This window comes from Demequina litorisediminis, from assembly GCF_030161615.1.
Classification (GTDB): domain Bacteria; phylum Actinomycetota; class Actinomycetes; order Actinomycetales; family Demequinaceae; genus Demequina; species Demequina litorisediminis.
The window spans coordinates 666385-776593 of record NZ_BSUN01000001.1; the positions used below are offsets into that span (position 1 = coordinate 666385).

The 110209-nt window shown below is 68.2% G+C and carries 116 protein-coding genes, 39 pseudogenes and 1 riboswitch (1 of these 156 cut by a window edge); of the genes and pseudogenes, 61 read left to right on the forward strand and 94 right to left on the reverse strand.

Annotated elements, in window-relative coordinates:
* From pflB to QQK48_RS04045, 6 genes and pseudogenes are all read right to left on the reverse strand, one after another.
* Window positions 1-420: pseudogene (gene pflB / locus QQK48_RS04020) on the reverse strand (formate C-acetyltransferase) (it extends 1855 nt beyond the left edge of the window).
* A gap of 96 nt (window positions 421-516) precedes the next feature.
* Window positions 517-783, reverse strand: a complete 267-nt coding sequence (locus QQK48_RS04025) for a hypothetical protein (RefSeq protein ID WP_284327552.1) — start codon at window positions 781-783, stop codon at window positions 517-519.
* Between the two features lie 85 nt (window positions 784-868).
* A complete protein-coding gene (locus QQK48_RS04030) occupies window positions 869-1021 on the reverse strand; it encodes a pilus assembly protein TadG-related protein (RefSeq protein ID WP_284327553.1) in 153 nt (50 codons plus the stop codon).
* Between the two features lie 5 nt (window positions 1022-1026).
* Window positions 1027-1269 (reverse strand): hypothetical protein, encoded by a 243-nt coding sequence (locus tag QQK48_RS04035; protein WP_284327554.1) that lies wholly within the window; start codon window positions 1267-1269, stop codon window positions 1027-1029.
* Between the two features lie 228 nt (window positions 1270-1497).
* The gene (locus QQK48_RS04040) at window positions 1498-1884 is read right to left on the reverse strand and encodes a TadE family protein (protein ID WP_284327555.1); all 387 of its coding nucleotides are present in this window, start codon (window positions 1882-1884) and stop codon (window positions 1498-1500) included.
* Window positions 1868-2056 carry a hypothetical protein gene (locus QQK48_RS04045; protein WP_284327556.1) on the reverse strand — a complete coding sequence of 63 codons (189 nt, stop codon included), beginning with the start codon at window positions 2054-2056 and terminating at the stop codon, window positions 1868-1870. The genes QQK48_RS04040 and QQK48_RS04045 overlap by 17 nt, the downstream gene beginning before the upstream one ends.
* 107 nt (window positions 2057-2163) lie before the next feature.
* On the opposite strand from QQK48_RS04045, the gene QQK48_RS04050 reads away from it, so the two are divergent.
* Complete coding sequence (locus tag QQK48_RS04050; protein ID WP_284327557.1) at window positions 2164-3627, forward strand: recombinase family protein; 1464 nt, start codon at window positions 2164-2166, stop codon at window positions 3625-3627.
* On the opposite strand, the gene QQK48_RS04055 is transcribed toward QQK48_RS04050, so the two are convergent.
* The 4 genes from QQK48_RS04055 to QQK48_RS04070 all read right to left on the reverse strand — a co-directional run bounded on the left by QQK48_RS04055 (window position 3614) and on the right by QQK48_RS04070 (window position 5987).
* Window positions 3614-4729 (reverse strand): AAA family ATPase, encoded by a 1116-nt coding sequence (locus QQK48_RS04055; RefSeq protein ID WP_284327558.1) that lies wholly within the window; start codon window positions 4727-4729, stop codon window positions 3614-3616. The two genes, QQK48_RS04050 and QQK48_RS04055, sit on opposite strands and share 14 nt — an antisense overlap.
* A gap of 119 nt (window positions 4730-4848) precedes the next feature.
* Window positions 4849-5076, reverse strand: coding sequence for an LSm family protein (locus QQK48_RS04060; protein WP_284327559.1), 228 nt, complete (start codon window positions 5074-5076; stop codon window positions 4849-4851).
* A gap of 109 nt (window positions 5077-5185) precedes the next feature.
* A complete protein-coding gene (locus QQK48_RS04065; protein ID WP_284327560.1) occupies window positions 5186-5449 on the reverse strand; it encodes an HNH endonuclease in 264 nt (87 codons plus the stop codon).
* 142 nt (window positions 5450-5591) lie between these two features.
* Complete coding sequence (locus QQK48_RS04070) at window positions 5592-5987, reverse strand: sigma-70 family RNA polymerase sigma factor (protein WP_284327561.1); 396 nt, start codon at window positions 5985-5987, stop codon at window positions 5592-5594.
* Between the two features lie 399 nt (window positions 5988-6386).
* Between QQK48_RS04070 and QQK48_RS04075 the strand changes: the two genes are divergently transcribed.
* The 16 genes from QQK48_RS04075 to QQK48_RS21190 all read left to right on the forward strand — a co-directional run bounded on the left by QQK48_RS04075 (window position 6387) and on the right by QQK48_RS21190 (window position 17866).
* A complete protein-coding gene (locus QQK48_RS04075; RefSeq protein WP_284327562.1) occupies window positions 6387-6641 on the forward strand; it encodes a hypothetical protein in 255 nt (84 codons plus the stop codon).
* Window positions 6622-8025 carry a terminase large subunit domain-containing protein gene (locus tag QQK48_RS04080; RefSeq protein WP_284327563.1) on the forward strand — a complete coding sequence of 468 codons (1404 nt, stop codon included), beginning with the start codon at window positions 6622-6624 and terminating at the stop codon, window positions 8023-8025. Before QQK48_RS04075 ends, QQK48_RS04080 begins: the two co-directional genes overlap by 20 nt.
* Window positions 8026-8066: 41 nt before the next feature.
* On the forward strand, window positions 8067-9158 hold the full coding sequence (locus QQK48_RS04085) for a phage portal protein (protein WP_284327564.1): 1092 nt from the start codon (window positions 8067-8069) through the stop codon (window positions 9156-9158).
* Window positions 9151-10683: an HK97 family phage prohead protease gene (locus tag QQK48_RS04090; RefSeq protein ID WP_284327565.1), complete on the forward strand. Its 1533-nt coding sequence runs from the start codon at window positions 9151-9153 to the stop codon at window positions 10681-10683. Before QQK48_RS04085 ends, QQK48_RS04090 begins: the two co-directional genes overlap by 8 nt.
* 3 nt (window positions 10684-10686) lie before the next feature.
* A complete protein-coding gene (locus QQK48_RS04095; protein ID WP_284327566.1) occupies window positions 10687-10989 on the forward strand; it encodes a hypothetical protein in 303 nt (100 codons plus the stop codon).
* Window positions 10986-11339, forward strand: coding sequence for a hypothetical protein (locus tag QQK48_RS04100; RefSeq protein ID WP_284327567.1), 354 nt, complete (start codon window positions 10986-10988; stop codon window positions 11337-11339). The genes QQK48_RS04095 and QQK48_RS04100 overlap by 4 nt, the downstream gene beginning before the upstream one ends.
* A gap of 13 nt (window positions 11340-11352) precedes the next feature.
* A complete protein-coding gene (locus QQK48_RS04105) occupies window positions 11353-11778 on the forward strand; it encodes a hypothetical protein (protein WP_284327568.1) in 426 nt (141 codons plus the stop codon).
* A 5-nt stretch (window positions 11779-11783) separates the two neighbouring features.
* Complete coding sequence (locus tag QQK48_RS04110; RefSeq protein WP_284327569.1) at window positions 11784-12185, forward strand: hypothetical protein; 402 nt, start codon at window positions 11784-11786, stop codon at window positions 12183-12185.
* Window positions 12186-12199: 14 nt separating this feature from the next.
* Window positions 12200-12469 (forward strand): hypothetical protein, encoded by a 270-nt coding sequence (locus QQK48_RS04115; RefSeq protein ID WP_284327570.1) that lies wholly within the window; start codon window positions 12200-12202, stop codon window positions 12467-12469.
* A gap of 192 nt (window positions 12470-12661) precedes the next feature.
* The gene (locus QQK48_RS04120; protein ID WP_284327571.1) at window positions 12662-14164 is read left to right on the forward strand and encodes a phage tail tape measure protein; all 1503 of its coding nucleotides are present in this window, start codon (window positions 12662-12664) and stop codon (window positions 14162-14164) included.
* Complete coding sequence (locus QQK48_RS04125) at window positions 14161-14571, forward strand: hypothetical protein (protein WP_284327572.1); 411 nt, start codon at window positions 14161-14163, stop codon at window positions 14569-14571. Before QQK48_RS04120 ends, QQK48_RS04125 begins: the two co-directional genes overlap by 4 nt.
* On the forward strand, window positions 14561-14758 hold the full coding sequence (locus QQK48_RS04130) for a hypothetical protein (RefSeq protein WP_284327573.1): 198 nt from the start codon (window positions 14561-14563) through the stop codon (window positions 14756-14758). The genes QQK48_RS04125 and QQK48_RS04130 overlap by 11 nt, the downstream gene beginning before the upstream one ends.
* On the forward strand, window positions 14755-16620 hold the full coding sequence (locus tag QQK48_RS04135) for a hypothetical protein (protein WP_284327574.1): 1866 nt from the start codon (window positions 14755-14757) through the stop codon (window positions 16618-16620). The genes QQK48_RS04130 and QQK48_RS04135 overlap by 4 nt, the downstream gene beginning before the upstream one ends.
* A complete protein-coding gene (locus QQK48_RS04140; protein WP_284327575.1) occupies window positions 16621-17097 on the forward strand; it encodes an H-type lectin domain-containing protein in 477 nt (158 codons plus the stop codon).
* An 11-nt stretch (window positions 17098-17108) separates the two neighbouring features.
* Window positions 17109-17624 carry a M23 family metallopeptidase gene (locus tag QQK48_RS04145; RefSeq protein WP_284327576.1) on the forward strand — a complete coding sequence of 172 codons (516 nt, stop codon included), beginning with the start codon at window positions 17109-17111 and terminating at the stop codon, window positions 17622-17624.
* Complete coding sequence (locus tag QQK48_RS21190; protein WP_431308288.1) at window positions 17621-17866, forward strand: peptidoglycan-binding protein; 246 nt, start codon at window positions 17621-17623, stop codon at window positions 17864-17866. Before QQK48_RS04145 ends, QQK48_RS21190 begins: the two co-directional genes overlap by 4 nt.
* 344 nt (window positions 17867-18210) lie before the next feature.
* On the opposite strand, the gene QQK48_RS04150 is transcribed toward QQK48_RS21190, so the two are convergent.
* Window positions 18211-18714: a hypothetical protein gene (locus QQK48_RS04150; RefSeq protein WP_284327577.1), complete on the reverse strand. Its 504-nt coding sequence runs from the start codon at window positions 18712-18714 to the stop codon at window positions 18211-18213.
* A 486-nt stretch (window positions 18715-19200) separates the two neighbouring features.
* Window positions 19201-19503 carry a hypothetical protein gene (locus tag QQK48_RS04155; protein WP_284327578.1) on the reverse strand — a complete coding sequence of 101 codons (303 nt, stop codon included), beginning with the start codon at window positions 19501-19503 and terminating at the stop codon, window positions 19201-19203.
* 138 nt (window positions 19504-19641) lie between these two features.
* Between QQK48_RS04155 and QQK48_RS04160 the strand changes: the two genes are divergently transcribed.
* The 7 genes from QQK48_RS04160 to QQK48_RS04190 all read left to right on the forward strand — a co-directional run bounded on the left by QQK48_RS04160 (window position 19642) and on the right by QQK48_RS04190 (window position 24594).
* Window positions 19642-20250 carry a hypothetical protein gene (locus tag QQK48_RS04160; protein ID WP_284327579.1) on the forward strand — a complete coding sequence of 203 codons (609 nt, stop codon included), beginning with the start codon at window positions 19642-19644 and terminating at the stop codon, window positions 20248-20250.
* A 74-nt stretch (window positions 20251-20324) separates the two neighbouring features.
* Window positions 20325-21086 (forward strand): SOS response-associated peptidase, encoded by a 762-nt coding sequence (locus QQK48_RS04165; RefSeq protein WP_284327580.1) that lies wholly within the window; start codon window positions 20325-20327, stop codon window positions 21084-21086.
* A 98-nt stretch (window positions 21087-21184) separates the two neighbouring features.
* Complete coding sequence (locus tag QQK48_RS04170) at window positions 21185-21901, forward strand: LytR/AlgR family response regulator transcription factor (protein WP_284327581.1); 717 nt, start codon at window positions 21185-21187, stop codon at window positions 21899-21901.
* Window positions 21898-22173 carry a hypothetical protein gene (locus QQK48_RS04175; RefSeq protein ID WP_284327582.1) on the forward strand — a complete coding sequence of 92 codons (276 nt, stop codon included), beginning with the start codon at window positions 21898-21900 and terminating at the stop codon, window positions 22171-22173. Before QQK48_RS04170 ends, QQK48_RS04175 begins: the two co-directional genes overlap by 4 nt.
* Window positions 22106-22591 carry a hypothetical protein gene (locus tag QQK48_RS04180; RefSeq protein ID WP_284327583.1) on the forward strand — a complete coding sequence of 162 codons (486 nt, stop codon included), beginning with the start codon at window positions 22106-22108 and terminating at the stop codon, window positions 22589-22591. The genes QQK48_RS04175 and QQK48_RS04180 overlap by 68 nt, the downstream gene beginning before the upstream one ends.
* The gene (locus QQK48_RS04185; RefSeq protein ID WP_284327584.1) at window positions 22588-23220 is read left to right on the forward strand and encodes an ATP-binding protein; all 633 of its coding nucleotides are present in this window, start codon (window positions 22588-22590) and stop codon (window positions 23218-23220) included. The genes QQK48_RS04180 and QQK48_RS04185 overlap by 4 nt, the downstream gene beginning before the upstream one ends.
* A 111-nt stretch (window positions 23221-23331) precedes the next feature.
* A complete protein-coding gene (locus QQK48_RS04190) occupies window positions 23332-24594 on the forward strand; it encodes an alpha/beta hydrolase (protein WP_284327585.1) in 1263 nt (420 codons plus the stop codon).
* Here the strand turns inward: QQK48_RS04190 and glf are convergent.
* The 26 genes and pseudogenes from glf to QQK48_RS04315 all read right to left on the reverse strand — a co-directional run.
* Window positions 24584-25720: a UDP-galactopyranose mutase gene (gene glf, locus QQK48_RS04195; RefSeq protein WP_284327586.1), complete on the reverse strand. Its 1137-nt coding sequence runs from the start codon at window positions 25718-25720 to the stop codon at window positions 24584-24586. The two genes, QQK48_RS04190 and glf, sit on opposite strands and share 11 nt — an antisense overlap.
* Before the next feature lie 28 nt (window positions 25721-25748).
* The gene (locus tag QQK48_RS04200) at window positions 25749-25871 is read right to left on the reverse strand and encodes a hypothetical protein (protein WP_284327587.1); all 123 of its coding nucleotides are present in this window, start codon (window positions 25869-25871) and stop codon (window positions 25749-25751) included.
* A 56-nt stretch (window positions 25872-25927) separates the two neighbouring features.
* Window positions 25928-26767 (reverse strand): glycosyltransferase family 2 protein, encoded by an 840-nt coding sequence (locus tag QQK48_RS04205; RefSeq protein ID WP_284327588.1) that lies wholly within the window; start codon window positions 26765-26767, stop codon window positions 25928-25930.
* Between the two features lie 15 nt (window positions 26768-26782).
* On the reverse strand, window positions 26783-27343 hold the full coding sequence (locus tag QQK48_RS04210) for a GtrA domain-containing protein (RefSeq protein ID WP_284327589.1): 561 nt from the start codon (window positions 27341-27343) through the stop codon (window positions 26783-26785).
* Window positions 27344-27350: 7 nt separating this feature from the next.
* Window positions 27351-27512, reverse strand: a complete 162-nt coding sequence (locus QQK48_RS04215; protein WP_284327590.1) for a hypothetical protein — start codon at window positions 27510-27512, stop codon at window positions 27351-27353.
* Between the two features lie 10 nt (window positions 27513-27522).
* Window positions 27523-27933 carry a hypothetical protein gene (locus QQK48_RS04220; protein ID WP_284329459.1) on the reverse strand — a complete coding sequence of 137 codons (411 nt, stop codon included), beginning with the start codon at window positions 27931-27933 and terminating at the stop codon, window positions 27523-27525.
* Window positions 27930-28157: a fibronectin type III-like domain-contianing protein gene (locus QQK48_RS04225; protein ID WP_348523438.1), complete on the reverse strand. Its 228-nt coding sequence runs from the start codon at window positions 28155-28157 to the stop codon at window positions 27930-27932. The genes QQK48_RS04220 and QQK48_RS04225 overlap by 4 nt, the downstream gene beginning before the upstream one ends.
* Window positions 28158-28443: 286 nt before the next feature.
* Window positions 28444-28806: pseudogene (locus QQK48_RS04230) on the reverse strand (glycoside hydrolase family 3 protein); the annotation flags it as partial.
* A pseudogene (locus QQK48_RS04235) lies at window positions 28736-29017 on the reverse strand (glycoside hydrolase family 3 C-terminal domain-containing protein); the annotation flags it as partial. The pseudogenes QQK48_RS04230 and QQK48_RS04235, both read right to left, overlap by 71 nt.
* Window positions 28903-29844: a glycoside hydrolase family 3 N-terminal domain-containing protein gene (locus QQK48_RS04240; RefSeq protein WP_284327592.1), complete on the reverse strand. Its 942-nt coding sequence runs from the start codon at window positions 29842-29844 to the stop codon at window positions 28903-28905. The pseudogene QQK48_RS04235 and the gene QQK48_RS04240, both read right to left, overlap by 115 nt.
* A gap of 208 nt (window positions 29845-30052) precedes the next feature.
* Window positions 30053-30607 carry a glycoside hydrolase family 3 N-terminal domain-containing protein gene (locus QQK48_RS04245; protein WP_284327593.1) on the reverse strand — a complete coding sequence of 185 codons (555 nt, stop codon included), beginning with the start codon at window positions 30605-30607 and terminating at the stop codon, window positions 30053-30055.
* Window positions 30561-30905: a glycoside hydrolase family 3 N-terminal domain-containing protein gene (locus QQK48_RS04250; RefSeq protein WP_431308289.1), complete on the reverse strand. Its 345-nt coding sequence runs from the start codon at window positions 30903-30905 to the stop codon at window positions 30561-30563. Before QQK48_RS04250 ends, QQK48_RS04245 begins: the two co-directional genes overlap by 47 nt.
* Window positions 30898-31092 carry a hypothetical protein gene (locus QQK48_RS04255; protein ID WP_284327594.1) on the reverse strand — a complete coding sequence of 65 codons (195 nt, stop codon included), beginning with the start codon at window positions 31090-31092 and terminating at the stop codon, window positions 30898-30900. The genes QQK48_RS04250 and QQK48_RS04255 overlap by 8 nt, the downstream gene beginning before the upstream one ends.
* Window positions 31093-31111: 19 nt before the next feature.
* Window positions 31112-31735, reverse strand: a complete 624-nt coding sequence (locus tag QQK48_RS04260; RefSeq protein WP_284327595.1) for a fibronectin type III-like domain-contianing protein — start codon at window positions 31733-31735, stop codon at window positions 31112-31114.
* A gap of 43 nt (window positions 31736-31778) precedes the next feature.
* Window positions 31779-32075, reverse strand: a complete 297-nt coding sequence (locus tag QQK48_RS04265; RefSeq protein WP_284327596.1) for a hypothetical protein — start codon at window positions 32073-32075, stop codon at window positions 31779-31781.
* Between the two features lie 217 nt (window positions 32076-32292).
* A complete protein-coding gene (locus tag QQK48_RS04270) occupies window positions 32293-32424 on the reverse strand; it encodes a hypothetical protein (RefSeq protein ID WP_284327597.1) in 132 nt (43 codons plus the stop codon).
* Window positions 32396-32701: a hypothetical protein gene (locus QQK48_RS04275; RefSeq protein WP_284327598.1), complete on the reverse strand. Its 306-nt coding sequence runs from the start codon at window positions 32699-32701 to the stop codon at window positions 32396-32398. Before QQK48_RS04275 ends, QQK48_RS04270 begins: the two co-directional genes overlap by 29 nt.
* Window positions 32679-33059, reverse strand: coding sequence for a hypothetical protein (locus tag QQK48_RS04280; RefSeq protein WP_284327599.1), 381 nt, complete (start codon window positions 33057-33059; stop codon window positions 32679-32681). The genes QQK48_RS04275 and QQK48_RS04280 overlap by 23 nt, the downstream gene beginning before the upstream one ends.
* A 152-nt stretch (window positions 33060-33211) precedes the next feature.
* Window positions 33212-33631, reverse strand: coding sequence for a hypothetical protein (locus tag QQK48_RS04285; protein WP_284327600.1), 420 nt, complete (start codon window positions 33629-33631; stop codon window positions 33212-33214).
* A gap of 106 nt (window positions 33632-33737) precedes the next feature.
* Window positions 33738-34106 carry a glycoside hydrolase family 3 C-terminal domain-containing protein gene (locus QQK48_RS04290; protein ID WP_284327601.1) on the reverse strand — a complete coding sequence of 123 codons (369 nt, stop codon included), beginning with the start codon at window positions 34104-34106 and terminating at the stop codon, window positions 33738-33740.
* The gene (locus tag QQK48_RS04295) at window positions 34103-35305 is read right to left on the reverse strand and encodes a glycoside hydrolase family 3 N-terminal domain-containing protein (RefSeq protein WP_284327602.1); all 1203 of its coding nucleotides are present in this window, start codon (window positions 35303-35305) and stop codon (window positions 34103-34105) included. The genes QQK48_RS04290 and QQK48_RS04295 overlap by 4 nt, the downstream gene beginning before the upstream one ends.
* 40 nt (window positions 35306-35345) lie before the next feature.
* A pseudogene (locus QQK48_RS04300) lies at window positions 35346-35654 on the reverse strand (glycoside hydrolase family 3 N-terminal domain-containing protein); the annotation flags it as partial.
* Complete coding sequence (locus QQK48_RS04305) at window positions 35648-35956, reverse strand: hypothetical protein (RefSeq protein ID WP_284327603.1); 309 nt, start codon at window positions 35954-35956, stop codon at window positions 35648-35650. The gene QQK48_RS04305 and the pseudogene QQK48_RS04300, both read right to left, overlap by 7 nt.
* Window positions 35934-36131 (reverse strand): hypothetical protein, encoded by a 198-nt coding sequence (locus tag QQK48_RS04310; protein WP_284327604.1) that lies wholly within the window; start codon window positions 36129-36131, stop codon window positions 35934-35936. The genes QQK48_RS04305 and QQK48_RS04310 overlap by 23 nt, the downstream gene beginning before the upstream one ends.
* Before the next feature lie 355 nt (window positions 36132-36486).
* The gene (locus tag QQK48_RS21195) at window positions 36487-36696 is read right to left on the reverse strand and encodes a hypothetical protein (RefSeq protein WP_431308397.1); all 210 of its coding nucleotides are present in this window, start codon (window positions 36694-36696) and stop codon (window positions 36487-36489) included.
* Between the two features lie 53 nt (window positions 36697-36749).
* Window positions 36750-37358: pseudogene (locus QQK48_RS04315) on the reverse strand (biotin--[acetyl-CoA-carboxylase] ligase); the annotation flags it as partial.
* Window positions 37359-37396: 38 nt separating this feature from the next.
* Between QQK48_RS04315 and QQK48_RS04320 the strand changes: the two are divergent.
* The 4 genes and pseudogenes from QQK48_RS04320 to QQK48_RS04335 all read left to right on the forward strand — a co-directional run bounded on the left by QQK48_RS04320 (window position 37397) and on the right by QQK48_RS04335 (window position 39846).
* Window positions 37397-38989 (forward strand): annotated as a pseudogene (locus tag QQK48_RS04320) (acyl-CoA carboxylase subunit beta).
* The gene (locus tag QQK48_RS04325; RefSeq protein WP_284327606.1) at window positions 38986-39228 is read left to right on the forward strand and encodes an acyl-CoA carboxylase subunit epsilon; all 243 of its coding nucleotides are present in this window, start codon (window positions 38986-38988) and stop codon (window positions 39226-39228) included. Before QQK48_RS04320 ends, QQK48_RS04325 begins: the two are co-directional and overlap by 4 nt.
* Complete coding sequence (locus QQK48_RS04330) at window positions 39207-39578, forward strand: YdcF family protein (protein WP_284327607.1); 372 nt, start codon at window positions 39207-39209, stop codon at window positions 39576-39578. The genes QQK48_RS04325 and QQK48_RS04330 overlap by 22 nt, the downstream gene beginning before the upstream one ends.
* Window positions 39553-39846: an ElyC/SanA/YdcF family protein gene (locus QQK48_RS04335; RefSeq protein WP_284327608.1), complete on the forward strand. Its 294-nt coding sequence runs from the start codon at window positions 39553-39555 to the stop codon at window positions 39844-39846. Before QQK48_RS04330 ends, QQK48_RS04335 begins: the two co-directional genes overlap by 26 nt.
* 7 nt (window positions 39847-39853) lie before the next feature.
* On the opposite strand, the gene QQK48_RS04340 is transcribed toward QQK48_RS04335, so the two are convergent.
* Window positions 39854-40213: a DoxX family protein gene (locus QQK48_RS04340; RefSeq protein ID WP_284327609.1), complete on the reverse strand. Its 360-nt coding sequence runs from the start codon at window positions 40211-40213 to the stop codon at window positions 39854-39856.
* A 98-nt stretch (window positions 40214-40311) separates the two neighbouring features.
* On the opposite strand from QQK48_RS04340, the gene QQK48_RS04345 reads away from it, so the two are divergent.
* Window positions 40312-40629 (forward strand): hypothetical protein, encoded by a 318-nt coding sequence (locus QQK48_RS04345; RefSeq protein WP_284327610.1) that lies wholly within the window; start codon window positions 40312-40314, stop codon window positions 40627-40629.
* Between the two features lie 661 nt (window positions 40630-41290).
* Here the strand turns inward: QQK48_RS04345 and QQK48_RS04350 are convergent.
* Complete coding sequence (locus tag QQK48_RS04350; protein ID WP_284327611.1) at window positions 41291-41632, reverse strand: hypothetical protein; 342 nt, start codon at window positions 41630-41632, stop codon at window positions 41291-41293.
* 86 nt (window positions 41633-41718) lie between these two features.
* On the opposite strand from QQK48_RS04350, the gene QQK48_RS04355 reads away from it, so the two are divergent.
* Window positions 41719-42036, forward strand: coding sequence for a hypothetical protein (locus tag QQK48_RS04355; RefSeq protein ID WP_284327612.1), 318 nt, complete (start codon window positions 41719-41721; stop codon window positions 42034-42036).
* Between the two features lie 137 nt (window positions 42037-42173).
* Here QQK48_RS04355 and QQK48_RS04360 read toward each other — a convergent pair whose 3' ends face one another.
* Complete coding sequence (locus tag QQK48_RS04360; protein ID WP_284327613.1) at window positions 42174-42503, reverse strand: MarR family winged helix-turn-helix transcriptional regulator; 330 nt, start codon at window positions 42501-42503, stop codon at window positions 42174-42176.
* Window positions 42504-42656: 153 nt separating this feature from the next.
* Here QQK48_RS04360 and QQK48_RS04365 point away from each other — a divergent pair, with 153 nt between their 5' ends.
* From QQK48_RS04365 to QQK48_RS21210, 7 genes and pseudogenes are all read left to right on the forward strand, one after another.
* On the forward strand, window positions 42657-42953 hold the full coding sequence (locus QQK48_RS04365; RefSeq protein ID WP_284327614.1) for a hypothetical protein: 297 nt from the start codon (window positions 42657-42659) through the stop codon (window positions 42951-42953).
* Window positions 42869-43513 (forward strand): annotated as a pseudogene (locus tag QQK48_RS21200) (MFS transporter); the annotation flags it as partial. The gene QQK48_RS04365 and the pseudogene QQK48_RS21200, both read left to right, overlap by 85 nt.
* 136 nt (window positions 43514-43649) lie before the next feature.
* Window positions 43650-43853 (forward strand): annotated as a pseudogene (locus QQK48_RS21205) (hypothetical protein); the annotation flags it as partial.
* 196 nt (window positions 43854-44049) lie between these two features.
* Window positions 44050-44304: a hypothetical protein gene (locus tag QQK48_RS04375; RefSeq protein ID WP_284327616.1), complete on the forward strand. Its 255-nt coding sequence runs from the start codon at window positions 44050-44052 to the stop codon at window positions 44302-44304.
* Between the two features lie 157 nt (window positions 44305-44461).
* Entirely contained in the window at window positions 44462-45460 is a 999-nt protein-coding gene (locus tag QQK48_RS04380) for a phosphotransferase family protein (protein ID WP_284327617.1), read from the forward strand.
* 4 nt (window positions 45461-45464) lie between these two features.
* The gene (locus QQK48_RS04385; RefSeq protein ID WP_284327618.1) at window positions 45465-46817 is read left to right on the forward strand and encodes an MATE family efflux transporter; all 1353 of its coding nucleotides are present in this window, start codon (window positions 45465-45467) and stop codon (window positions 46815-46817) included.
* Window positions 46814-47005, forward strand: a pseudogene (locus tag QQK48_RS21210) (TetR/AcrR family transcriptional regulator); the annotation flags it as partial. The gene QQK48_RS04385 and the pseudogene QQK48_RS21210, both read left to right, overlap by 4 nt.
* Before the next feature lie 440 nt (window positions 47006-47445).
* Here the strand turns inward: QQK48_RS21210 and QQK48_RS04390 are convergent.
* From QQK48_RS04390 to QQK48_RS04445, 12 genes and pseudogenes are all read right to left on the reverse strand, one after another.
* Window positions 47446-48552, reverse strand: coding sequence for a glycerate kinase (locus QQK48_RS04390; protein WP_284327619.1), 1107 nt, complete (start codon window positions 48550-48552; stop codon window positions 47446-47448).
* Window position 48553: 1 nt separating this feature from the next.
* Window positions 48554-49375 (reverse strand): beta-galactosidase, encoded by an 822-nt coding sequence (locus QQK48_RS04395; protein ID WP_284327620.1) that lies wholly within the window; start codon window positions 49373-49375, stop codon window positions 48554-48556.
* A 97-nt stretch (window positions 49376-49472) separates the two neighbouring features.
* Window positions 49473-50123: pseudogene (locus QQK48_RS04400) on the reverse strand (beta-galactosidase); the annotation flags it as partial.
* A gap of 112 nt (window positions 50124-50235) precedes the next feature.
* A pseudogene (locus QQK48_RS19030) lies at window positions 50236-50610 on the reverse strand (beta-galactosidase); the annotation flags it as partial.
* A 14-nt stretch (window positions 50611-50624) separates the two neighbouring features.
* The gene (locus QQK48_RS04410; RefSeq protein ID WP_284327621.1) at window positions 50625-50795 is read right to left on the reverse strand and encodes a hypothetical protein; all 171 of its coding nucleotides are present in this window, start codon (window positions 50793-50795) and stop codon (window positions 50625-50627) included.
* Window positions 50785-51294, reverse strand: a complete 510-nt coding sequence (locus QQK48_RS04415; protein ID WP_284327622.1) for a YesL family protein — start codon at window positions 51292-51294, stop codon at window positions 50785-50787. Before QQK48_RS04415 ends, QQK48_RS04410 begins: the two co-directional genes overlap by 11 nt.
* Before the next feature lies 1 nt (window position 51295).
* Window positions 51296-52207: a carbohydrate ABC transporter permease gene (locus QQK48_RS04420; RefSeq protein ID WP_284327623.1), complete on the reverse strand. Its 912-nt coding sequence runs from the start codon at window positions 52205-52207 to the stop codon at window positions 51296-51298.
* Window positions 52204-53181 (reverse strand): annotated as a pseudogene (locus tag QQK48_RS04425) (carbohydrate ABC transporter permease). The gene QQK48_RS04420 and the pseudogene QQK48_RS04425 overlap by 4 nt, the downstream one beginning before the upstream one ends.
* Window positions 53182-53258: 77 nt before the next feature.
* Window positions 53259-54596: an ABC transporter substrate-binding protein gene (locus QQK48_RS04430; protein WP_284327624.1), complete on the reverse strand. Its 1338-nt coding sequence runs from the start codon at window positions 54594-54596 to the stop codon at window positions 53259-53261.
* A 494-nt stretch (window positions 54597-55090) separates the two neighbouring features.
* The gene (locus QQK48_RS04435) at window positions 55091-56587 is read right to left on the reverse strand and encodes a Gfo/Idh/MocA family protein (RefSeq protein ID WP_284327625.1); all 1497 of its coding nucleotides are present in this window, start codon (window positions 56585-56587) and stop codon (window positions 55091-55093) included.
* Window positions 56588-56743: 156 nt separating this feature from the next.
* Window positions 56744-57208, reverse strand: coding sequence for a DUF6807 family protein (locus QQK48_RS04440; protein WP_284327626.1), 465 nt, complete (start codon window positions 57206-57208; stop codon window positions 56744-56746).
* Between the two features lie 91 nt (window positions 57209-57299).
* Window positions 57300-57668, reverse strand: a pseudogene (locus QQK48_RS04445) (DUF6807 family protein); the annotation flags it as partial.
* Window positions 57669-57892: 224 nt separating this feature from the next.
* Between QQK48_RS04445 and QQK48_RS19035 the strand changes: the two are divergent.
* The 13 genes and pseudogenes from QQK48_RS19035 to QQK48_RS04495 all read left to right on the forward strand — a co-directional run bounded on the left by QQK48_RS19035 (window position 57893) and on the right by QQK48_RS04495 (window position 70783).
* The gene (locus QQK48_RS19035; RefSeq protein ID WP_348523440.1) at window positions 57893-58348 is read left to right on the forward strand and encodes a LacI family DNA-binding transcriptional regulator; all 456 of its coding nucleotides are present in this window, start codon (window positions 57893-57895) and stop codon (window positions 58346-58348) included.
* 16 nt (window positions 58349-58364) lie between these two features.
* Complete coding sequence (locus tag QQK48_RS19040; RefSeq protein WP_348523818.1) at window positions 58365-58577, forward strand: hypothetical protein; 213 nt, start codon at window positions 58365-58367, stop codon at window positions 58575-58577.
* Window positions 58478-58942, forward strand: coding sequence for a LacI family DNA-binding transcriptional regulator (locus tag QQK48_RS19045; RefSeq protein WP_348523441.1), 465 nt, complete (start codon window positions 58478-58480; stop codon window positions 58940-58942). The genes QQK48_RS19040 and QQK48_RS19045 overlap by 100 nt, the downstream gene beginning before the upstream one ends.
* Before the next feature lie 325 nt (window positions 58943-59267).
* Window positions 59268-60453: pseudogene (locus QQK48_RS04455) on the forward strand (Gfo/Idh/MocA family protein).
* A 6-nt stretch (window positions 60454-60459) separates the two neighbouring features.
* Window positions 60460-61627 (forward strand): annotated as a pseudogene (locus QQK48_RS04460) (dihydrodipicolinate synthase family protein).
* On the forward strand, window positions 61624-62532 hold the full coding sequence (locus tag QQK48_RS04465) for a sugar phosphate isomerase/epimerase family protein (protein ID WP_284327627.1): 909 nt from the start codon (window positions 61624-61626) through the stop codon (window positions 62530-62532). The pseudogene QQK48_RS04460 and the gene QQK48_RS04465 overlap by 4 nt, the downstream one beginning before the upstream one ends.
* Before the next feature lie 47 nt (window positions 62533-62579).
* Window positions 62580-63221, forward strand: a complete 642-nt coding sequence (locus QQK48_RS04470; protein WP_284327628.1) for a Maf family protein — start codon at window positions 62580-62582, stop codon at window positions 63219-63221.
* Between the two features lie 200 nt (window positions 63222-63421).
* Window positions 63422-65200 (forward strand): annotated as a pseudogene (locus tag QQK48_RS04475) (acetyl/propionyl/methylcrotonyl-CoA carboxylase subunit alpha).
* A 132-nt stretch (window positions 65201-65332) separates the two neighbouring features.
* Window positions 65333-66193, forward strand: a complete 861-nt coding sequence (gene efeU / locus QQK48_RS04480) for an iron uptake transporter permease EfeU (RefSeq protein WP_284327629.1) — start codon at window positions 65333-65335, stop codon at window positions 66191-66193.
* Window positions 66194-66208: 15 nt separating this feature from the next.
* A complete protein-coding gene (efeO, locus tag QQK48_RS04485) occupies window positions 66209-66985 on the forward strand; it encodes an iron uptake system protein EfeO (RefSeq protein WP_348523442.1) in 777 nt (258 codons plus the stop codon).
* Window positions 66982-67332, forward strand: coding sequence for an EfeM/EfeO family lipoprotein (locus QQK48_RS19050; protein ID WP_348523443.1), 351 nt, complete (start codon window positions 66982-66984; stop codon window positions 67330-67332). Before efeO ends, QQK48_RS19050 begins: the two co-directional genes overlap by 4 nt.
* Window positions 67320-68685: pseudogene (efeB, locus tag QQK48_RS04490) on the forward strand (iron uptake transporter deferrochelatase/peroxidase subunit). Before QQK48_RS19050 ends, efeB begins: the two are co-directional and overlap by 13 nt.
* Before the next feature lie 55 nt (window positions 68686-68740).
* Window positions 68741-70783: a hypothetical protein gene (locus QQK48_RS04495; RefSeq protein WP_284327630.1), complete on the forward strand. Its 2043-nt coding sequence runs from the start codon at window positions 68741-68743 to the stop codon at window positions 70781-70783.
* Here QQK48_RS04495 and QQK48_RS04500 read toward each other — a convergent pair.
* Window positions 70701-72120, reverse strand: a pseudogene (locus tag QQK48_RS04500) (NAD(P)H-quinone dehydrogenase). The gene QQK48_RS04495 and the pseudogene QQK48_RS04500 overlap by 83 nt on opposite strands.
* 106 nt (window positions 72121-72226) lie before the next feature.
* Between QQK48_RS04500 and QQK48_RS04505 the strand changes: the two are divergent.
* Together QQK48_RS04505 and QQK48_RS04510 are read left to right on the forward strand one after the other, a co-directional pair.
* Window positions 72227-73027 (forward strand): purine-nucleoside phosphorylase, encoded by an 801-nt coding sequence (locus QQK48_RS04505; protein WP_284327631.1) that lies wholly within the window; start codon window positions 72227-72229, stop codon window positions 73025-73027.
* Entirely contained in the window at window positions 73024-74736 is a 1713-nt protein-coding gene (locus QQK48_RS04510; RefSeq protein WP_284327632.1) for a phospho-sugar mutase, read from the forward strand. The genes QQK48_RS04505 and QQK48_RS04510 overlap by 4 nt, the downstream gene beginning before the upstream one ends.
* Window positions 74737-74833: 97 nt before the next feature.
* On the opposite strand, the gene deoC is transcribed toward QQK48_RS04510, so the two are convergent.
* On the reverse strand, window positions 74834-75493 hold the full coding sequence (gene deoC / locus QQK48_RS04515; protein ID WP_284327633.1) for a deoxyribose-phosphate aldolase: 660 nt from the start codon (window positions 75491-75493) through the stop codon (window positions 74834-74836).
* A gap of 89 nt (window positions 75494-75582) precedes the next feature.
* Window positions 75583-75645, forward strand: a riboswitch (guanidine-III (ykkC-III) riboswitch).
* An 11-nt stretch (window positions 75646-75656) separates the two neighbouring features.
* Here deoC and QQK48_RS04520 point away from each other — a divergent pair.
* Window positions 75657-75971 carry a DMT family transporter gene (locus QQK48_RS04520; protein WP_284327634.1) on the forward strand — a complete coding sequence of 105 codons (315 nt, stop codon included), beginning with the start codon at window positions 75657-75659 and terminating at the stop codon, window positions 75969-75971.
* A 143-nt stretch (window positions 75972-76114) separates the two neighbouring features.
* Here QQK48_RS04520 and QQK48_RS04525 read toward each other — a convergent pair whose 3' ends face one another.
* The 15 genes and pseudogenes from QQK48_RS04525 to QQK48_RS19080 form a co-directional block, all read right to left on the reverse strand.
* Window positions 76115-76882, reverse strand: a complete 768-nt coding sequence (locus QQK48_RS04525) for an adenosine deaminase family protein (RefSeq protein ID WP_348523750.1) — start codon at window positions 76880-76882, stop codon at window positions 76115-76117.
* Window positions 76854-77210 (reverse strand): hypothetical protein, encoded by a 357-nt coding sequence (locus QQK48_RS04530; RefSeq protein WP_284327635.1) that lies wholly within the window; start codon window positions 77208-77210, stop codon window positions 76854-76856. The genes QQK48_RS04525 and QQK48_RS04530 overlap by 29 nt, the downstream gene beginning before the upstream one ends.
* A 34-nt stretch (window positions 77211-77244) precedes the next feature.
* Window positions 77245-78246, reverse strand: coding sequence for a hypothetical protein (locus QQK48_RS04535; RefSeq protein ID WP_284327636.1), 1002 nt, complete (start codon window positions 78244-78246; stop codon window positions 77245-77247).
* Window positions 78247-78253: 7 nt separating this feature from the next.
* A pseudogene (locus QQK48_RS04540) lies at window positions 78254-79564 on the reverse strand (thymidine phosphorylase).
* Window positions 79561-79963, reverse strand: a pseudogene (locus QQK48_RS04545) (cytidine deaminase). Before QQK48_RS04545 ends, QQK48_RS04540 begins: the two co-directional pseudogenes overlap by 4 nt.
* Window positions 79964-79974: 11 nt before the next feature.
* A complete protein-coding gene (locus QQK48_RS19055; protein WP_348523444.1) occupies window positions 79975-80559 on the reverse strand; it encodes an ABC transporter permease in 585 nt (194 codons plus the stop codon).
* Between the two features lie 31 nt (window positions 80560-80590).
* Window positions 80591-80965 (reverse strand): annotated as a pseudogene (locus QQK48_RS19060) (ABC transporter permease subunit); the annotation flags it as partial.
* Window positions 80866-81270 (reverse strand): hypothetical protein, encoded by a 405-nt coding sequence (locus tag QQK48_RS19065; RefSeq protein WP_348523445.1) that lies wholly within the window; start codon window positions 81268-81270, stop codon window positions 80866-80868. The gene QQK48_RS19065 and the pseudogene QQK48_RS19060, both read right to left, overlap by 100 nt.
* Window positions 81267-82097: an ABC transporter permease gene (locus tag QQK48_RS04555; protein ID WP_348523446.1), complete on the reverse strand. Its 831-nt coding sequence runs from the start codon at window positions 82095-82097 to the stop codon at window positions 81267-81269. The genes QQK48_RS19065 and QQK48_RS04555 overlap by 4 nt, the downstream gene beginning before the upstream one ends.
* A gap of 41 nt (window positions 82098-82138) precedes the next feature.
* Window positions 82139-82483: a hypothetical protein gene (locus QQK48_RS19070; RefSeq protein ID WP_348523447.1), complete on the reverse strand. Its 345-nt coding sequence runs from the start codon at window positions 82481-82483 to the stop codon at window positions 82139-82141.
* Window positions 82480-83989 (reverse strand): annotated as a pseudogene (locus QQK48_RS04560) (ABC transporter ATP-binding protein). Before QQK48_RS04560 ends, QQK48_RS19070 begins: the two are co-directional and overlap by 4 nt.
* 160 nt (window positions 83990-84149) lie before the next feature.
* The gene (locus QQK48_RS19075; RefSeq protein ID WP_348523448.1) at window positions 84150-84473 is read right to left on the reverse strand and encodes a type 1 periplasmic-binding domain-containing protein; all 324 of its coding nucleotides are present in this window, start codon (window positions 84471-84473) and stop codon (window positions 84150-84152) included.
* Complete coding sequence (locus QQK48_RS04565) at window positions 84415-85215, reverse strand: BMP family ABC transporter substrate-binding protein (RefSeq protein WP_348523449.1); 801 nt, start codon at window positions 85213-85215, stop codon at window positions 84415-84417. Before QQK48_RS04565 ends, QQK48_RS19075 begins: the two co-directional genes overlap by 59 nt.
* Window positions 85216-85367: 152 nt before the next feature.
* Window positions 85368-86252, reverse strand: coding sequence for a mannose-1-phosphate guanylyltransferase (locus QQK48_RS04570; RefSeq protein WP_348523450.1), 885 nt, complete (start codon window positions 86250-86252; stop codon window positions 85368-85370).
* Window positions 86200-86457, reverse strand: a complete 258-nt coding sequence (locus QQK48_RS19080; RefSeq protein WP_348523451.1) for a sugar phosphate nucleotidyltransferase — start codon at window positions 86455-86457, stop codon at window positions 86200-86202. The genes QQK48_RS04570 and QQK48_RS19080 overlap by 53 nt, the downstream gene beginning before the upstream one ends.
* A gap of 91 nt (window positions 86458-86548) precedes the next feature.
* Between QQK48_RS19080 and sdhC the strand changes: the two genes are divergently transcribed.
* Window positions 86549-86884: a succinate dehydrogenase, cytochrome b556 subunit gene (gene sdhC / locus QQK48_RS04575; protein ID WP_416814517.1), complete on the forward strand. Its 336-nt coding sequence runs from the start codon at window positions 86549-86551 to the stop codon at window positions 86882-86884.
* 93 nt (window positions 86885-86977) lie between these two features.
* On the opposite strand, the gene QQK48_RS19085 is transcribed toward sdhC, so the two are convergent.
* Window positions 86978-87124, reverse strand: a complete 147-nt coding sequence (locus QQK48_RS19085; protein ID WP_348523452.1) for a hypothetical protein — start codon at window positions 87122-87124, stop codon at window positions 86978-86980.
* On the opposite strand from QQK48_RS19085, the pseudogene QQK48_RS19090 reads away from it, so the two are divergent.
* The 4 pseudogenes from QQK48_RS19090 to QQK48_RS04595 form a co-directional block, all read left to right on the forward strand.
* A pseudogene (locus QQK48_RS19090) lies at window positions 87102-87329 on the forward strand (succinate dehydrogenase, hydrophobic membrane anchor protein); the annotation flags it as partial. The gene QQK48_RS19085 and the pseudogene QQK48_RS19090 overlap by 23 nt on opposite strands.
* A gap of 67 nt (window positions 87330-87396) precedes the next feature.
* Window positions 87397-88619: pseudogene (locus tag QQK48_RS21215) on the forward strand (FAD-binding protein); the annotation flags it as partial.
* 176 nt (window positions 88620-88795) lie between these two features.
* Window positions 88796-89059: pseudogene (locus QQK48_RS21220) on the forward strand (hypothetical protein); the annotation flags it as partial.
* Window positions 88978-89931 (forward strand): annotated as a pseudogene (locus QQK48_RS04595) (2Fe-2S iron-sulfur cluster-binding protein); the annotation flags it as partial. The pseudogenes QQK48_RS21220 and QQK48_RS04595, both read left to right, overlap by 82 nt.
* A 102-nt stretch (window positions 89932-90033) precedes the next feature.
* On the opposite strand, the gene QQK48_RS04600 reads toward QQK48_RS04595, so the two are convergent.
* From QQK48_RS04600 to sigE, 9 genes and pseudogenes are all read right to left on the reverse strand, one after another.
* Window positions 90034-90747, reverse strand: coding sequence for a DUF4190 domain-containing protein (locus QQK48_RS04600; RefSeq protein WP_284327638.1), 714 nt, complete (start codon window positions 90745-90747; stop codon window positions 90034-90036).
* Window positions 90748-90886: 139 nt separating this feature from the next.
* Entirely contained in the window at window positions 90887-91957 is a 1071-nt protein-coding gene (locus tag QQK48_RS04605) for a YihY/virulence factor BrkB family protein (RefSeq protein WP_284327639.1), read from the reverse strand.
* A gap of 4 nt (window positions 91958-91961) precedes the next feature.
* A pseudogene (gene trpS / locus QQK48_RS04610) lies at window positions 91962-92984 on the reverse strand (tryptophan--tRNA ligase).
* 81 nt (window positions 92985-93065) lie between these two features.
* Entirely contained in the window at window positions 93066-93437 is a 372-nt protein-coding gene (locus tag QQK48_RS04615) for a twin-arginine translocase TatA/TatE family subunit (RefSeq protein ID WP_284327640.1), read from the reverse strand.
* 17 nt (window positions 93438-93454) lie between these two features.
* Window positions 93455-93763: a PDZ domain-containing protein gene (locus QQK48_RS04620; protein ID WP_284327641.1), complete on the reverse strand. Its 309-nt coding sequence runs from the start codon at window positions 93761-93763 to the stop codon at window positions 93455-93457.
* 98 nt (window positions 93764-93861) lie between these two features.
* Window positions 93862-94206 (reverse strand): annotated as a pseudogene (locus QQK48_RS04625) (S1C family serine protease); the annotation flags it as partial.
* Window positions 94103-94870, reverse strand: coding sequence for a trypsin-like peptidase domain-containing protein (locus tag QQK48_RS04630; protein WP_284327642.1), 768 nt, complete (start codon window positions 94868-94870; stop codon window positions 94103-94105). The pseudogene QQK48_RS04625 and the gene QQK48_RS04630, both read right to left, overlap by 104 nt.
* Window positions 94871-94888: 18 nt before the next feature.
* On the reverse strand, window positions 94889-95737 hold the full coding sequence (locus tag QQK48_RS04635; protein ID WP_284327643.1) for an anti-sigma factor family protein: 849 nt from the start codon (window positions 95735-95737) through the stop codon (window positions 94889-94891).
* Window positions 95734-96313 (reverse strand): annotated as a pseudogene (gene sigE, locus QQK48_RS04640) (RNA polymerase sigma factor SigE). Before sigE ends, QQK48_RS04635 begins: the two are co-directional and overlap by 4 nt.
* Window positions 96314-96457: 144 nt before the next feature.
* Between sigE and QQK48_RS04645 the strand changes: the two are divergent.
* A pseudogene (locus QQK48_RS04645) lies at window positions 96458-97091 on the forward strand (O-methyltransferase).
* A 100-nt stretch (window positions 97092-97191) separates the two neighbouring features.
* On the opposite strand, the gene QQK48_RS04650 reads toward QQK48_RS04645, so the two are convergent.
* The 4 genes and pseudogenes from QQK48_RS04650 to dapE form a co-directional block, all read right to left on the reverse strand.
* A complete protein-coding gene (locus tag QQK48_RS04650) occupies window positions 97192-97359 on the reverse strand; it encodes a DUF3117 domain-containing protein (RefSeq protein ID WP_084078917.1) in 168 nt (55 codons plus the stop codon).
* Window positions 97360-97464: 105 nt separating this feature from the next.
* Window positions 97465-97885 (reverse strand): annotated as a pseudogene (locus QQK48_RS21225) (LOG family protein).
* A gap of 52 nt (window positions 97886-97937) precedes the next feature.
* Window positions 97938-98081 (reverse strand): annotated as a pseudogene (locus tag QQK48_RS21230) (hypothetical protein); the annotation flags it as partial.
* Between the two features lie 204 nt (window positions 98082-98285).
* A pseudogene (dapE, locus tag QQK48_RS04660) lies at window positions 98286-99376 on the reverse strand (succinyl-diaminopimelate desuccinylase).
* A gap of 127 nt (window positions 99377-99503) precedes the next feature.
* Between dapE and dapD the strand changes: the two are divergent.
* A pseudogene (dapD, locus tag QQK48_RS04665) lies at window positions 99504-100450 on the forward strand (2,3,4,5-tetrahydropyridine-2,6-dicarboxylate N-succinyltransferase).
* A 14-nt stretch (window positions 100451-100464) separates the two neighbouring features.
* Window positions 100465-101382 (forward strand): hypothetical protein, encoded by a 918-nt coding sequence (locus QQK48_RS04670; protein WP_284327644.1) that lies wholly within the window; start codon window positions 100465-100467, stop codon window positions 101380-101382.
* 95 nt (window positions 101383-101477) lie between these two features.
* Here the strand turns inward: QQK48_RS04670 and QQK48_RS19100 are convergent, their stop codons facing one another.
* From QQK48_RS19100 to typA, 10 genes and pseudogenes are all read right to left on the reverse strand, one after another.
* Window positions 101478-101831 (reverse strand): citrate/2-methylcitrate synthase, encoded by a 354-nt coding sequence (locus QQK48_RS19100; RefSeq protein WP_348523752.1) that lies wholly within the window; start codon window positions 101829-101831, stop codon window positions 101478-101480.
* Window positions 101743-102372, reverse strand: a pseudogene (locus tag QQK48_RS04680) (citrate/2-methylcitrate synthase); the annotation flags it as partial. The gene QQK48_RS19100 and the pseudogene QQK48_RS04680, both read right to left, overlap by 89 nt.
* 173 nt (window positions 102373-102545) lie before the next feature.
* Window positions 102546-102737: pseudogene (locus QQK48_RS19105) on the reverse strand (citrate/2-methylcitrate synthase); the annotation flags it as partial.
* Between the two features lie 91 nt (window positions 102738-102828).
* On the reverse strand, window positions 102829-103950 hold the full coding sequence (dapC, locus tag QQK48_RS04690) for a succinyldiaminopimelate transaminase (RefSeq protein ID WP_284327646.1): 1122 nt from the start codon (window positions 103948-103950) through the stop codon (window positions 102829-102831).
* 12 nt (window positions 103951-103962) lie between these two features.
* Window positions 103963-104280, reverse strand: coding sequence for a ferredoxin (gene fdxA / locus QQK48_RS04695; RefSeq protein WP_284327647.1), 318 nt, complete (start codon window positions 104278-104280; stop codon window positions 103963-103965).
* Window positions 104281-104395: 115 nt separating this feature from the next.
* Window positions 104396-104605: a hypothetical protein gene (locus QQK48_RS04700; protein WP_284327648.1), complete on the reverse strand. Its 210-nt coding sequence runs from the start codon at window positions 104603-104605 to the stop codon at window positions 104396-104398.
* Between the two features lie 82 nt (window positions 104606-104687).
* A pseudogene (locus QQK48_RS21235) lies at window positions 104688-105143 on the reverse strand (VanW family protein); the annotation flags it as partial.
* A pseudogene (locus QQK48_RS21240) lies at window positions 105124-106176 on the reverse strand (peptidoglycan binding domain-containing protein); the annotation flags it as partial. The pseudogenes QQK48_RS21240 and QQK48_RS21235, both read right to left, overlap by 20 nt.
* A 254-nt stretch (window positions 106177-106430) precedes the next feature.
* Complete coding sequence (locus QQK48_RS04710) at window positions 106431-106910, reverse strand: hypothetical protein (RefSeq protein WP_284327650.1); 480 nt, start codon at window positions 106908-106910, stop codon at window positions 106431-106433.
* Between the two features lie 284 nt (window positions 106911-107194).
* Window positions 107195-109097: pseudogene (typA, locus tag QQK48_RS21245) on the reverse strand (translational GTPase TypA).
* Window positions 109098-110209 lie beyond the last annotated feature (1112 nt).

The window sequence follows — 110209 nt, forward strand, 5'->3', positions numbered from 1 at the left end:
GAGTTCGGGGTCAACGGGGTAGCCGTAGGTCTCGAGGCTCTTCACCACCATGCGCCATCCGCCGTTGGGCATGATGGCTCGCTTCAGCGGCGCGTCGGTCTGGAGGCCGACGATCACGTCCTCGCCCTCGCGGATGTAACCGGGGGCGTGAGAGGTGATGGTGGACGGCGTGTGGGCGTCGACGTCGTAGACACCCTTCTCACGCTCGGCCGGGAACATCTCGGTGATGGCCTCCCACGCACGGGTGGTGCGCTCGGTGGGGCCGGCGAGGAAGGAACTGTCACCCTCGTAGGGCGTGTAGTTCGCCTGCAGGAAGCCTCGCACGTCGATGCCCTCGGACCAGGGGCCCCGCTCGAACGAACGCCACTCGGTGGAGTAGGCGATCTGGTCGTCGGCGGTGCGCGGGTCAGTGGCGGTCATGATGTCTCCCTTGGATGGTGAGCCGGAGGCGGTGGTTCCGCGCGGCTCGAACCTTCTCTTTGAAAGTACGCCCGGGAACAGGGGCTTCATTGGGACCTAGGACCCTTCGCGGTGGCCTCCGCCCATGGCGTCCTGGCCGCCCTGCGGCGCGCCTCGGCTGGCGCGTCGCCTGCTCCTGGCTGTGGCCGATGCCGTGATGGCCACGCCGTCCGCCCACGGTGCGAGGACATCCAGGTTCCACGGCAGCGGCACTGTCCTGCCCAGGACGACGGTGGCGGACTGGCCGTCTGGTGCGTCCGCCTCGATCAGGGTCACCTCGGACACCCACGGCTGTGCCGGGTCGTCGGCGAGCCGCGCCTCCACCTGGTCCCTGACCTGGTCGGCGTCGAGCGCCAGCGAGCCGGATCCCGTCGCGTAGTACCTGTCGCCGTCGACGGAGTCCGCTGCGTCAAGCGCCAGGCTCGTCCGCGAGCGCCACCAGGCGCAGTCTGTCCACGTGTACCTGAGTCGCGGCGGCCACCACCAGGATCGCGATCGCCACCACCACGATCCATCCCAGGGTGAGCACCGAGATCGAGCCCTCGTCGTCACGCGCCCGCATCCGTGTCACCCGTCCCCGTCGACGGGCGACGCACCGCGGGCGTGCAGGTCGATAGCCAAGGGTGCGACCTCGGCAATCAGGCTGGGAATGCCGGGAAGGTTCACGGTCCCCGCGACCTCAGCGACAACGTCCGAACCGGGCGCGAAGCACTCGCCATCGCAGTCGAGCACGAGGGCCGGCGCCTCCAGACCGAAGTCCTCGGCGGTGACGGCCACTGTGGCTTCGGCCCGCGCACTTGCGGCAGCCATCGCGGCGGACGAGTCCTGCCCGGCAGCGACGGCTTCCATCCCCGCGACCGCAGCCTGCTCGCGCCGCCGACCGTGCCGCCGCCTCCACGCCGAACGTCGCCGACTGCACCTGGGCGAGCGTGACGATGAGGTACACGAGCGGCACGAGGATCACCACCGCGACGCCAAGGAACTCGACGAGGGCCCCGCCATCATCGGCCGCCATCGTTCGCCTCCCCCGCGGCCCCGTCATGTCTGTTCCTCGAGGGCTCGCGCCGTCACGTCGATGTCGGCAGGCCCCCACCAGCCGAGCACGGGTACGGGTGCGCTCACCGTGACGCTGACGGCCGGGGCGCCCGCCACCGTGATGGCCTCGGCGCTCGCGGCAGCGCTCACGCCGGGAATCGACGCCCCCGCCACCTCCAGGGCACGCGAGGCACCGTCGGCTGGCGCGCGGTCCGCGGCTGCCGCGTGCCGCGCGCCTTCCTGCGCGCTCGACAACAGGACGTTGCGTACGTGCAGCGCGAGCACCAACTGCACGAGCCCGATCGCGATCAGCACCACGAGGGTGCCGAGCATGACGAACTCTGCGGTGGCGCTGCCCTGGTCGTCGCGGCGCCTAGCCTCCCGTGACACCGTCGATGGCGTCATCGAACAGGTCCCTGAACGTGGGCTCCGCGACCGCCCAGATCACCGCGACGAGCCCCGCCGTCATCAGCGTGATCAGCACCCAGCCTGGAACGTCGCCGCGGTCATCCCGCGCCAGAGCCATGCGCTCCAGCACCCACCTGCTCAGTGTGTCCTTCATGTGCCTCCCCTTTTCTGTGTCGCCCGCATCGGGCGTCCTTGCTAGAAACCCAGCCGTATCGCCACCAGTCCTGGGTACACCGCAAAGACGAGAGTAGATTTAAGGACATGACCAAGCGTGCCGTGATCTACCTTCGCCAGAGCCGCGAAAACCCTCTGGGCATCGACCGCCAGCGTGAGCGCACTTCTGCCCTCGTGGCGGCGCGAGACTGGACGCTCACGTCTGAGTATGTCGATGACGACGTGAGCGCTTCGAAGGCGCGTGGCGCCGGTACGGCCTGGGCGCAGATGCTCAAAGACGCCAAGGACGGCGTCTTCGACGTGATCGTGGCAGTTGACCTTGACCGCCTGCTTCGCACTGTGGGCGACCTCGTGACACTCACCGGCACGGGTGCCGCAGTCCTGACGGTTGACGGTGAGATCGACCTCACCACCGCTGACGGCGAGTTCCGCGCCACGATGCTGGCAGGCATTGCCCGCTTCGAAGGCCGCCGCAAAGCCGAGCGCCAAAAGCGTGCCGCCGACCAGCGCGCGGCACAGGGCATCCCTCATCGCGCTCACCGTGTCTTTGGCTGGGAGCCAGACGGCATCACCCTCCGTGAGTCTGAGGCGGCGATACTCCGCGATATGCACGCCCGAGTGCTCGCCGGTGAGCCCATCCGCGCTATCGCGCGTTGGCTCAATGACGCAGGCATCCCCACGCCCCGAGACAGGCAGTGGCAACCCATCAACGTTCGCCGTGCCCTGCTGCGTGAGCGAAATGCGGGCCTCCTGGTCCGTAAGGGCGTCGTTCAGGAACACAGCCTCATTCAACCGATCGTGCCGCGCGAGACGTGGGAGCAGGTTGTGGCCCTTCTTCGCGACCCCGACCGCAACGTGAACCCTGGCCGCCCGGTATCCCGGTGGTGGCTGACATCCGTCGCGAAGTGCTCAACCTGCGGTGGCCGTATGCGTGGCAAGGTCGTCACTAGCCGGGGCTACAAGCAGAGTTTCTACACCTGTGCCGAGCGGCCAGGCGGGGGCTCACACCCCACAATCTCTCAGCAGATCATCGAGGATCACGTCACCGAAGCCGTGCGCGAGCAACTGATGTTGCGCCAGGGCCAAACACCCGACGACGGCGCTGTGACACGCCTACGGCTACAGCGAGCCGACCTCGCGGGCCAGATCGAACACGCCACCGAGGTGGAAGCCCACGCCCGCACTGACGTGTCGCGCCGTGCCGCTCGCAGAGCCGTTGAGGCACTAGAAAGCGAATACGAATCAACCGATGCCGAACTGTCCGCCGCTCTCGTGCAAGCCGATGCTGAGGACTGGGCCAGCATCGCGGAGCAGTTCCTCACAGGCGGCGTCGCGGGCATCGTGGCGTCCGCTGAGGCATTTCGTGCACGGTGGGCCGAGACGCCCAACGAACGCAAGCGGGAGATTGCGGGCCGCCTCCTAGAGGTGTCCGTCTTACCTCACAACGCCCCGGTCACGACGTGTGTCCCGGACATGGAAAAACCGGGCGAGGTCATCGAAGTGACCCGCCCGGCTAAGGGAGTACGCCGCGTGCTGATTACGCCGCGTTGAGGCGGTACTGCTTGGGACGTGTGCCTTGCGTCTCGATATTGGGCATGCTGTCCAGAATGCGGCTGTAGCGCCGCCTCGCGGGGTCAGCGTTCTCCGCAAAGTCCGCCATAGGGTGCCACTCACCGTCAGCCAAGACCTCCCTGATGTGCTGTTCATCAGGCGTCTGTGTGGTCCCGCGCGCGACGACCGCAGAGGCACCCGCATCCACCAGATGGAACCCGCGCAGGTCAACGGGCTTGCCGTCCTTCTGCTTGCCGTCCGCAGAGCGCTCCGTGGTGAGCCGGAAGCCCTTCTCATCGCCCTTGGCGACAATCACAGTGTCCACGTTGCCGCGAAGCGCCGACGAGCCGCGCACTCCGCCCGATGCCTTGTTGACGTGGTGCACCAGCAAGACAGTTGCACCTGGCCGAGCCTGGCGAATCTGGATAGCCGCCTTAGTGGCCTTGTTGACTTGGCTGGCGTCGTTCTCGTTGTCGATGCTGGTCAACTGGCTGAAAGTGTCGAGAATCACTAGGTCGATGCTGTGCTCAGTCACATACTCGACCACACGAGCGACAGAAGCCTCGCGCGAGAGATTGACGCCACGGTCCATGAACACCATCCGGTCGCGGGGAATCTCGCCATTGGTGTCCTGCCATGCGGCCACGCGCTTGCCGAAGGACTCCGCGCCCTCACCCACGACGTACAGCACCGAACCTTGCTTAACGCTCTGGCCAAACCAGTCGCTACCGGTAGCGATGGACGCCGCCATTGACAGCGCGGTGAATGACTTACCAAGGCCGGGCTCACCGGCGAGGATCGCGACGCTGGACTGCTGAAGCAGCCCTTCAACCCACCAGCCCGGCTCAATACGGTTCAAGAGGTCGTCAAGCGTGAGCGCCTGAAGCGGCCCTTCGTCTTCGACTGCGCTGACCAGGGCCGCCGCCTGAGCGCGCACACGCTGGCGCGTGGCCTCAGCCTCGACCTGAGCACGTTCGGCTGCGTCCAGTTTCTCGGTCCACTCCGCGAGATCGTCACGCACCACGTCTAGGAGAGCGTGCCCCTCGTCCACAAACGTGTTGAAGTCATCGCGAGAGATGTCGTGCCGCAGTTGCGCGTGCACCTGGCCAGCCGTGAGCCGTTCGGCGGGGCGCCCTCGACGTAGTTGCATCGCGCCACGCAGGCGCGCATCGGCGTGCACCTGGTCCGCGACCGCCTGCATCGCCACCTCATAGGCCGTGGTCACTTCAGGGCACCAATCGCACGCCCACGCACGTCCGAGGCCTCTGACCCGTCCATGTGGGCCACTGACGCGAACGGGAAGAACCGCACCACGGGCGGGCCATCGAGCAGGAGCGTCACCCCGTAGTTGTCAATGGACAGCAGACGCCCGGTGGTCTCAGCCACGTCTGGTGCAGCCAGGGCGACGCGCACGGCATCACCAGTCTTGAAGAAATCACTTGCGTACATAGAAAAACCTCCATAAGGGTTGCTTGTTTGGGGAGAGTCAATCTTACCAGAAATTGACCCAAATTGCAATTTTCAAGAATGCACACATTGCATTTCTGGTAATTGTTTCTTAAAACCAATTCTCTGCCCGGTAGTCCAGGCGGACCTTGGGGCGATCCGACTTGCGGCCATTGCATGCGTTGCACAGGGCCACCAGTTCGCTATCGGGCACCTCCGCGTCGCCACCGGCACCCACCGCGATGATGTGGTCAACCGTGAGGTCTTCGGTCGCTCCACACGCCGTACAGGCGTGCCCGTCACGGGCCAGGATGCGCTCACGCTGTCGCGCCCACCGGGCGGTCTTCAGGTCCTTACGGTCCCTTGCCGGGGTCATCGCTCAGACGCCCTATAGAACGCAGCAAGGACCATCTCATCCGAACTGGGCGCCTCCCGAGGGTCTACGGCCATGGGGCAGGGCCAAGCGTGGCCGCACGTGGCACACACGTTGCCCACAAGGAGGCGCGCCGTATGCCCCGTCACGCCACGACCCCGCGAATCGTCTCGATGGCCTCGCGGTCCTCAGTGCGCCGCATATCCACGTCTCCGGCCCTCAAACGGCTTTGTAGCGGCTCAGGAATGGCGTCCAGGGCGTCATCCACCGCGTCAGGCAGTTCAACCACGGGAGCCGCCATCTCGGGCGGCAGGGAGGTCGTCGGGACGGGCGTATTGCGCTTCAAGGCGTCCAGCACGCGCCAGCGGCAGCGCTGTATGGCATAGCCCTCCCACGTCCCTTCACCTTCGCGGTACTTCATCGCCGCTTCAAGCAGCCCCGACATTGCGGCGCTTTCGGCCTCACCCACGCCCATCCGGTTGACGAACGGCTGGGCGATCTTGCGGGCAAGCAGGAGGTCCGCCTCCGTGAGGCGCCTCATCGGCCATCTCGCTGGACAAGAACCGAGATGATTGCTACTGTTGACATGTGGTGGTCTCCTAAGGTAGTCTGAAGTGTAACCAGTATGCGACTCCATTGTACCACCTTTGTCGAGCCCGTGCAGAGAACATGCCCCCAGTCCACCTCACCGTTGACGATGGACTGAGCAGGGCCACACAAAGCGCCTGATAAAACCCTACTTACGCGGTTAGGACGCGTGGTTAGTCCATACTCCTCACACCCTTGGGTGAGGGGAGGGACTAACTCACCCTCCCGCCTAACCCAGTGGCGGGTTGTGAAAGGGCTGGGGTCTCTTTAGAGAGGGCGCTCCGTACCCCGCCCGCCTCGCTTCTTGGCACCAACGGGCGCCAAATATTCGCGGTCAACTCGACATAGGGGCATGAAGACCGCAACCACTTACCGCGAGGCCGTGACGGCGTTCATTGAGGCGTCGCCGTGGCTGTCCCCGGTCGATATGCCCGCCCTGGTGACCCTGACGAGCCTTGCCGACCTTCTCGACGCCGGCGACCCCAAGCCCGCCACCGTGGCGCAGTTCGGGCTGACGTATCGTTCGCTGCTGAAGACCGCGCCACAGGCTGACGCTGGCGCTGAGGACCCGCTAGAGGCCGCTCTCCGTGACGCTGCCGAACGCTAGCCCTACCCGCGCCACTACCCCGCTCCCGGACTCCCCTGGCTCACTGTTCGACCGCTTTGAGACGGTCCTACGGCTGGTGTGGCGTACGGCGTTTGGCCACGACCTCGACCCGTGGCAGGCGGACCTGCTGCGGGCCATCACCGAACTGCGCGCGGACGGGCATCTGAGGCATCGCCAGTTCCTCGTGTCTTTGGGTCGTCAGAACGGCAAGACGGAGATTGCCGCCGCCCTGGGACTGCTGTTCATGCTGGTGAAGGTCTCGGGCTACGTCGTGGGCATCGCGTCCAGTGCTGAACAGGCGCGTCTGGTCTACGACCGGACCATGACGGCGATTCGCCGCAATACGGCGCTAGCCAAGCGGTTTGACGCGCTGACCGATACCCGAGGGCTCCGCTCCAAGTCGGGCGCGAAGTACGAGATCAAGGCCGCGAAGTCCGCAGCCCTCCAAGGCCTCCCCATTGACCTGGGGTTGGTCGATGAGGTGCACCTGCTGAAGCCGTCGCTGTGGACGGACCTCGTGAACGGCACCGGTGGCCGCCTCGATTGCATCGTGGTGGGCATCACCACCGCAGGCGATGACGACTCTGAGTTGCTGACCGACCTGTACCGCCTCGCCTCTGAAGACAAGATTGGTCACGCGATCTGGGAGGCCCCTGCCGCTGAGGTGCCAGAGGATGACGAGACCCTTGCCGAGTACCTGAGGGCCGCTAACCCCGCCATCGCTTGCGGACGTATCGACGTGGCCGTGGTCATCGAGGACGTGCGGGCCATGTCCCCCGGTGCCGCGATCCGCTACCGCCTCAACCGGTTCACCGCGACTGATTCGACGTGGTTGCCGCTAGCGACGTGGGTCGGCCTTGCCGGTGAGGTCACTGCCCCGGCTGAGGGCGTGGTCTTCGCACTGGACCGCACGCCCACCTGGTCCCACGCGTCCATTGTGGCCGCCTGGAAGGCCGCTGACGGGGCCATTGAGACTCAGGTGGTGGCATCCGTCGCGAAGCCGTCCCTGGAGCGCCTACGCGAGGTCTGCATGCAACTGGCCGCCCGCCACGGCAACGCACTTTGGGTCGCTGACAACTACTCGCTAGGCACGCTCATGGCCGAGTTGAAGGACCGGGGCCTCACCACTCGCCGGGGCACGCTTGCCGACCTCACCAACGCGGCAAGTCGCACTTACGCGCTCGCCATGCAAAGCACGGTCCGCCATGCCGGCGATCCCTTGCTGACCGACCAACTACCCCGTGTCACCACCAAGAACAAGGGCGACGGCTACCGACTGGTGAGAGCCACCAAGGCCGCCGAGATTGACACGGTGACAGCCACAACGCTCGCCGTCTATTTCGCTGAGCAGGACCTTGACAAGGGTCTTCAACTCTTCGTCTAGCGCGGCCCTGTATTTCCTTCGCCAACTCGACATAAGGGCGTATGGGAATCCTTTCTTGGCTCGGCTTCAACGCCTCTGAGCACCGCGACACTGAAACCCCCGAGGGCGTCATGCCCCCGAGGCGTTCAGCCGCGTCTGAAGTCAACACTGACACCGCCCTTTCTCTGGTGGCCGTCTACCGGGCTGTCTCGATCCTGAGCACCGCAGCGTCGCAGTTGTCGCTTGACGTGTGGCGTGGCCGGGAGCAGATCGACACGCCCTTGGTAGCCCGTCGCCCCGACGTTGCTATGCCGCTGAGCGAATGGCTCGCGGAAACGGTCAACTCGCTGGCGCTGACGGGTAACGCGTACTGGCGCATCACCCGCGATGACCGGGGACCGCGCAACATCGAGGTCCTGGACCCGTGGAAGTGCTCGCCGCAGGAAGACGGGACGCTCGGCTATGAGAGCAAGCGTCTTCAGCCGTCCGAGTTCCGCCACCTGAAGTTGATGCCCCGCGCTGGCGTCCTGTACGGCCTTGGACCCATCCAGGCCGCACGCGCTGAGATCGCCGGGGCGCTTGACCTTCGCAACTATTCGTCCGCGTGGTTCGCCTCCGGAGACACCCCTAGCGGCGTGCTGTCCTCTGACCAGCACCTCACCGCTGAGCAGGCCAAGCAGTACAAGGACATTTGGAACCAGCGCGAGGCCCATGAGGTCGCTGTGATGGGTGCCGGACTGTCGTACTCGCCGGTCATGCTCAACCCCGAAGACGCGCAGTTCATAGCGAACCGGCAGTTCACCACCACGGAGATTGCCCGCCTGTTTGGCGTCCCCGCACACCTGATGCTCGCCGCCGTTGAGGGCACCTCGCTGACCTACACCAACGTGGCTCAGGCCGACCTGACGTTCGTGCGCTGGTCGCTGATGACCTACCTCCGCGCCATCGAGTCCGCCCTGTCCGAGGTCCTCCCCGGTCAGCAGAGCGCCCGCTTCAACCTTGACGCCCTCCTGCGCCCCGACACCACCACCCGCTACACGGCCCACCAGATCGCGCTGACGGCTGGCTTCCTCACTGTGGACGAGGTGCGCGACATCGAGGGCCTTCCCCCGCTTGCTTCCCCAACTTCCCCCGAGGTGCCCGCTGATGCCTGAACTCGAATACCGCTCCGTACAGATTCGCGCCGTCGATGAAGACGCCCGCGAAGTCTCCGGCATCGCCGTGCCATGGAACTCGCCAACCGAGATCGGTGACTTCTACACCGAGTCGTTTGAACGCGGCGCAGTCCAGGACTCCGACGACGCCCTGCTGTTTTGGCGTCATGACGAGCCCATCGGCTTGATTACCCGCGCCAAGGACACAGAGACCGGCTGGGAGATCACCGCACGCCTGAGCGAAACGCCCCGAGGCGATGAGGCGTACCGGCTCGCCAAGGACGGCGTACTTCGCGAGTTCTCCATCGGCTTTGAGCCGCAGGAGCAGCGCGAGGACACCGACGCGAAGACCCGACACCTCACCATCACGCGCACCAAGGTCCGCGTCCGTGAGGTCTCCCTAGTCCCGTTTGGCGCATACGGCGCCAACGCCCCCGTTTCGCAGGTCCGCGAGGCGGAAACCCCCACCACCACTCACGAAAGGGCTGCCATGCCTGAGACTGACTACAGCGCGGACCTCACCGAGATTCGCTCGACCATCGAGGAACTTGACCGCAAGGTTGACGCCCTCCCCACCCGCACCGCAGAGCCCACCGGCCCCGTGTTCGAGTCCATTGGCGACATGGTGAAGCGCGTTGCCGCTGGCGAGGACATCGCCACCCGCGCCTACACCGGAGCCGTCTCCGGTGACTCCGTTCTTACTGACGCGTGGATCGGTGACCTGACCGAGATCATCAAGAAGCGCCGCCCCGTCCTGGAGACGTTCGCGACCGGCTCGCTTCCCTCGACCGGCATGAATGTCGAGTACGCCGAGTTGGAGTCCGACACCACGCAGGCCGGTGTCCAGGCCGCTGAGGGCGATGACCTGCTGTTCGGCAAGGTCTCACTGACCACGAAGACCGCCCCCATCAAGACCATTGGTGGGTGGACCTCGCTCAGCCGCCAGGCCATCGAGCGCTCCAACGTGGGCATCCTCGATACGTCGTATGAGGCGCTTGCCGAGAAGTATGGCCAGGCGTCCGAGGCTTACGCCCGCGCCATCCTCAACGGCGCTGTTGCCGCCACCGGTGGTGACGCCCTGGCTGAGGTCGAGGCCGACCTGACCGACCAGGACGGCATCGTTGCCATGGTGCTCGACCTTGCTGAGCACTTTGAGAACGTGGGCCGCTCGCTCGACGGCGTGTTCGTTGACAAGGCCACCTTCCTCGCGCTGTACGGCATCCCTGCCACGGATCGCATCCTTCAGGTGACCGGTCAGCCTTCGGACAAGGTTGGCGAGATTACCGTCAAGACCGCTTCCGGTTCGGTTGCTGGCCTTCCGTTCCGCGTCCTGCCCGGCTCCGTCGCCAACACGGTCCTTGCCTACGACCGCACCGCCATCAAGTCGCTGGAGGCGTCCGGCGTTCCGTTCCGACTCCAGGACGAGAACGTGGTGAACCTGTCCAAGGACTTCAGCCTCTACGGCTACTTGGCGTCCTTCGTTCAGAAGCGTTCGGGCCTGGTCAAGGTTGTGGACCCCGCCTAAGCCATGACCGCTACCGACCTCCTTGTCTACGTGAATGCGGGTGACTCCGACCTGCCATTCATCACCGAGTGCCACGCCGAGGCCACCGACCTCGTTGCCGTGTACGTCGGTGACGCCGAGGTGCCCGAAACGGTCCTGGGGCGCGCAGTCAAGGAGGTCGGCGCGGAACTGTTCCACCGCCGCTCAACCAAGAACGGCGTAGCGCAGTTCGCCACCCCTGACGCGCAGCCGATCCGCGTGGCCCGTGACCCCATGGTGGCCGCCTACCCCATCCTCAACCGCTACGTAGGCGGTGGCTTCGCATGACACTCAAAGCCGAACGCGAGGCCATCGCTACAGCCCTGACCGACGCCGGTCTGCGTGGCTGGGCCTGGGTCCCTGAAGCGCCCGTGGCACCGTGCGCCATCGTCCAGCCCGGATCGCCCTACCTCAGCACCGAGGACGAGCCTTTTGGGTCATACAAGACCCGTCACCTGGTCTCGATCCTCGCGCCCGTGGGCACCAACGAAAAGGTCACCGACGACCTTGACGCGCTGATTGAAACCGCCATGGGCGCGCTCAACGTGGTCGAGGTCTCCGAGCCGTTCGGGCTCACCGTCAACACCGCTCAATACCTCGCCGTGAACCTCACCATCAGCGGCTCCGTCACCTTCTAACGAAAGGCTCACCATGCCTGGCTCTACCCGCATCAAGGGCGTTGGCCTCACGCTGTCGGTCGGCTCCCCCGCAGTCGATTACAAGTGCGATGTCACCGCCGCGACCATCACCAACGAGGAGAAGGACAGCGACGTTACGACGTTCTGCGATGTCTCCGAGGGCGATGACCGTCAGTTCTTCCTGAACATCACCGCCATTCAGTCCACCGACGCCGATTCGCTGTGGTCCTACATCTGGGACAACACCGGCGAAGACGTGGCGTTCACCTACGCACCCCACGGCAACGCCATCCCGTCCGCAGACCAGCCGCATTTCACGGGAAACGTCACCATTGGTGACCGCCCCGAGATCGGTGGCGAGGCCGGTAAGGACAACACGTACACCTTCGAATCTCAGTGGGAGATCGTCGGCACTCCGGTGGTTGACCGAGGCGTGTAAGCCCGATGGCCGCTGATGACTTCACCATCACGTCGGGAGACGTGCGACTCCGGGTCGAGGGCCTGGGGCGCACGCTCCGCGACATGAGCAAGGCCGGTGCTGATGCAGAGGACATGAAAGACCTCATGCACTCGCTGGGCCTACTGGTCGTCAACGCCTCTCAGCCACCCACCGACAGCGGGACGCTCGCCACCACCCTCCGCGCTGGCCGTGGAAAGACCAAGGCCGTGGTCCGTGCCGGTGGAGCCCGCGCCAAGTACGCGGGAGTCATCCACTACGGATGGCCCGCCCGCAACATCGAGCCGCAGCCCTTCCTTTCCGACGCGCTCAACAAGACCCGTCCGCAGATTCTCAAAGCCCTCAATGACGGCCTTGGGGACCTGCTGAAGAAGCACGACCTGACCTAATAGCGAGGACACACATGTTTGACATCGAAAACCTGACACTTGGCGAGATCGCCACCATTGAAGACCTGGCCGGAGCGTCCATCAGCACGCTTGGCGAGGACGAAACCCCCAAGGGCAAGATGCTGGCCGCAATGGCGATGATCGCCAAGCGCCGCAACGGCTTCCCTGACTTCAAGTGGAACGACGCCATCACCTTGACGATGACCGAGGCGACCGAGGTCCTGGGCCTTGGTGACACCGAAACCGAGGACGAGCCGGACCCTACCGAGCCGGTGAGCGCCTGACCGCAATGGCCGCGTTCTGCGTCGCCTTCCCCGGATTCAAGCCCGCCGACTACTGGGCATTGACCAAGGCCGAACACGACGCCCTCGTGGCCGCGTTCAACGACGCCCACCGTGACTAACCAGACCTCCCCGCCCGTGACTGTGACCCTCGCCGGTTGCGGGCGGGGAACCCACCGCTAAGGAGCCCCAAGAATGGCCGGACAGACTATCCAGGTCTCCGTTCTCGCGGACACCAAGAAGTTCAGCCGCGCCATGAAGCAGTTGGGCAACGACACCGGCTTTTCAAAGTTGGCTGCCGGTGCCAAGAAACTGGGCAAGGCCGCCGCTATCGCCACGACCGCCCTGGCCGCTGTCGCCGTCGTGGGAGCCAAGAAAGCCGTCTCTGCCGCCTCCGACCTGCAACAGTCCATGGGCGGTGTGGATGCCGTCTTCAAGGACTCCGCTAAGCAAGTCCACAACTGGGCTAAGTCCGCTGCCACCGACATGGGCCTGTCGAAAAACGCCTACAACACTGCCGCCACCTCCATCGGTACGACCCTGAAGAACGCGGGCGTCCCGATGAAGGACCTGGGCAAGACCACGAACAACCTTATTGGCCTGTCGTCCGACCTCGCCGCCACGTTCGGCGGGGATGTCCAGACCGCCACCGAGGCCATGGGATCGGCACTCCGTGGAGAGTTCGAACCCCTCCGCAAGTACGGCATCAGCCTCAGCCAGGCCGAGATCAACGCCCGCGCTCTCGCCAAGTCAGGCAAGACCAACGAGAAGCAACTGACGAAGACTGAGAAGGCCCTCGCCACCCAGGAACTCATGTACGAGCAGAGCGCCGACGCACAAGGCGCATTCGCCCGTGAGTCCAACACCCTCGCCGGTCAGCAGGAACGCCTGAAGGCCAAGTTCGAGAACATCATGGCGACCCTAGGCACCTACCTCCTGCCCGTCATGACCAAGGTCACCGAGTACGTCTCCAAGAACCTAGAGCCCGCCTTCGCCGCGCTGACGACGTGGATTCAGGACGTGGCCGTTCCCCGTCTGAAGACCCTCGCGGACTGGTTCACGAAGAATGTGGTCCCCGCCGTCAAGGGCCTGGGTAAGACGTTCACGGACACCGTGCTTCCCGTGCTGAAGTCCTTCGGAACGTGGATCACTCAGAAGGCCGTGCCCGCACTCGTCGGCTTCGGTGGGTGGGTCGTCAAGAACAAGGATTGGCTTGCCGCTCTCGCCGTTGTCGTCGGCACGATCCTGCTGGGAATCAAGGCGTACACGACCGCGATGGCACTGTGGAAGGCCGCGACCGCCGCAGCCGCAGCCGCTCAGGTGATCCTGAACGTGGCGCTGAACGCCAACCCCATCGGCATCATCATCCTGGCGATTGCTGGCCTCGTCGCGGGCCTCGTGTTCTTCTTCAAGAAGACCAAGACCGGACAGAAGATTTGGAAGGGCTTCACAGCCTTCCTGAAGGTCGCGTGGGAAAAGATCAAGGGCTTCTTCGCCGCAGGCTGGAAGAACGTCAACAAGTTCATGTCAAAGGTCTGGACCATCATCAAGGCGGTCTGGAAGTGGAGCCCGCTGGGCTTCATCACGAGCAACTGGGGCCGGATCACCAAGGCGTTCGGCAAAGGCGTGGACAAGGTGAAGGGCTGGCTGAAGCGAGCCTGGGACTTCATCGCCTTGTGTGGAAGTTCAGCCCGATGAGCATGGTCACCCGCAACTGGGACCGCATCACCGCCGCGTTCCGCCGTGGCAAGGACAAGGTGGTGGGCTGGCTCCAGAAGGCTTGGGACTTCGTCAAGAAGGTGTGGTCGTACAACCCTGTATCCCTGGTCACGGACAACTGGGACAAGATTGTGGCCTACGTCAAGGACATCCCGTCCAAGATGGCTTCAGGTCTGAGCTCGCTCTATGACAAGGCTCACCTCGCCGTTCAAGAGGGCGTTCAACGCCATCGCGGGCTTTTGGAACCGCACGGTCGGCAAGGTGTCCTTCACGATCCCGTCATGGGTGCCTGGTGGGATCGGCGGCAACGGCTGGTCCGTGCCGAACATCCCGATGCTCGCGTCCGGTGGAATCGCGACACGCGCCACGCTCGCCATGATTGGTGAGGGCCGCGAGTCCGAGGCCATCCTCCCGCTGAGCAAGCTCGAAAGCCTCATCAACCGCACCCCGAGCGGCGGCAACCTCTACGAAATCCACGTGCACACCGGCGTGGGTGACCCGGTAGCAATCGGGCGTGAGGTGAAGTCCGTGATCTCCGCTTACGAGCGCGCCAACGGAAGGCGTGCCGCATGAGCCACATCCGCCTAGAAGCACTTCAGCCCATCGACGGCGTGTTCATCCTCGACCGCTCCACGCTGGGCGGCACTGAGGCCATGGTCACGACCGCATCGGAGGGCACCGCATGGGAGGCCATCGAGTGCGACTCCACCGGGATGAGCGTCACCCGTGGCGGTGCCCGCGAGGGCCTGGGAACCAAGATCGAGGTGGGCACGCTCAACGCCTCATTTGTTGACGGTGTGAACCCGCTCGATGACCCCGACCTCCGCCCCGGTGTGCCCGTGCGCCTCATCGAGGACACCACCGACGCCACGCTCTTCACCGGTCAGATTGACCGATTCGCTGTCAACTACGACAAGCAAGACGACCGCTCATACATCAGCATGACGGCGCTGGATGCGGTCTCCCGGCTTGCCTCAACGCCCCGTAATGGTGCTGACGGTCCTGAGCCGTGGCAGGCCCGATTCGCCCGTCTCTTGAAGTCCTCTTCCGTGCCCTACGTCGCACCGGCTCAGATCGAACCGACGACGTGGTGGGAGGTCGAGGACTTGGAGGGCGAGGACCAGGTGGGCATGTGGTCGGGCGGCTGGGAAGTCAACGAGTCCGGCTACCTGCTTCGTACGGACCTGTCCGGCGCGGCATCCTCCCGCGTCATCGAGTGCGAGAAGGGCCGCGTGCTCTATGTGCGTGTCTCGCTCGCCGTGGAGACCGGGAGTCCCACGGACATCACCGCCACCACCGATGCGCCCCTAGATGCCCGCTCGGTATCCTCCGGCACCGGATGGGTGAACTATTCGTTCATCATCTGCCCCAACAAGGACACCTTCACGCTGACCGTCCAGGGACCGGCAGGCCGCGTCTATGGCATCGAGTCGGTAGAGATTGAGGCACGCCCGCGCACCATCTGGGCCGCTCCCATCGTCCACCAGTCAGACCTCGCTTCACACCTCGACATTGCCGCGAACAGCGCCGGGGTGGGCTGGTACGTGGACGCTGAAGGCACTGTCCGGATCAGTGAGGGTGACGGCGAGACCGTCGCGCACTTCTCCGACGTCCATGACGCCGACGACCCCTTGCACGTTTGCTACACGCAAGCGGATGTCTCGTATGACACCGCCGAGGCCACGAACACGATTCGGTTCGCCAACCACTCGCGCAAGCACAACGGTGTGACGATCACCGTCCCCACGGCTCCGCCTCCCGGAACCCTGACGCGTGCGGACTGGACGACGTGGACCATCTGGGATGACAACGCCACACCCGTGACGGCAAGCCGTTATGAGGTCAGCGTCGATCTTCTCGTGTCCCACCCCACAACCGTCCAGTGGTGGGGAAACGCCGGGACCATGGAGACCACGATCTTGTGGCCTGGCCGTTGGTACACGATCACGCACGAATCGCCCGGAACCTCTCTGGCCCGCTTCCTGTACTTCCGTCCCACGCAGGACACCGGCCCCACGGTCACGTTGGCGACTCGCAATCTCTCCATTCGTGCCGTGGGCAAGAACGAGGCGGATGACACGACCCTTGGCGCGTTCATGGATCATGCCGCCGCCGCGACCTGGGGCGAGCGTGCCGAGGAACTAGAGACGGCCATCTTCACCGGCACGCCCTACGACTCCATGGGCGAAGGGATCGAGGACCAAGCGGCCTGGCTCGCTCAGCGTCTCCTAGCCCGTCACAGCCGCCCCGAGCCCACCGTATCCAGCCTCACATTCGATGCCCTGAAGTACCCGGATATCGCCGCTGGACTCGACATCCAAATGAGGGTCTCCGTCACTCACCGGAGCCTCACCCAGACCACAACCATCGTCGGCATCTCTCACGAGATCACCCCGAATGACTGGTTCATCACCTTGACCCTCATGGAGGCATAAGTGCCCTACAAGAACTTTGGAAACGAAGTCCTCACGTCGTCAGATGTCAACAACTATCTGATGCGCCAGGCCGTCATCCGTGTAGCCAATGGCACCGAACTTGACGCGATCCCCACGCCCGTCGCGGGCATGATGGCGACCCGTGCCGACAACGGCATCACCTACCGCCACAACGGGTCTTCGTGGGTCCGGATGATGTTCAACACCGGAGCGATGATCCAGGCCGGGACAGTCTCTACCTCCAACATCCCAGCCGGAACTTCAGCGTGGACCGACGTGGCGACCGTCACGTTCGCGACGCCCTTCTCCTCCGCTCCCACCGTGGTCCTGACGAACTACCAGTCATTTGCTGGCGCCGATCCGGTGATGCTCGCGATGACCTCTATCTCGACCACCTCTTTCGGCATTCAAGCCAAGTGCGCCAGTTCGAAGTCCGCGCAACTTGTGCACTGGATCGCCACCGCACGCACACAGTAAGGACCCCTCCCATGCCTACACACCCCATCGCCCCCGGCACCCGCGTCACAAGCGGCTTCCGCACCAAGTCCCGCCCCGACCACGACGGCACCGATTACGCCGCCAAGGTTGGAACTAAGGTCTACGCCGCCAACTCCGGAACCGTCGAGTGGCGCACCAACGAGCGCGCTGGCACCAACATTCAGATTGCAGGCGAGGGCGTCACCACCGGCTATTCGCACCTGTCCAAGCGTCTCGTCTCTGACGGGGCAAAGGTCAAGGCTGGCGACCTCATCGGCCTATCCGGAGCGACGGGAAACGTGACCGGCCCTCACATGCACTTCTACGTCATCAAGGCGGGCAAGTTCATCAACCCGACCACATGGCTAAAGTCCACCACCTCATCCACCAAGCCCAAGGCTTCGAGCGTCCTCAAGGAAGGCTCCAAGGGCGAGAAGGTCAGGATCCTTCAGGCCGGACTCCGCAAGGCTTACCCGGCCTATCGCTGGAATGTGAGCGTCAAGCCTCGCAAGCCTGCTGACCGTTGACGGCGACTTCGGCCCACAGACCACAGGCTTGGGTCAAGGAGTTCCAGAAGCGCACCGGCCTCAAGCAGGACGGGATTGTGGGAGCGAACACCATCGCGAAGCCTTGCACGTGCAGGAATCAAGCCTGTGAGCGCCAAGACGGTATCTCCCAAGGTCACCGCATCAGGACTCACCGGAGCCGCAGGCTCTCGTCATCGTGTGGGCCTTTAGCCTGTTCGGCATCGAGGTGCCCGCCGAGGTAGCGGTGGCCCTGACCACCCTTGCCGCCTTCGGAGCCGGATATCTCGTCAGAGATCCGGCTAGGACGGAATGACCGATGGAACCCACGACGAACACGGAAGCGACCATTGCTGTAGTGCTGGAAAAGCCTTGACCACCTCGCCAAGTCCGTTGAGGACCTAAAGACAGAGATCCACACCGATAGGGCCGAGAAGGTCACGCGCACCGAATGGCAACTACGGAACGAGCACGTCACTCACCGCCTTGAGTCCCTTGAAGGATCCAAGTCCCGGACGTGGACCGTGGTGGCCGTCATCGTCTCCGGGCTATCCCTTATTGCCAGTATCGGGATTGCCATCTTGGGCGGCTAGCGGCGAAGTTCCTCACGCATGCGCGCCATAACCATGGCATGGGCCGCCTCGACACCGCCACCCTCGGACGCTCCAAGTTGCACGTACGGGACCTGACCGATCTCGTCGACCTCTTCACCAAGTTGCTTAAGTGCGTATGCGAGCGGCTGTCCTGCGACAAGCCTCGCACGAAGGATTGCACTCTCTAGCGCTTCAGTTTCAGTGTTCACTGAGCCATCAGGTCGCTGCTTCCATGTGGCGAATGCTTCAAGCGCCGCGACGTATGCCGCTCGTTTGGACGCTTCCTCCGCTTCAGCACGTTCACGCTTACGCTCTTCGTCCTGTGCTTGCTTCTCGCGCTCCCACACTTCACGGGCGTCTTCCCGCTTCTTGTCTTCAAGTTTCCCGGCTTCTTCAAGCGCCTCGCGTTGCGTCTTCGCGCTGTAAACGTGCCCGAGCCATGCGCTGCCGAGAGTGACGCCACCCGTGACGAGCGCAGTGGCGGGGATAGTCCAGTCCATTGGGGTTCCTTAGCGTCCGAGTGTGGCGGTGTCGAAGAGCCTGGCCTTGCTTGTCCGTGGTGGACTGTTGAGGTTCGAGTGACCGGATCGCCCACACGACATTGCTGATGGCACTTGAGGTCTCCCCGTAGGAGAGATCCTTGAGAGCCTAAGGCTAGGTAGTGCTCCACTTTGTCGTTCACGTCAGGCTCCCAACGTTGCGACCCGCCCTTGTGACGGATCTGACTTGGTGAACATGATGCACCCGCCGTTTCGCGGTTTCCACACGCCCCCGGACTTTCGGTGGACAACTGGTGGAGAACCCGCGCGCACCTGTGGATAACTCTGGGCATAGAGTGTGGACACACTTGAGGATCGTTTCGAGATACAGCGAAGCCCCTGGTAGATGAGCCGCCGTAGGCGCGCGCTTGGGAACTTGGCAACTATCCGGCGTGTCGCGTTCCAGGTGCACGAAAGGAATACCTTTCACGACCAGATCGAGGGGCGTCAGAAGGTGGGAATTGCTAACACCTGGCTGGGCGCGTTGATCCAGATCTCCTCGATCTCAGGATCGTCGAGATACGGTTGCAGCGGGCCAAGGCCTGCCACGTTGTCGAGGACCCGCTTGGCGGTGCCCACGGCATCGGCCACCGGGGCCTCCACCCCCGCGAGCGCTCGCCTGTCCCAGGCGGCCAACTCCTCGGTGATGAGGGCCCTCACCCCCGCGACGTCGCGCGCCGGGTCCATGCCGGATTCGCGGATACGGCGACGCACGTCCGTTTCGATGCGCGTCGCGGGCTCGGCGGTCATGGTTCACGAACGTAGCGGCGCACACGGGAGCCTGCCACTGGAACGGCACCTCTGGGGATAACCAGGGGGCGCCGATGCGGCATCGGGCACCTCTCGCCACCCCCTCGACGGCCACAGTGGTGTCACTACGCTCGTCGCATGAACCCTCGCGATCCGGGCATCGCCGTGACCCTGTGGTGGCTGCCCGTGGGCGCGGGCGGCACCGTCGTCACGCACACCAGCGGGTGGTGGGAGTCGCTCGTCGCGCGCCGCGAGCGCCGGGAGCCGCAGCCGTTGTTCCACGCGGCACTCGAGGTGATCCTCGACGGCCAGCGGCACGTGATCGAGATGACGCCGGTGGTCGGCGCCCCGCGCGGGCCACGAGGAGTGGTCGCGACGGGGCCGGTCGGCGCCGTACCGCTGGGCCTGTCCGCAATGTTTCGCTACGAGGTTCGCCGGTGGCGCGATGGCATGCTCCCTGACCGTAACTTCGCCGTCGGTGGGCCCGTCGCGATCGACATGGATGCCGCCCCTGCGCGCCGTCTGCTCGCCAGCGTGCCCGATGTCCCCCGGCATACGTGGGGGCGCCGGCCACGCGGGTCGCACGACATGTGGAACAGCAACTCGCTGATTTCGTGGCTGCTTGAGGTGGGCGGCGTCGACGCGTCGCGCCTCGTTCCGCCCGGCCGCGGGCGGGCGCCAGGGTGGCACGCGGGCATCGACGCCGCTCGCTCGATACTCAGGGCTGGCGCTACGCCCGCGCGCTGAACGCGCACCGCGACCGCACCCTGACGCCACACCCAGCCATCGCCGATCCCGCACGCCCGTGCGACGATGGCCGCATGTGCGGGCGCTACGCGAACTTCCTCAGCGAGCAGGAGCTCATCGACCATTTTCAGGTGGCCGTCACCGCCGACGAGCCGCGGCTGTTCGACCCCTCCTGGAACATCGCCCCCACCCAGCAGGTGGCCATCATCGTCCCTGGCAAGCCCGATGACCCTGGGCGCCGCCTCGAGGCCGCCGCGTGGGGACTGGTGCCGTCATGGGCGAAGGACCCCGGCATCGGCGCCCGCATGATCAATGCACGCTCCGAGACCATCGCGGAGAAGCCATCCTTCCGGACGGCCTTCGCCAAGCGCCGGTGCGTCGTCCCCGCGAGCGGCTACTTCGAGTGGCAGACCGGGCCGGACGGCAAGCAGCCCTTCTACATCCATCCCGAGGACGATGTCCCGCTTGCCTTCGCCGGCCTGTACGAGTTCTGGAAGGACAAGGCCCTAGGTGACGATGCTCCCTGGCTCGTGACGACGACCATCGTCACCACCGCCGCACGCGGCCCCATGCAGGAGATCCACGACCGCCAGCCGGTGATGCTGACCCGCGAGTCGCTTGACGCGTGGCTGAACCGCGATGCCGACCAGGGCACGCTCTTCGACGTCATCGCCGCGCCCGCCCCCGACCTGGCCTGGCACCGGGTGCGCAAGGACGTGGGCTCCCCCGCAACAACGCCCCGGAGAACATCGAGGCGGTCTGAGTCCACCCTCAGGGCCCATGGGGAGGCGCCGAGGTGCGCGAGGCCACCATCAGGGCCCACTCGGACCCGCTGAGGCGGCTGAGGCCGGGAGACGCGCGCGCCAAGTCCCGGACCGGGATTGATAGCATCGATGTTCACGCGCGTGCGCGCGAGAAGGCCCGAAGGAGCACCGTGATCAGAGTCGGCATCGCCGAGGACGTCGAGTCCAACCGCGTCGACCTCCTGAACCATCTCGCCCGCTACACCGAGGAGCACGGCGTCGAGTTCGAGTCGCGCGAGTACTCGGACGGCGCGGACCTCATCGAGGGCTACCGCCCGCAGTACGACATTCTGTTCCTCGACGTCGAGATGGCCCGCATGGACGGCCTCGAGACCGCCCGCCGCATCCGCGAGGTGGACCCCGAGGTCATCATCATCTTCGTCACCAACATGGCTCAGTACGCCATCAAGGGCTACCAGGTGGACGCCCTGTCCTACCTCGTGAAGCCCGTCCCCTACTTCGCGTTCGCCCAGGAGCTCACCCGGTCCCTTGCCCGCCTGCGGCGCACCGACGACGACATCGTCATGCTCAACGTCGGCGGCCGCGTGGCTCGCCTGGCGACCGCGGACATCGTCTACGTGGAATCCGTCAAGCACCGCATCACCGTCCACGCGCTCGAGGGCGAGTACGTGTTCTCCGGCACGCTCAAGGCGGTCGAGGAAGAACTGGACGGCAAGGGCTTCTACCGGTCCAACAACTGCTACGTGGTGAACCTGCGTCACGTGACCTCGGTCGAGCCGACCAGTTGCATCATGACCGGCGGCGACGAACTCGCCGTCAGCAGGCCCCGCCGCAAGGGCTTCCTCGACGCGCTCACGGACCACGTGGACCGTCGGACCCGACGATGATCGTCGATTCCCTCCCGGATATCCCCCGCTTCGCCACCGGCATCGCCGAGTGGGCGGCGTGCCTGGTCTACATCCTGCTGATGCGGCCGCGGCTGGGCCGCTGGGCGCTGGGGTTCGTGTGCGTCGCGGCCCTGCCGGTGCTCATCGGGGTGCAACTCCTGGTGGCCGAGCCTGCCCATCGGGCTGTGGACGCTCGGCATGATCATGTCCGCGGGCACCATGTACGTCTTCATCTTCGTCACGGCCAAGGTGCGTCCCGGCGAGGCGGGTGACCTCACCGCCAGGGCATTCGTGCTCGCCGAACTGGTGGCGTCGCTCGAGTGGCAGGCTCCACGTGTTCTTCTTTGGTGTCGACGCGACCCTGACCCCGCAAATCATCATGATGCTGGGCATCTACGTGCCGGTGTTCATCGGGGCACACGCCGCGGAACGCCGCCACTTCCCCCGCGATCACCCGCTGCCTGTCGACGCCCGCACCCTCATCTCCGTAGTCGCGGTGGCGGGCGTGACCTTCCTCATGTCGAACCTGTCGTTCGTCACGACGCAGACCCCGTTCTCCGGCCGCCTGGACCCCGAGGTGTTCTACATCCGCACCCTCGTCGACCTGTGCGGTTTTGTCATCCTGTTCGCCCTGCGCGGCCAACGGCTGGAGCCTGCACCGCGCCCAAGAGGTCGCGACGGTGTCGATGATGCTGTCCAACCAGCGCGAGCGCTACCTGCAGTCCAAGCACGACATCGACGAGGTCAACCGGAAGTATCACGACCTCAAGCACTACATCCACGCGATCCGCGCCGAGTCCGATCCCGGCGAACGCGCCCGCTACATGGACGAGCTCGAGGAGTCCATCAAGGGCTACGAACGCTCCAGCATGGACACCGGCAACGCCGTGCTCGACACCATGCTGACCGCCAAGAGTCAGCAGGCGGACCGCTACCGGATCACCATGACCATCGTGGCCGACGGCACCGCCGTGTCCTTCCTCGACGCGATGGACCTCGTCACGGTCATCGGCAACGCGCTCGACAACGCCATCGAGGCCGTCGCGGGCGTCCCGGAGGCAGAGAAGCGCCTCATTCGCGTCGCGATCTACCGCCAGGACGCCCTCACGATGGTGCGCGTCGAGAACTACTTCGCAGGCTCGCTGCGCACGGTGCAGGGCCTGCCGTCCACGACCAAGGGCGACGCCAGGCACCACGGCTACGGCCTGAAGAACATGCGCGACACCGCCGAACGCTACGGCGGCTCGCTGACGGCGCGCGTCGAGGACGGCTGGTTCGTGCTGCGCGTCCTCCTGCCTCAGCCCGCCGACCGCCGCTAGCGGCCCGGTCGTGCGCCGCGCACGACAGTCCGTGCGACGCCACCGTCACGGCCGGCCGATGCTCGCTTGACTTGACGGGTGCGCGCACCCGCGCGCGATCAAGGAGGATCCATGGCGTCCCGTCACGTCTCCCGCGTTGCCGCGGCGCTGGCCGGAGCCCTCGCGCTGGCGGCCTGCGCCGCCGATGGCGACGCTGGCGCGGCACCGCTTGGGCCCACGGTGGTGGCCGATGCCTCCTCCCCTCCGGCTACACGGTCACCTTCCGCTACGAGGACCCCGCGGCGGGCCAGGTGTGGCTGGCCGGAGACCTGTACTTCGCGAAGCCCTCATCGCTCGCCATCGATGGCGCGACCTCCTCGTGGCTGGGCGGCGAATGGTCGAACGGCGATGTCTCGACGCTGCCGCGTGCGGCGGACCTCGCGGAGGCTCACCCGCGGCGAGGATGGCGTGTGGGAGCTCACCACCGCGGTCCCCGCGGGGCTGTGGAACTACGGCTTCGTCACGCGCGAGTGCTCGCTCATCCTGGTCTGCTCGGTGGACGCCGACCCCGCCAACCCGCCTACCCTCGCGGCCGCGGCGGACGCCACCCAGGCGTGGTCGCAGGTCTTCGTGCCCGTCGACAGCGCCCATCCCACCTATGACGCCGCCACCCAGATCCCGGTTGCTGCGGCCGAACGCGGCACCGTCAGCCGCGTCGACGACCCGGACATCGGCGTCTATCTCCCCGCGGGCTATGACCCCGAGCGGGCCGAGCCCTATCCCGTCCTGGTGCTCTCGCACGGCGCCGGCGACGACGAGACGGCATGGTTCACGCAGGGCGGCGCCGCCGAACAACTGGATCACGCCATCGCCACTGGCGCCCTTGAGCCCACCGTGGTCGTCACCACCGACTTCACCGGGCTCTCGGCAGAGGGCATGGAGGACCCCGACTTCTTCACGCTGTACGCCACCCACCTGCGCACCACGGTCCTGCCCTACGCACACGAGCGCCTGCACGCGAGCGCCGACCCCGACGAGCGCGCGTTTGCGGGCCTGTCCATGGGCGGACGGCTCGCCGAGCATCTCCTGCTGAACGAGCCTGGCCTCTTCGCCACCTACGGCATGTGGTCGATGCCCACGGCGGTGCGCAACGTACCCGCCGCCGCGCTCACGGACACGCAACGTGACAACGCCGCCACGGCATCGGCCATTCACCTGGGGACCGGGGCGCAGGACCCCCTCACGCCATCACCGAGCCAGGTCGACGACCTTGCGGCGGCCTACGAGGACACGGGCGTGCGGACCACCACACTGGAGACGGACGGCGGTCACGCCTGGTGGGTATGGCGGATCATGCTCGCCGACTTCCTCGCCACCACGGCCTTCAGCGACTGAGGACGTTGTCCACCATCGACAGGGCCGAGGCGATGGCCATGTGCATGTCGAGGTACTGGTAGGTCCCCAACCGGCCTCCGAAGTGCACGTCTGGTTCGGAGGCTGCCAGCGCGCGGTAGGCCTCGAGACGTTCGCGATCCAACGGCGTGTTGACCGGGTAGTAAGGCTCGTCGCCACGCACCGCCGCGCGCGAGAACTCGCGGGCGATGACGGTGCGGTCCGCGGGATAGGTGCGCTCGGGGTGGAAGTGGCGGAACTCATGGATGCGCGTGAACGGCACGTCCTCGTCGGCGTAGTTCATCACCGACGTCCCCTGGAAGTCACCGACCGGCAGCGTCTCCCACTCGAAGTCGATGGTGCGCCACGCCAGGTCGCCCTCGGCGTAGCCGAAGTAGCGGTCCACCGGTCCGGTGAACACCACGGGCACGCGGCCGCGGGTCGAGGCCCTGCTGACCTCCGCGCCATCGTCGAGGAAGTCCTCGCCGAGCCGCACCTCGATGCGGGGATGGTCGATCATGCGCTCGAACCAGGCGGTGTAGCCGTCGACGGGCAACCCCTCCCAGGTGTCGGAGAAGTAGCGGGAGTCGTAGGAGTAACGCACCGGAAGCCTCGAGATGATCGAGGCGGGCAACTCCCGCGGGTCGGTCTGCCACTGCTTAGCGGTGTAACCCCTGATAAACGCCTCATACAACGGCCGGCCGATGAGCGAGACACCCTGCTCGTCCAGGTTGGCTGGGGTGCGGCCCGCCATCTCCGCCGCCTGCTGGGCGATCAGCGCGCGCGCGGCATCGGGCCCCAGCGCCGAGCGGAAGAACTGGTTGATGGTGCCCAGGTTGATGGGCATCGGGAAGACCTCGCCACGGTGGGTGGTGAACACCCGGTGCGTGTAGTCCGTGAACGCGGTGAACCGGTTGACGTACTCCCAGACGCGCGCATTGGACGTGTGGAAGAGGTGTGCGCCGTAGCGGTGGACCTCGATGCCCGTGGCGGCGTCGGTCTCGGAGTAGGCGTTGCCACCGATGTGGTCGCGCCTGTCGACCACGGTGACGTGGCGGCCGGCGGCCGCCATCCGCTCGGCGACGGTGAGGCCGAACAGTCCCGCTCCCACGACGACGAGGTCCGTCATGACGCCTCCCTGAGGCCGATGCTCGCGATCAGTTGAGCCGCAGAGCCCAGCATGCGGAGCGGTAGGCAGCCTGCGAGACGGTGCGTCCGGGACGGCCGGGAAGCGTCATGATCTGCACGATCGCGGAGCGACGAAGGTGCCGGTAGACCACCGGATCGTCGTAGCGCAGGCTCCTTCCACATCTGCACCCTACGCGCGAAGTCCTCGTCACGGCCCGAACGCAGCAGCATGGTCGAGGAGATCACGCACACGATGCGCAGGTGGTGCAGCAGGTAGCGGTAGAGAGCGGACGGCACCTCGTACGGGCTGACTTCGACGTCCACGAGCAGGCTTGTTGACCTTCGCCTGCTGGTCGATGCGCTTGATCATGACGGCCTCGTTGACCGACTGGTCGGGACGGCCGATGAAGTAGCGGTACAGGTCGACGTCCAGGTAGTACAGCGACTGCACGTGCTGCAGCGGCTCGTACACGTAGAGATTGTCCACGTAGAACGTGTGCTCGGGCAGGCGCAGTCCGCACGCGCGCAGCACGTCCGTGCGGTACACGAGCGAGTGCATCATGAGGTACTGGCTCGCACGGAAGCGCCCCACCTGCTCCCAGCCGATCACCCTGCCGCGCGGCAACACGTTGCGGTAGCGCACGGCGCGCTTGTGGCGCCTTCCCACCTTCTCGTAGACGAAGTTGCTGATGACGAGGTCAACGGGAGACTCGTCCGCCGCGAAGCCACGAAGCGTCTCGAGGAGTGTCACGAGCGCGGCGGGGTCAACCCAGTCGTCCGAGTCGACCACCTTGAGATACGTGCCCGCGGCCTCATCGATCCCGACGTTGATCGTGGACCCATGACCGCCGTTGGGCTTGTGGATCGCACGCACGATGCCCGGGTGGGCTGCCTCGTAGAGGTCGGCGATGGCGCCGGTGGCGTCACGAGAGCCGTCGTCGACAATGAGGATCTCGAGGTCCTCGGCTCCCACGAGCAGGGAGTCGACGCAGCGCTCGATCCAGTCGGCCGCCTGGTAGGCGGGCACGACCACACTCAGCGTCTTCATGCGTGGTTCCTCGGGTCAGCGGCCCTCGGGGCCGGGGTCAGGCGAGGCAGCGGTGGCGGCTGTCGCATCCTCGTCACCAACGCGCGACGGCGACTCGGCGTGCCCGGCGGCACCAGCATCGGCCACCTGCGCGGCACCGGCGGTGCCCTCCACATCGTCCTCGGGAACACGCTTGAAGATGATCTTGAAGATGGGGAAGAACACCCAGAACGAGATCGCCGCGTTGATGACCATCGTGGTCACGTCGGCAACGGTCTCACCGGTGGAGCCCCAGTCGAGCGTGTCCATGAAGAACGAGTAGACCGGCTCCTTGTAGAAGCCCTGTGCGGCCGCAGCGACGAACGTGATGATGACGTAGGCGAGGAAGTACCAGGCCGCCGCCACCCAGGCCGAGGTGTTCGACTTGAAGGTGATGTTGCGCTGCAGGAAGAAGTTGATGATCTGCGCCACCGCGAGCGTGATCTGCACCGCGAGGAAGTAGGCGAGTCCGCCGCCACCACCGTCGGAGATCTCACCGGCCGGGTAGTCGAACATGTAGTACTGCGAGCCGTCGACGTTCGCGCCGACCGGGAACACCTGGAAGTCAGTGTTGACCAGGTCCGTGCTCGAGAACCAGGCGCAGCGCAGGCATCAGCACGAACTGCAGCACGGTCACGGCGTTGGAGAACACGAAGAACATGAGGAACTGCGCCACACCGGTGTGCTTCTCCTCGAAGCCTCGCCACCAGTTCTTGATTGCGGTCATCATGGGCTCCTTACTTCGCCGCGGCCGCGGCGGCCGTCGACTCGAGCTCACGACGCAGGCGCCGCGAGGTAGACATGTTGCGGAAGAAGGCGCTCACAAGGCCCCCGAGTCCGCGGAACAGGTGGCCGTTCACGATGCGCAGGATCTGCTCGACCATGGGCGTCGACACGGAGCCGTTCGTCATCTTGCCGATGGCGCGGAACGGCATGTTGTACAGGAAGTACAGGTTGAGGTCCGGCTTGCCCTTGCGCTCCGAACGGTCAATCAGCGAGCGCAGGATCTTCGCGGCAAGGCGAGCCAGCGGGCTCTTGGCCTCGTGCATGGCGCGCAGCGGGTCGTTGAGGCCGAGCACGTCCGAGGTCTCCACCGCCAGCGGGCGGCCGAGCAGGCGAGTGAACTCCTCGTCGCTCACGTGCTTCACGGCCGCGGCGGCGTAGGAGGGCGGCTCGGGGTCGGGGTCGAGGGCCCCACGCCGTCGACGTCGTGGGACGCGGCAAGCGGGTGGTCGACGCTCGAGGGGCCCACCAGGATTTCGTACTGGCCGCGCTCCGTGACCCACGCGTTCGTGGCAGCGTCGAAGTGCCGGAACGTGTGACGGTCGAACGGAATGGTCACCCTGGCGGTCTCGCCAGGCTCGAGGTGCACCTTGCAGAAGCCCTTGAGCCTCGATCGCGGGACGAATCGCGCCGTCCGAGACGCGGCGCACGTACAGGCTGCGCCACGTCGGCGGCGGGCACGTCACCCGTGTTGGTGACGGCGAAGGTCGCGCCCGCGTCCGTGACCGCGAGATCCGCGTAGCCGAACGTCGTGTAGGCCTGAGCCCGAAGCCGAACGGGAAGCGCACGTCGACCCCGGCGGTCGCGTAGTACCGGTAGCCCACATACAGTCCCTCGCGGTACTCGGCGGACGTGCCGGTCGCGGGGAACGAGAAGGCGGTAGGGGTGTCCTCGAGCGCGTGCGGGTACGTCTCGGCAAGGCGACCCGACGGGCTTGCGGCGCCCGTCAGCAGGTCCACGATGCCCTCGGCACCCGCCTGGCCGCCCAGGTAGCCGTGGAGGACGGCGGCGGCGTTCTCGGCCCACGGCATCTCCACCACGGAGCCTGCCGACAGCACCACGACGATGCGATCGGTCACGTCGCGCAGGCGCGTCAGCAGGTCCAGGTTGTGCCGTGTGAAGGCGCAGGTGCTCGCGGTCCTTGCCCTCGGACTCGGCCACCTCGTCCAGCCCCAGGTACAGCAGCACCACGTCGGCACCCATCGCGGCATCGGCCGCCTGGGAGGCGAGTGCCTCATTGGCCGTGCCGTCGCGCTCGAAGCCGGGCGAGTACGAGACGACGTCGAGGCTCGAGGCACGCAGCGCCTCCAGCGGCGTCGACAGGCGCGTCGCATTCACGAGCGACGAACCCGCGCCCTGGTAGCGGGGCGTCTCGGCGAAGTCGCCAATGACTGCGACCCTGGTCGCAGGGGCGAGCGGAAGGATGGCGCCCTCATTGCGCAGCAGCACAGCCGTCTCGCGGGCCACGCGCCTGGCGAGCCTCGTGGTGGGCGTCGAGGTCGACCTCGCGGGCACGGCTGGCGTCCACCCAGGTGCCAAGGGCGCGCAGGCTCCTCGACGCGGGCGTCGAGGTCCTCCATCGACAACTCGTGGTGGTCGATCGCGTCGAGGATCGCGGGCACGGAGTCGAGTCCGGGCGAGGGCATCTCGAGTCCACCGCCGGCGCGGATGGCTGAGGGAGCGTCGTTGCCGCCGCCCCAGTCGGTGATGACGGCGCCGTCAAAGCCCCACTCGTCGCGCAGGATGTCGCTGAGCAGGTGAGTGTTCTCGTGAGCGTAGGTGCCGTTGACCTTGTTGTACGAGGACATGACCACGCGCGGGCTGGACTCGCGCACCACGATCTCGAAACCGGTCAGGTAGATCTCGCGCAGGGTGCGCTCGTCCACCACGGAGTCGGAGGCCATGCGGCGCAGTTCCTGGCTGTTGGCGGCGAAGTGCTTGGGGCTTGCGGCGATGCCCTGCGACTGAATGCCACGGACGTAGCCCGCGGCGAGGTGGCCCGCAAGGTACGGGTCCTCGGAGAAGTACTCGAAGTTGCGGCCACACAGCGGCGAACGCTTGACGTTCAGGCCGGGGCCAAGGACCACGTCGACGCCCTGCGAGGCGGCCTCGGCGCCGAGCGCCTCGCCGATCTCCTCCGCGAGGGACGGGTCCCAACCGTTGGCAACGGTGGCGGCCGTGGGGAAGCAGGTCGCCGGCTGCGAGGCGGCGATGCCGAGGTGGTCACCCGAGCCGGTCTGCTTACGCAACCCGTGGGGACCATCGGCGAAGAACAACGACCGGATCCCGGCGTGCGGGAAAGCGCGCGACTGCCAGATGTTCTCGCCGCTCAGCAGGGCGGCCTTCTCGAGGACGGTCAGGCTCGTGAGACATGAGGTTCGCTCCAGACAGGGACCGGTCAGACGCTTGTGGCGTCGAGGAAGAGGAGGGTGGCGGTGCCGGGCCGGCGGGAGGGGTGATGCCGGCCCGGCACCGCACAGGGGGTTACGCGGTGGCGTCCGCCTCGGGCGCGGCCGCGGGGGCCTTGCCACTGTGGCGACGGACGCGCACGACCATCCAGGCGATGGTGCCCGCGAGGCCAAGGCCGATCGCGACCGACGCGGCGATCTGGATGACAACCCAGGTCGGCGGCGTGTAGTCGACGGTCGCGCCCGGCGCGAGGCCGTTCATCGCGTTGGAGTTGGCCACCGTGTAGAGGATGTTGTGCGTGGCTTCACGGATGTCCGTCACGGCCTTCGCCGACGAGGTGTCGCCGAAGGACTTGGACGGCTGGAACGTCAGCGTGAGGTCCGTGCCCGCGCTGATCCCCTGGTTGGGGTTCATGTACGGGTACAGGTTGAAGTCGGAGATCGCGAAGCCCTCGAAGCCCCACTCTCCACGCAGCACGTTCGTCATGAGCGCCTCGGAGCCGCCGGCCCACGTGGCGCCGATGCGGTTGAACGAGCTCATCATGCCGCCGAGGCCCACCGTGGTGGTCGCGGTGTTGCCCTCGTCATCGGCGAGGTAAGTGACCTCCATCGAGACGTCCTTGACGGTCATCTCGAAGGGCTTCAGGTACAGGCTCGCGGATCGCCTGCTCGTTGGCGAAGGTCGCGATGCCGTTGTTGACGCGGTTGGTCTCCTGCTCGTTCATCGCGAAGTGCTTGACCGTGACGTACACGCCCTTGGACGCCACACCGTTGGACACCGAGGTGGCCATGGCGCCCGAGAGCAGCGGGTCCTCCGAGTAGTACTCGAACGAGCGACCCTCGAAGGGCGAACGGTGCAGGTTGACCGCGGGGGCGTACCAGCCGTTGATGCCCTTGAGCAGTGCCTCGTTGCCGAGCATCTCACCCATCGCGGCGCCAAGGCTCCACGTCCCACGTCTGCGCGATGAGAACCTCGGAGGGGTAGGCCACGCCGTTGATCGACGAGTTGATGAAGGACGAGAAGCCCGCGGGGCCGTCCGGCTCCAGGGTCTGGGGCTTGCCGATCGAACCGATCGGGGCCGTCTGGTAGGCGCCGTTGAGCAGCACGTCGGTCATGTCACCCACGGTGAGCGAGTCAAGAAGGCTCGTCCCACGCGGGGTCGTCCTTCTCCAGGCCGCGCATGTCGATCAGCGACAGGTCGGTGTCGGCACCGGTGGTGGGCATGTCGCCCTCGAAGCCCTCGGCGGCCGCGTCGTAGTCCCAGGCCTCGAAGCCCTCGACGGTCGCGTCGGAGGCGACGAAGTCGTCACCCTCGGGAGCGGTCGGGAAGGTACCGGCGAAGTCGGCACGCGACATCATCTGCACGGTGCCGTCGGCGCCGTCCGCGCTCGCCTGAGCCGAGACGTCGTCGAACTGGTTGGTCGCGGCGACCTCGTCGGTGCTACGGGGGTTCGACTCGTCGTAGACAACCGTCTCCGCCACCGTGTAGGCGATGGGCTCGATGCCGGCGGGGGTGGTGTGCGAGTCCGACTGGATGCGGATCTCGTAGTCGCCCTGCTCGAGCACGTAGGCGCCGGCCTCCTGGTAGTCGTAGGACGCCATGTCCTCGACCTTGAAGCTCAGCGTCACGGTCTCCGAGGCGCCGGGCTCGATGGTGCCGGTCTTCACGAAGTCGGTGAGGACAACCTCGGCCTTCTCGATGCCACCGGTGTAGTAGGGGGCGTTGACGTAGACCTGAACGACATCCTTACCCGCCACGTCACCGGTGTTGGTGACGGTGACGTCGACGGAGATCTCGCCGTCAACGTCTCCGAGCCTGCGAGCCGGCGATCTCCCACGCGAAGTCCGTGTAGGACAGGCCGTAGCCGAAGGGGTACACCACGGCCTGGTCGTAGTCGATGAAACCCTCGACTGCGGCGGTCTCGTAGTAGCGGTAGCCCAGGTAGATGCCCTCGGCGTAGTTCACGAACGGCGCCTCCGAGGTGACGGTGGCGTTCGAGGTCGCGGACTCGGTCGCGGAGACCGGGTAGGCTCGCCTCGATGTTCTCGTAGATGTTGCTGCCGAAGTTGACCCAGGTGGGGTCGGCGGTGAAGTCACGCGACCACACGTCAACGGTGTGACCCGAAGGGTTCACCGCACCGGACATGATGTTGCCCAGTCCGTTGAACGCGGTGGCGCCGGGCGAACCGGCCAGCAGGATCGCGTCCACGCCTGCATCGTCCTGAAGGCTCACCGAGCTCGAGGGTGGTCGAGGCGTTCACGACGACCACGACGGTCTCGAAGGCTCTCCTTGGCGAGCGCGATCAGCGCCTTCTCATCCTGGTTGAGCTCGAGCCTGGTGCTCGCCCTCCTGGGCGCGGGGGTCGATGTTCTCGGAGTTCGGGATGTCGAGCATGTCCTGCGCGAGGTCACCGCCCTCACCGCCGGGACGGCCGATGAAGATCACGCCCGCGTCGCCGTACTCGGCGAACGACGACTCGTGCGCCTCGTACTGATCGATGGGCAGGCTCGCCGATCGTGTAGGTCGAGTCCATCGGGAGGTCCATCTCGATGTGGCCGCGCTTGTTCTCCTGCGCGTAGGCATCGATGGCCTGGTACATCTCGTCGTTGATCGAGAAGCCTGCGTTCTCGAGGCCGGTGCGCGCGTTGACGGCCGTGTTGGTGTCGACCGAGCCGGAGCCCGAGCCACCGAACACGGGGTCAGCCGCGGCGCGGCCCAGCATGGTCGCCTGCGAGGACGAGTCGAGCGGGAGAGCATCGCCCTCGTTCTTCGCCAGGACGATGCCGCCGTCGCCGATCTCCGAGACGAGGTCGCGCGCGGCGACGTCGCTCGTCGATGTCCGAGTACTCCGACTCGTAGTAATCGGTGTCCCAGCCCTCCGACTCCTCGGAGTTGGTGAACGTGTAGGTGCCCGAGCCGAACTGCGAGGCGACCCAGCCGCCCGCGATCACCAGCGCCATGTTCGCCACGATCAGCAGGATCGTGATGAACGCGACGACGGGAATCCAGATCGTCAGGAATTTCTTGTTGGACATCGGCGCCTTGACGGCTGCCGAGTCCTTGGACGCTCGTGCGTTCACGTCGGGTCTCCTTCGGTGAGGTGAGGCATGGCGGGCGGATAGAAAGGAAGTCTGAGGGGCCGCGGCGGGGCCTGCCCGGGGATGTCTTTCCCCGGCTGCGCTGCCCGCCCGGCCGCAGGGGCCGGGCGGACGCGCCGCGAATCAGGTCAGGATTACTCCGCGACCTCGGTGATGGTGCCGTCCTGGTCAATCTGCCAGGTCTGGCCGGTCGCGGCCGAGACGGCCTCGATCACGTAGTTGCCGCCGTCGATGTTGACCGTGCCGGTGACGCGCTCAGCGGCGTCGGTGGGCACGAACGGCATGACCATGAGGCCGTACTTCACGGTGGGCGAGTCCACGTCGCTGGCGAGCATGACCTGCGCCCAGTCGTCGTCGGCAAGCGCCTCGTCCACGGCCGCCTTCGCGGTCTCGAGGTCCGTGGCGACGTCGACGGCAGCCTCCTGCGAGACCTCGGTCTCGGCGCCGGTGGTGGCGTCGGCGTCACTGTCGCTCGAGCATGCGGTCAGGCCGAAGGCTCCGGTGGCGGCGATCAGGACGGCGAGGCCGCCAGCCCGCATCTTCTTGGTGTTCATCTCTGCTCCTTGGGTGAGGGTGTCCCACACGTCTCAGCGTGGAACGGGTGGTGCGGACGTGGCCGAGAATCTCAGATCCTCGGCCACGTCCGTGACCGGATGCTGGTTACTCGGAGATCACTCCGGAGTAGTTGAGGCCGAAGCCGTAGTCGTAGGCGTTGCCGTCAGCGTCGGTGTACGGGGTGACGTCCTTGGGCACGTCCTCCTGGCTCGCCTCGACCGTGTCCATGTCCGCGGGGAACTGGATGGGCAGACGGCCCGCGGGCTCGGAGCCGCCAGTGACAACCTCGACCAGGGCCTGGTCGCTGATGCCGAAGCCGACCAGGATCGCGTCGGCGTCAGCCTCGAATTCGGCGGGGATGACCGGGTTCGTCGCCTTGAGGCCCACGACCACCGGGATGTCCTTGCCGGACGCCTCGACGGCGTCGACCGCACGCTCGAAGGCGTCAAGGTCGGCCTCGTTGGAGGCGGTCACCGAGTTGCCGAAGTACGAACGGTTCTCCTGGGTGCCATCCTCGAGGATGTCGCCCGAGATGGAGGTCTTGCGGACGTTGTCGCCGTCAGCGGTGTACTCGCGGTACTGCAGGGCGAGCGGGTAGTAGGCTGTCCGACTCGGCGTCGTAGCCCGAGTTGCCGAACACCGCACCGGTGGTGGGGCTGTCCATGCCCACGAGGACCAGGTCCACGTTGGACAGGTCGGGCGTGGTGTAGGAGACGACCTTGCCGTCTTCGTCCAGGCTCGACCTCGTCGGTCACCACCTCACCGAAGAACTGGGCAGCGACGTCAAGGTCGATGCTCGGTCCCTGGGTGTAGGCGGGGTCACCGAAGAGGCTCGGCAGGCCGTTGTCGCTCGACTGCGGGATGTAGACGGTCTTGTCCGAGTAGTCGGTGTCGGCGGAGATGATGCCGTCCGAGTTCTTCAGCATGACGACCGAGGCGAGCGCGCGGCGTAGCCGGCCTCCACCTTGTCCTCGCTGGCCAGGACCGATGCGGACTCCTCGGGGTCGAGGAAGGCGCTCTCGTACAGGCCGGCCTGGAAGGCTCATGTTGAGGATGCGAGCGCCGGACTCCTGGAAACGCGTCTCAGCGTCGACTTCCTGGTCGCCAGCCTCGAACTGCTCCTGCCACAGGTCGGCCGCCTCGAGGATGTAGGTCGCGTCGTTGACGCCACCGAACATGTCGTGGCCCGTACCCAGCACCTTGACGTAGCGCTCGGCGGGGGTCAGGTCCTCGGCGCCCCACGCGGTCGCGATGAACGCGCCCTCGTCGTTCGCTCCGGTCATGACGCCCCAGTCGGTGACGACCACGCCGCCGAAGGAGTTGTCGTCACGCAGGAGCGACATCTGGCCCGAGTCGTACGCGGAACCCATGCGGTCCTCGAACAGCGGCTCGCCGTCAGCGTCGAGCGAGATCGAGTACGACGTCATGACCGAGGCGGCGTCGAGCGCACCCTGGAAGACCGAGACGTGCTCGTCGAGGTTGTCACCGGGGTACACGCGGTACTTGCCGGCGTCGGTGTGCGACTCACGGCCGCCCTCGCCTGCGCCGTCGCCGGCCCAGTGCTTGATCATGGCGTTGACGGACTCGGGGCCCCACTCGGCCTCGCCCTCGGAACCCTGGAAGCCGTCGACGTAGGCGCCTGCGAGGCTCGGCCGCCTGAGCGGCGTCCTCACCGAACGTGCCGCCCACACGCAGCCAACGGGGGTCGGTTGCGAGGTCGATCTGGGGGCTGAGGGCCGTGGTGATGCCGAGCGCACGGTACTCGGCCGAAGCCATCTCACCGAACTGCTTGGTGAAGGCCGCGTCGAACGTGGCCGCGAGACCAAGGTTCGAAGGCCAGCGCGAGATGTCGGCACCATCGGCGTTGTAGACGCCTCCGGTGGCCGCCTCGGAGCGGGGGTCGGACGCGAAGTTGACCGGCACGTAGGGGGTGTCCTCGGTCGCGAGGGTCTCCACGAAGGCCTGCATCTCGTTGACCCACGGAACGGTGACCTCGGCGTCCGAGCCGGCGGCGTTCAGCACGGCGCGCAGGTTCGAGTTCTCGAGGTACTCCTTCTGGGCGTCGGTGAAGCCGTCAGCGGGGGTGCGCTCGTGCGAGTGAAGAGCATGAGGCCCGCAACCTGCTCGATTGACATCTGCGAGGCGAGGTCGGCGGCGCGGACCTCGGAGTCCTCGCGCCAGTCTTCCCACGTGTCGAGTTCGCCGTTGCCGTTCATGTCCTTGAACGCGTAGGTGGCGCCGTCGATCTCCTCTTCGAGCAGCGTCACGCCGCCCTCCGCGGAGTACGACAGCTCGGGGCCCTCACCGGGGTTGGTGACGACCACGAAGTCGGTGGTGCCGTCCGTGACCTCGGACGTGGTGTAGGCTGCCCTCGGCGACGGGGGTGTCGCTGGCGCTGGTCTCGGGCGCCGGGTCGTCGGCGTCACCGGAGCAGCCGGCGACGGCGAGCGCGAAGATGCCAAAGAATGCCGTGGAGCGTGCGATACGTGATGCCCTCATCAGAGCGTCACCTCCTGGGTGTGGATCATGCTGCTTCTCCTCCTTGAGTCGCTGGCGCTGCCCTCAGCGGGCACCGCAGATCTGACGTCGTCAGGCCCGCACCGCGCGAGCCCCGCATCCTCACCGTCCACGTCCCGGGGGGCGTCAATGCCGAGGTGACCTCGCTGTGACCTGACGCGGGTGGAAAGGATGTGTCTCGAGTGAAACAAGGAGGTTGCCTGCCCGTGATCTCGCGGACACAACCTGTCGCTCAAGGCGCACGATCTGTTGCCGGCGTGACCTCAGCGTGACCGACCGTGACCGTTCCGTGACCTACCAGCGGTCAGCAAAACGTTTCGATAGCAGGGGCGATGCCTCAGGCGCGGCGCACGTGTAGGTCGCCCGCGAGCACCTCATGCACTCCGTCGCGGCCCGCCACCAGGAGTGCCCCCGCGTGCGACAGACCCGTGACGCGTCCCGTGACCGCGGTCCCGCCAGGCTGTTCGACCGAGACATCCCAGCCGATGGATGCGCATGCCGCTTCCACCGCACCGTGCACCCGCGGGAACTCGGCGTCGAGCCCCACATCGCGAGAGCATCGGTGAGGTGAGCCGTCAGAGACCTCATGAGAGCCACCCGGTCGAGCGACGCGGCACCGAGCGTCGCGAGCGACGCGGCGTGGGGCACCGGCAGTTCGGCGGCAGACTGCGACACGTTGATGCCGATGCCTGCCACCACGGCCGCCCCGGCATCGGCCTGTGCGGACCCGGGCACCACTTCGCACAAAATGCCGACGACCTTGCGCCAGCGTCCCCAACCGGGGATGGCCTTCGCACCGGCCTCAACCACCACATCGTTCGGCCACTTCAGATACGCACCCACGCCGGCGTCGCGCAAGGCGCGCACCGTCGCTAGGCCCACGACGAGCGGCGCCCAGCCCAGCGTATCGGCCGCCACGGCGGGACGCAGCAGGAAGGACACGGTCAAAGCGGCGCCCTGAGGCGTGGCCCACGACCGTCCGGCACGGCCGCGGCCGGCGGTCTGATGGTCGGCGACCATCGCCGCCAATGCCGGCCACTCCTCGGGCGCGCGGGAGGCCGCAGCGAGCAGGGCCGTGTTGGTCGACGGTGACGCCGCCACCACCTCAAGCCGCCTCAGTTGGCGTCCCTCCCCCACGATGCCCGCGAGCGCATCGGCCGTCAGTGGTGCACGGGAGGCGGCGACGGCTGAGGGCGACTCGGGGTTCACGCGGCTAGGCTATCCGTCAGCCAAGTCAAGGGAGAACCGTGTCCGAACCCCGTCCGACCGCGACCACCGCGGGCGCCCTCGAGGCCCTGCGCGGCAAGATCGACGAAGCCGTCGCGAGCCACGAGGCCGTCGCCGCCGAGAAGCAGCATGCGCGCGGCAAGAAGACCGCGCGCGAGCGCATCGCTCAGGCTCCTTGACGAGGGCGCTTTGTCGAGCTCGATGCGCTCGCCAGGCACCGCAGCCGCAACTTCGGCCTCGACAAGAACCGCCCGTACGGGGACGGTGTCGTGACGGGCTACGGCACCATCGACGGACGCCAGGTCGCGGTGTTCAGCCAGGACTTCACGATCTTTGGCGGCTCGCTCGGCGAGGTGCACGGCCAGAAGATCACGAAGGTGCAGGACTTCGCGCTGCGCACGGGCGTGCCGCTCATCGGCATCTCCGACGGCGGCGGGGCTCGCATTCAGGAAGGCGTCGCGGCGCTGACCCAGTTCGCCGAGATGTTCCGCCGCAACGTGGCCGCCTCGGGCGTCATCCCGCAGATCTCCCTCATCCTGGGACCAAGCGCCGGCGGCGCGGTCTACTCCCCTGCTCTCACCGACTTCATCGTGATGGCGGACGGCACCAGCCAGATGTTCATCACCGGCCCGGACGTTATCAAGTCCGTCACCGGCGAGGAGGTGACGTTCGAGGAGCCTCGGCGGCGGTCACACGCACAACGCGAAGTCCGGCGTCGCGCACTACCTTGCGCAGGACGAGGACGACGCGATCGAGTACGTCCAGCACCTCATTCAGTACCTGCCGCAGAACAACCTCACCGACGCGCCCGGGTGGGACGCCGAGGCCGACCTGGAGCCTGACGGACGAGGACCTCGCGCTCGACCAGGCTCATCCCCGACTCGCCGAACCAGCCGTACGACATGAAGACGGTGGTCGAAACCGTCCTCGACGACGGCGAACTGTTCGAGATCCAGCCCCTGTTCGCGCCCAACGTCCTCACGGGCTTTGGCCACCTCGAGGGCCAGTCGGTGGGCATCGTCGCGAACCAGCCCCAGTCGATGGCAGGCACGCTCGACATCAACGCGTCCGAGAAGGCGGCGCGGTTCGTGCGCACCTGCGACGCGTTCAACATCCCCGTGCTGACCTTCGTGGACGTGCCGGGCTTCCTGCCCGGCGTGGACCAGGAGCACCAGGGCATCATTCGCCGTGGCGCGAAGGCGATCTACGCCTATGCCGAGGCCACGGTGCCGCTCGTCACTGTCATCACGCGCAAGGCCTACGGCGGCGCGTACATCGTGATGGCGTCCAAGCAGGCTGGGGCCGACGTGAACCTCGCATGGCCTACGGCCCAGATCGCGGTCATGGGCTCCGGCGGCGCCGTGAACATCCTCCAGCGCCGCGCGCTCGCCAAGGTGGCCGACGAGGGCGGCGACGTCGAGGCGGAGCGCGCCAGGCTCACCGCCGAGTACGAGGACGAGATCGTCAACCCCTACGACGCCGCCGACCGTGGCTACGTGGACGCGGTCATCGAGCCCCACGAGACGCGCGAGCAGATCACGCGCGCGCTGCGTGCCCTGCGCACCAAGCGGGCCGCACTTCCGCCCAAGAAGCACGGGAACATCCCGCTGTGAGCACCGAGGACGTCTCCGAGGTCGCGACTGGCCTGCGTGTGGTGCGCGGGACGCCCGACGCGGAGGAACTCGCAGCCTTGGTGGCGGGCATGGTGGCGGTCGCGGCGGCGGGCGAGCCCGACGAGGCGCCCGGGTCGCCCACCTCTGCATGGATGGACCGCACCCGCACGCTACGCGGCTCGCACCGCGTTCTGCCCCTTGGCAGGGGTGGCACGGCGTGGAGGCATTCGCTCCGGTGAGTGCCGCGCGGGCGACTCTTTCCCTCGGCGCGGTACTCGGCGCCTCGCTGATCGCGCCACAGGTCTATGCGCGGCTCACCGCGCTGGGGGCACTGCACCCCGCGGCGACGGGCGGCTTTCGGCCGGCCGATGCCGCACTCGTGTTGGGTGCGCGGGTGTGGGAGGACGGACGCCCCAGTCTGTTCTTGCGTCAGCGCGTCGAGGCGGGAGTCGCCCTTTACGAGCGCGGGGTGGTGGCGCGGCTCGTGATGACGGGCGCGGGCCACAACCGCGAGGGCCTGGACGAGACCGAGGCGATGGTGCGCACCGCGCTCGAGCCTCGGCGTGCCTGCCGCCGATATCGACCGTGACCCACGCGGCCACGACACCAGGGCATCGGCCCTCAATGCCCGTGACAACCTGGGCCTTGCGAGCGTCGTGGTCTGTTCGCAGGAGTTCCATCTGCCGCGTGCAATGTGGTTGTGCCGGTCCGTCGGCCTCGCGGTGCAGGGCGCCTTTCCCGAGGTGCTGGCGCGGCCGCACACCTTCATCGGCTATGGCCGTGAGGTGCCCGCGACGTGGAAGGCCGCGCTCGAGATCGGGCGCGACGCGCTGCCGGGCAGCGACGCCGCGCCCTGATCGAGAGTTAGGCCCAGGCGAGGAAGCCGAGCACGGCGACGGCGATCGAGACGACCATCAGCACCAGCGCGGGCGGGAACGGCTCGCTGTGGCGCACGTGGTCCGCGACCGCGATCAGCATGGTGACGGCGAGGCCGACGGCCGCCACCGGCGCGAGAATGACGGCGATGCCGGTCAGCGGGGGCAGAATGAGGCCCAGGGCGCCGACGACCTCGACGGCGCCGATGAAGCGCTCGGTGCCGAGCGAGCGGCGCTCGGGAAGGACGGAGGCACGCGCCTTCTCTTCCGACTGGACGAGCTTGCTCGCACCGGCGGCGAGGAAGACGAGGGCAAGGATCGCGGCGACGATCCAGTAGGCGATAGTCACAACGGACTCCTTCACTTGACGGTTCAATCATTGTCGATTCAACTTAGGCGACAGTAGTGGTCTTTCGTTGAACCGTCAAGCGAGGTATCCTGAGCCCCATGACTGTCGAGGCCACCCGCACGCTGAGCACCCAGGACGAACTCCTGTGGCGCCGGTTTTCGGCCATGCTGACGACCGTCCCCGCCGCGCTCGACGAGCGACTGCGCGCCCTGACGGGCCTGAACCACTTCCAGTTCACGATCCTGTCGACCCTCGACGCGCACCCCGACGGCACGCTGCAGGCTCGCCGAGGTGGCGAAGGCCGCCGACTCGTCGCTGTCGCGCCTGTCCCACACCATCAGCAAGCCTTGAGGCGGAAGGATTGGTGGCGCGCAAAGCGTGCGAGCACGACCGTCGCGCCAACTGGGCCGTGCTGACGGACGAGGGCGTGCGCGTGGTCGGCGAGGCCCGCGACGCATATGACCTCATCAAGCGCGAGGCGTTGCTCGACCGCGTTCCCGAGCACCTTCGCAGCGAACTCGCGGAGTTGTTCACACAGCCTGCTACCAGGCGCCGTTGCCCAGCAGTGCGCCTCCATGGACTCGGACCTGACCCAGGCCTGACTCCGGCGGCGACCGGTAACGATCGCCGCACCACCGCCTCGCCGCACCACCGCCTCGCCGCACCTAGGATGAACCGGTGCTTCGACTCCTCATTGCGATCGGCCTTGGCATTCTCGTCGGCGGCGGCGTCGTCATGGTGGTCGGTCCACCAGGGGCGGGTGTCTGGGCGTTGCCGGTCGGCCTCACGCTCACCATCGTCGCGAGCGTGCTCGTCTCGATCGGACGCTCGACGAGGGGGATGGCCGGCCCTACCGAGGCACAACTTGCCGAGGCGATCGCCGCAGGGCGCATCGGCCTCGCGAGAGTCGATGCGGTGCGCGAGACCGGCCTGCGGATCAACGAGCAGCCGGTGTGCGACCTCGACATCACGGTGGCGACCCTGACGGACTCCCCGTTCGCCACCACCACGCGACGACTCCTCACCACGGTGGAGGTGCCGCGCTTCCAACCCGGGACCGAGCATCGCGTCGCCCTGTCACCCAGCGGCGGTGTCGCACTGAGCGATGCCATTCCCGCCGACGTCGATGGACTGCGACTGCCCGCGCCGGGCGACGCGCCTCGCCGTGACCTCGAGGACGGCGCCACCACAGGATTCGGTCCGCGTCCACTGCTCGGGATCGGGCGTGGGGGACGCCCCTGGCGCGCCCTGCTCTACGTCGTAGCCTTCGCCGCCGCGGCCATCCTCGTGGTCCTGCCCTACCGCCCGGCACTTGAGCAGACGCTCGACGCGATCCCGGAAGGACGCCTGCATGCCGACCTCCGCAAGCCCGCATCGCTTGCCACGGCGCTCGACTCCCTCGTCGCTGCGATCGGCCACGACACGGTGAGTTCGGTGGTGGTCATGGACGACATGGTCATCGTCGAGGCCCCCTCACTCCCGGCGAGGTCGCCACCGACTCCTGGATGTACAGGCGTGGCGAGGTCAGCGGGGATGGCGCCGCCATCATCCAGCCCGACGTCGCGGAGGAACAGTTCGGCCTCGAGGACGTCGCGTGGGACACGCTCGCGTCCGCGGCCGAGGCCGCCGCCGCGGAGGCGGGCCTGGAAGGCATGGGCGACGCCACGTTCTCCGTGCACCGCACCTCTGACGGCGACATCGACTCCGAGACCTTTGCCCAACCCGTGGGCCCGGTGGAGGTCACGTTCAGCGTGGGAGACGACTACACGGACGCCTTCTACACCACCGCTGCGGACGGCACGGGCCTCACGCGCGTCGGCTGACGCAGCGGCCCTCCCGCCGCCTCATCAGGCGTCGAGGCCACCACCCGCGGCCACAATCGTCGCCATAATCGCTGCAAGCCTGCTCGATCTGCTCGTCGCTCAGGACGTCGAGGTGCGACACGAAGCCGCGCTCGGCTTCAGCCACGGCCTCGTTGACCAGGCTCCACCCCGGCGTCCGTCAGCGACAGGAGCCGCACACGGCCGTCATCGGGCGAGGAGTGACGACTCACCCAGCCACGGTCGACGACCCTCTGGACCACGCCGGAGGCAATGTTGGGCTTCACGCCGAGCGCGTCAGCCGCCTCCGCCGTGGGGACGCCCTCGCTGCCGTGAAGGAACACGAGCAGGTGGAACTGCGCGGGCGTCAGCCCCTCGTACGCCATCGTGCGCGAGTGGTAACGCATGGACGTGCGCATGAGTTGATGCTGGAGCCCCAGCACCTCGGCGATCCTCTCCTCGCGGTTCATCGCTTGCTCCTTCGTCGGCTCGGGGGCCGTGTGTCCCGCCGCCTCGAGAATTAATTCGCTTCACGCGAACTTGATTGTTCGCGTCACGTGAATTATCGTAACCGATATCCCGCTGACGGGATCATCCCCTTCCCCCGTTCTCAGGAGACACCTGTGTCTACGTCAACCGACGCGACGCACGCGAACCTCGAGGAGGCCCTCTCCGAGGGCATCTCCGAGTCGACGTACCGCCGCCGCTGGGCCATCCTCGCCACCCTCTGCCTCGGCCTCATGACCGCGATGATCGCGAACATGAGCCTCAACCTGGCCCTGCCGGAACTGGCCGTCGAGTTCTCGATGACACAGGCTCCAGGCTCACCTGGGTGGTGGAGGCCTTCACCCTGGTCTTCGCGGCGCTGCTGTTCATCGCCGCCGCCATTGCCGACCGCTACGGACGCAAGCGCGTCATGATGGTCGGCCTCGTCATCTTCGCCCTAGCCTCGGCGTACGCGCCGTTCTTCGCGACCACCGCGGGAGAACTCATCGCGTCGCGCGCCATCATGGGCATCGGCGGCGCGCTCGTCATGCCCACCACGCTGTCGCTCGTCAACGTGGTGTTCCCCTCGAAGGAGCGCCCCAAGGCCATCGCCATCTGGGCAGCCGTGTCCGGCGTGGGCATGATGCTCGGCTCGGTCCTCACCGGCCTCCTGCTGCACTTCTTCGACTGGCACTCGGCGTTCCTCCTGGGCGCCGCGTTCGGCCTGATCGCCATCCCCATCACGGCACGCATCGTCCCCGAATCAGTGGACGAGAAGGCGACCCCCGTCGACTGGATCGGCGGACTGTTCGTCACGCTCGCCCTCGCAGGCATCGTGTACACGATCATGGAGGCCCCGTCGCACGGCTGGGAGACCCTCGCGGTCGTCGCCGCCGCCGTGGGTGCGCTCGCGCTGGCCGCATTCATCTGGTGGGAGAACAGGGTCGAGCACCCCATGCTTGACCTCAGCCTGTTCAAGCGCCGCCGCTTCACCCTGTCGGTCGTTTCGGTCACCCTCACGTTCTTCGCGATGATCGGCGCCTTCTACTCGATGACCCAGATCTTCCAGGGTCATGGGGTACGACGAGCTCACCTCGGCCGTCGCGATGATCCCGCCGATGCTGCCCATGATGATCCTTGGCCCGCTGGTGCCGCGCATCGTCGCCAAGGTCGGGACGCGCTGGACAGTGGTGCCTGGCCTCGCGATCATCGCCGTGGGCTTCCTCCTCATGACGACGTGGCCCACCGTGCCGTCCTACTGGGACTTCTTCATCGCGATGTCGATCATCACCGCGGGTATGGCGTTGGTCATGACCCCGGCGACCAACATGCTCATGTCCTCGGTGCCGCGCAACCGCTCCGGCATGGGCTCTGCCATGAACGACACCACCCGCGAGCCTGGGCGCGTCGCTCGGCATCGCCCTGCTGGGCTCGCTCATCGCCAACCAGTACACCGAGGGTGTGGCCGATGCTGCGGCATCGCTTCCCGCCGATGCCGGCACCGCGTTGTCCGACTCGCTCGCGGGAGCCATGGCGGTGTCCGAGCAGATGACCGCGACCGGCGGCGACGCAGCGTCGCTTGCGGCTCAGATCGCCGAGGTCGCCCAAACCGCGTTTATGGACGCGAGCCAGCACGCGATGCTGATCTCGGCCATCATCGCGGGCGTGACGGCGGCCCTCATGCTGCTGACGCTGCCCAAGGGCGACAAGGCACTGTCCGCCGAACCCGGCCTCACCCTTGAGGAGACCGAGGCGGCACACGTGGAGGCCGACGCCACCCGCTGACGACCCGGTCAAATGGATCCATTTGGTTCGCCTCAGGCCTTAAACGAGCCAAATGGATCCATTTGACGCGTCTAAGAAACCGTCAGCAGTGTCGGTTTTGGTGGTAGCGTTCCCTCACCGCGCGAGCGCGCGGCGAGACACCGCAAGGAGCCGCTCAATGGAGAGCACCACCAAGAACCGTCAGCCGCTCGACGTGCTGCGCACCCTCGTCGGCCGGGCATACGGCGACGCCGCCATTCCCGCGGGAGACGACTTCGCCGAGGAGCTCACCGACGGCTGGTTCAACGTCATTTACCGCATCACGCTCGCCGACGGCAGGCCCGTCATCCTCAAGATCGCGCCGCCCGCCGACGTCCAGGTCCTCACCCGCGAGGTGGGCATGATGCGCGCGGAACTCGAGGCGATGCGCCTGGTCGCCACCCACACCGAGGTGCCGATCCCCCGCATCGACCACGTCGACCTCACCCACGAGGTCGTGGACGCCGATCTGTTCTTCATGGAGTGCATCGCGGGCCATAACCTCGGCTTCGCCGCCTCCGAGCACCTCAGCGCCGAGGAAATCTACGACGCAAATCGCCGGCTTGGCGCCCTCAACCGACAGATCACCGAGGTCGCTGGAGAGCGCTTTGGCGCGCTCGACGGCGAGGGCTTCGCCACCTGGCGCGACGCCTTCCTGGCGATGGTCGACGACACCCTTGCCGATGGCGTAGCCGTGGGCATCGATCTGGGTCACTCCCCCGAGGCTGTGCGCGCGGTCTTCGCTGCGCACGCGGACGCGCTCGACGACGTCACGGAGCCGCGGCTGACCGAGGTGGACCTATGGGACAAGAACTCGATGATCCGCGACGGCAAGATCGTCGCCATCCTCGACCACGAGCGCGCCATCTGGGGCGACCCCATCATGGAGGCGGGCTTCACCGGGCTGGACATCCCGATCTTCGGCGACCCCCAGGCGTTCATGGAGGGCTTTGGCCTCACCACGCTCACGCCGTCCGAGCGCACGCGCCGCCGCCTGTACTCGCTGTACCTGGCAGTCATCATGACGGTCGAGACCAAGTACCGCGGGCACACCACCACCGAGGTCTATGACATGGCTCGCGAGCAGATGGACCTCATCATGGCCGCCCTGCGCGCCGAGAGCCAGCCCGTCTCCTGACACCGTGAGTGCCACCGTCCGCCCCGATCGCGCCGAGGACCTCGCGCACCGCCCGCTCGGGCGGCTCCTGTGGTGGTCCTGTTCGCAGACCACGCTCGGCGTCGGGGTGTACGGCATCTACGCCCTGACTAACGCCTGGTTCGTCTCGCGCGCGGTGGGCGAGACGGCGCTGGCCGCCGTGAACCTCGTGGCCCCGCTCCTGCTGCTCCTCGGGGCGGTCTCCACGACGGTGGGGGTGGGCGCGGCATCGGTCGTCGCGCGCAGCCTCGGGGCCCACGACACGGCGGGCGCCGCGCGCGCCACGGGCTCGGCTTTCACCGTGTTCTGGACCACGGCGCTGCTGACGACGGGCATCGGCCTCGCGTTCCTCGACCCCCTTCTGCGCCTGGTCGGCGCCACCGATGCGACGATGCCGTACGCCCGCCCATACGCGGCCGTGCTGCTCGCGGGAGCCGTGCTCTCGACGGGATTCTCCGCGGTGGTGCGGGCCGAGGGCCACGTGGGGTTCTCGACGGCGATCTGGGTGGCGGCCGTCGCCGTCCAGATCACCCTCGATCCGCTCCTCATCTTTGGCTTCGACATGGGTGTTATCGGCGCTGCGCTGGGGACCGTGGGCGGACAGGCCGTCTCGGCGGCGATGGCGATGTGGTTCTTCTTCGCGCGCCGCGACCGGCCCTACCGGGTGACGGCGCGCGACCTGGTGCCGCATCCGGCGACCGTGGGCACCATTGCGCAGATCGGCTCGCCGTCGCTGCTCGCAGGCCTCGGCGCGACGCTCCTGGTGACGCTCGCCAACAGCGCTCTGGCGGCCGCGGGTGTGGCCGCGCTCGCCGCCTACGCGGTGAGCGAGCGCATGCGGACCTTTGCGGTCATGCCGCAGATCGGCATCACTCAGGGCATTCAACCCATCGTGAGTTACAACGCCGGCCGCGGCCTTCACGCGCGGGTGGGTCGCACCCTGCGACTCAGCCTCGCCGCGACGCTCATCTACGGTGCCGTCGTGGCGGTCGTGCTGGCCCTCGCGGCCCGGCCCGTGGTGGGGCTGTTCGTCGCGGCCCCCTCCACAGCCGCCATGACGGCCGATGCCCTCAGGGTCATCCTCATCGGCGTCGCCGTCGCGGGCGTCCCACCCCTGGTGGCGGCGTACTTCCAGTCCCTGGGGCGCCCCGGTCCGTCGTACGTGATCTCCGTGGGCACCCTGCTGGCTCTCAAGGTGCCGCTCGTCGTGGTACTCGGCGGGCTCGGCGCAACGGGGGTGTGGGTCGCCCTGGCTGCTGGCGAACTCCTCTCCGCCACGGCCGCCCTGGTGGTTCTCGTGGTGGCGACGCGGCGCATCGGGCAGGATCGTGTCCGATGACTGAACTTGCTTCCACCACGCGTGGCACCTACCCCAAGGGCGTGCGGCGCCGCGCGCAAATCGTCTCCGCGGCGCTGGAGGCCTTCGCCACCTCGGGCTTCGAGGGCGCGAGCATGGTGAGCATCGCCGAGGCGTGCGGGGTATCCCGCGCGGGGCTCCTTCACCACTTCCCGTCCAAGGATGTCCTGCTCATCGCGGTCCTCGAGGAGCGAGACCGGCTCAACGGGGAACGCTTCTTCGAGGGAGTGCGCCGCGATCAGGATGGAGCCGAGTACCTGCGTCGTCTGCTCGCGGTCCTCGAACACAACGCAACGCAGCGCGAGGTCATCGCGCTCTTCGCGCGGCTGTCCACTGAGGCGATCGTGCCGACGCATCCCGCGCACGCGTACTTCGTGGAGCGCTACGCGTGGCTTCGTGGCCATCTCGCACAGGCCTTCGGGGACCTCGAACGCCGGGGCATGGTGCACGCCGACGTCGACGTCACACACCTGCCCGCGGAGGCTCACGGCGCTCATGGAGGGCCTGCAGATTCAGTGGCTCATCGACCCCGCCTCGGTGGACATCCCCGCACGTGTGCGCACCCGGCTCGACGAACTCCTGACGGTCTCGCTCTGGGACTAGTCCGGCCTCAGGGCGCGAACGTCGCCGCAAGCCGCTGTCCGGCGGCCCGCGCCCACCGCAGCGTCTCGCACATGGCCGCCTCAGCCCCTCCCGCAAGGTCGGTCAGCGATACCGCCGCGGCGAGATCACCGGTGTCCGCGTCGATGCGTCCGGCCACGAGAGCGACGGGTATCCCCACGGTGGCTGCGCGGCGCCGCACCTCGGAGACCACCTTGCCTACGTCGGACTGACCGTCGTACGCACCCTCCCCCGTAATGACCAGGTCCGCGCCCGCGAGCGCGGTCTCCAGGCCGATGGCATGGGCCACGGCCGCGGACCCCGAGCCGAGCGTGGCGCCCCAGACGGCGAGGCCGTAGCCCGTACCGCCCGCGGCGCCCGCTCCCGGCAGGCCAGGCTCGACGGGCCGTCCCGCGTCGCGGCAGGCCTGGGCGAGGCGTGCGAGTCCGGCATCGAGCACGCGCACCTGCTGCGGGCTGGCGCCCTTTTGCGGGCCGAATACCGCCGCGGCGCCCCCATCTCCCAGGAGGGGGCTCGTCACATCGGACAGCACGCTCGCCCCGCCTGGCGGCAGCGGCCTGAGACCGGCGAAGTCGGCGCGAGCGAGGTCACCGAGCCCACGTCCGCCACGGGCGATGACCGCGCCGTCGGCGCCCAGAAAACGCGCCCCGAGCGCCGCCAGCGCTCCGGTGCCGCCGTCGGTTGAGCAGGACGACCCGATCGCGACCAGCAGCGAGTCGACCCCCGCATCCAGCGCGGCGGCAATCGCCTGCCCGAACCCCACGGTGTGGGCGTCCAGCGGCGCCAACCGCTCCACCAGCGTGATCCCGGACGTCGACGCGAGTTCCACCACCCCCACCGTGCCGCGGTCGCCGGGCAGAGCAAGCCACTCGGCCTCGACCTTCCGACCGTCCGGCCCGGTGACGGCCACTGGCGTGCGCACCGCTCCAGGCGCCTGAGCCAAGGCCTCGAGGGTGCCCTCGCCACCATCGGCCATTGGCAGGATGACCGCCTCGTCGCTGGGGCGCACGTCAGCCCAGCCGGACGCGATCGCGTGTGCGACCGTGCCAGCCTCGGCGGTGCCCTTGAACGAGTCGGGGGCGAGGACGATCCTCATGTCAGGACCGCTCGACCAGCGCGTACCCGTACGGAGCGAGAGCGACGGACTCCACCCGCGCCCCGGCGAGCAGGTCACGACCCGCCAGCGCCACGGTCACGTCCGCGTCACCGTGGTTGATGACCGTGACGACGTTGCCGCGCTGGGCAGCCTCGACGGTGGCGGGAAGGCCCGCGAGGACCGGAGCGACACCTGCACGCTCGAGCGCCCACTCGGCGATGGCATCGGCCCCCGCCTCGTCGGGCACCGTGGCGAGGTACCACCCCACCCCCGCGCCGTACGCGTGCTCGGTGAGGGCCGCGTCACCGTCCCTGCGGCCGGTCACGAACGTCGCGACGGGCGCGGCACCACGCAACACCACTTCCTCTGCGAGCAGCGTGCCGGTGACCGTGCCGAACGGCCCGTCAAGGGGCGCTTCGCCCTGACCGGCCGCACCGGGTCGCGCCAGCGCGCCGAAGTCGTCGATCGACACCCCGAGCGCCGCGCCGAGGCGCGTGAGGAAGCCGCCGTCGAGGAACGCGTCGCGCTCGTCGACCACGTCCGTGAACGGCCCCGCGAGCAGGTGCCCGCCATCGGCCACGAACGCGTCGAGCGCCGCAGCACCCTCGGGTCGCAGGAGGTACAACGCAGGCGCGAGCACCAGCGAGTAAGCCGATGCCGTCACGCGCTCGGGCGGCACGATGTCCACCATGACGTGCCTGCGGTGCAACGCGCGATACCAGCGCTGCAGGACCGCCACGTAGTCGAGCACGTTGGAGGGGTGATCGGGGCTTTCGACGGCCCACCAGGCTCTCCCAGTCCATGACGAGGGCGACCCTCGCATCGGCCGTTCCCGCCGGCAGCGGCGGCAGCGCCGCCGGCTCCGCACCCAGCGCCGTCACCTCGCGCCAGATCCGCGTGTCGGTACCGGCATGCGGAAGCATCGCCGCGTGGAACTTCTCCGCGCCGGCGCGGGACTGGCGCCACTGGAAGAACAACACCCCATCGGCGCCACGCCCGATGCACTGCATCGACAGCGCGGCCATCTGTCCGGGCGCCTTGGGAGCGTTGGTGGGACGCCAGTTCAGGGCGCCCGTCACCTGCTCCATCAGAAGCCACGGCACACCCGGCTTCATGGACCGGATGAGGTCGCGCTGGAAGGCGGCGTCGCGGAACGACTCGGGTTCGTCGGGGTCGGGGTAGGCGTCATCGGTGACGACGTCCATGTGTTCCGCCCACTGGGGGTAGTTGGCGGGCTTGAAGGGGCCCATGAAGTTGGTGGTGATGGGCTGTGTGGCACCCGCGGAGAGGATGATCTCCTTTTCCATGAGGTAGCACTCGAGCAGCATGTCCGAGGTGAACCGCTTGAAGTCGAGCAGTTGGCCTGGGTTGTGGCTGTAGGGCGCCGCCGCAGGGGTGCGCACCTGGCTAAACGCGGTGTAGCGCTGCGACCAGAACGCGGTACCCCAGGCCTCGTTGAGGGCCTCGACCGTGCCGTAGCGCGCCTCCACCCAGGCTCGGAAGGCCTCCTGGGCGGCGGGCGAGTGGTCCTCGTGGAGGTGGCAGCCGTACTCGTTGTTGACGTGCCACATGACGACACCGGGATGATTCACATAGCGCTCGGCGAGCGCGGTGACCAGGCTCCGAGGCGAGACGCCGGTAGATGGGCGAACTGGGCGCGTAGTGCTGGCGCGAGCCGGGGCCGAGGGTGACGCCGTCGGCGGTGACGGGCAGGATCTCCGGGTACGCCTCGTGCATCCACGGCGGAGGTGACGCGGTGGCGGTCGCGAGGTCCACGGCGATGCCGCCCTCGTGCAGCAGGTCGATCACGCGGTCGAGCCACGCAAAGTCGAACTCGCCCTCGGCGGGCTGGAGGCGGCTCCACGCGAAGATGCCCAGGCTGACCATGGTCACGCCGGCCTCGCGCATGCGCGCCACATCCTCCGCCCACACCTCCTCGGGCCATTGCTCGGGGTTGTAGTCGCCGCCGTAATGCATGCGTGTTCCTTTCACGTGATCGAGTGGTCCCAGCGTGGCCGATGCGAGGGGCGACACGCCAGGGAGTGTCGCCCCTCGCATCGGCCACGGGGGATTCAGAGAAGGCGCTCGGGCTCACCCTTGCGCGGCCTGGCGGGAATGGCAACGACCGCGAGAGCGGCGCAACCGAGCGCGGGCACCACGAGCGGGGGCAACATCCAGGTGACGACGCCGACGAAGACCGCGGTACACGCCAGGTATGCCGCCGACCCGAGGTCACCGCGCAACTGCGCGACGGCTCGGGCGCATGCCGCTCGCCATCCGGCCGACGGCTCCCACTGACCGGCCGCTGCCATCACCAGCACCGCGAGGGCGACGAGCCCCACCCAGCCGATGACCGCGATGACGCCGCCGGCGGGAAGAAGTCCCGTGCCCGCGAGCCTGAATGTCGACGACCAAGACCCCGGCGACCACGGCCGTCACGAGCGCGATGCCCGCGGATCCGACGGCACCGGAACGAACGTCGGCCCAGAACTCGCGCCACGGCGACGCCTCGCCCCGCAGGTAGCGGGTGAGGTGACGGACGCCCGCGGCCAGCGCCGCAGGCGCGGTGAGGATCGGCAGCGCCGCGAGCGCGATCATGATGCCCGCAAGGAGCACCTCTCCCCACAGCGCGAAGCCGGTGTGAGCACCGGGCCACACGTGCGGCAACCACCCCGCGCGGGTGGGGCCGGTGCCGTCGAGTTCCGCCTTGGCGGCGGCGCGGCGCTGCCGTGGTGTCGCCATGTCAGCCCTTCAACCCCTGCGTGGCCACGCCCGCGACCAGGAACCGCTGGAAGACCAGGAAGAACAGCAGGATGGGCACCAGCGCGAGGAAGGCGGCGGCCACCGTCGCGCCGTAGTCCGAGGTGCTGGTCTGGTCGTTGTACAGCCGCAGCGCGATGGGTAGCGGGTACTTCTCCGGGCTAGTGATGTACATGAGGGGAGCGAGGAAGTCGTTCCAGGTCCAGATGAACGAGAAGATCGCGCTCGTCACCAGTGCCGGCTGGATCAGCGGCAGCATGATCGAGGTGAAGGTCCGCAGGTGACCCGCGCCGTCCACGCGGGCTGCCTCGTCCATCTCGCGCGGAATCCCCCTCATGAACTGCACCATCAGGAAGACGAAGAAGGCCTCCGTGGCGAGGAACTTGGGCAGCAAGAGCGGCCAGTACGTGTCGATCATGTCGAGCCTGTTGAACATGATGTACTGAGGGATGATCACCACGTGGAACGGCAGCAGCAGCGTGCCGATCATCGCGGCGAAGAAGACTCCCACTCCCTTGAACCGGATCCGCGCGAACGCGTACGCCGCCATCGCCGAACTCAGCAGCGTGCCGAACGTGGCGGCGATCGCGATCACCGCCGAGTTGGCGAAGAACCGCCACAGCGGCACACCCGCGATGCCCTCCGTCACCTTCAGGTAGTTGTCCAGCGTGGGCGAGTCGGGGATCAGCCCCTGGTTCTGTCCGAACTCACTGGAGGGCTTGAACGTGGCAAACACCAGCCAGATCAGCGGATAGATGACGATGGCCGTGAGGATCGCGAGCGCCACGAACCAGATGAGCGTGGTGACGCGCTTGCGGTTCCAGTAGGGCTGCGGCTGGACCACGCGCTCCTGGTCGGCATCGTCCTTGACCCACACGTCGGTCCTGCCGGTCATCGGTTGTCTCCCTGGTAGTGCACCCACGACTTCGAGGTGCGGAACAGCACGAAGGCGATGATCGCGACCACGATGAGCAGCACCCATGCCATGGCGGCCGCGTAGCCCATCTGGCTGTCACTGAACGCCCGCTTGTACAAGTACAAGGTGTAGAAGTTCGTCATGCCTGCGGGGCCACCGGTGCCGTTGGAGATGATGTACGCCGAGGAGAACACCTGGAAGGCGCCGATGAGCCTCGAGCAACAGGTTGAAGAACACCACCGAGGACAGCATCGGCAACGTGATGGACCGGAACTTCTTGACCGGCCCAGCGCCATCCATGTCCGCAGCCTCGTACAACTCGCGCGGTACCTGCTTCAGACCAGCGAGGAAGATCACCATGGGGGCGCCGAACTGCCACACGGCCAACAGGATCATCATGGGCACCACGAGGGCGACGTTGCCCACCCAGCCACCGATGTTGAGGCCGAAGAGACTCAGCGTGTTGTCGACCGGGCCGTCCGACGAGAACATCGCGCGCCACACGATCGCCACGGACACGGAGGCGCCGATGAGGGACGGGGCATAGAACGACGAGCGGAAGAACCCGGCGCCGCGGTCGCGGTAGTTCAGGAGCATCGCGACGCCGAGTGCGGCGGCGAGCCGATGGGGGTGCCGACCAACACGTAGATCAGCGTGATCTTGACCGACTGCGTGAAGTTGGGGTCCTCCGTAAAGAGCCGGACGTAGTTGTCGAGGCCGATCCACTGGGGCGGCTGAAACAGGTTGTACTGCGTGAACGACAGGTACAGCGAGTAGAGCATCGGCCCGAGCGTGAGCCCAAAGAAGCCGATGAGCCAGGGCGTGAGGAAGCCGTAGCCGGCGAACGTTTCACGCCAGTGGCGCTGCTTGCGGGAGACGGCGACGGTCGCGTGATGCGGGGTCGAGGTCGTCTGATCCGTGTCCTCGTTGACACGGTGAACGGTGCTGGTCACCACGGTTCCTTCCGTCGCGATGGTGGGGTGTCCCCGTGGGACCCGAGCGGTGTCTCGGGCCCCACGGGGCGACGGGGTCAGGAGCCCAGGACCACGTCCATCTCGGAGAAGAACTGCGAGACGGCCTCATCGACCGTGAGGGTGCCGAAGCCGAGCTCCGTGCCCAGGACGCGGAACTTCTCCTCGAGGGTGCCGTAGCCGACGAGCGGGACGGGCGGGGCGTCGCCGAGGCGGTCGGCGACCGATGCCTCGTAGTCGCGGATCTGGGCGTCGAGGCCCTCGAACGTGATGCCCTCCTGCATGGTGGTGGAGGCGGGCAGGCCACGGTTGGTGCCGAAGATGGCGCCGACCTCGGGCGAGTTCACCAGGAAGTCGACGAGCATGGCGGATTCCGCAGGGTGCTCGGTCGATGCCGCGATGGTGTGCAGCATCGAGGGCTTGAGGTAGAGGTCCTTCGCACCCTCGACGGTCACGGGCGGGGCCACCAGGCCGAGGCTCCGTGTAGGACTCGCCCAGGCTCTCCAAGGTAGCCAGCGCCGAAGTTGTCCCACGTGAGTTCGGAGGCGGTCAGCGCGGAGCCGAAGCCCGAGACCGGGTACAGGCTCCTCGAGGCGCTGCTGCGAGATGCCGGAACCGCCGTCGCCGCGCATGTCGGCGCCGGACTCCCAGAACTCGGCGAGGCGGGCCTCGTCGAAGCCGGGGGTGCCGTCCTCGTTGAACAGGTTCCTGCCTTCGGCCCGCAACTGGACCTCGAAGTTCTGGATGCGGCCGGTGTAGTCGGTACCGCCGAAGATCTCGCCACCGGAGGCTTCGGTGACCTCGGCGACCCACGCCTTGTAGTCGTCCCACGTGCCGCCCGCGAACTCGGCGACGCCGGCCGTCTCCAGCAGTTGCGGGTTGGTGTACATGCCCCACGCGTTGGTGGAGGTGGCGATGCCGGTGGTGACGTCGTTCACCACGCCGATGCCCAGGATCTGGTCCGAAAGTCCGTCGACCGCGATCTCGTTGCCCAGGTGGGGGCCGAGGTCAAGCAGGAGGCCGTTCTCCGAGTACTGGCGCAGGTAGGAGTAGTCGAACTGCATGACGTCGGGCAGGCCACCTCCCGCGGCCTCAGTCTGGCGCTTCTCCCAGAAGGCGGGGTAGTCGAGGAACGTGGAGTTCACCGTGATGTTCGGATACTCCTCCTCGAACAGCGCGATGGACTGCTCGTACATGTCCGCGCGGACGTCGTTGCCCCAGAAGGCAAAGTCGAGCGTGACGTCTTCGCCGCTTGCCGCCTGGGCCTCGCCGCCCGTGGAGCCTGAGGCGCTCGGGTCCGTGTCGGAACCGGATGAGCAGGCGCTGAGCGCCATGCCGCTGGCTGCCGTGAGCGCGACGACCGCCATGAAGCGGCGGCGCTTGTGAACGTTCACCATGGTCTTCCTCCCAGAAAACTTCGTTGTTCTCTCGTGGTGCACCGCCCGCCAGGGCGGGCCGCCGCGCCCCCTCCTTTGGAAAGCGCTCTCCGTAACGTAACCCATGACCTGTGCCCGGTCAACGGCCAGAGCAAAAACGTTTCAATTGTGACCGATTCGAGACCATGCGACCGCGGGCGACCCTACCGTGCGCATCGGCCCGGCGATCGCCTCCGCCACCCGTCCCCCACGTCCACCACTCCCGCCCGCCCCACACGTCCCAGCGGGACATGGGGGTCACTTTCGCGCGAGATCTGACCCTCATGTCCCGCCAGCAAACGTGCCGCCGCGGCAACCGCTACCGCCCCGGCCTTCGCTCCAGGACCGGCGCCTCGAGGCTCGCCATCCGTGCGGCATCGGCGCGCAGGAGCGCGGGCGTGACGCGAGCCCCCTCGTGGGCTGCCGACGAGTACACCGCCGTGACAATCTCGAACGACCGCGCGGGATCCGACGCCTCAGGAGGCAGGCTCCCCTCCCTCAGCGAGCGCCGCATACACGCCGCGCAACAGCGGCACGTGACCGCTGGGCTCCTCGACGGCCGGCAGCGCCCACTGCGCCGCCTCGGACTCCTGCACGCCGGGCGCCGGAGTGATCCGCCAGTGCGCATGTCCGTGGCCGTACAGGTGCTCCAGCGTCACCGTGGCCTTTTCCGTGTCCAGCCGGATGGCACTCACCTCACGAGGCGAGACGGCTGACGTCACCACGGACGCGATGGCGCCGTTCGCGAACGCGACGGTCGCCGTCGAGGAGTCCTCGGTCCCCGTTTCGCGGCCCACGCGCCACAGGTCCGCGCGCACCGACTCCCAGTCACCCAACAGGTAGGCGAGCAGGTCAATCTGATGGATGGCGTGCCCGAGCGTCGGCCCGCCACCCTCGGTCGCCCACGACCCGCGCCACGGCACGTCAAAGTAGGCCTGATCGCGGAACCACAGCGTCTGGCATACCGCCACAAGGGGCCGCCCCAGCGCGCCCGAGTCGAGCAACCCCTTGACGTGCGCCGCGGCGGTGCCTGTGCGCTGCTGGAACACCACGGACAGTCGCTTCCCCGTGCGCTGAGACGCCTCCATCATCGCGTCCAACTGGGCGAGCGACAGCGCTGCGGGCTTCTCGCACACCACGTGGGCGCCAGCCTCCATGGCGGCAATCGCCTGCTCGGCATGGACTCCCGGCGGGGTGCAGATGTGGACCACGTCGGGACGCGCGTCGGCGAGCAGCGCCACCAGGTCGTCGTACACCGCGCCGCCACGGGCATCGGCGAACCGTCGCGCGGCTTCGGGATCGCGGTCGGTCACCGCGACCAGGTCCGCGCCGTCGAGGGCGGCGATGGCCTCGGCGTGGGCGTGGGCGATGGCGCCCGTGCCGATGATGGCGGCACGCAACGTGGCGGTCATGACTCTCCTTCGAGGGTGAGGGTGGTGAGGAGCCCGCACATGCCGTAGGCGGGGGCGGTGGACGGTCGGACGATGCGCCCGGAGGCGAGGGAGCCCGGCTTGCCTGCCGCGAGCGCCGCGAGCCTGGGCCTCGGTGGCCGCCTCTGCGGCGTCGTGGGCGCTGCGCCATGTCGACTGCCAGCGGTCGACGCGCGGTCGCACCAGCGCGGCGGCGCGCCGGTGCAGGCGGGCCAGCGCCTCGGGGTCGAGCACACCACCCGGCGCGAGGTCCGCATAGCCCTCGACGGCAAGGTCCCTGCGACGATGCGCGGCTGCGAGGCGCTCGTGAGGCGACGCGTCGGGTCCGGGAAGCGCCGCGGCGGAGGCGTAGAGCGCGGGATCAGCGAGCACCGCGTCGGGGAACGTCATCACGGCGTCGCCCGCCTCGGGAAGCCCGGCGTGGGACATCACCACGCGCAGGCGCAGCCCTCCGTGGTTCACGGCGCGATGCACCACCCCCGGCGAGAACCACACGGTGTCGCCTGCGGCGAGCGGCGTCACCGAATACCCCGAGCCGTCCACCGCGTGAAGGCTCGCCGCGGCCGGCCACCACGAGGTAGGCCTCGGAGGCGACGGTGTGGAGGTGCGGGGTTCCGCCCGCGAGGCCGTCGGGAGCAACCGCGGAGTAAACCTCGAGGTCGCTGGCGAGCGCTCCGGCGGGGAACGGAGGCGCCGAGGTCACTCGTCGCCACCAGCGCGCTGCGCCAGCAGCGCGGTGACCCGAGCGGCCACGGCACCCGCGGCATCGGCCGAGAGTCCGCCATCGGCGATCACCACGCCGTAGCGCTCCGTCATGGTCTCCCCCGGCCCCACGCGGCGCTCCGTCGAGAAGAACGGCGCGGGGCACAGGCATGCGAACTGCTCGGTGCGCGCGAACCACTCGGGCGGATGGGCGGCGTTTGATGGCGAGTCGACCATCAGCACGGTCGACTCCAGGTCGGTGCCGTCGTGGCGCCCCCGAAAGCCCATCCAGGGAGCCCGGCTCCCTCGGAGTTCCTCCCCGCCCTCGCCCGCCGGGGACAGGATGGCGCCTCCGGTGAACGAGCGCGGGCCGCGCCAGAACAGGCCACCGTAGCCGGCATTGTCGCGGCCGCGCGTAGTGGGCGATCCGATGGCGATCGCGCGCTCGGTGGCGTTGCGCATGCGGGTCTCGAATGTGAGCAGCCAGGCTCGCGTCGTCGAGGATGCGCGCACCGATCGCGCGCGCCTCCGTGAAGACGAGCTCGCCCGGCTCCGTGACCCAGTCCAGCGTCTGGACGATGCGCGCCTCGTCTCCGCCGTCGAGGCTCGCGAAGCCCACGTGGGCCTGGATGCCGTTGTTCGGCAACTGCACGTACCCCTCGCCCCGCACGTAGGTGGGGCCTCCCCAGAAGTTCTCGTCACCCACGACGGGCAGCGACCATGCGATGCCCTTGTGCCAGACATGGTCGTGCGGACGAAACAGGGAGACCAGCGATCCGCCGAGTGTGTGCAGGGGGCTGAGGTAAGGGCGAGGCGACTCGAGGCGGACGTCCGTGGGTCGGTACACATAGTGCGCAAGGTCGCGGCCCGCGTGGCGGAGGATCACGCGGTCGCCATGGTCCTCGGCGGCGATAACGGTCATCGGCGACCTCTCTCCTGCGTCGCGCCCGAGGGGTCGCGTCGCGCTTGACGACAATGGAAAGCGCTATCCAACGTACAGGTGGTTCTGCGCGCCGTCCATGACATCCGCGCCTGACCGTGCCAGGCTAGCGACACGGACGGCCAGCCACGCGCTCAATGGCGAGACCCCACGGCCCCGCCGCCCGCATCACGGCGCCGCGGTGCGCCACGACGAAAGGCCGCCTCGTGACCGACAGCACGCGCACCTCTCCGGTGACCCTTCACGATGTCGCGCGCGAGGCGGGGGTGTCGCTCGCGACCGCGTCACGCTCCCTCAACGGGTCCACGCGCAACGTCAAGGCGGCCAACCGCGAGCGCGTCCTCGAGGCGGCGCAGCGGCTCGGGTACTCGGCCAACGCCTCGGCGCAGGCGGTGGCCCGTGGCACGTCCACCACGGTGGCCCTGCTGGTCGGCGACATCTCCGACCCCTACTTCTCCTCGATCGCGGCCGGCGTGGTGGGCGCCGCCGAGGACAACCACCTCATCGTCACCATGGCCGAGACCCGGCGAGACCCCGAGCGCGAGGTCGAACTCGTGCGCACGCTCCGAGGTCAACGTCCGCGCGCGATCATCCTCGCGGCATCGCGCCGCGCCGCCGACCCCCACGCCGAGGCGCTGCACCGCGAGCCTCACCACCTTTGAGGCCGACGGTGGCCGCGTGGTCTTCATCTCCACCGCGAACGCCCCATTCCGCACCCTCGGACTCGACAACCATGGCGGCGCCAAGGCCCTCGGCGCCGCGCTCGGGGACTCGGCTACCGCCGCGTCGCGGTGCTCGCCGGGCCCGATGGCGACCACGGCAAGCCAGGGCTGCGGACGGCGGCGGACCGGCTCGATGGTTTCATCGCAGGCCTCGCGGAACACGGCGTGAGCGTCGACAGCGACCGCATCGTCTGGACCGCGTTCACGCGAGACGGCGGCTACGAGGGGATGGAGAGGCTCCTGCGCGCCGGGATCGACGGCATCGACCTGGTGTTCGCCGTGAACGACGTGATGGCCGTGGGCGCGATGAGCGCGCTGCGCGACGCGGGCCTCGAGCCGGGCGTGGACGTGGCCGTCGCGGGGTTCGACGACATCCCCACGCTGCGCGACGTCACCCCTCGCCTCACCACCGCGAGTCTGCCGCTGGAGCGTGTGGGCGAGGAGGCACTCGCCCTTGCCCTGGCCGATGGCGACGCCACCCCCGCGCCGATCACCGCGGAGGTGGCGATCCGGGAGTCGACGCCCCGGCGCTAGCGCCGGGCCTCACACCCACCGCGCGCACACGCCGCCCCCACGGCGGAGACGTCGCCGACCCGTCGCGGCGGCAACCTTGCCCAGCCGCCCCGGCATCGGCCGTCTCAAACACCCGATGCCCGAACCATCGCCTTCACGCAAGAAGGCGGCGCGGCACTCACCCCTTGCGCTCTCACCCCTTGCGCAACCACCCCTTGCGCACCCACCCCACGCCCGCGTACAGTGCGGTAAACGCTTTCCAACTCAGTTCCCGCCCCTGGCAACGACGCCAGGGCGGCCGACCGCGAGGGACACCACCGTGGGTATTCAGACCATCGGCATCATCATGAACGGCGTCTCCGGACGCATGGGCTACCGCCAGCACCTGGTGCGATCCGTCCTGGCCATCCGGGAGGCCGGCGGCGTCGAGCCTTCCCGACGGCACCAAGGTCCAGGTGGAGCCGATCCTCGTGGGAAGGTCCGAGGCCAAGGCTCGCCGAACTCGCGGCGAAGCACGGCATCGAGCACTACACCACCGACCTCGACGAGGCCCTTGCCGACGACCGGTGGCAGATCTACGCCGACTTCCTCGTGACCAAGGCTCGCGCCGCCGCCATCAAGAAGGCCATCGCCGCAGGCAAGGCCATCTACACGGAGAAGCCCACCGCGGAGACCTTCGACGAGGCGCTTGAACTCGCCCGCCTGGCGACGGAGGCCGGCATCAAGAACGGCGTCGTCCACGACAAGGCTCTACCTGCCCGGCCTCATCAAGCGCCGCCTCATCGACTCGGGCTTCTTTGGGCGCATCCTGTCCGTGCGCGGCGAGTTCGGCTACTGGGTGTTCGAGGGCGATTGGCACCCCGCCCAGCGGCCCAGTTGGAACTACCGCGCCGAGGACGGCGGCGGCATCGTCGTCGACATGTTCCCGCACTGGAACTACGTGCTCGAGAACCTGTTTGGGCGCGTCGAATCCGTCTATGCCCGTGCGGTCACGGAGATCCCGGAGCGCGTCGACGAGTCGGGCACGGCCTACGCCGCCACGGCTGATGACGCCGCGTACGGCATCTTCGAACTCGCCGGCGGCATCACCGCGCAGATCAACTCGTCGTGGACCACGCGCGTGAACCGCGACGAGCCTCGTCGAGTTCCAGGTGGACGGCACGCACGGCTCGGCGGTGGTGGGCCTGTTCGGGTGCAAGATCCAGCCACGCAACGCCACCCCCAAGCCCGTGTGGAACCCGGATCTTCGCAATGAGATCGACTTCGACTCCACCTGGGTCGAGGTGCCGGACACCGAGGAATCGGTCAATGGCTTCCGCGCGCAGTGGGAGGAGTTCATCCGGCACGTGGTCGCGGACACCGAGCACCGCTATGACTTCCTGGCGGGCGCGCGCGGCATGCTGCTCGCGGAGAAGGGCCTCGAGTCGCACCGCACCGGTGCGCGGATCGACCTCCCCGAGATCTCCGCGGACCGCGTCCCCGACACCGTCGAGGGCGCCGAGACCGGCGAGCCTGCCCGCACGGAGCACTGACGCGCCATGACCGACACCCTCACCCTGGTGGAGCCCGACGGCTCCACCCGCACCGTCGAGCTCGCCCCCGCGGCGCAGGCCACCCGACCCCACGGCCCACTCACCGGTCGTGTGGCGTACGCAGCGGCGCATGTGGTGCCGCGCGCATCGGCCGACAACGCCCCTGGTCAGCCCGCGGATATCGACTGGGACGCGACGCTGGCATTCCGCCATCATCTGTTCTCGTGGGGCCTTGGGGTGGCCGATGCGATGGATACCGCTCAGCGGAACATGGGTCTCGACCCTGCCGCGGTCCGGGAACTCATCACGCGCTCGGCCGCCGAGGCGAGCGCGGCAGGCGCCCGCATCGTCGTGGGGGTCAACACGGACCACGTCAAGGACGAGGTCATCTCTCTTCCCCAGGTGATCGACGCCTACAAGGAGCAGGCTCTTCCACGCCGAGGACGCCGGCGCCGGGGCCGTGCTCATGGCGAGCCGCCATCTGGCTCGCGCCGCGCAGTCCGCGGACGACTACCGCCGCGTCTACGACGAGGTCCTCTCGGTCGCGAGCGCGCCCGTGGTCCTTCACTGGCTGGGCACGGCCTTCGACCCGCACCTCGCCGGCTACTTCGGCTCCGACGACTGGAGGATCGCGGCCGATGCGGTGGTCGCCATCATCGAGACGAACCGCGAGAACGTGGCGGGCATCAAGATGAGCCTCCTGGACGCCGAGTCCGAGATCGCGGTGCGCCGCCGCCTTCCCGCCGGCGCGCGCATGTTCACCGGCGACGACTTCCACTACTGCTCCCTCATCGAGGGCGACGAGCAGGGCGGCTCCGACGCACTGCTGGGAGCATTCGCCGCGCTCGCGCCGCACGCCTCGGGCGCCATCCAGGCGCTCGGAGAGGGAAACACGGAGCGCTACCGCGCCATCCTGGAGCCCACGGAGGCGCTCAGCCGCCAGATCTTCGCCGCCCCCACGTTCTATTACAAGACTGGCGTCGCCTTCATGGCGTGGCTCAACGGCCACCAGGCCGCCTTCCAGATGGTCGGGGGCCTGCACTCGGCTCGCTCCCTGCCGCACCTGTCGCGCATCGTGGAACTCGCCAACGCCTGCGGCGCGCTCGAACACCCCGATATGGCGGCGGCCCGCTGGCGTTCACTGCTCGACCTCAACGGAATCGAGGCGGCATGACCGCGCACCCGCGCCTGTCGATGAACCAGGCGACCCTCAAGCGCGCGACCCTCGCGGAGGCCATCGCCGCCGTACAGGGCGCCGGCTACGAGGCGATCGGCACGTGGCGAGAGCCCGTCCAGTCCGTGGGGCTTGCGGAGGCGACCCGCATGATCGCCGACTCGGGCCTGCGCGTCTCGACCCACTGCCGCGCAGGCTTCTTCACCATGGCGGACGGCCCCGAGCGCACCGCGTCGCTCGACGACAACCGACGGGCAATCGAGGAGACGGCCGCGCTGGCCGCGGCCGGCGCGCCCGGCTCCCGCGCCGTGCTGGTGCTGGTGGCCGGCGGACTCCCGGCGGGCTCGCGCGACCTCGTTGGCGCTCGCGCCCGGGTGGCCGATGCCCTGGCCGCCCTGGCGCCCGACGCCGCCGCCGCGGGGGTCACCCTCGCCATCGAGCCCCTGCACCCCATGTACTGCTCCGACCGCGCGGTGGTCTCGACGCTCGGTCAGGCGCTTGATCTGGCCGCGCCGAACGATCCGGCCGTGGTGGGTGTCGCGGTCGACACGTTTCATCTGTGGTGGGACCCGGCCGTCCTGGAGCAGGTGGCCCGCGCGGGCCGCGAGGGACGTATCGCCACGTTCCAGGTGTGCGACTGGGCCACGCCGCTTCCGGCGGACGTGCTGCTGGGTCGCCACTACATGGGCGATGGCGTCATCGACTTCGCTGCGTTCACGGCGGCCGTCGAGGCAACGGGCTATGACGGCGACGTTGAGGTGGAGATCTTCAACGAGGACGTCTGGGCCGCGCCGTTCGCTGAGGTCGCCCGGCGAACGGCGGAGTCCTTCGCCGCGGCGGTCGCCCCCACCTCGCCACGCCCTAGAAGCGTCAAATGGATCCATTTGGTGCGTCTAGGGCCTTAGGCGAGCCAAATGGATCCATTTGACGGGGGTGGCTTAGGGTCGGCGACATGACCGTGCCGCTGCTGCTTGCCTCCCAGTCCCCCGCCCGCCTCGCGACCCTGCGCTCAGCGGGGATCGAGCCCGAGGTGCTTGTCAGCGGCGTCGACGAGGACGCGGTCCTCGCCTCGCTGCGTGCCCTGCACGCGGACCAGGGGTGGGGCGAGCCGGATCCGGCCGATGCGGTACTCGCCCTCGCACGTGCCAAGGCCGAGCACATCGGCGCCGAGTACGACACGAACGCCATCATCCTTGGCTGCGACTCGATGCTCGAGATTGACGGAGCCATCCACGGCAAGCCCGGCGATGCGGCCACGGCCCGCGAGCGCTGGCGCGTCATGCGGGGGCGCACCGGAGTGCTCCACACGGGGCACTGGCTGATCGATGACCGCGAGGACGGCTCCCGCGGCTCACTGGGAGCCTCCAGCGCCACCACGGTGCGTTTCGCCGCTCTCACCGACGAGGAGATCGACGCCTACGTCGCCACCGGCGAGCCCTTGAACGTGGCGGGCGGGTTCACGGTGGACGGGCTGGGTGGCCCGTATGTGGACGGCATCGACGGCGACTTCCATGGCGTGGTGGGCGTGAGCCTGCCTCTGTTGCGCCATCTGCTGGCCGAACTGGGCGTGCCCATTCACGCCCTGCGCGCTTAGCCGGCGCGGCCCCGGGATCGCCTGAGGCATCGGCCAATTGTGGATCCGCCACAACCTACGCGCACGTAACCCAAGGATTCGCCAAGTTCGTTGTCGATACCCTACAAAGCGCGCGGAGTGACGTGTCCCGCCGGGCCAAACTTGCCCGCCGCCCCGTCACGGACGGTGGGAGCGCAAGGGCCGCGCGCTACCGTGGCCACGTGTCCCGTTTCTCCTCCGTCCTGATCGCCAACCGCGGCGAGATCGCCGTCCGAGTCATCCGCGCCTGCGCGGATGCCGGGCTCACGTCGATTGCCGTGTATGCCGAGCCCGACCGCGACGCGCCTCACGTGCGCCTCGCCGACGAGGCCTATGCGCTGGGCGGCTCGACCGCGGCGGAGACCTACCTCGACATCGTCAAGATTATCGACGTCGCCAAGCGCTCAGGCGCCGAGGCCATCCACCCCGGGTACGGGTTCCTCTCGGAGAACGCGACGTTTGCCCAGGCTGTCATCGACGCCGGGCTCACCTGGATTGGCCCGCCGCCGGCCGCCATTGAGGGCCTGGGCGACAAGGTCAGCGCGCGCCACATCGCGCAGCGCGCAGGCGCTCCTCTGGTGCCCGGCACCAAGGACCCCGTCGCCAACGCCGACGAGGTCCTCGCCTTCGCCGACGAGCACGGCCTTCCGGTCGCCATCAAGGCGGCCTTCGGTGGTGGCGGTCGCGGCCTCAAGGTCGCCCGCACGCGCGACGAGATCCCCGAGCCTATTCGACTCCGCTACCCGCGAGGCCGTCGCCGCCTTTGGCCGCGGCGAGTGCTTCGTGGAGCGCTTCCTCGACAAGCCTCGTCACGTCGAGACCCAGTGCCTCGCGGACAGCCACGGCAACGTCGTGGTCGTCTCCACGCGCGACTGCTCGCTGCAGCGCCGTCACCAGAAGGCTGGTCGAGGAGGCCCCCGCGCCGTTCCTCACCGACGAGCAGAACGCTCGTCTGGTCGAGTCCTCCAAGGCCATCCTCATGGAGGCCGGCTACGAGGGCGCCGGCACCTGTGAGTTCCTGGTCGGGGTGGACGGCACCATCTCCTTCCTCGAGGTCAACACGCGCCTGCAGGTGGAACACCCCGTGACGGAGGAGGTCACGGGCGTGGACCTGGTGCGCGAGCAGTTCCGCATTGCCGCGGGCGAGCCCATCTCGGTGCTTGAGCCCGTGACGCGCGGCCACTCCATCGAGTTCCGCATCAACGGCGAGGACCCTGGTCGGAACTTCATGCCCGCGCCGGGCACGCTGTCCACGCTGGTCTTCCCGTCCGGCCCCGGAGTCCGCATCGACGCTGGCGTCCGCCAGGGTGACACCGTCTCGGGCAACTTCGATTCGATGATCGCCAAGGTCATCGTCACGGGCGCCACCCGTGACGAGGCGCTGCAGCGCGCCCGTCGTGCACTGGCCGAGATGGTGGTCGAGGGCATGCCCACGGTGGTGCCGTTCCACCGCGCGGTCCTCGACGCCCCCGAATTCGCTGCCACGTCCGGCACGTTTGGCGTGTACACCACGTGGATCGAGTCCGAATTTGCCGAGGTGGTGGCCCAGGCCGGGCTCGGCGGGCGCGGGCGTCGAAGAGGTGGCCGATGCCGCCGCCACCGAGCGCGTCGTCGTCGAGGTGGGAGGCAAGCGCCTCGAGGTGGTGCTCCCCGCGTCGCTGGCACGGGCCGGTCGCGCCAACGCGCGCGGCGCGGCTACGCCTCGTCGCACCCCGCGACGCGCGGGAGGCGCCTCGCGGGCCGCGACGGGCGACGCGCTGACGTCCCCCATGCAGGGCACCATCGTCAAGGTGGCCGTCGAGGACGGCGCCACCGTCGAGGCGGGCGACCTGGTGGTCGTGCTGGAGGCCATGAAGATGGAGCAGCCCCTGGTGGCTCACAAGGCCGGTACGGTGACCGGGCTGAGCCACGCCGTGGGCGCATCGGTCTCGTCCGGCACGGTGATCTGCGAGATCGCGTAGCGGCACTCCGCACGCCGCCCCCATTAACGCAACTTCAACATTGCGAAAGTCTTGACACGTTGGTGAGGCCTTCCCTAGTGTGGCGAAGGCCTCGCAGTCGCGACGCCTTCGCCAAGCCAGGGGGCCGCGTTCATGCTCGCCAACTTCCTCATCGGACTCCGTGAGGGACTCGAGGCTTCCCTCGTCGTCGGCATCCTGATCGCCTACCTGGTGCGCACCGAGCGACGCGACCTCACCCGCTATGTCTGGCTCGGCGTCGCCATCGCCGTCACCGTCTCGTTCGCGTTCGGCGCCCTCCTGACGCTGGGGCCGCAGGGCCTCAGTTTCGAGGCCCAGGAGGCCATCGGTGGCTCCCTCTCCATCGTCGCGGTGGGACTGATCACCTGGATGATCTTCTGGATGGGCAAGACTGCGCGTCACCTGCGCACCCACCTCGAGTCGTCGATGGACCGCGCGATCGCGGTCGGCAAGGGTGCCATCGTCACCATGGCACTCCTGGCGGTGGGCCGCGAGGGCCTGGAAACCGCCCTGTTCCTGTGGGCCGGCATCGCCGCCGCGGGATCGTCGGCCGCCCCGATCGCCGGCGCGAGCCTTGGACTTGCCACCGCGGTCATCCTCGGCGTCATCGTGTATCGCGGCGCGGTGCGCATCAACCTGCGCGCGTTCTTCCAGTGGACCGGCGTCTTCCTCATCATCGTTGCTGGTGGGGTGCTGTCCTACGGCGTTCACGACCTCCAGGAGGCGGGCATCCTGCCTGGGCTCCACACCTACCTGTTTGACGTGTCCGCTCAGGTACCTCCGAGCTCCTGGTACGGGACCGTCCTCAAGGGCATCTTCAACTTCTCGCCGGCCACCACCGTGCTCGAGGCGATCGCCTGGACCGCCTACGTGGTGCCCACCATGATCCTCTTCGTCCGCAGCGCCTTCGGCGGTCCCCGCCCGGCGCCTGCGACCTCCCCCACTCCCGGCACTGCACCCGCGGCCGCCGCCTAACCCCGAGGAGTCACGGTGTCACACCGTCATCTCACCCTGCCCACGGCCGGCATTCTGGCCGCCGTCACCCTGACCGCCTGTGTGCCGAACGAGGAGCCCTCCGACGGTGCCATCGACGTGGTCTCCACGGCCGATGCCTGCGACGTCGCCTCCACGGACGCTCCCGCGGGCTCGATCGTCTTCTCGGTGTCGAACGAGGGCGACGACGTCACCGAGTTCTATCTGCTGGCCGAGGACGGACTGCGGGTCATCTCCGAGGTCGAGAACATCGGGCCGGGCCTCACCCGTGACCTGGTGGTCCAGGTCCCCGAGGGCACCTACCAGACCGCGTGCAAGCCCGGCATGGTCGGCGAGGGCATCACCGCCGACTTCACCGTCACCGCGTCCGACACCGAGGTGGCCGTGTCAGAGGACCGCGCCGAGCTGCTGGCCAGCGCCTCCGAGCAGTACGTCCTGTACGTGCGCGACCAGGTGTCGACGCTGGTCGCCAAGACGGAGGCATTCCTCGACGCCTACACGTCGGGCGACGACGATACGGCGCGCGACCTGTACGCCGACGCTCGCGTCCACTGGGAGCGCATCGAGCCCGTCGCCGAGTCCTTCGGCGATCTCGATCCCTCGATGGACCTGCGCGAGGCGGACCTCGAGGAAGGCGACGAGTGGACCGGGTGGCACCACATGGAGAAGGACCTGTGGCCCCCGGCCGAGGGGTACGAGCTCACGGACGCGGAGCGTCAGGCGCTCGCCGACAAGGCTCGCCGCCGACACCGCGGAGGCTCTCGGACCGCGTGACGGCCGAGGACTTCACCTTCGAGCCCTTCCAGATCGGCAACGGCGCCAAGGAGCTGTTGGACGAGGTCGCCGCGGGCAAGGTCACGGGCGAGGAGGAGTTCTGGTCGCACACCGACCTGTGGGACTTCCAGGCCAACGTGGACGGCGCCTGGGTGGCCTTCGAGGTGCTGCGTCCGCTGGTCGAGGAGTCGGACCCGACCCTGGTGTCCAACCTCGAAGAGCGGTTCGACTCGCTGAACGCCCTGCTCGCGGAGCACGGCACCATCGAGGACGGCTTCGACCTCTACACGGACCTGTCAGAGGGCGAGGTGCGTGAGCCTCGCCACGTCGGTCGATGCTCTTGCTGAGCCCCTGTCCAACCTCACCTCCGCCGCGGTGCTGTGACCCTTTGACTCACGACGACACCGCGCCTGCTGACGCTCCCACGCGGGGCGTCAGCAGGCGCGCACTGCTCGGTGGCGCCGGCGCGGGAATCGCGGCACTCGGCATCGGCGCGGCAGGAGGCTTTGCCGCGGGCCGCTCAACCGCGCCAGAGGTGCAGTCTGCGGCGACCTACCCCTTTCAGGGCACCCACCAGTCGGGCATCGTCACACCCCAGCAGGACCACCTGCACTTCGCCGCATTTGATGTCACCACCGACTCTCGTGACGCACTCATCACCCTGCTGCGGCAGTGGAGCGCCGCGGCCGTCAGCCTCACCGCCGGCCAGGACATCGGCATGGGCACGGACGGCGGCAGCTACGACGCCCCGCCCGACGACACGGGCGAGGCGCACGGCCTCAGCGCCAGCGGGCTCACACTCACGTTCGGCTTTGGCCGCTCGCTCTTCGAGGCCGATGGCGTGGACAGGTTCGGCCTTGCCGACCGCCTCCCCACAGCGCTGATCGAGATGCCGCACTTCTCCGGCGACGACCTCGAGCCGGGGCGCGTCGGCGGAGACCTGTGCGTGCAGGCCTGCGCGGACGATCCTCAGGTCGCCACACACGCGATCCGCAACCTTGCGCGGATCGCGTTCGGGACGGCCGCGCTGCGGTGGGACCAACTGGGCTTTGGACGCACCTCGTCGACCACCCGTGCCCAGACCACGCCCCGCAACCTCATGGGCTTCAAGGACGGCACCGCCAACCTCAAGGCGGAGGACGCGTCCCTCGTGGACGAACACGTGTGGGCATCGGCCGATGACGGCGCCGCCTGGATGGCGTCCGGCACCTATCTGGTCGCGCGCCGCATCCGTATCCTCACGGACACCTGGGATCGCACCTCGCTGCGCGAGCAGGAGCAGGCTCGTCGGGCGCACCAAGGGTACGGGCGCACCGCTCAGCGGTGGCGACGAGTTCACCGAGCCCGACTTCGAGGTCGCGGGCCGCGACGGCGCTCCGCTGATTCCCGTGGACTCGCACGTCCAGATGGCGCACCCCGCCCAGTCGGGGGTGCGGATGCTGAGGCGCGGCTACAACTTCACCGACGGCGCTGACTCGCTCGGACGCCTGAACGCCGGCCTGTTCTTTCTGGCGTTCGTCCGCGACCCCGGGACGCAGTTCGTGCCCCTGCAGTCGAAAATGTCGAAGTCGGACCTCATGACCGTCGAGTATCTGCGCTCGACGGGCTCCGCCCTCTTCGCGGTGCCCGCGGCGATTCCCGCTGGCGCCACCGTCACCGAGAGCACCGGCCGCTTCATCGGCGACGCCCTGTTCTCGTAGGCGCCTTCGCCGTCCCTTTCGCACCATCTGTGACCTGCGCGGTAGCGTGAACGCCATGGATTCCGCTCAGCGTCGCGCCCTCGGACTCGTCGCGGTGGCCGCATGGCTCCTTATCGACTCCCTGCGCACCGCCGGTCCCCTGCTCCTCGACCTGTCCGAATCGGGACCCGCGCCCGCCGCCCTTGCCGCCGTCGCCACCGCCGCCGGTGCGGCGCTCATCGCATGGATCGCCTCGGAGACGGCGAAGCATCTCGGGCACGGTGGCACCGTCGCCTTCCTTATCTCTGTCGTGGCGGTCTTCCGCCTCGCTCTTCCGGTGTTGTCCGGGACCTGGCTCATCGGCGCGGGGCTGTACCTGCTGGCGCTCGCCCTCGCGGCCGTCGTCATGACGGCGCGGGTGGCACTCGGCAACGGTGGTGGATCCGCGCTCCTTGCAGGCACCTCGCTGGGTGCCGGCGCCGCGCTCGCGGAGCAGGCCCTGCTGCGCACCTTCGATGCACCCTGGCGTCAGGATGAGTGGGGCTGGAACGCCCTCGCCGTGGTCGCTGTGCTCGCCATCGTGAACGGCATCAGGTGCCGCGACCTGGAGCCGGCACCGTCCTCGCGTGGCTGGTGGGCGTACGGCCTGTACTGGGCGGGGCTGCTGTTCGGGTTCGCGAACCTGGCGTGGATCAACGTGCAGGCTGATGTGCGGATGTCGGGCGGCCTGATCCTCGGCATGCTCGGCGCGGTGCTGGGCGCTCATCTCGCGTCGCAGTCGACCGCGCTGACGGTGCCGCTGCGCGTGACCATCCTTGGCCTCGGCGCGGTCGCCGCTGCGGTGGCGTTCCTCACCACGGGCACCACTGCGGCCATCGCGATTCCCGTCGCGGCGGCCGCCGCGGCACTCGGAGCGGCGCTCGCCATCCGCCCCGCGGATGTGGCTCCCGCCGCGCGCTTCGGCGCCACGCTCGTCTTCATCGCGGCGGTGCTGGCACCGCTGGCGCTCACGACGATCGACCGATTTGCCGAGGTGCCTCTGGCCGCGGAGGCCGTGATGGCCGTCACCGTCATCGCCGTCATCATCGGCGGTGGGGTGCGCGGCTGGGACCTCGCGCGCGGCACGGCGCTCGGCGGCGTCTGGCTCCGCGTGGGCGTGTTCACGCTGCTCGGTGCGGGTCTCGCGGGCTGGACGTGGAACACCTACGAGCAGCCGCGCGCGTTCACCATGGACTTCCTCACGGAGCCCATCGCGATGACATGGAACGTCCACCAGGGCATCGCCCCCACCGACCAGGGTGGTCCGGCCATTCGGCTCGACGACATCGCGACCGAGCCTCGAGACGGTCGACGTCGCCATGCTTCAAGAAGTCGATCGCGGCGGCCTGCTGGGTGGCGGCACCGACATGGTCGAGTACCTCGCGGGCGAGACCCGCATGGAGATCGCCTACGCCCCGGCGGCAAGCGCCCAGGTGGGCAACGCGATTCTGACGTCGCGCGCCCACAGCGGCGAACGCACCATCGAGTTGCCCGAGGCTCCCGACGGCCCCGCGCGCTCAGCGCTCGCCATCGACTTCATGGGAGCGACCTACGCGTCCGCACAACTGTCCGGAGACCAGGCCGATGCCGCGGCAGAGCAGGCGGCCACCCTCGCCTCGGCGCTGGCTGGCACAGAGGTGGCCGTGGTGGGTGCCGATCTCGGCGACGCGCTGGGAACCGAGGCCCCCGACTCCTCCGCCCTCGACACGCTGGCGGACGCCGGGTGGGATGCGCTCGCTCACGGCTCCGCCACGGTCGACGGCGAGGAGATCGCCGGCGTCGGCGTCATCATCGGCCGTGCCGTGACGCTCGACGAGGTCGCGGTCGTGGCGACCGTGGGGTCCGACCACGCCCCGCTGATCGCCAGGGTCACTCCACTGGAGCCTGCTCAACGATCCCGCGGACGGTGACGGGGCCGAGCCGTCTGCCACGCCAAGCCCGAGCGCATCGGCCACCGCCTCGCCGTCGCCCAGCACGAGCGACAGCGAGGGCTAGCCTCACACCTTGGCGGCGTCTCCCATGTGGTGCAGGCGCCGCGCCACCTCGGACACCGTGCCGGACAGCGACGGGTAGACGGTGAAGGCAGATGCGATCTGATCCACGGTGAGGTGGTTCGCGAGCGCCAGTGTCAGCGGGAAGATGTGCTCGCCTGCGCGCGAGCCGACGATGACGGCGCCGAGCACCTGCCCGGTCACGGTGTGGCCAAAGATCTTCACGAAGCCCTGATCGATGCCGAGCATCTTGGCGCGCGGATTGCGGGCGAGGTCCAGCTTCGAGACCTCGTAGAAGATGCCACGTTCCTTGAGTTCTGCCTCGCTCGCTCCCACGGACGCGATCTCGGGGGCCGTGAACACGTTGGAGGCCACCCGGCGCAGGTCGATGGGGGTGACGGCATCGCCGAGCGCGTGGGCCATGGCGATGCGCCCCTGCGTCGCGGCAACCGAGGCGAGGGGGAACACGCCGGTGCAGTCGCCGGCCGCGTAGACGCCGCGCGCCGAGGTGCGAGAGACCTTGTCGACCATGATGTAGCCGCGCTCGTCGAGGGCGACGCCCGCCTCCTCGAGGCCCACGCCTGCGGTGTTGGGGACCGAACCGACGGCCATGAGGCAGTGGCTGCCCTCGATGACGCGGCCGTCGGCGAGCGTGACGCTCACGCCGTAACCGGTGTTGGCGACGGCCTGAGCCCGGCCGCCGACGACGTCCATGCCACGCTCGTGGAAGATGTCGGTGATGAGGTCCGATGCCTCGGGGTCCTGCGTCGGGAGCACGCGCTCGCCCGAAGCGATGAGGGTGACGTGCGAGCCCAGCAGGTTGTACGCACCCGCGAACTCCGCCCCCGTCACGCCGGAGCCGACCACGATGAGGTGCTCGGGGAGTTCCTTGAGGTCGTACAGGCCTGGGTCCAGGTGAGGATGCGCTCGCCGTCGGGCTGCGCATCGGGCAGGATGCGCGGGCGTGCTCCGAGGGCAAGGAGAATGGCGTCCGCCTCGAACTCGTCGTCGTGCGTGGCGACGCGGGTGGGGCTGAGCAGCCGCCCCTCACCCTCGACCACGCGAATGTCATTCTTCGCCATGCGCGTCGCGATGTCGTAGGACTGCTTGAGGACCAGGCTTGCGGACACGGTCGTTGACGGCCTGGAGGTCGACGCTGTGCTCGGAGCGCTCCGAGGTGTCGGAGCCGTCGCGGTCGCGGATGCCCAGGCTGCGGCGCGCGGTCCGCGATGGTGCGCCACTCGGCCGTGGCGATGACGGTCTTCGACGGCACCACGTCGGTCAGGACGGCGTTGCCGCCGAGTCCCTGCCGTTCGATGAGGGTGACCTCGGCACCTTGCTTGACTGCGACAAGGGCGGCCTCGTACCCGCCCGGGCCGCCACCGACGATGACAATGCGTGGGGACATAGGACCATTGTCCCGCATGCTGAGACTCGGGTGGCGCAGCGGCGACAGAGCCGCCACCGCGGCGCGGCAACGCCGGTCCCGCGTGGCCGATGCATCGGCCGGGTGACCGCATTAGGCTCGTTCCATGAGTGAAGCAGCGACTTTTGCCTCCGAGGCAGCCCAAGCCCTTGCCGCCGCCACCGGCGTCGACCACCACGACATCGCCCTGATCCTGGGCTCCGGATGGGGTGGCGCGGCCGACCTCATCGGCGAGGAGATCGCCTCGGTGCCCGCCGAGCAGATCCCCGGCTTCGGCGGCCACGTGGTCGCGGGCCACCACGCCACGCTCCGATCGCTGCGCACGGCTGACGGCCGCAACGTCCTCGTGTTGGGTGCGCGCCAGCACTTCTACCAGACCCGCGACGCGGGCAAGGTGGCGCACGCCGTGCGCACCGCCGCAGCCGCCGGATGCCACACACTCGTCGTCACCAACGGGTGCGGGTCGACCCGGCCCGAGGTGGGCCCGGGATCGGTGGTGCTCCTCGAGGATCACCTCAACCTCACCGGCGCGACGCCCCTCGAGGGCGCCACCTTCGTCGATATGACGCAGGCGTACTCGCCGCGACTGCAGGAGATCGCGCGGTCCATCGACCCGTCGCTGCCCGGCGGCATCTACGCGCAGTTCCAGGGCCCTCAGTACGAGACCCCCGCCGAGGTGAAGATGGCCACCGTGCTGGGCGCCAACCTCGTCGGCATGTCCACCACCCTGGAGGTCATCGCGGCCCGTGAGGCGGGACTCGAGGTGCTCGGACTGTCGCTTGTCACCAACCTTGGCGCGGGCATCGGCGGCGAGACGCTGAACCATCAGGAGGTACTCGATGCAGGCGTCGCCGCAGCGCCGCGCATTTCGCGCCTGCTCGCCGACATCGTCGAGGCCATGCGATGACCGGCATCGAGGGCGTGCTCGTCGCCGCTCGCGCGTGGGCGGAGGATGACCCGGACCAGCGCACCCGCGAGGAGCTCGAGGCCCTGATCGCCGCGGCCGAGGCGGGCTACGAGGACGCCGTCGACGAACTCGTAGACGCCTTCCGCGGCATGCTCCAGTTCGGCACCGCGGGACTGCGCGGCCGCCTGGGAGCCGGGCCGAACCGCATGAACCGCGCGGTCGTGATCCGGGCAGCGGCGGGCCTCGCGCGCTACCTCAGCGACTCGCTCGGGGCTGGTGGGTTCGAGGGGCCGGCGCGCGTGGCCATCGGCTACGACGCCCGCCACGGCTCGCACGCGTTCGCGCTCGACACGGCGGCGGTCATGACGGCCGCCGGCCACCACGCGATGGTGCTGCCGTCCGCACTGCCTACGCCCGTGCTCGCCTACGCGACGCGCGCGCTCGAGGCCGATGCCGGCGTCATGGTCACCGCCTCGCACAACCCTCCGCAGGACAACGGCTACAAGGTCTACCTGGGCGGACGTGTCGTCACGGACGAGGGTCAGGGCGCACAGATTGTGCCGCCGCACGATGCAGGCATTGCGCAGCGCATCGCCGAGGTCGCCAATGTCGCCTCTGTGCCGCGCGCCGACGACGGCTGGGAGGACCTCGACATGACGGTCCTCGCGCAGTACGTGTCGCAGGTCGCCGGCCTGGTGGGCATGCCGCCGGCCGACGGCTCGCGCGGCGACGTGCGCATCGTCCTCACTCCCCTGCACGGGGTGGGGGGCAGCACGGTCGAGGCCACGCTCGCCACCGCGGGCTTCACGGACACCCACACCGTGGCTCAGCAGGCCGCGCCCGACCCCGAGTTCCCCACGGTGGACTTCCCCAATCCCGAGGAGCCTGGCGCGATTGACCTGTCGCTCGCCCTCGCCGAGGAGGTGGGGGCCGATGTGGTGATCGCGAACGACCCCGACGCGGACCGTTGCGCCGTCGCCACCGTCATTGACGGCCGCTGGCAGATGCTCCACGGCGACGTGGTCGGCGCACTCCTGGGTGAGCGTGTCGCGTCGCGCGGCGGCCACCCCGAGGGCGCGGTCCTCGCCAACTCCATCGTGTCGTCGCAGATGCTGGGCAGGATCGCCGAGGCGCACGGGCTGACTCACGCGTACACGCTGACCGGTTTCAAGTGGATCGGGCGCGAGCCCGGCCTGGTGTTCGGCTACGAGGAGGCGCTCGGCTACTGCGTCGCCCCCGATCTGGTGCGCGACAAGGACGGCGTCTCTGCCGCGGTCCTTGTCGCCGAGTACGTGTCCGAGTTGAAGGCGGCGGGCCGCACGCTTGCCGACGCGATCGACGACCTCGCACGCGCCTACGGCATCCACCTCACGCGTCAGGTCTCGGCCCGCTTCACCGACATCGCCGAGATCCCTGCTCTGATGGAGCGGCTGCTGGCCTCGCCTCCGGACGCCCTTGCGGGGTCCACGGTCGCGTCGACCGATGACATGAACGCCGGCTTCCGCGGCCTGCCGCCCACCAACGGGCTGCACCTGGCCACAGAGTCGGGCGCCCGCGTCATCATCCGCCCCTCGGGCACGGAGCCCAAGATCAAGGCGTACCTCGAGGTGGTCGAGCCTGCCTCCGCCTCCGTCCAGGACTCGCGCGAGCGGGCCGAGGACGCCATGGACGCCCTCGAGGCGGACGTCCGCTCGCTGTTGGGCGTCTAGCACTCACGCGAGAGCCCCCTGCGCGTCCCAGTGGGCGCTCAGGGGGCTCTCGTGCACGTGCGTGCGTCCCAGTGGACGCTCAGGGCTGCTCTACGGCTCAGTAACCGCCGTCGCCAGCGTCCTCGACGACCACACCATCGAGCCCGTCAAGCACCGCGCGAGTGCCGGACAGCCCCAGGCGGGTGGCGCCTGCCTCGATCATCGCCAGTGCCGCATCGGCCGTGCGAATGCCGCCCGAGGCCTTGACCCCCAGCGCGTCGCCCACGGTCTTGCGCATGAGCGCGACTGCCTCGACGGAGGCGCCGCCTGCGGGGTGGAAGCCGGTCGAGGTCTTCACGAAGTCGGCCTTGGCCCGCACCGCGGCCTCGCAGGCACCCACGATCGCCTCGTCGCTCAGCGCCGCGGACTCGATGATGACCTTGAGGATCTTGCCGTCGGGCACCGAAGCCCGCACGGCGGCGATGTCCGCCTCCACCTCCTTGAAGCGCCCCTCGATGGCGGCAGCGATGTCGATCACCATGTCGACCTCATCGGCACCCTGGGCGATCGAGAGCGCGGCCTCGGCGGCCTTGACCGACGAGTGGTGCTTGCCCGAGGGGAAGCCGCACACGGTCGCGACGGCAACGCCCTCGGGGACATCGACAGGCAGCATCGACGGCGACACACAGATCGAGAACACGCCAAGGTCCGCGGCCTCCGCAGCGAGCGCGTCGACATCGGCGGGGGTCGACTCCGGCTTGAGGAGGGTGTGGTCCACGTACTGGGCGAGGCTCGGCGCGAGTGAGAGTCATGTCACCAGAGTACGGGCCGAGGTTGCCAGCGCGCACGAGGTTTGAGAGCCTAGAGGCAGAGCCCAGCCAGGCTCCCGGACGAAGTGACGTACCCGGCATTGCGACAAGACGTCTCACTGGAGAGACATCATGGCTTGGGTCGTTCTCGTGATCTCGGGAATCCTGGAGGCCGTCTGGGCGACGGCACTGGGCAAATCTGAAGGCTTCACCCGCCTTGCCCCCACCATCACCTTTGGCATCGCGCTGGTCGCCTCCATGGGCGGGCTCGCGTACGCGATGCGCTCGCTCCCGGTGGGCACGTCGTACGCGATCTGGGTCGGCATCGGCGCGACGCTAACGGTGGGGTACGCGATGGCGACGGGGGCTGAGGCCGCCTCGCTCACGAAGATCCTGCTGATCCTGGGCATCGTGGGCTGCGTCGTGGGACTGAAACTCTCCCACTAGGCGCCCGGCGCTCAGCGCTCAGTACCGTCAGCGCCCTGAGCGCCCACTGGCAGACAGCCAGAAGCCGGAGCGCGCCCTCAGCGTCCACCAGCGAGCATGTCGCTCTCCGGTGGGCGCTGGGGCGCGCCAGGCGCTGCGACGGGTTACGCCTCGCCGAAGCCGTAGGCCTCGAGGATGGTCTCGGCGAGATCGCCGCGCTCCTCGTAGGGCAGGAAGGCACCCCAGGCGGCGGTCAGCGTCGCCTCGAGCAGGTCCTCCTTGGTCCAGCCAGCCTCGACCAGCACGCCGAACTCGCCCGACATGGACACGCCCGACACCAGGCGGTTGTCGGTATTGATGGTGACCGCGAAGCCCAGGTCACGCAGCGTGTGCATGGGGTGGTTCTCGATCGAGGGCGCCGCGGCGGTCTGCACGTTGGACGTGGGGCAGCACTCGAGCGGGATCTGCTGGTCGAGCGCGTGACGCGCCACGAGACCAAGCGACGGCTCCTCGCCATTGAAGTCCTCAATGTCCTCGTGGATACGCACGCCGTGGCCGATGCGGCGGGCACCCTGGAAGAGCGCCTCACCCACCGAGTCGGCGCCGTCGGCCTCGCCGGCGTGGATGGTGACCGGCATGTGCGCGGCGCGCAGCGCGGTGAACGCGGGTGCGTGGTTGTCCGCGGGGAAGCCGAACTCGGGTCCGGCGATGTCGAAGCCCACGCAGCACTTGTCGCGGTTGACGATGGCCAGCGCGGCGATCTCGGGCGAGCGGTCGAGGTGGCGCATCGCATCGAGGATGGCGCCCACGCGGATGGTGTTGCCCGCCTCGGCCGCCTCCGCGACGCCCTCGTCGATGCCCGCCTGGACGGCCTCGACGACCTCCTGCAGGTCAAGACCGCCCTCAACGTGCTGCTCGGGGGCGTAGCGCAGGCTCGGCGTAGATCACGCCGTCAGCCGCGAGGTCGACCACGGCCTCACGGGCGACGCGTCGCAGGTTGGTAGCGGTCTGCATCACGGCACAGGTGTGGGCGAAGGCCTCCAGGTAGCGCACCAGGTCACCGGAGTTGGCGTTGGTGGCGAAGATCTGGGCGAGGCTCGGCCGGGTCGGTCGAGGAAGGCTCGTGGCCGATCTCGGCGGCGAGGCTCGATGAGGGTCGACGGGCGGAGTCCACCGTCGAGGTGGTCGTGCAACAGGACCTTGGGCAGGGCGACGATCTCGTCGTGGGTGAGGGTCATGGCACCAGGCTAGCCGCGACACCGGGCCGCCGGGAATCGACCGCGAGGAAAGACCTTCAGCGCTTGCGCGGTCGAGGCAGCACCATCCACGACACACGAGTCCAGTGGCCGAGCGCCGGCTCTTTGGGCCCGCCGCCCAGCAGGCGGTCGACCGCGAGGGGCAGCACCCGTCCGGACGATGGCTCGTAGACCTCAAAACCGGCCTCCGTGCGCGCGGTGAGCAGCACCACGTGCCGCGGCACCACGTGATCGAGGCCACCGCTGGAGTCGCCTCCGGTGTACATCGGCACGGGGATACCGTCCCTCAGGGCGGCGGATGCGTGAGCAACGGCGGCCGCCACGCGCTCGCCGTCCGTATCGTCCACCATCGCGCCGCGGAACCGCAGGCCCGCGAACCTGGTGGCGTTGTCGACGCGCCATGGCGGGGTGCCGTAGGCCCGGGGCCACGGCAGCGGGCCGAGCGCCGCGGAGGTCGCTTCGCGGTGGAGGACGCGCTGGAGCGACTGCCACCTCTCCTCGATGGTGCGGGCACCCAGTTCGAGCGCGGCCGCGCATTCGGAGGGCAGATGATCGCCGAGCGAGCGCCCGGTCGCGACCCATGCCGCGACAAAGGGATCGCCGGTCATCAGCATCATCGCCATCACGGCGGCACCGCACGTGGTCTGGTCCACCTGCACCGCGCGGATCGAGCCGAACCGCACCGAGCCGATGCCCGCGCCAGCGGGGTGGCGGATCGTGTCCTTTGCAGTGTCCGGAAGCCGGTGCCACGCCGCGGCAAGGGCCGCGACAGCCGTCAGCGGCGCGCCGCTCGCGGTGGCCCGCTCGATGACCGCCGGATCCTCCCTGGCTCGCTGACCGCCGCCTCGAGGGCCTTGCGGTCGGCGGGTGAGGCAGCGGCAAGGCGACGTTCGTGGATGCGAGCAAAGATGGTGTCGCTCTCGCCACGCACTCCGCGGTCGGCCACCGCGGCGGCGTGAGAGACCGTCTCGGGACGAGCCCACGTCGGGGTCGCTCCGAGCACCCTCGTGGCTTTGGAGGCCAACGAGGTGAGGGTCCATCCCACTGTCAGATCGCCGCCTCGATGCGGTCGAGGACGATCCGGCGTTCCACGGGGGCGTCGCCGATCTCGATCGCGCCCGCTCCCCCGCAGGCCTCGTCGAGTGCCGCGAGGCCGCGCGGCATCCGCGACTCGGTTTCGGTGTGGAGGGTGGCGATGACCTCGCCCGCCTTCACGGTGTCTCCCAGTGTCTTGTGCAGCGTGACGCCCGCCGACACCTGGACCGGGTCCTCCTTGCGGGCGCGGCCAGCGCCCAGGCGCCAGCCGGCGATGCCGAAGCCGAGCGCGTCCACGCGGGTCAGGATGCCGTCGCGGTCGGCGCGGACCTCCTCGACATGCGGCGCCTCGGGCATGACGGCGTCCACGTCGCCGCCCTGGGCCGTGATCATGCGGCGCCACATGTCCATGGCGCGGCCGTCGGCAAGCGCATCGGCCGGGTCCACGCCAGTCACGCCAGCGCCGGCGAGCATCTCGCGCGCCAACTCGACCGTCGGCTCCACCACGTCGGCGGGGCCGCCGCCTGCGAGAACCTCCACCGACTCAGTGACCTCCAGGCCGTTGCCGATGGTGCGTCCCAGCGGGGTCGACATGTCGGTCAGCAGCGCCGAGGTCCGCACCCCGGCGTCCGAGCCAAGGTTGACCATGGTTTCGGCGAGGCTCGCGCGCCTGGTCGATGTCCTTCATGAAGGCGCCGGAGCCGACCTTCACATCCAGCACGAGCACGCCCGTGCCCTCGGCGATCTTCTTCGACATGATCGACGCGGCGATCATGGGGATCGACTCGACCGTTCCGGTGACGTCGCGCAGCGCATAGAGCCTTCTTGTCTGCGGGAGCAAGGCCGGAACCCGCTGCGCAGATCACCGGGCCCACGTCGCGCAGCCTGCGCGTGCATCTCCTCGTTGCTGAGCGCTGCGCGCCAGCCGGGGATCGACTCGAGCTTGTCGAGGGTTCCTCCGGTGTGCCCGAGTCCGCGGCCCGAGAGCCGAGGCACGGCGACGCCGTAGACGGCGACCAGGGGTGCCAGCGGGAGGGTGATCTTGTCACCCACTCCGCCCGTCGAGTGCTTGTCCGCGGTGGGCCTGCCGAGACCCGAGAAGTCCAGCCGCTCGCCCGTGGCGATCATGGCGGCCGTCCAGCGTGCGATCTCGGTGCGCGACATGCCGCGCTGCAGGATCGCCATGGCGAGAGAACTCATCTGCTCGTCGGCCACCACCCCACGCGTGTAGGCGTCGACCACCCAGTCGATCTGGTCGTCGCTGAGGGTGCCGCCATCGCGCTTGACGCGAATGACGTCCACGGCGTCGTGTCGCTCGGTCACTTGGCCTTCTCCAGATCCTCCGGCCCGAATGCGCCGGGCAGGAACTCGTCCATCGTCATGATGCCCGCTGCGGTCTCGACCAGCAGCGAGCGGCCGCCGTGCTCAAAGAGCAACTGACGGCATCGGCCACACGGGGCGAGCACCTCGCCGTCGCCGCCCACACACGTGAACGCGACAAGGCGGGAGCCCGCACCATCCGTGTGGAGCCTTCGACACGAGCGCGCACTCGGCACACAGCGTCAGTCCATAGGAGGCGTTCTCCACGTTGGCGCCGATGACGATCTCACCGGTATCGGTCAGCGCCGCCACCCCCACGGGGAAGTGCGAGTACGGCACGTAGGCGCGGGTGGTCGCCTCGCGCGCTGCGGAACGCAGGGCGTCCCAGTCAATCTCGGGCACAGCAAACCTTCTTACTTCTTGTACGGCGTGCCCTCGGCGGCAGGCGGGCGTGAGTGGCCCACCAGGCCTGCGACGGCAAAGATGGTCGCGAGGTACGGGAACATCGCGAGGAACTGCGAGGGGATGTCGGAGCCGATGATGCCCAACTGCACCCTCAGCGCGTCGGCGAAGCCGAACAGCAGCGCTGCGGCGAGGGCACCACGGGGGCTCCAGCGGCCCAGGATCATCGCGGCGAGCGCGATGTAGCCCTTGCCCGAGGTCATCTCCTTGCCGAAGGCCAGTCCAGAGGCGACGGTGAAGAACGCTCCACCGAGGCCGGCGATGGCACCACCGAGGATGGTGTTGCGCACGCGAGTGCGGTTGACCTTGATACCGACGGTGTCCGCGGCCTTGGGGTGCTCGCCGACGGCGCGCACACGCAGACCCCAGCGCGACTTGAACAGCATGATCTGGAACACGATGACGACCGCGTACATCGCGTACACCAGGAGGTTCTGGTCGAACAGGACGGGGCCGATCACGGGAATGGTCGACAGCAGCGGGATCGGCAGGTCGGGAAGCCCCATCGCCTGGTTGAGGTTGCCGTTGTCCGTCATCACGGTGGAGTAGAAGAAGGCTGGTGAGACCCACCACGAGCATGTTCAGCACCACGCCGACCACGATCTGGTTGACCCAGTACTTGGTGGCGAAGACGGCGAGCACCGCTCCCACGAGCGCGCCAGCGAGCGGGGCGGCGATAAGCCCCACATAGGCGTTGCCGACCATGGAGGCGAGCAAGGCTGCGAGGAAGGCGCCGGCCAGGAGTTGGCCCTCGATGGCGATGTTGACGATGCCGGACCGCTCGCACAAAGTGCCTGCGAGGGCACCAAAGATGAGCGGCACGGCAAGGAACAGGGCGGACGTCAAGAGACCGGTGAGTGAATGCTGGTGCTGTCGCGTCCGGCTCCGGCCCAGGTGAGCAGGGATCCCATGACCGCCATCGCGTAGACGATGGGAAGCCACAGGCCCGGCTTGCGGTACTGGTTCGCGAGGAACGCAGAGTAGCCGGCGAGCGCCAGCGCGACCACCGCGAGCAGGATAGCGGCGATCTTGGACGGAACGCTGAGCGTGGGGAGGTGAACGAAGTCGGACGAGGTGGCGACCGAGAAGGTGGTCTCGGTGCCGGACGGAGTGCCGATACCGAACACCAGCAGCGCGATAACGGCGACGATTCCGAGGCCGATGGGGCCCTTCCAGGACTTGGTGCGCAGCACATCCTCTGGCATGGCGTCACTAGGGGCGCCGGGGGCGACGGTCGTGGTGGTCATGCCGCCACCTCCTTCTCGTGGGCGGGGGCCGGCAGGCGGAAGATCGACCTCACCAGCGGCGGTGCCGCAATGAAGAGGACGATCGTCGCCTGGATGACGAAGACGATGTCGACGGGGAGGCCCGCCTGCACCTGAAGCGTGGGGCCGGAGGCCTTGAGGCCACCAAAGAGGATGGCCGCGAGGACGGTACCGACGGGCCGTGACCGGCCCAGCAATGCGACGGTGATCGCGTCGAATCCGATGGATCCTGCCGTCGACAACGTCAGGTTCTTTTCGGTGCCCAGCACCTGCGCGGAGCCAGCAAGACCAGCAAGCGCACCGGCCACCACCATCACCAGCACGGTCGCCTTGGCGACGTTCATTCCCGCGGTACGCGCGGCATTCGGGTTGGCGCCCACGGCACGGAACTCGAAGCCGAGAGTCGAGCGCTCCATGAGCCACCACACGCCGCCAGCACAGACGAGGGCCAGCACGAAGCCCCAGTGCAGGGGGAACTGCTCCCCCAAGAGCAGCGGGTACTGCGCGCTTTCATCGACGAACGGCGAGATGGGGTTGTCCTGGCCCTCGCGCTGGAAGGCGTCGAGCGACAACAGATATGCGACAAGGTTGAGGGCGACGTAGTTGAGCATGATCGTCACGATCACCTCGTGAGCTCCGGTCTTCGCCTTGAGGATGCCGGGGATGAAGCCCCAGATGGCACCGCCAAGGGCGCAGCCGAGGACGGCGACAACGAGGTGCAGTCCCATCGGCAGGTGCCAGGCGAAACCGACCCAGGCACCGAGGAACGAGCCCATGATGATCTGGCCCTGGGCGCCGATGTTGAACATGCCCGCGCGGAAGCCGATGCCGAGACCGAGGCCGGCGAAGATCAGGGGGTCGCCTGGGTCAGCGTCTGGGTGAAGGGCTTGATCTGCCCGGCGAACGAGTCGACGTTCGGGTTGTACACGGCACCCTGGAACATCGCGACATACGCGCCGGAGACCGCCTCCCAGATCGCCGAGAGCGTGTCGCCCGGGCGCGAGAAGAAGTACGCAGAAGCCTCGCGCACCTGGTCATCAGCGAAGGCGATGAGGACGGCACCGATGAGCATCGCGGCCACGATCGCCATGATGACCACGAGCGTCGAGCTCTCGAGGATCTCGCGCAGCACCTGGCGTGCGCGGCTGGGGGTTGCGGGCTGCTGCTGCGCCTCGGTTTCAGTCGTGGCGCTCACGCGGCCTCCTCCTCATGGGCTCCGGCCATCATGAGGCCGAGGGTGTCGCGGTCGGTGTCGGGAGCCACGATGTCGACGATGCGACCGTGGTACATCACCGCGATGCGGTCGGCGAGGGCGTAGACCTCGTCGAGTTCGGAGGCGACGATGAGCACCGCGGCGCCCTTGTCCCGCTCTTCGATGATGCGCTTGTGGACAAACTCAATGGACCCCACGTCGAGGCCGCGGGTGGGCTGCGATGCGATCAGGAGCCTTCAGGTCGCGTGCGAGCTCGCGCGCGAGCACCACCTTCTGCTGATTACCGCCCGAGAGCGACCCGGCGAGGGCCTCCGCCGAGGTGGTGCGCACGTCGAACCGCTGCACCTGCTCATCGGCGTTCTTCGCAGCGAACCTCGAGTCGATGGCGCCGGCCTTGGAGTACGGCGCCTTGTCATACAGGTCGAGGATCAGGTTGTTGGTGATCGTGAAGTCGGCCACGATACCGTCCTCGGTCCGGTCCTCGGGCACAAAGCCGATGCCCGAGTCGAGCGCCTGGCGGATGGTCAGGCCGGTGAGCGCGCCGCCATCCAGCGTCACGCTGCCCTCTGCGGCCGGAACGATGCCGACGATAGCCTCGGCGAGTTCGGTCTGGCCGTTGCCCTGGACACCGGCGACGGCGAGGATCTCGCCCGCGCGGATCTCGAAGGACACGGAATCGAGGTGCTTCACGCGCGTCGCGGGGTCCACCACGGACAGGCCGTCGACCACGAGCATGGGCGCGCCGGGCTGGGCGGCGTCCTTCGACACGGTCATGGAGACGTCGCGTCCCACCATGAGCGAGGCGAGTTCCTCCTGCGACGCGGTGGGTTCGGCCGTGCCGACGACCTTGCCGCGACGAATCACGGTGATGTGGTCGGCGATCGCTTTGACCTCGCGCAGGCTTGTGGGTGATGAGGACCACGGCGGTGCCCGCGTCGCGGAGCCTGGCCGATGATGGTCAGGAGTTCGTCCGTTTCCTGCGGGGTGAGCACGGCGGTGGGCTCATCAAGAATCAGCACCTTGGCGTCCTGAGACAGCGCCTTGATGATCTCCACGCGCTGCTGCGCTCCGACGGACAGGTCCTCGATGACGGCGTCCGGATCGATGTGGAAGCCAAACTTGTCCGAGATCTCCTTGACGCGGGCGCGGGCCGAGGCGAGATCGAGGAGCCTTGGCGGGACCGCGGACCTCCTCGTGGCCCAGCATCACCGACTCTGCGACGGTGAAGACCGGCACCAACATGAAGTGCTGGTGCACCATGCCGATGCCCGCTGCCATCGCGTCACCCGGACCGGCGAACACGACCGGCTCGTCGTCGAGCGCGATGGTGCCGCCGTCGGCGTCGTAGAGGCCGAACAGCACATTCATGAGGGTCGACTTGCCCGCGCCGTTCTCGCCGAGCAGGGCGTGCACCGTTCCTGGTTCGACCACCAAGTCAATACTGTCGTTCGCCGTGAAGTCCCCGAACTTCTTGGTGATGCCCCGCAGGCTCCAGTTTCACGCCCGATGTCCCTTCTTGGGCCGCGACACCGCGACCGCCTTTTCAAGTCAAGCACGAGGGGCGTGCCGCGTCCACGCGGCACGCCCCTTTCTTGGGGCTCACACCCCTGGTATTGCTCGTTACTCGGCGGCGCCAGACGCCTCGATGTCACCGGCGATGATGCCGGCCTTGATCTCGTCCAGCCTGCGCGAGGACCTCATCGGAGACGGTGCCCTCGGCGAAGTCGGCCACGCCGACGCCCTCGTTCTCGAGCGTGCCCACGTAGGGCTCGGCCGAGAAGCCGGTGTCAGCCGACTCGGCGATGGTGTCGAAGACCGAGTTGGCGATGTTCTTCAGCACCGAGGTGAAGGTCACGTCGGCGTAGTCAGCGGCGGACTGGGTCCAGTCGGAGTCCACACCGATCAGCCAGGCGTCACCTGCCGACTGGATGGCGGACGCGGCGCCGAGGCCCACGGGGCCTGCGACGGGCATGATGATGTCCGCACCCTGGTCGAGCCTGGCCCTGCGCCAGGTTCTGGCCGGCGGGCTGGTCGGAGAAGTTGCCGACGAAGGAGTCCATGCCGATGACCGACACGTCGGTGTCGTTCTGCTCGTTGTAGTAGTCCACGCCCGCCTGGTAGCCGGTCATGAAGATGGTGACGGAGGGAATCTCCATGCCGCCGAAGGTGCCGACGGTGCCGGTCTTGGTGGCCGATGCCGCGGCGTAGCCGGCGAGGAACGCAGCCTCGTCGGTTTCGAAGGTGAGCGGCTTGATGTTCGGGGCGTCGATGTTGCCGTCGAAGTCGTTGTCGGCGAGGTCATCGATGATCGCGAAGTGGACATCGGGGTTCGCCAGCGCGGCGTCGACCGTCGCGACCGACAGGTTGAAGCCCACGGAGATGATGAGGTCACAGCCAGCGGCGACCTGAGCGCTGAGGTTGTTCGGGTAGTCGCTCTCCGAGGTGGACTCGGCGACAGCGATCTCGACACCCAACTCCGACTCGGCGCGGGTCAGACCCTCGTAGCCCGACTGGTTGAACGACTTGTCGTCGAATCCACCCTCGTCGGAAACCATGCAGGCCTTGAAGTCGACGGGCTCGACGGCCGGCGCGGACGACTCAGATGCGGTGGCGGTCGGGGTGTCGCTGGTCTCGTCCTCGGGGGCCGAAGCACACGCGGCGAGCGCGAGCGCGGACACTGCGGCGAGCGCGCCGACACGGATCGTGGTCTTCATGAGATTTTCCTCACTTGTCGTGCCTGTAGGGGTACGCCAGGCTGGTGCGTTGTCGCCCATGCTACGGCTGTCCATGTTTCGGAGCAGCGTGGCTATGTTGCGTTCAGGCTACGGTTCGGTATCAATCTGTCCTGGTACGCGGGATCCACGCGTCACTGCGGTAGGGCGACGTCCTTCACGCGCTGCGCGGCGGGCCGTCGCGTCACCAAAATCGCCTCATCGGTCTCGACCACCACGGCGTCGGAGATGCCGACCACCGCCAGCGGCTTGGTTCCGCCCACCACCACGGCACCGTCGGCGTCGACGAGAGACACGGGTGACGTGCGGCCGATGCGGATGGCGCCATCGTCTCCGGCCTTGAGGAGCGAGGCGAGCGAGTCGAAGTCGCCGACGTCATGCCAGGCGAAGTCGCCCGGCACCATGGCGACGCCGCCTTCGGCCGCCACCGGCTCCGCGATCGCGTGGTCGATGGCGATCTTGGTCAGGGTGGGCCACACGCGCGCCAGCACTTGGTCGCGCTCGGGACGGTCCCACGCGGCCGCGATCTCGCGCACGCCGGTCGCCAGGGTGGGCTGGAGGCGCGAGAGGTGCGCAAGGAGCACCGACGTCGAGACCACGAACATGCCCGCATTCCACGAGTAGCCGCCCTCGTCGAGCATCGCGGTGGCGGTCTCCTCGTCGGGCTTCTCGGTGAAGGCCTCCACCGCGAAGGCACCCGGGGCCTCCGCGAGCCCCGCTCCGGCCTTGATGTAACCGAACGCGCTCGACGGAGAATCGGGAGTAATGCCGATGGTGACGACCTTGCCCGTGCGGGCCGCCTCGACGGCCGTGCGGACGGCGTCCCGGAAGGGCCCGGCATCGGGAATCACGTGGTCCGCGGCGAAGGACGCCATGATGCGTTCGCCGTGGCGGGCCTCGATCACGGCCGCGGCCAGGGCGATCGCTGCCATCGAGTCCCGCGGGCTGGGCTCGGCGATGATCGCCTCACGGCCCACCTGCGGAAGCCTGCGCGGCCACAGCATCGGCGTGGCGCTCACCGGTGACCACCACCACGTCGTCCGTCAACGGCGCAAGCCGCGCCACCGTGTCCTGGATGAGGGTCGCGCCGGTGTCGAGCAGGTCGATGAGGAACTTGGGGCGCGTGGGCTGCGACAGCGGCCACAGGCGCGAACCGACTCCACCGGCAGGCACCACCGCCACTAGATCGTGTACGAAATCATTGGGGGTGGCCTCGGCTGTCATGCGACCACATTAGGATGGGTCGCGGAATCCCGGAACCATCGAAGGAGTCTCCGTGTCGCCAGCGACGACGCTGTACAGGGGCCACGAGGGGATGTGGATGTGGGTGGTGCATCGCACCACCGGCGTCGCAATCTTCTTCTTTCTGCTCGTCCACGTCCTCGACACCGCGCTTGTGCGCGTGTCCCCCGAGGCATATAACGAGGTCATCGGCTCATACAAGACACCGCTCTACGCGATCGTCGAGGCCGGCCTTGTCGCCGCCATCGCGCTGCACGCGCTGAATGGCCTGCGCGTTATCGCCGTCGACCGGTCCACCTGGGCGCTGCGTCACCAGAAGATGCTCGTGTGGTGGGTGTGGATCGGCTTCGCCGTCATCATGCTCGGCTTCCTGCCGCGCCACCTGATGCACGCCTTCGGAGGTGCATGATGAGCACCGCTCCCGAGCTCGGCCCCCAAGCGTCCCGTCAGCCACTCGACGCTCGGCCGCGCCCAGCGCTGGTCGTGGGTCTTCCAGCGCGTGTCAGGCGTCATCCTCATTGTGCTGATCTTCACTCACCTCTTCATCAACCTGTGGTGGGGCGACGGCATCAACCAGATCGACTTCGCGTTCGTCGCGGGCAAGGCTCGCCAACCCGTTCTGGCAGTGGTTCGACTTCGCGATGCTCACGCTTGCGATGATCCACGGCGCCAACGGCATGCGCATGATCATCGACGACTATGCGCGCAGCCCGTGGATGCGCACCACGCTTCAGTGGGCGCTGCGCATCGCCACCTTGGTGATCATCGTGCTCGGCACCCTGGTGCTGTTCACGTTCGACCCCTGCCCAGCGGACGCCGACCCGTCGCTGCTTCCGACTTTCTGCTTCGAGTAACAGAGGAGAACCCGTGGCTATCGAGCACGAGTACGACGTCGTCATTGTGGGTGCCGGCGGCGCTGGCATGCGCGCGGCGCTGGAGAGCCTCCCAGCGAGCCCGCACGGCCGTCATCACCAAGCCTGTACCCCACCCGCTCGCACACGGGCGCGGCCCAGGGCGGCATGGCGGCGGCCCTCGCCAACGTCGAGGACGACAACGCCGAGTGGCACACCTTCGACACCGTCAAGGGTGGCGATTACCTGGTCGATCAGGATGCCGCGGAGATCCTGTGCAACGAGGCCATCGACGCGGTCCTTGACCTCGAGAAGATGGGCCTGCCGTTTAACCGCACGCCCGAGGGCAAGGTCGACCAGCGCCGCTTTGGCGGCCACACCCGCGGCCACGGCGAGGCGCCCGTGCGTCGCGCCTGCTACGCCGCCGACCGCACCGGCCACATGATCCTGCAGACGCTGTACCAACAGTGCATCAAGCAGGAGGTCGAGTTTTTCAACGAGTTCTACGCGCTCGACCTGATCCTGGACTCCGACCCGCAGGCTGCGGGCGAGGACGGCGAGGTCTCGGCCGCTGGCGTCATCGCCTACTCGCTCGCCTCCGGCGAGGTCCACACCTTCCGCGCTAAGTCGATCATCTTCGCCACGGGCGGCGCGGGCAAGGTCTTCAAGACCACCTCGAACGCCCACACCCTCACGGGCGACGGCATGGGCATCGCGCTGCGCGCGGGCATCCCGCTGGAGGACATGGAGTTCTTCCAGTTCCACCCGACAGGCCTCGCGGGGCTCGGCATTTTGCTGTCCGAGGCGGCGCGCGGCGAGGGCGGCATCCTGCGCAACTCGGAGGGCGAGCGTTTCATGGAGCGCTACGCCCCCACCATCAAGGATCTCGCTCCGCGTGACATGGTCGCGCGCGCGATGGCGAATGAGGTGCGCGAGGGCGCGGCTGCGGCCCCCACAAGGACTACGTCCTGCTCGACCTCACCCACCTCGAGCCCGCGCACATCGACGAGAAGGCGCCGGACATCACCGAGTTCGCGCGCACCTACCTCGGCGTCGAGCCTTATACGGAGCCGGTGCCGGTGTTCCCCACCGCTCACTACGCGATGGGTGGCATCCCCACCAACGTCCAGGGCGAGGTGCTGCGCGACAACACGCACATCATCAAGGGCCTGTACGCGGCCGGCGAGTGTGCGTGCGTCTCGGTGCACGGCGCCAACCGCCTCGGCACCAACTCGCTACTCGACATCAACGTCTTTGGACGTCGCGCGGGCATCGCCGCCGCTGAGTACGCCAACGGCCTGGCGGAGGCCCCCGCCCTCCCGGCCGATGCCTCGGCTCGCCTTGAGGAGACGGTCGCCTCTCTGCGCAGCACTGTGGGCAGTGACAAGACCGAGCGCGTCGCTCAGTTGCGCAAGGAACTGCAGGAGACCATGGACCGCAACGTTCAGGTGTTCCGCACCGCGGAGTCACTGGCCGAGGCGCACGCCGTGGTGAAGGACCTCCAGGAGCGCTATCAGAGCATCGCCATCCACGACCGCGGCACTCGGTTCAACACGGACCTGCTCGAGGCCATCGAGCCTGGGCTTCCTGCTGGAGCCTGTCCGAGGTGGTCGTCGCGGGCGCCGAGTCCCGCAAGGAGTCGCGTGGCGGCCACTACCGTGAGGACTTCCCGACGCGTGACGACGAGAACTTCATGCAGCACACCATGGCCTACAAGCGCGCCGACGGCACCGTCGAGCCTGGACTGGAAGCCCGTCGTGGTGACCAAGTACCAGCCGATGGAGCGCAAGTACTAAGGGAGGGCACCGACATGACCGCAACCGCAGACGCACCCGCCGAGGTGGGCACCATCCCGTCGATGACGGTGACCCTGAAGATCCTGCGCTTCGACCCTGACGGCCTCGACGGCCGTGAGCCCGGCACGGAGTACTGGGAGGAGTTCCAGGTCGAGGCTCATGCCACGGACCGCGTGCTCGACGCCCTGCACAAGATCAAGTGGGACCAGGACGGCTCGCTCGCGTTCCGCCGCTCGTGCGCGCACGGCGTGTGCGGCTCGGACGCCATGCGCATCAACGCCCGCAACCGCCTGGCCTGCAAGACGCTGCTCAAGGACCTCAACCCGGCACGTCCCATCACCGTCGAGCCTCTCAAGGGCCTGCCGGTCGAGAAGGACCTCATCGTCGACATGGAGCCGTTCTTCGCCTCCTACCGCGAGATCATGCCGTTCCTCATGACCAGCGGCCCTACGCCCGAGCGCGAGCGTCTCCAGTCGCCCGAGGACCGCGCCAAGTTCGATGACACCACCAAGTGCATCCTGTGCGCGGCGTGCACCACGAGCCTGCCCCGTGTTTTGGACCGACGGCCAGTACTTCGGGCCCCAGGCCATCGTGGGTGCCCACCGTTTCATCTTCGACTCGCGCGACGAGGGCGAGTGGGACCGTCTCGAGATCCTCAACGACAAGGCGGGCGTGTGGAAGTGCCGCACGGCCTTCAACTGCACCGAGGCCTGCCCGCGCGGCATCGAGGTGACCAAGGCCATCTCCGAGGTCAAGAAGGCGTTGACCACCGGCGAGATCTAGGTCTTCGGCCGCGACTGGCGTCGTGACGCAGACAGTCGTGACACACGCCTCCGCTAGACAGACAGAAGGGTGGTGCCCCGTCGGGGCACCACCCTTCTGCATTGCGGTCAGGCTTCAGCGGCGAACGATCACCACTGGTCGTCGGGGTTGCAGTACAGGCGGCCCGTCGGCATGCCTCGCCCGCCGCAGTCGGACGCAAACTGCTCGTACTCCGAGCCGTACGTGCTCGCCCAGTACAGGTCGTCACACGCGACGTCGTCTCCCGCTCCGCACTGGTCGTACAGTGCATCGAGTTCCGGGTCGTCGCCGTAGTTCTGGGCGTCGTAGTTGACGTCGTAGTCCCAGCCATCGACAGTGCCGTCTTCGATGCTCTGCTGGATCCCGTCGGCAACGTCGAGACTTGCGACGATGACGCCGGTAATCACCGCGGTCCATGCGATGGTCGCGATGATGCCAAGGACCAGGCCGGTCACGGCCATCCAGGTGCCCTTGCGGACCGCCTGCGCCGTGCGACGCATGCCCACGGCGCCGAGGACGATGGCGACGAACGCGAAGCCGAGCAGGCCCGTGACGAGCGCGGCGATCGACACACCGTCAAAGCCAGCGGGGCGGGAGGCGCCGGAGGTGTTCTGGCCGTATGCCTGGCTCCCAGCGGGAGCGGCATACGGGGGATGCGCGGCGTAGGCGGGAGGCGCGTATCCGTTGTCGCCCGCCGAGGCCTGCGAGGCATCGGCCGTGCCGTAGGAGTTCTGGGTGTACTGCGGCTGCTGAGCAGCGGCGTCCGTCTGCGGCGCCCAGGAGGGTGCCGGGGCGGCACCATACGGAGCGGGCGTGGTCGGCATCGGCTCCGTGGCGGGAAGGCTCGGCGCCGTTCAAGGAGCCGGACGAAGGGTTCTTGAACGGATCGGTGTCGGACACGCAATTCTCCTCAGGAAGATGGGATGGCAACCCAGGAAATGTACTGGTCCTTGGCCATTGGCGCTAGGCCTGCCGCCTTCCGGTGGCGCGCGCCGTGGTCACGGAGCCGTGATGACGTCGAGCGGGAGTGTCCATGTCCCCCACCTCGGGCTCATCCTCGTCGCCGGTCATGACATCGGGATGTGTGCCGAGCCATGCGGCAGCGAACATCATGATGCGCGCCGTGAAGTCCACAAAGATCATGATGGTGAACACCGCTGTCACGGAGCCGAGCACCGGGTCACTGGACACCGACGCCACCATGAACGACACGCCCTGGCGCAGGATGCCGATCGCGAGCGCTGAGACCAGCAGCGTCCACAGCAGTGGCCGCACGGGGCCCTGATAGCGCCCGAGCACCACGATGGCGAGGGCCACGAACGCGGCATCCAGCAGCACGCCCACCGCGATGGCTGGTCCTCGGATGATCCACGCGGACGCGAAGCCGTCCGACAGCAGCGATGCGAGGACGGACGAGAACTCGGAGGCAAGGACCTGGAGCACGATGCCTGCGAGCACCAAGAGGATGATGGCAAACAGCGCGATGAAGTCGCGGATCTTGCCTTGCGAGGGCTTGGCCTCCGTCAGCCCCAGCATCGCTCGGACACCCAGACGCACTCCACGCAGGTACCGGGTCGCGGTGTTGAACAGGATGAGGAACGAGACGAGACCCACGATGCCCGTGATGGTCTGGGGCGCGATCGAGTCGGGCGAGATGAGGCCTTCCTCGCCGTCGACGGCCACCACGCCGGGGATGGCGTCGTTGAGGAAGGCGTAGAAGCGGTTCTGCCATTCCTCGTTGCCCGCCAGCAGGTAACTCGACAGGGTGATGGCGATCACCACCCCGGCCGCCAGAGACGTCAACGAGTAGTACGCGATGCCGCCCGAGAGGATCATGCCGTTGCGCAGTTTCATCGTCTCGAGGGTGCGGCCCGCACGGGTGCCCTCGAACCAGGCCTTCTTCTCCTTGGCCTGGTCGATGGCTTCCTTGGTGCGGTCGATGGCGCTCGCGTCGCTCCGTTCGTCGCGGTGCGACAACGACGTGCGATGCGCGGCGCTGCTCGCGTGACGCTGCGGGTCGTCGCGATCGCTCATCGAGTTACCTCCAGCGCTGCGGCTTCAGCAGTCCCACTCGATCGTAGAGGCGCTCCAGGGTTCCGCGCGCGATGGCGGAGGCCTTCTGCGCACCCTCGTCGAGCACCGTGTCGAGCCTTCGGGCGACTCGATCCACTCCATCGCGTTGTCGCGGATCGGGGTGAGGTAGGCGACCACCGCATCGGCCAGGTCCACCTTGAGGTGGCCGTACATCTTGCCCTGGTAGTCCTCGACGAGCCTGGTCGATGGAGCGGCCATCGATCGCGGAGTAGATGGACAGGAGGCTGGAGACTCCGGGCTTGGTCTCGCGGTCGAAGCGGATCTCGGTGTCGAGGTCCGTCACCGCGGACTTGATGGCCTTGGCGACCTTCTTGGGCTCCTCGAGGATCTCAATGAGGCCCTTGCCGTTCGATGCCGACTTGGACATCTTCTTGGTGGGCTCCTGGAGGTCGTAGATCTTCGCGGTCTCCTTCACGATGTACGGCTCCGGCACCACGGCCGAGCCCTCGCCAAGACGCGTGTTGAGGCGCTCAGCGAGGTCGCGCGAGAGCTCGAGGTGCTGTCGCTGGTCCTCGCCAACGGGCACCAGGTTGGTGTCATACAGCAGGATGTCGGCCGCCATGAGGACCGGGTACGTGAACAGGCCGACGTTGGTGCCGGACTCCCCCACCTTGGCGGACTTGTCCTTGAACTGGGTCATGCGCGACGCCTCACCGAAGCCGGTGAAGGTCGACAGCAGCCAGGCGAGTTCCGCATGCTCGGGCACGTGCGACTGCACGAACACGAGCGAGCGCTCGGGGTCCACGCCAGCGGCAAGGAACTGCGCGGCGGTGCGGCGCGTGCGCTCACGCAGCAGCGCGGGCTCGGGCGCGACGGTGAGTGCGTGAAGGTCGACGACGCCGTAGAGGGCGTCGTAGTCGTCCTGCAGGGCCACCCAGTTGACCAACGCGCCCAGGTAGTTACCGAGGTGCAGGGAGTCAGAGGTCGGCTGCATGGCCGAAAACACGCGAGGCTTCATACGCGCCATCATCCCAAACTCAGGCGAGTGCGCGAAACCCACGACCACCGAGGGCGCGGCACGCCTCGGCAGGCATGGGGAGGGCGGCGGTTACGTGGCCTCGGCGTCGTAGGGGATGCCGGTGGCGGTCACGCTCTGGCCAGAAGCATGAGCGGCCGATGCCGGCGAGGTCGTGGCGGCCGCCGTCGCCCCCGCCGCTCGTGCGGCGGGCGCGGCGGACGGTTCCGCGAGCGCCTCGCGCACGATGCGGCGAGGGTCGTACTGACGAGGGTCGTACTGAGTCCAGTCGACATCGGCGCCGACGTCGGCCTTCAACTGATCCTTGTTCTGATTGACGTAGTCGCGTCCACGCACCACCCACGCGCGCAGTTGCTTCGCGTACTCGGGCATCCTCTCGGGGCCGACCACAACGATCGCCACGAGGATGATGACGAGAAGCTCCCCGCCGTTGATGTCAAACACGCGACTATTGTGCCTCGCTACGGCTGCTCGTAGGTCACTTCGTCGCTCGAACCGAGCGTCACGGTGATGTCCTCGGACGAGTCGCCGTGCTGCACGGTGAGCACCACATCGTCGCCTGCAGCCTTGGCGCGGATCGCGACGATCGGCTCGTCGGTCTGCGTGATGGGACGGCCGTCGATCGCGGTGATGACGTCACCGGCCTCGATGCCCGCCTGGTCGGCGGGACCGCCCTCGACGACGCCGCTGGAGTCGTCGACGACCATGACGCCCTCGCCCGTGTAGCGACCATCGAGCCTGCACGCCGATGACCGGGTACGTGGCCACACCGTTCTCGATGAGCCTGCTCCGCGGTGCGCTGCGCCTGGTTCGAGGGGATCGCGAAGCCCAGGCCGATGGACCCGGTCTCCGATGACGTCCCCGAGAGGGTGGCGATGGCGGAGTTCACGCCGATGACCTCGCCGTTGGCGTTCAGCAGGGGGCCGCCCGAATTGCCGGGGTTGATCGCCGCGTCCGTCTGAAGCGCATCGATGTAGGCCTGCGTCTGGGTGTCACCCGCGGTCACGGGACGGTGCATCGACGAGATGATGCCGGTGGTCACCGTGCCCTCAAGTCCCAGCGGCGAGCCGACGGCGATGGTCGCGTCGCCCACGACCACCTCATCAGAGTCAGCGAAGGTCAGCGGGGTGAGGCCGTCGAGATCGACCTTGATGACCGCCAGGTCGTAGTCGGCGGTGGCCCCGACCAGGCTCGGCAGCGTGCTCCGAGCCATCGGAGAACACCACGGTGATCGAGGTGGCTCCGTCGACCACGTGATTGTTGGTCAGGATGTAGCCGTCCTCCTGAATGACGAACCCTGAGCCGGTCGCGGAGCCGCCCTCCATGGTCGACTCGATCGACACCACGGACGGCATGACCTCGGCGGCGACTGCGGCAACGGAGCCCGCCTCGCGGTCAACGCTCTGTCCCTCTGTGACGGACAGCGACGCGCTGGGGCTGCCGAACTCGTCGTAGGCCCACGCACCGGCGAAACCGCCTCCCAGGCCGAGCAGGAGGGCACCTGCGGCGATGCCCGCGATAGCGCCGCCGCCGAGGCGCCCCTTCTTCTCCTTCACGGGAGCAGGCGGTGCGTCGTAGCCCGAGCCGTCGTAGGCGGGCTGGGCGGTCAGCATCGTGCCGTCGCTCTGAGGCGCCAAGGTGGCGGCGGGGACCGGAGGCGCGACGGGGGCATCGGCCATGGCCGATGCTTCAGGAGCGGCGGGTGCGGCGGGTGCCACCGGAGCCGCCGTCACCGGGTGCACCGCGGTCGGCGCGACCTGCGCGTCGGTCTCCTGGCCGTGCGTGGGGATCACCTCGGTGTCCTGCTGCTGGGAGGCGTCCGCGCCCTGCGAAGGACGCTGCTCACCGTTCGGAGACGCGAAGGGGTTGTCAGTCATGGGGGCTCCTTGTGAGGTCTAGTCTCCGGCGACGACGTCCGCGACCCGCTCCACGCCATCAACGACGCGGCTCATGATCCCGGAGGACTCGTCGGAGGGAAAACTCGAGGCCACCGCCTCAAGGGTCGCGGCGGCGCACTCGCACGTCGCGGAGATGACGATGTCCCCCGCCTGCCACACCACCTGCCGCGGGTCCTCGCTCACGAGGTACGCGGAGGTATGGCCCAGGTCAATCGTCGCGAAATGATCCCCAAGCCCATCGGCCAATTGGCCGTGCTGCTCGGTGATCACGATGGTGTCGAGGTCGGCGAGCATCGACACCACGAGCACGGTCCCACCCGAGCCATCGGTGACGAGGCGACCCTCCACGGGCACCAGGTCGGACTCCTCCCAGTCGGGACTTGCCCAGTCGCGCAGCTCTTCCCCGCTGCGCACCGACGCGGCCTCCAGGAACGTGGTCGGATCCGCGGCTGCCGAATCGGCGGAGCCCTCCGCGGAGGCGAACGTCACCTGAGGTGGTGCGCCGATGGAGTACAGGACACCCACGGAGGCACCCAGTACGGCCATCACGACGACGAGCACCATCACCGGACGGGTTCCCCGGCCCGATGCGGCACGCGCCACGTGCTTGGACTCGCCCTTGGCGATCTCGGCCATGCGCTCACGGTCGAGAAGGCGACGGGCGAAAGTCATGTCGATGCCAGCGGAGGACGTGCGCAGCGCCTCACGCGCTGCGCGCAGGTCATCCCACCTCAGCCGGCAGTCCTGGCAGGTGTCGAGGTGTGCCATCGCCTCCGCGCACTGCTCGGCATTCAGACGGTTGTCGAGCAGGTCGTGGATGCGGTCTCCGAGATGTGCGTCGCTCACCCGTCACCTCGCGTCGGCGCGCGGTGAGCCAAAGACTCACGGAGCCTTCGCACGAGCGCGAGACAGTCGGGAGCGGACGGTACCCATCTTGATGCCGAGCGTGGCAGCGATCTCCTCATAGGAGAGCCCCTCGATGTCGGACAGCACCACGGCGGCGCGGTACTCCGGCTGGAGGTCGGCAAGGGCGGCGATGATGTCGTCACCCAGATGGGACATGTCGAAGGCGTCCTCGGGCTGTCCCGACCGCTCGTGGCGGTCGAAGGCGTCAGACGTGGCGACAGACGCGTCATCATCGGCCATGAAATCGAACCGGATGCGCTTCTTGCGACGCATGCGGTCGAGGAACAGGTTGGTCGTGATGCGGTGAAGCCAGCCCTCGAACGTGCCGGGCTTGTACTGCGACAGCGAGTTGAACACGCGGATGAACACATCCTGCGTGAGGTCCTCGGCGTCGTGCTGGTTACCCGTCAGGTGGTAGGCCAAGCGATACACGCGACCGGAGTGCTCCTCGACAATGCGCTCCCACGTCAGGTCATGCGGGGCGGTCGAGCCTCGCGGAGGATGACAGGGTGGCAATCTCCTGTGTTTGCGTCATGCGTTTTCCCTCCTCCACGTCACGGTCAACGGATATCGATAGGACCATGTTCCCACGCGTTCCTGGGAGTTTGCTGAGACAGAGGTCCCTCGCCTCCCGTTACGATGACGCACAGGAGGCTGACGATGAGCATCGAAGCGGCGAACTGGGCGTACTGCGAGGACTTCCGTCCCGAGGACCGCGTCCTTCTTGAGGCACGCGACGTGGCCGATCAGCTCGGCTGCACCCCCGTTCACCCCGGCGCTGGCCTCTTGCGCCTGCTGGCACAGGTGTCCGGCGCGCGGTCGATCGTCGAGATCGGCACGGGCGCGGGAGTGTCCACCACGTACCTGCTGCGCGGCATGGGCGACGAGGGCGTGATCACCACCATCGACGTGGAGCCCGAGCACCACAAGGCCGCCAAGCGCACGCTTGCCGCCGCGGGGATTCGCCCCGAGCGCGCCCGCATGATCACCGGTCGCGCGCTTGAGGTGTTGCCGCGCCTGACCGACGCCGGCTACGACCTGGTCCTGATCGACGCACGCAAGGCCGAGTACCCGCAGTACCTTGAGCAGGCGCTGCGCCTGCTACGCGTGGGTGGCATGGTCGTGCTCGACAACGCCCTGTGGCACGGACGTGTCCCCGACCCGGCGCAGCGCGACGAGTCCACGACCGCAGTGCGCTCCACGTTGAAGCCTGGTGCGCGACGACGAACGCCTCACCGCCGTGATGACGCCCTCGGGCGACGGCCTCCTGGTCGCGGTCAAGAACACCCCGTAGGCCCGACAAGGCTCCACCCCGCCTCCGGACACACCAAAGTCCGGGCGACCCGTGCATCGGCCGTCCGGACTGAGGCGAAAAGAAGGGGTGAGGGAATTCCCTACTGGAGGGCGCCCGCGAGGGCGTCGCGCAGAGCCGCGACCTCGTCGGCGTTGATCTCGACGACCAGACGGCCACCGCCCTCGAGCGGAACGCGCATCACATAGCCGCGACCCTCCTTCACGACCTCCATGGGGCCGTCACCGGTACGGGGCTTCATCGCAGCCATATGCGTCTCTCCTCGGAACTCACCAGCCGGACCGCGCAGGCGCGCGGCACCGCCCACCATTCTACGGCTTTGGGACCACCGTCCCAAAAACGAGTGAGACGCGCGTCACATTGGCTCGGTCAGCGGCCCGTCCTCGACAGTCACCGGCCCGGTGCCTTCTCCCCGCGCGTAGTCGACGACGATCTGCACGGCTTCCTCGATGTCGTCGGTGACGTGGAACAGGTCGAGGTCTGTGGCGGCCGCCTTGCCGTCGGCCACCATCGAGTCACGCAGCCAGGCCACCAGCCCGTCCCAGTAAGCGTGTCCCACGAGCACCACGGGGAACTTGGTGATGGTGCGTGTCTGCACCAGGGTGAGCGACTCGAAGAGCCTCGTCCATGGTGCCGAAGCCGCCGGGCAACACGATGAAGCCCTGCGCGTACTTCACGAACATGGTCTTGCGAGCGAAGAAGTACCGGAAGTTGATGCCGAGGTTGACGTATTTGTTGACGCCCTGCTCGAAGGGGAGGCTCGATTCCGAGGCCAACGGACACGCCGCCAGCCTCCTGGGCGCCCCGGTTCGCGGCCTCCATGACGCCGGGGCCGCCGCCCGTGATGACGGCGAAGCCCTCCTCCACTAGGCGGCGTCCCACGGTGACGCCCTGCTGGTAGTCGGGTGCGTCCTCCTTGGTGCGGGCCGAGCCGAACACCGAGATGGCGGGGCCCAGGCTCCGCGAGGGCACCGAAGCCCTCGACGAACTCGCTTTGGATCCGCAGCACGCGCCAGGGGTCGCCGTGCAGCCAGTCGGGTTCGTCTTGTCCGCCGAGCAGGCGCCCCGAGGTCGAGGTCTTGGGGATGTTCGGGCCGCGAAGCAGGACGGGGCCCTTGCGGTACTCGCTCATGGTTCCTCCTCAGGGTGCGTGGGATGGCCGATGCGGTGGCCGGCTCAGTGCGTGAGCCAGGCCTCCAAGCCCGCGCGACAGGCGTGGATGTCGCTCACGGGGCAGTGCTCGTTGTCGGTGTGGGCCAGGCTCGGGATCGCCCGGCCCGTAATTGACGGCGGGAATCCCGAGCGCGGCGAAGCGTGCCACGTCGGTCCATCCCTGCTTGGCACGCGGGGCGTCCACGCCGGTGGCGGCCACGGCCGCGGCGAAGGAGGCCGCCAGCGGCGCGTCGAGGCCGGGACGGGCGGCACCGGAGAGGTCGGTGAACTCGAGGCTCCAGTCGCTCAGACCCGCGCCTGCGACGAAGCCCTTGAAGCGGTCCTTGGCCTCCTCAAGGCTCCAACGCGGGGAGAAGCGGTAGTTGATGGTCACCACGCATTCGTCGGGAATGACGTTGGTCGCGATGCCACCGCGCACGAGGACGGCGTTCAGGCCCTCGCGGTACGTCAGCCCCTCCACCTCGTGCTGCTCGGCCTCGTAGGCGGCGAGTGCGGCGAGCAGGGGCGCGGCACCGTGGATGGCGTTGACTCCCTTCCACGCACGCGCGCTGTGGGCGGCCACTCCCCCGGTACGCACCTCGGCGCGCAGGGTGCCGTTACAGCCGCCCTCGATGACGCCGGAGGTGGGTTCGCAGAGCACCGCGAAGTCCGCGCGCAGCAGGTCGGCGTGCTTGCGTGCGAGGCGTCCGAGGCCGTTCTTCGACTCCTCGACCTCCTCGTGGTCGTACAGCACCCAGGTGATGTCACGCGTCGGTGCGGTGAGCCTGTGCCGCGAGGCTCAGCATGACGGCGACGCCCGTCTTCATGTCGGTCGCGCCGCGGCCCCACAGCGTGGCTCCATCGTCGTCCCAGCGCGACGGAACGTTGTTCTTGATCGGCACGGTGTCGAGGTGGCCCGCGATGATGACGCGCTCGGCGGCTCCCGTCTCGGTGCGCGCGATGATCGCGTCGCCGTCCCGCGTGATGGCAAGGTGGGGCGCCTGCGCCCTCAGGGCCGCCTCAACGGCGTCGGCAATCGCGTGCTCGCCGCCACTCACGGACGGAATGTCGATGAGCCTGCGCCGCAAGGTGTTCGACGGGGGCGGTGAGGTCAATCGAGGCCATGTGGCCACCCTATCCACGCCGTAGGAACGTCAGCGCTCACGTGACCGCTCCCAGCGGGTTCCCTAGGAACGTCAGCACTCATCGGCCCCGGCAGCGGCCGCCCGTAGGATGGTCGCCATGACGCGACCTGCCTACGGATTCGGCCTGGCCACCTACGACGCCGAGGGCGTCGCCCTCGACACCTGGTACCCCTCCCCGCGCTGGGCGAGGCGCCCGCCGGACAGCAGATCCCCGACACCCTCGTTGACGCCGAGCGCACCGACGCGCTGCGCGCCGTCACCGTCCGTGCAGTGCGCACCGTCATCGACCTCGACGCGGCCCCCGCCTCGGTCGAGGACGCCTACCTGCGCCTCCACCTGCTGTCGCACCGCCTGGTGCAGCCCCACGGGCTCAACCTCGACGGCCTGTTCGGAGCGCTCACCAACGTGGCCTGGACCTCCGCCGGACCGTGCGCCATCGCCACCCTCGAGGACACCCGCCTGCGCTTCCGTGCCGCCGGTCAGCACCTCACCGTCTTTGGCGTCGACAAGTTCCCCCGCCTCGTGGACTACGTGGTGCCGTCCGGCGTGCGTATCGCCGATGCCGACCGTGTGCGCCTTGGCGCGCACCTCGCCGAGGGCACCACGGTGATGCACGAGGGGTTCGTGAACTTCAACGCGGGCACGCTGGGTCACTCGATGGTGGAGGGTCGCATCTCGGCCGGAGTCGTGGTCGGCGACGGCTCCGACGTGGGCGGCGGCGCCTCCATCATGGGCACCCTCTCCGGCGGCGGCAAGGAGGTCATCTCCATCGGCGAGCGCTCGCTGCTGGGCGCCAACTCGGGGCTCGGCATCCCGCTGGGTGACGACTGCATCGTCGAGGCCGGGCTGTACGTCACCGCGGGCTCCAAGGTGCGCGTCGTCGGCGCGACCACCGAGGACGGCGAGCCCGTCATCGTGAAGGCCAAGGACCTCGCGGGCCGCAACAACCTGCTGTTCCGCCGTCACTCCCAGACCGGCGCCCTCGAGGTCGTCGCACGCGAAGGCTCGGGAGTCGAACTCAACGCCGCTCTCCACGCCAACTGACGCGCGCCCGCTCGATGAACGCGCGCCGGGGGCGTAGCCGCGGCACGGGTTGGCTCGCGCTGTTCCTCATCGTCGCCGTCACGGTCGCGGCGATCGTCTACGTGCCCCGCATCTGGGAACGGTACGGCGATGAGTACCTTGCCTCGGACCGCTGCACCGTCACGGTTGGCGAGCGCACCGACTCCAAGACCGCGGAGCAAGCGGAGAACATCGCGATCATCGTCGCGGGCTCGATGCGCTGGGGCCTGCCCGCCCGCGCCGCGACCATCGCCGTCGCGACCGCGATCCAGGAGTCCACGCTGCGCAACATCGACTACGGAGACCGCGACAGCATCGGCCTATTCCAGCAGCGGCCCTCGCAGGGCTGGGGCAGCGTCGAGGAGATCATGGACCCCTACTACGCCACGGACCGGTTCTACGAGGCGCTGATCAAGGTCGACGGCTGGCAGGACGCGGAGATCACCGACGCCGCCCAGGCCGTCCAGCGCTCGGGGTTCCCGTTGGCGTACGCCGACCACGAAGAGGAAGGCCGGCTCTGGGCATCGGCCCTCACGGGCAACGGCGGCACCGTCACCTGCGACCTGTCCCCGGCCAGCGAGCCGACGTCGACACAGGCCTTCGCGGACCGCGTGGCCGCGGATTTCGGTGACGACGCCTACGTGCTGGCGCCTGTGGGGGTCGCCGGGACCGACGGGGCGCGCTCGGACACGGTGCTGAGGGTCACAGGCGCGAGCGATGCGGCGACCGCGGCGCTCGCCCAGTGGGCCGTCGCGGTCAGCGCCGGCGAGTCCGTGACGGTGGCCGACGGCTCGGGTGGGGCATGGGTGCGGGCGGCCGATGCCGTGGAGACGACCCCCGAGCCGGGAACCCTCACCGGCGGCGACGGCGCGGAGATCTGGCTACGGACGAGCGCGCCGGAGGACGAGGGGTAGGCTCCCCGCTGGGGAATCGGCGTGAAATGAAAGATCGGGTGGCATCTCGTCGCCGAGATGCCACCCGAATCCACATCTGGGTGATTCGGGGGCGCCTAGCGCTCCGCGATGGGCGCGTAGGTGCGGTCGGTCTCACCCGTGTAGATCTGGCGCGGACGGCCGATCTTGGTGCGCGGGTCGGCGAGCATCTCGCGGTAGTGCGCGATCCAGCCGGGCATGCGGCCCAGCGCAAACAGGGGCGTGAACATGGGCGTGTCGAAGCCCATCGCCGAGTACAGCAGGCCCGTGTAGAAGTCGACGTTCGGGTAGAGCCTTGCGCTCGATGAAGTACTCGTCGGACAGCGCGATCTCCTCGAGACGCTGCGCCATCTCGAAGGTCTCGTTGTTGCCGCCGATCTCCGCGAGGATCGTGTTCGCGATCTTCTTGACCTGCGCGCCACGCGGGTCATACGACTTGTAGACGCGGTGTCCGAAGCCCATGAGGCGGGCGCCCTCGACGCGGTCCTTGACCTTCGCGACGAACTGCTCGACGGTGTCGCCGGAGTCCTTGATCTGGTCGAACATGCGCAGGGCGGCCTCGTTGGCCCCACCGTGCAATGGACCCGACAGCGCGCCCACACCTGCCGCGACCGAGGCGTAGATGTTCGCCTGCGACGAGCCGACGATCCGAACCGTGGATGTCGAGCAGTTCTGCTCGTGGTCGGCGTGCAGGATGAGGAGCAGGTCGAGTGCCTTGCGCATGACGGGGTCGACATCGAGCCTCACCGTCGGCGCCCGAGAAGCAGATTCGCATGAACTCGTCGACGTAGTGGCCGCCCTGGCGGGGCTCGATGAGCTCGCCGCCCGAGGCGCGACGCTGGAGGTACGCGATGACCGTCGCGGACTTCGCCAACAGCAGCACGGTGGCCACTCGAGCTCTTCCTCGGACGTCCCCACCGACTCGGGGTAGAACGTCGACAGCGCGGAGATTGCGCCCGAGAGCACGGCCATGGGGTGCGCATCACGCGGGAAGGCCCCGAGGAAGGCTCTTGATGCCCTCGTGGACGTGCATGTGACGCGAAACACGGTTGTTGAACGCGTTGAGGAGGTCCTCCGTGGGCAGGCTCGCCGTGGATCAGCAGGTACGCCACCTCGAGGAAGGTCGACTTCTCCGCCAACTGCTCAATGGGGTATCCGCGGTACTTGAGGATGCCCGCATCGCCGTCGATGTAGGTGATGGCGCTCTCACAGGAGGCGGTGTTCATGAAGCCCGGGTCGACCGTCACGAGGCCCGTGTCGCGCAGGAGCGTCGACACGGCCATGCCGTCATTGCCGACGGTTGACCGCTCGATGGGCAGGCTCGCGGGTCGTTCCATCGACAGTAAGACGTGCGTCAACCACTCGTGTCATTCCGAAAACCCTCCAGGGCACCGCAGCGCCATTGTGTGCGTTCGCTTAGGCGCGAGTTTACCCATTTTTGGCAAGACGGTGAACCGCCTGCTCAAGGCGTTCGTCGGTGGCCGTGAGGGCGATCCGCACGAACTCGCGCGCCTGCTCTCCGTAGAACGCGCCCGGAGCGGCAACAATGCCGCGGTCCGCAAGAAAGGCCAGGGTGTCCCAGCAGTCCTCGCCGCGCGTGGCCCAGAGGTACAGGCCGGCCTCGGAACCGGGCACGGAGAATCCCGCGTCACGGACAGCAGGAAGGAGCGCTTCGCGGCGTCGTCGGTAGCGCTCGCGCTGCTGGGTCACGTGGGAATCGTCGCCGAGCGCGGCCGCCGTGGCGGCCTGCACGGGGGCGGGAACGATCATGCCTGCGTGCTTGCGAGTCTCAAGCAGCGAGCCCACCAGCGCACGGTCGCCCGCCACGAAGGCTGCCCGGTACCCGGCAAGGTTCGACTGCTTCGACAGCGAGTACACCGCGAGCAGCCCCTCGTGAGAGCCGCCACAGACGGCGGGGTCCAGGACGGACGGCACGCCTTCGCTGGCGTAGGGCTCCTCCCAGGCGAGCGCCGCGTAGCACTCGTCGGAGGCGACGATGGCGCCGATGGCGCGGGCGGCTTCGACGATCTCACGCAACTCGTCACGGCCCAGCACGCGGCCGGTCGGGTTGGACGGGGAGTTGATCCACACCAGCCGGACATCGTCCCGGCCGGCCCACGAGGCGACGTCGTCCGCCGCAAGGGCGGTCGCACCCGCCAGGCGGGCTCCCACGTCGTAGGTCGGGTACGCCGCCGCGGGGTGCACCACCACATCACCCTGACCAAGCCCCAGGAGCGCAGGCAGCCACGCCACCAACTCCTTGGAACCCACGGTGGGGAGCACGGCATCGGCCGTGAGGGAGTGAACGCCGCGGGTGCGGGAGAACCAGTCGACGACGGCCTGGCGCAGCGCCACGGTTCCCTGGGTCGTCGGATACCCGGGCGCGTCCGATGCCGCCGCAAGGGCCGCACGCACCACCTCGGGGGTGGGGTCGACCGGCGTACCGACGGAGAGGTCCACGACCCCGCCAGGGTGCGCCGCGGCACGCTCACGGAACGGGGTCAGCGAGTCCCAGGGAAAGTCGGGAAGGGAGCGCGGGTTCAGGCCCATGCGCGCCCCGCGTCAGTTCTGCGGGGGAAGCGACTTGATGAGGTCGTGATCGTGCTCGATCAGACCCATCTTCGCGGCGCCACCGGGCGAACCGATCTCCGAGAAGAACTCGACGTTGGCGTTGTAGAAGTCGGCCCACTTGTCGGGGACATCGTCCTCGTAGTAGATCGCCTCGACGGGGCACACGGGCTCGCATGCACCGCAGTCCACGCACTCGTCGGGGTGGATGTACAGCGAACGCTCGCCCTCGTAGATGCAGTCGACAGGACACTCGTCGATGCAGGCCTTGTCCTTGACGTCGACACAAGGCAGCGCGATGACGTAGGTCACTTCGTCTCCTCCAACAGGGGCGTTCGGGGTCGTTTCATCATAGCGCCGTGCCGGAGTCGCGGACGCACCGGCGGTCGCCGGTCAATCCTCGTCGTCGGAGACGCACACCACCGCGTCATTGGGCTGGTAGGTCCAGGTGAACGGCTCCTCCGCGACCACCTCGCCGTCGAGCCTTGACGGTGCGCGTGTTGGTGATCGTGAAGCCCGATTCCCCGGCCCCGTGCGCCTCGCAGTTGGCGGACGAGACTTCCTTCACGCCGGGCGACTTGATGTTGGTCTTGGCGCTGGCCTCGGTCGTAACCTCGAAGTACTTGGTGGACCACACGTCGACGTGAAGGTTGTTGCCGCTGATGTAGGCTGTTGAACACGGCGGCGTAGGGCGTGTTGTTGGTGAACTCGACGTTGATCTGGTCGCCATACAGGGTGGATTCACGGCCCGCGGGGTAGCGGTCGAACCACACCGAGTGCGGCCGGAAGCGCGTGATCTCGTAGCCCGCGAAGTAGGCGGCGTTGTACGTGGTGGTCGCCATCTGGGACAGGCCACCGCCGATGCCGGAGGTCAGGATGCCGTCGACGATCACGTGGGCGTCGGCGTAACCCTCGGCGGCGGTGATAGGCGACAGGGTCGCGTAGAGGTCGAAGGACTCGTCGGGCAGGAGGACCGTGCCCGTGACGTCTCCCGCGGCCGTGCGCAGGTTCTGCGTGCGGATCGGCTCGGCCGTCAGCGGGGTGTCGAAGGACGCCACGATCTCCTTGAGGTCGCCCGCGCCGATCGACTTGTTGGTGACGTCGGGTTCGAGCCTTCGTGAGGGGAGCCTGGCCCGCGCGCTGGGACGTGCCCGCGGCCTCGACGATGGCGTCACCGAGAGCCGCGGCGTCGATGGTGGTGCCGTTGACGGCCTTCTCGACCTTCAGTTGGTGGTCGTCGGTGAAGGACAGCGACGCGTCCTCGGGCTCGGTCTCGAGGTCGGGGTTGGCCTTGATGAGGTCGGCGGCGATGGCCTCGCCGTCCACCTGGAGCACCAACTGCGAGCCCTCGGTGACGACGGTGGCGTGCTCCGCGACCTCGTCGGCGGTGACCACCGCCTTGCCGTTGTCCGAGTTCAGGGTCACGTCTCCGGCGAGGAACTGCTGCGAGAGGTCGGCCGCGAACTCGTCCGCGGTCTCATCCGACACCGCGGCGGGCGTGACGTCAGCGACGGCGGTGATGGTGGTCGAGGCAGGCCAGGCATCGGCCACGAGTGCCGCCGTCTCCTCGGTGTCGACGGCGATGGCGGTACGGCCCTGGTGGGCGACTCCCGCGGTGCCGACGATCTCGACGCTCGCGTCGACGGCGTCGCGGTCCAGTTCCGTGGCGGCGTCCGCGACCGCGGCATCGAGGGCGTCCTCGTCAACGGTGGGCACGGGGTCGACGTGGCCCCCGCCTGAGATGTGCTGCCACAGGCGCTCGGGGCGCAGGGTGAATCCGGTCAGGTCCGCGATGGTGGCCTCGGCATCGATCCCGAGACCCGCCTCCGCCGCGGGCACGCCCACGCTCTCGTCCTCCACCGTCAGCGTGATGTCTGACTGCCCGAGCGCCTCGGCCGCGTCATCGATCGCGGCGAGGGCGGCCCCGGTGGACTTCCCGCCGATCTGGACGCCAAGCGTCTCGGTGTCGCGCGGAACCGTGCCGGACAGCAGGGCCTGCGCGCCGACGTAGACGCCAGCGAGACCGACGATCACGATGGGGACGGCAAGCCATCCACGCCCGCGCTTCTTGGCGTGCGCGCCACGCTCGCCGGTGGACGTCGAGGCGGCCCCTGCGGACTCCACGATCGCCTGGGTGCGCACGTCGTCCACCGTAGCGGGCCACTGTGACGTGGGAGCGGGCTCGCGGTCGGCGAACGCCGGGCTCATGACGGCCGTCTCTTCGACCGCGGCGTCGAGCACGGCGGTCTCCTCCGCATCGGCGCCCTCGGTCAGTGCACCTGCTGCCGCCGCGGCGCTGACGCGGGTCACGGCGCGGGTGTCGGCATCTGGCTCGTCGGGAGTCGTGGCCGCTGCAGCATCGGCCGACGTCGATGCGGAGCCGAGCGGCGGGGTGTCGACGACCTCGGCAGCAAGCCACGTGGGCGCCGCCAGTTCCGCCGTCGGGGTGTGCTCCACGGCGGCTACCGCAGCGGGGCTTGCCTCCGAGCGCGCGCCCTTGCCGCGTGCGGCTCGCGACCGCAGCGCGCGATGTGCCGCCCCCTGGCGCCTGCGCTCGACCTGTGCCTCGGCCTCGAGCCGGGCCGCATTCTTAGCCTTCGACATCGTCCCCCACCAACAGCCTTCCTGGGCAGCAGTGACGCCACCACGATTGCGCCCACGCCACCGGCGAGCCAGCCGTAACCAAGCCCGTCGGCGGCGATCAACACCGAACCACCGGGCCCCTCGAGCGTCCACACGTAGGTCAGCACTGCCCACACGCCCGCGAAGAGCCCCAGACCCATCCACGACAACCACGTCCGCGAGAACACGGCCGCAAGCAGCACCATCACCACACTCAGCACGTCTCCGTAGGGAGGAATGGAGCGATACGCGATAGCGCCGACGGTGGCGACCAAGAGTCCCGCGACGGCGATGATGAGGTAGCCGACGGAGTCCTTCATGCCGTCCAGGATAGGCGGTGGCCCACCCGCACCGGTGCCGCCACCCTGGCCGCCGGTCGACTCAACCCGCCCGCTCCCCCACCGACTCCCAAGGTACGGAGTGACTCAGGTGGCTTCTGAGCATCGGGCCGATGCCGTGGCCGCCTCACCAGCCCCACCCGCCACGCCATACCTTGGGAGTCGCACCAGTAGTCGCACGGGGAGCCTCGTGCGGGACCGGGACCACAAACGCGTGTGGCCCCGCCCGGCGAACCGGACGGGGCCACACGACGAGCCGGAAAGACCTAGCCCTGGCGCTTGGCGCGCGAGGCGGCGCGGCCACGCTCGGTGGCGTCGAGGATCACCTTGCGGATGCGGATGTTCTCCGGCGTCACCTCGACGCACTCGTCGTCGCTGGCGAACTCGAGAGACTCCTCGAGGGTCACCGGCGGGGAGGCGTGAGGCGCTCGAGCTCGTCACCCGTGGCGGAACGGATGTTGTTGAGCTTCTTCTCCTTGGTGATGTTGATGTCCATGTCCTCGTTGCGAGAGTTCTCGCCGACGACCATGCCCTCGTAGGTCTCCTCGGTGGGCTTCACGAAGAAGGTGCCGCGGTCCTGGAGGGTGAGCAGGGCGTTCGTGGTCACGGCGCCCTGGCGGTCGGCGACGAGCGAGCCGTTGGTGCGGTACTCGATGAGGCCGGCCCACGGCGCGTAGCCGTGCGAAAGCGACGAGGCGATGCCGGTGCCGCGGGTTTCGGTGAGGAAGGTCGAGCGGAAGCCGATGAGGCCACGCGCGGGAACGATGAACTCCATGCGCACCCAGCCGGTGCCGTGGTTGGACATCGACTCCATGCGGCCCTTGCGGCTCGCCATGAGCCTGCGTGACGGCGCCCAGGTGCTCCTCGGGCACGTCGATGGTCATGTGCTCCATCGGCTCGTGCTTCTTGCCGTCGATCTCCTTGGTGACGACGACGGGCTTACCGACGGTGAGCCTCGAAGCCCTCGCGGCGCATCTGCTCGACGAGGATGGCCAGTGCGAGCTCGCCGCGGCCCTGCACCTCCCAGGCGTCGGGGCGGTCCGTGGGCAGGACGCGCAGCGACACGTTGCCGATGAGGCTCCTTGTCGAGACGGTCCTTGACCTGACGCGCGGTGACCTTGGCGCCCTTGACGCGGCCGGCCAGCGGCGACGTGTTGATACCGATGGTCATCGAGATCGCGGGGTCGTCAACCGTGATGCGCGGCAGCGGACGCGGGTCGTTGATGTCGGTGAGGGTCTCACCGATGGTGATCTCCTCGATACCGGCGACGGCGACGATGTCTCCGGGACGCGCCACCTCGGCGGGGACGCGCTCGAGGCCCTTGGTCTCGAGCAGTTCGGTGATCTTCACGGTCTGGGTCGAGCCGTCGGCACGCGCCCACGCGACCTGCTGGCCCTTACGCAGGCTCGCCGTTGAAGACGCGCAGCAGCGCGAGGCGGCCGAGGAACGGCGAGGCATCGAGGTTGGTGACGTGCGCCTGCAGCGGGTGGCCCTCCTCGAAGGCGGGGCCGGGGATGCGCTGCATGATGGTCTGGAACAGCGGCTCGAGGTTCTCCGAGTCGGGCAGGTCGCCGTCCGCGGGCTGGTTCAGCGAGGCGCGACCGGCCTTCGCGGACGCGTAGACGACGGGCACCTCGAGCAGCGAGTCGACGTCGAGGTCGGGGACCTCGTCCGACAGGTCGGAGGCGAGACCGAGCAGCAGGTCGTGAGTCTCCTCGACGACCTCGTCGATGCGGGCGTCCGGGCGGTCAACCTTGTTGACGACGATGATGACGGGGAGCCTTGGCCGCCAGCGCCTTGCGCAGCACGAAGCGGGTCTGAGGCAGCGGGCCCTCCGACGCGTCGACGAGGAGCACCACGCCGTCGACCATCGACAGGCCGCGCTCGACCTCGCCACCGAAGTCGGCGTGGCCGGGGGTGTCGATCACGTTGATGGTGACGCCGCCCTCGGTCGCCGCCTCACCCGTGTAACGGATGGCGGTGTTCTTTGCGAGGATGGTGATGCCCTTCTCGCGCTCGAGGTCGCCCGAGTCCATGGCACGCTCCTCGACGTGGGCGTGGTCGCCGTAGGCGCCGCCCTGGACGAGCATGCCGTCCACGAGGGTGGTCTTTCCGTGGTCGACGTGGGCGACGATCGCGACATTGCGCAGGTCGGAGCGCACAGGCATAGCAGGGTCTCGTTTCGTTGAGGGATGTGGCGGTCCCGAACGGGACGGACCGGCCCATTGTATAGCGAGCGTGCCCACACGGCCGATGCGGTGGTCGCCGCGTGCGACGATGGTCGCCATGGAGATCTATCGCAGCCGGTCGTCGCAGGTATGGGGATGGCTGTGTGTGGGCTTGGGCGCGGCGATCCTCCTCATTCAGGCCTGATCGGTTCGGGCCTCAACGGGTTCTCCGTGGGCTTCGGCGTCGCCGTGGCCTTCGCCGCGGTGGGTGCGGCGGCCTTCCTCCGGCCCGCCGTGGCCGTCGGCGGCGATGCCGTGGAGTTCCGCAACGTCACGCAGACCGTGGCGATTCCGTTCTCGAGGCTCGCCGGGCTGGAGGCTCACTGGTCGCTGGAGCTCGTGGGCGACGACGGCACCAAGGTGGGCTCCTTCGCGGCCCCCGCGCGTTCGGGCCGTGACCGCCTGAAGTCCCCCGAGGACGGGGCATCGGCCGAGGTGGCGGCCCTCATCACGTCAGCGTGGGACGCCTACCGTGCGGCTCCCGCGGCCGAGGCTTCCGCCGCCCCGGCTTCCTCTCCCGTTCCCGCCAAGGACGATGCTCGGGCCGCCGAGCCCGGGCCGGCGGCGCCTTCACGCGTAGGCCGGACCTGGTCGGCATCGGCTTGGTGGCTGCGGCGCTGGCGGGCATTGCGCTCGCCGTCTTCGGCTAGGCACAGCCATGTCGCGACGCTGGTAGCCTCGCGAGACCGCGTCACGGTCGACACGGCACTACTGATTTCTGAGGGGGAATCACATGCTCACCCGAGTTGTGGCTCACGCGCGCCTGACCCGCGCGGCCGTGGCCGCCATCATCATCGCTCTGGCCGCCGGAGCCTTCATGGGCGCACCCGCGAGCGCGTCGGGACACCGCTTCAGCGACGTTCCCGCCCCACCAGTTCCGCGCGGAGATCACCTGGCTCGCCAACCAGGGCATTTCCACCGGCTACGCGGACGGCACGTTCCGCCCCAAGTCCGCGGTCACCCGCGAGGCCTTTGCCGCCTTCCTGTACCGACTCGAAGGGTCGCCGCGAGTTACCTTGCCCGCGAGCCTCGCCGTTCAAGGACGTGAAGAA

Bases quoted from the DNA above. Each gene is read 5' to 3' on its own strand.
- QQK48_RS04030 (WP_284327553.1), bottom strand. From the start codon at position 1,021: ATGCGGGCGCGTGACGACGAGGGCTCGATCTCGGTGCTCACCCTGGGA.
- QQK48_RS04035 (WP_284327554.1), bottom strand. From the start codon at position 1,269: ATGGCTGCCGCAAGTGCGCGGGCCGAAGCCACAGTGGCCGTCACCGCC.
- QQK48_RS04045 (WP_284327556.1), bottom strand. From the start codon at position 2,056: ATGAAGGACACACTGAGCAGGTGGGTGCTGGAGCGCATGGCTCTGGCG.
- QQK48_RS04050 (WP_284327557.1), top strand. From the start codon at position 2,164: ATGACCAAGCGTGCCGTGATCTACCTTCGCCAGAGCCGCGAAAACCCT.
- QQK48_RS04060 (WP_284327559.1), bottom strand. From the start codon at position 5,076: ATGTACGCAAGTGATTTCTTCAAGACTGGTGATGCCGTGCGCGTCGCC.
- QQK48_RS04065 (WP_284327560.1), bottom strand. From the start codon at position 5,449: ATGACCCCGGCAAGGGACCGTAAGGACCTGAAGACCGCCCGGTGGGCG.
- QQK48_RS04070 (WP_284327561.1), bottom strand. From the start codon at position 5,987: ATGAGGCGCCTCACGGAGGCGGACCTCCTGCTTGCCCGCAAGATCGCC.
- QQK48_RS04075 (WP_284327562.1), top strand. From the start codon at position 6,387: ATGAAGACCGCAACCACTTACCGCGAGGCCGTGACGGCGTTCATTGAG.
- QQK48_RS04085 (WP_284327564.1), top strand. From the start codon at position 8,067: ATGGGAATCCTTTCTTGGCTCGGCTTCAACGCCTCTGAGCACCGCGAC.
- QQK48_RS04090 (WP_284327565.1), top strand. From the start codon at position 9,151: ATGCCTGAACTCGAATACCGCTCCGTACAGATTCGCGCCGTCGATGAA.
- QQK48_RS04095 (WP_284327566.1), top strand. From the start codon at position 10,687: ATGACCGCTACCGACCTCCTTGTCTACGTGAATGCGGGTGACTCCGAC.
- QQK48_RS04100 (WP_284327567.1), top strand. From the start codon at position 10,986: ATGACACTCAAAGCCGAACGCGAGGCCATCGCTACAGCCCTGACCGAC.
- QQK48_RS04105 (WP_284327568.1), top strand. From the start codon at position 11,353: ATGCCTGGCTCTACCCGCATCAAGGGCGTTGGCCTCACGCTGTCGGTC.
- QQK48_RS04110 (WP_284327569.1), top strand. From the start codon at position 11,784: ATGGCCGCTGATGACTTCACCATCACGTCGGGAGACGTGCGACTCCGG.
- QQK48_RS04115 (WP_284327570.1), top strand. From the start codon at position 12,200: ATGTTTGACATCGAAAACCTGACACTTGGCGAGATCGCCACCATTGAA.
- QQK48_RS04120 (WP_284327571.1), top strand. From the start codon at position 12,662: ATGGCCGGACAGACTATCCAGGTCTCCGTTCTCGCGGACACCAAGAAG.
- QQK48_RS04125 (WP_284327572.1), top strand. From the start codon at position 14,161: ATGAGCATGGTCACCCGCAACTGGGACCGCATCACCGCCGCGTTCCGC.
- QQK48_RS04130 (WP_284327573.1), top strand. From the start codon at position 14,561: ATGATTGGTGAGGGCCGCGAGTCCGAGGCCATCCTCCCGCTGAGCAAG.
- QQK48_RS04135 (WP_284327574.1), top strand. From the start codon at position 14,755: ATGAGCCACATCCGCCTAGAAGCACTTCAGCCCATCGACGGCGTGTTC.
- QQK48_RS04145 (WP_284327576.1), top strand. From the start codon at position 17,109: ATGCCTACACACCCCATCGCCCCCGGCACCCGCGTCACAAGCGGCTTC.
- QQK48_RS04150 (WP_284327577.1), bottom strand. From the start codon at position 18,714: ATGGACTGGACTATCCCCGCCACTGCGCTCGTCACGGGTGGCGTCACT.
- QQK48_RS04155 (WP_284327578.1), bottom strand. From the start codon at position 19,503: ATGACCGCCGAGCCCGCGACGCGCATCGAAACGGACGTGCGTCGCCGT.
- QQK48_RS04160 (WP_284327579.1), top strand. From the start codon at position 19,642: ATGAACCCTCGCGATCCGGGCATCGCCGTGACCCTGTGGTGGCTGCCC.
- QQK48_RS04165 (WP_284327580.1), top strand. From the start codon at position 20,325: ATGTGCGGGCGCTACGCGAACTTCCTCAGCGAGCAGGAGCTCATCGAC.
- QQK48_RS04175 (WP_284327582.1), top strand. From the start codon at position 21,898: ATGATCGTCGATTCCCTCCCGGATATCCCCCGCTTCGCCACCGGCATC.
- QQK48_RS04180 (WP_284327583.1), top strand. From the start codon at position 22,106: ATGTCCGCGGGCACCATGTACGTCTTCATCTTCGTCACGGCCAAGGTG.
- QQK48_RS04185 (WP_284327584.1), top strand. From the start codon at position 22,588: ATGATGCTGTCCAACCAGCGCGAGCGCTACCTGCAGTCCAAGCACGAC.
- QQK48_RS04190 (WP_284327585.1), top strand. From the start codon at position 23,332: ATGGCGTCCCGTCACGTCTCCCGCGTTGCCGCGGCGCTGGCCGGAGCC.
- glf (WP_284327586.1), bottom strand. From the start codon at position 25,720: ATGACGGACCTCGTCGTCGTGGGAGCGGGACTGTTCGGCCTCACCGTC.
- QQK48_RS04205 (WP_284327588.1), bottom strand. From the start codon at position 26,767: ATGAAGACGCTGAGTGTGGTCGTGCCCGCCTACCAGGCGGCCGACTGG.
- QQK48_RS04215 (WP_284327590.1), bottom strand. From the start codon at position 27,512: ATGACCGCAATCAAGAACTGGTGGCGAGGCTTCGAGGAGAAGCACACC.
- QQK48_RS04245 (WP_284327593.1), bottom strand. From the start codon at position 30,607: ATGACCGTCAAGGACGTCTCGATGGAGGTCACTTACCTCGCCGATGAC.
- QQK48_RS04250 (WP_431308289.1), bottom strand. From the start codon at position 30,905: ATGGGTGAGATGCTCGGCAACGAGGCACTGCTCAAGGGCATCAACGGC.
- QQK48_RS04255 (WP_284327594.1), bottom strand. From the start codon at position 31,092: ATGACCGACGTGCTGCTCAACGGCGCCTACCAGACGGCCCCGATCGGT.
- QQK48_RS04275 (WP_284327598.1), bottom strand. From the start codon at position 32,701: ATGCTGGGCCGCGCCGCGGCTGACCCCGTGTTCGGTGGCTCGGGCTCC.
- QQK48_RS04285 (WP_284327600.1), bottom strand. From the start codon at position 33,631: ATGAACACCAAGAAGATGCGGGCTGGCGGCCTCGCCGTCCTGATCGCC.
- QQK48_RS04310 (WP_284327604.1), bottom strand. From the start codon at position 36,131: ATGAGGGCATCACGTATCGCACGCTCCACGGCATTCTTTGGCATCTTC.
- QQK48_RS04345 (WP_284327610.1), top strand. From the start codon at position 40,312: ATGACTGTCGAGGCCACCCGCACGCTGAGCACCCAGGACGAACTCCTG.
- QQK48_RS04355 (WP_284327612.1), top strand. From the start codon at position 41,719: ATGTACAGGCGTGGCGAGGTCAGCGGGGATGGCGCCGCCATCATCCAG.
- QQK48_RS04360 (WP_284327613.1), bottom strand. From the start codon at position 42,503: ATGAACCGCGAGGAGAGGATCGCCGAGGTGCTGGGGCTCCAGCATCAA.
- QQK48_RS04375 (WP_284327616.1), top strand. From the start codon at position 44,050: ATGGCGGTGTCCGAGCAGATGACCGCGACCGGCGGCGACGCAGCGTCG.
- QQK48_RS04380 (WP_284327617.1), top strand. From the start codon at position 44,462: ATGGAGAGCACCACCAAGAACCGTCAGCCGCTCGACGTGCTGCGCACC.
- QQK48_RS04390 (WP_284327619.1), bottom strand. From the start codon at position 48,552: ATGAGGATCGTCCTCGCCCCCGACTCGTTCAAGGGCACCGCCGAGGCT.
- QQK48_RS04395 (WP_284327620.1), bottom strand. From the start codon at position 49,375: ATGCGAGGGTCGCCCTCGTCATGGACTGGGAGAGCCTGGTGGGCCGTC.
- QQK48_RS04415 (WP_284327622.1), bottom strand. From the start codon at position 51,294: ATGGCGACACCACGGCAGCGCCGCGCCGCCGCCAAGGCGGAACTCGAC.
- QQK48_RS04420 (WP_284327623.1), bottom strand. From the start codon at position 52,207: ATGACCGGCAGGACCGACGTGTGGGTCAAGGACGATGCCGACCAGGAG.
- QQK48_RS04430 (WP_284327624.1), bottom strand. From the start codon at position 54,596: ATGGTGAACGTTCACAAGCGCCGCCGCTTCATGGCGGTCGTCGCGCTC.
- QQK48_RS04440 (WP_284327626.1), bottom strand. From the start codon at position 57,208: ATGCGCAACGCCACCGAGCGCGCGATCGCCATCGGATCGCCCACTACG.
- QQK48_RS04465 (WP_284327627.1), top strand. From the start codon at position 61,624: ATGACCGCGCACCCGCGCCTGTCGATGAACCAGGCGACCCTCAAGCGC.
- QQK48_RS04470 (WP_284327628.1), top strand. From the start codon at position 62,580: ATGACCGTGCCGCTGCTGCTTGCCTCCCAGTCCCCCGCCCGCCTCGCG.
- efeU (WP_284327629.1), top strand. From the start codon at position 65,333: ATGCTCGCCAACTTCCTCATCGGACTCCGTGAGGGACTCGAGGCTTCC.
- QQK48_RS04495 (WP_284327630.1), top strand. From the start codon at position 68,741: ATGGATTCCGCTCAGCGTCGCGCCCTCGGACTCGTCGCGGTGGCCGCA.
- QQK48_RS04505 (WP_284327631.1), top strand. From the start codon at position 72,227: ATGAGTGAAGCAGCGACTTTTGCCTCCGAGGCAGCCCAAGCCCTTGCC.
- QQK48_RS04510 (WP_284327632.1), top strand. From the start codon at position 73,024: ATGACCGGCATCGAGGGCGTGCTCGTCGCCGCTCGCGCGTGGGCGGAG.
- QQK48_RS04520 (WP_284327634.1), top strand. From the start codon at position 75,657: ATGGCTTGGGTCGTTCTCGTGATCTCGGGAATCCTGGAGGCCGTCTGG.
- QQK48_RS04535 (WP_284327636.1), bottom strand. From the start codon at position 78,246: ATGGACCCTCACCTCGTTGGCCTCCAAAGCCACGAGGGTGCTCGGAGC.
- QQK48_RS19055 (WP_348523444.1), bottom strand. From the start codon at position 80,559: ATGACGGACAACGGCAACCTCAACCAGGCGATGGGGCTTCCCGACCTG.
- QQK48_RS19065 (WP_348523445.1), bottom strand. From the start codon at position 81,270: ATGACCACCACGACCGTCGCCCCCGGCGCCCCTAGTGACGCCATGCCA.
- QQK48_RS04555 (WP_348523446.1), bottom strand. From the start codon at position 82,097: ATGTTCAACATCGGCGCCCAGGGCCAGATCATCATGGGCTCGTTCCTC.
- QQK48_RS19075 (WP_348523448.1), bottom strand. From the start codon at position 84,473: ATGCCCGTCGCAGGCCCCGTGGGCCTCGGCGCCGCGTCCGCCATCCAG.
- QQK48_RS04565 (WP_348523449.1), bottom strand. From the start codon at position 85,215: ATGAAGACCACGATCCGTGTCGGCGCGCTCGCCGCAGTGTCCGCGCTC.
- QQK48_RS19080 (WP_348523451.1), bottom strand. From the start codon at position 86,457: ATGACAGCCGAGGCCACCCCCAATGATTTCGTACACGATCTAGTGGCG.
- sdhC (WP_416814517.1), top strand. From the start codon at position 86,549: ATGTGGATGTGGGTGGTGCATCGCACCACCGGCGTCGCAATCTTCTTC.
- QQK48_RS04600 (WP_284327638.1), bottom strand. From the start codon at position 90,747: ATGCCGACCACGCCCGCTCCGTATGGTGCCGCCCCGGCACCCTCCTGG.
- QQK48_RS04605 (WP_284327639.1), bottom strand. From the start codon at position 91,957: ATGAGCGATCGCGACGACCCGCAGCGTCACGCGAGCAGCGCCGCGCAT.
- QQK48_RS04630 (WP_284327642.1), bottom strand. From the start codon at position 94,870: ATGACTGACAACCCCTTCGCGTCTCCGAACGGTGAGCAGCGTCCTTCG.
- QQK48_RS04650 (WP_084078917.1), bottom strand. From the start codon at position 97,359: ATGGCTGCGATGAAGCCCCGTACCGGTGACGGCCCCATGGAGGTCGTG.
- QQK48_RS04670 (WP_284327644.1), top strand. From the start codon at position 100,465: ATGAACGCGCGCCGGGGGCGTAGCCGCGGCACGGGTTGGCTCGCGCTG.
- QQK48_RS19100 (WP_348523752.1), bottom strand. From the start codon at position 101,831: ATGACCCGCGTGGCGCGCAGGTCAAGAAGATCGCGAACACGATCCTCG.
- dapC (WP_284327646.1), bottom strand. From the start codon at position 103,950: ATGGGCCTGAACCCGCGCTCCCTTCCCGACTTTCCCTGGGACTCGCTG.
- QQK48_RS04710 (WP_284327650.1), bottom strand. From the start codon at position 106,910: ATGAAGGACTCCGTCGGCTACCTCATCATCGCCGTCGCGGGACTCTTG.